Genomic DNA, 115343 nt, shown 5'->3' on the forward strand with positions numbered 1-115343 from the left:
ACATTCCGCCGCCGATGGTGGGTTCGACCGACCGGGTTGCTACTGGCTGTGACATTGAAGCTCCTGACTGTAGTTTTCGGATTCGAGTCTGTCAGCGGATGCACACCGAGCAGAACTGTGAGCAGACCGGGGATCTGCCGGTTCAGTCGGAATTGTTCCTATGAAATCGGCACGGCAGTCACGTGGACGACGCCGCCAGACGAGCAGCGACTGCGCGGCGGTCAACTTTCCCACTGGTGGTGTTCTGTGGGAGCGAGTCGAACACCACATACTCGGTGGGCACCTTGAACGACGCCAGCTTTTCGGCGGCGAACGTGCCGAGGGCATCCGTGTCGAGGGAGGCGCCGTCTGCGAGGGTGACTGCGGCGACGACCTTCTGGCCGTAGATCTCGTCGGGAAGGCCCACCACGGCGACCGCGCTGATACTGGCATGGCAGTGCAACACTCGCTCCACCTCGGCGGGTGAGACGTTGCTGCCACCACGGATGATCATGTCGGACATACGACCTACGACGTGGACGTATCCGTGCTCGTCGACACGCACGAGATCGCGCATGCGGTACCAGCCGTCGACCATTGCCTCGGCCGTGGTGATCGGGTCGTCCCAGTAGCCGAGCATCAGGCCGGGCCCTCTTCCCCGGGCCTCCCCCACCGCCCCGCGTTCGACCTCGCGCCCGTCGTCGTCGACGACTCGGAACTCGTTGGTCGGCACCACCTTTCCCGCGGCACCGCGCACGGGAGTCGGATCGAGAGTGGGGTCGTACGTGACGAGCGGGAAACACTCGGTGGCGCAGTAGTTGTCGAGTACGGAAACCGACGTGTGAGCCGCCCAGCGATCGAAGGCTGCATCGTTCCGCGCCTCACCGCCGGACACGCAGAGTCGCAGACTACTCACGTCAGGCTTGTCGGCGGTGGTGTCGAGGTGGCGAACAAGTTTGGTGAACATGGTGGTCACACCACCGAGAAAGGTCCCGCGGTGGTCGGCGATAGCGTCGAGAATCATCTGCGGTCGGGAGCGCCGTAGTGCGATGACGGTGCCGCCGGCGTACAGCGTCGCCATGGAGGTCGACGCGAGACCGAAGAGCCACGCCATGGGAAGGGCGACCACGGTCCGATCGTCTCGCCCGAGATGCCACACGGAGGTAAAGGTCTCGGCTCCGTTGAGCAGCGCGATGTCCGAGACCATGATGGCCTTGGGCCGATTGGTGGTGCCCGAGCTGTAGGTGATCAGGCGCAACCGCGCGCGGACATGCTCGGGGCTGGGCGCCGTATCCGTGCGGACCGAGTTCACGGTGAAGTTCTCACCGTCGATCACGGCGGTGGGGCGATGATCGTTGAGTGCTGCGGCCACGGCGGGCGCGGAGACCCGATCCACCAGGACCAACGCCGGGTCGGCGCTGGCGAGGCTGTACGAGAGGTCGTCCTTCGCACTGGACGGGTAGATGGTGACAAGAGCCCCACCCGCCTTCCACACCGCGAGTGCGGTGATGAGGAAGCGGGCGGAGTTCTCCGCCACGAGAGCTACTCGCTGCTGTGGAACCATTCCGGCGCGGACGAGGACATCGGCACGCCTGCCGACCTCGGTCATCATGTCGCGATACCCGACAGTGCCGCCCTCGTCGATGAGGGCGGGGTGGTCGGGCGTCTCGGCCGCACTCTTCTCGAGTACCGCGAGGTAGTGCACCATACGGTCGTCCATCGGTTCTCCCACTCGTGTCTGCGTGCGTGGCCGGTCAGCTCGGGGCGGTGATGACATCGTCGGCGGGGATGCAGCTACTCACGTGGAGTCTCCTGAGCTGAACGGGACGATATGGCTGCTCCGCAGCGCGTCGGCGACGTCGGCCGGAAGTGGGCGGGAGGTGGCGGCGACAGGGTCGACGGCGACATAGGTCAGATCCATCTCCGCGATCACCGTGTGCTCGCGCGTCACCCGCGTCAGCAACCGGAAGCTCGACCGTCCCACGTGCGTGCACGCGACATCGACGGCGAGGACGTCCTCGAAGCGCGCCGGCGAGTTGAACTCGACCGCGGCTCTGACCACCGAGGGGTCTACTCCCGCGGCGAGGAGGCGGGGGTACGGCCAACCGACCGCGCGGACGAACTCGGTCAGACCCACGTCCGCGATCTCGAGGAACCTGCTGTTGAAGAGGAACCCTTGGGCATCGGTCTCGTGGTATCGCACCCTGTGGTGCAGTACCACCGGCATCAGTAGTCGGCTTCGGAACGCAAGGCGGCGAACACATCGGTGCGACGTAATGACAGGCCGGGCGCTTCGGGATTGGCTCGAGACTTCTCGACGAGTGCATGATCGAGGTCGGCGAACACGAGGTTCTCGCGTTGATCCTCGGCAATCGCGAGTAGCCCATCGTTGATGCCGAACGTCCGATCCACCGGGGTCGACACCAGCGCGTTGCCCACCGCGTAGAGGGTTGCGTCGACAGGAAACCCGCTGTTGCCGACGAGCGCCGACATGATCACGAACAGCTGGTTCTCGATGGCGCGAGCCTGGCATCCGATGCGCACCCGGTGTACGCCGCGACGGTTCCAGGTGAGGGATGGGCAGATGATGAGATCGACGCCGCGGGCCACCAGGTAACGGGACAGCTCGGGGAACTGGATGTCGGCGCAGATGAGTACTCCGGCGGTGAACGGTCCGATCGTGGTCACCAGTACCTGGTCCCCGCCCTGAGCACCCATCGAATGTTCGTTGGGTGTCAGGTGGATCTTGTCCTGGAACTCCACTCGACCGTCGGGGTGAGCGATGACCGCAGTGTTGCGCAGGGAGCCGTCCTCGGCGATGCGGTTGTGACTACCTCCCACGACGACGACACCGTGTTCCACCGCAAGGGCGCTGACACCGCCGACGATGTCGTGGAACAAGGGCGCGAGAATGTCTCGGTAGTCCGAGGTGATGGTAGCTGCCGTCACGTCGTGGTCGGCGATCGAACCGAGCAGCCCGGTGCTGGCGAACTCGGGAAGCACCACCAGTTCGGCGTTGTCCGCGGCAGCGCGGCGCACCATATCGCCCATGTGCTCGAGGAGAGCGTCGACACTGCTTTCCGACCGCAGCTCGAATGTGGAAGTGGCAATCCTGAGGGTGGTCATTGCGTCAGCTCTCCTTGTGTTCCTGCGGCCAGCCTGCCGCCGCCAAATCGGTCCGGAGGTCGCGCCGCGACACCTCGTAGTCGACCGTGTCTCGGGGAATCGATCGCTGCACCGTCCGCGAGGTCATTTCTTCCGAGATGTGCGCCACGATGCCGGGCAGCGTTCCGATGATCGCCAGGGCAGTGGACTCCTCCGGGGTGAAGCCGAGTGCCACCGTGATTGCGGCCATCACTGCGACGTCGTTCATGGGAAAATGTTCACGACCCGGAGTCTTGATGAAGGCACGGTGCACGGCCTCGTACAACTCGACCGGCTCACCCCACAATCCCGCGTCGACGGCGATGTCCTTCAATATCTGCGCACGCGGGTCGACGTTCCTGAACACCGGGTGGCCGAAGCCGGGGATGCGGCGCTTGTTCGTGCGGGCGTCCGCGACCACGTCATCGGCGAAGGCGTCCATGTCGGTGGCGCCCGACTCGACGAAACTCCGATGGGTCTCAGCGATGAAGCGGGCGGTGTTCTCGGTGGCCAGCCCGTAGTCCCCGGCACTCAACGTCGCAGCGGCCATGCCGGCCTGCATGTTCGGGTTGCACGACACGACGTAGCGTGCTGCCGCGGTACCGGATTTCTCCAAGCCGTAGTCGAGAACACCGGTCATCACGGCATCGAGAACGCGGGTCTCCTGCGGGGATGGCAACCGTCCCTTGATCATCAGGTAGATGGACGCGGTGAAGGACAGACCGATCAAATCGTCCAGCTTGTAACCGCGGACGTACACCGTCTCCGGCGTGATCTCGCTGATCGCGGTGTGCCAGTACTTCGGGGATGCTGTGTTCTCGCTCATGCGCTGCTCTCGGTCGGGTGTCGAGTGATGACGTCGCTGGGTTGACGGTAAGCCGTTCACGTTCGGGAAACCGCTGGCATATCAACCAAACGAGCGAGGAAACGTTGGAAGGCTCACGATGGGCGAGAAGGTGTGCCGACGTTCGGGGGTAAGCCGAATGTGGCAGTTGCTACCGAAGCTGCGAGTGTCGGTCGGAGACCACCGACAAATCAGGTTCTGCTGGGCACCTCTACCTCGCCGGGGGGCATGTCGGCATGATTTTGGTGACCGAGGCCTCGACTGAGCGCCAGGCCCGCAACAGTGCATCCCCCCGCCACCGCCATCATTACGGCAACAAGCAGCCAGTCGCCGGTCCCGCCGATACTTGCCTCAGCGATAACGGGGGTGAGTCCGCCCGCGATGGCGAACGAGACCTGGTACCCGAAGGAGACCCCGGAGTAACCGACTTCGGGGGGAAAGAGCTCCGACAGGAACCCTGCCAACGGCCCATACATTCCGGCAATGCAGGCAAAGCATCCGACGAATCCTAGGAAGGCAAGCCACCACGAACCGGTACCGAGCAAGGGCCAAAAGGCAAAACCCCATAGCGCAACGCCAGTCGCACCGACCGCGATCGGAAGTTTGCGACCAACAAAATCCGAGATGAGCCCGGAACCAATCAACATGGGGAGATATACAGCCTGGGCTGCGGTCGTCATGGCGAGAAGTTGACCGCTGGTGAATCCAAACTGCTTCGCGTATGCCACTGCAAAGACAAGAACTAGCGAATACGTGGCTGCGGTACCGACTGGCAGCGCGAAGGAAACGGCTAGCTCGCGGGGGTAGCGGCGGAAGATTTCAACGAACGGATGGCGAACTGTCCGCTTGGCTTCCTTCGTCGCCAAGAACACCGGGCTTTCGTCGATGTTACGGCGCAGCCAGAATCCGAATACCAGAAGTAAAATGCTGGCGATGAACGGGATTCGCCAGCCCCAAGTCTCGAACTGTCGAGTCGTGGTGACCGCAGAGATGATCGCCATAGTTCCCGAAGCAAGAAGAAATCCGACAGCCGCAGATGCACTGGTCAACGAGGTCAGAAACCCGCGAAATTTTGACCGGTGGCCGTGCTCGGCCATCATGAGTACCGCGCCACCATACTCGCCCCCGACGCCGATTCCTTGGATGATCCGTAGGATCACGAGAACTACTGGGGCGATGATTCCAATTTGCTCGTAGGTCGGAAGCACTCCTGTACCGAACGAGGCGACGCCCATGAGAACGAGGGTCACTGTGAGGATCTGTTTGCGTCCGATTCTGTCTCCGAGCCAACCGAATATGATTCCGCCGATCGGACGCGCAAGATAGCCGGCAGCAAAGGTGGCGAACGCTGCCAGGGTGCCTGCTGCTGGACTGGCTCCGGAGAAGAAGGCTTTGTTGATGACAAGGCTTGCCACCACTGCATAGATGTAGAAGTCGAACCACTCGATGACTGTGCCAATGATGCTGGCTAAATAAGCCTTCTTCATCTCGTATCTCTTTCCTCGTCGGATCGATCCAGGAGAAGGTAGGCGGAATACTCGGGGGCGAACAGTGGAGTTTGTCTGGTTCTCGGCCTGTCGCCTTGTAAGTCTCATAGGGCGCAACTCGGGATTGATGGCCTTCGTGTGCGCGCGGTTTGCTCTCGGTGAGGTCATCGGTACCGACGGGCCGAGGAACCGAAAACCGGTCAGCGAGCTGCGCATGGTCCCGGCGAATACCGGGGCTCCGAACGGCGTCTCGTTACCGGTCGCCCACCCGCGCTCGAAAGTCGCCCGAGAGGATTCGACTGTCGTACCGCGAGGCGCGACTACCTCACGCACGGTGGCCGGACGGTGCGATGTGGTTTGGGCTATGGCCGGTGTCGGTAGTCGGGAAACAGGCACGGCACTCAGCCTCGGTACTGAACGCCCCACACTTTGCAAACGGTCGTGGCCACAAGCGCGATCGAAGCCTTATCAGATCGGTTCCAGCACATATGCAGCATCACCACCGTCACGAATGCTGCTTCCAGGGCCGATCCCGAGACAACCCGGCACTACCTGCCGCACGTGATCTGTAGTCGATGTTCGACCACTCGTGGAACGACGTCCGGACAGACTGGAGCGCGCTGTTATCAGCATCGAATTCGATCGCGCAGGGGCCGAGCCGAAGAAGTCTCTCGGCGGGATGCTCATGTGCGGATCCAAAAAGGCTCGCGTAGCGTCCGCCACTTCGGGTGCGGCGCTGATCCGTTCCGCCAGCATGAGTCAGTTCGGCATGAGGTGGGTCTGCAGCTCGCGAAGGAGTTCGGAGAACGCCTGCGGCGCACTTCGGGCGAAGCGCGGGAACGAAAGAAAGCCGTGCGGCATCCCGACGTACTCCGTGAGTCGAACCGACACACCCGCCGCGCGCAGGGCCTCCGCATACCGGAACCCGTCGTCGCGGATGGGATCGAGTTCTGCGATCTGTACCAGGGCGGGTGGTAGTCCCTCATGGTTCTCCGCCAGCAGAGGCGACGCCGTCGGGGCGGCGCGGTCGGCGCGGTCGGGCACGTACAGGGCGACGTAGGCCTCCAACGTGGTGCGTTTGAGCACGGGCATGCCCGCGTTCTCGTGCACCGAGGGACTGGAGAGAGTCAGATCGGTGGCCGGATAGACGAGCGCCTGCAACGCGATCGCGGGTCCGCCCCGATCACGCACGAGCATGGCCGTCACCGCGACGAGGTTGCCTCCCGCACTGTCACCCACCAGAGCGACGTGCGAACCGTCGGCACCCCACTGCTGCGCACGGCTCACCACGTCCACGAAGGCGAAATAGCAATCCTCGGCGGCAGCCGGGAAGGGATGGGTGGGTGCGAGCCGGTAGTCCAGCGAGACGACGACCGCGTCTGCACCCAGCGCGATGCTGCTGGCCATGGAGTCGTACTGATTCAGCGTGCCGACCGTCCACCCACCGCCGTGGATCAGGACGATAAGGGGAAGCGGGCCCGACAGCGCCGTAGGTCGATACGAACGGATCGGGATGCGGCCGTCCCCTCCTCGGGCGTAGTCGTCCTCGACGGTGACCCCGGGCTTCATCGAACCTGCGACGAGATCCATGAGGAAGGAATGAGGCCTCGGTTCTTGCAGCCTCGCGATCTGCGACGGTGACTTGCCGACGATCATGTTGTCCGGCATGAGCCACCCGAGCAGTCGCACCCTCCAGCCCATTGTGCTCACAGGACGAGTGCGCACTCGGCGACCGGGGCGGCTGACGACACTGCTGACATGTTCTCTCCTCGGAGCCAGAGAACTGGCACAACGTGCCATCATGGCCCATCATGGCATAGAGGATCTGGGATACTGGCCGAATGACAGACGAGGCGCTCGCTCCCTTGCGAGACCGCCGCCGTGCGAGCACCAGACGTGACATCGCCGACGCAGCCCTGCACCTGTTCGAGAAGCAGGGATACGACCGCACCACCGTCGAGCAAGTCGCGGAGGCCGCAGGAGTATCCCTACGCACGTTCTATCGATACTGCTCGAGCAAGGACGACGCACTGACGTCCGGACTCGTCAACGGTCCGGCCGAGTTGACGTCCGAGATACGCGCACGACGCGCGCTGTCGTTCGCCGATGCGGTTGCCGATGCCTTCGTCTCGGTGTCGGGGAACGATCGTCAACGCAGAGAACTGCGCGTCGTACTGTCCACGCCCGCCCTCCACTCCGCGTGGCTCGCTGCCGGCCGAGCAGCTCAGGAAGGTCTCGTGGAACTCGTGCAGGAACGCGACCCCACCCAATCGGCACTCCAGGCGCGCGCACGAGCCGCCGCGGTGGCCGCCGTGCTGACCACCGTCATCGAGACCTGGGCATCGTCCGACTTGCGTCTGGAACCGCTCGCCCGCGAGGCGTTGTCGGTTCTCACACCCACAGAGGCGGGAACATGAGGGACAGCGGTGCGTGACTGGATCATCAAGCTAACCGCCATCGACGACGACGCAGCGTCGGCACTGCGGGTCATCGAGCACTTCGACACCTTGGTCGACGAGCGCGTCCCTGCGACCGCGCTGCTCCGTGCAGTCACGGTCCTCGCCGACTGCGGCGCGGGATTCGACGACCCCGATCGGGGGTTGCCCATCGAGGTGGACGAACGCGGTCGCACATCCTCGACACCGGACCTGTCGGATCGGCCCCACCTCGAGCAGTTCGGGGGTATCACGGTCTGGCTGAACCGGACCGGACCACCCTGGCCGCTGGATCATCTGATCCTGGAGCGTTTTGCCCGCAGCCTGCAATCGGTCAAACAACCCCGAGATCGACATCCGCTGATCGCGGCGATCCGGATCGCCTGTGACGCGGATACCGTTCCGGTGCAGCGCAGTGCCGCCCTGGCCACACTCGGTTTGACGGGACCGGTCGTCATCGTGGCGACGTTGCCCGGCGATGCCCGCCGCACACCGATCGGAATGACCGCGGACGGCGCGCGCATCCACCTGCTCTCGACCCGGCCCGCACTCGCCGGCGTTCCGGACGATGCGGCGGCCGGTTTCACGGTCGCGGACGGGCTCATGGTGTGCACGCGCTGGCAGCGCGCCGTGGCCGCCCTCAAGATCGCCGTGAACCCGGCCACCGGTGGCCCGGCGCACGTCTGCCACGACGATCTCGGCGCCGTGGCGGATCTGATCGACAACATCGATGCCACCACCGCATCCAGGTCGGCGGACGTGCAGGCATTGGAAACGTTACGGCTGCAACGACACTGGGTCACCGGACTGCTCGACAGCATCCTGAGCCACAGCAGCGTGCGCGAGGCCGCCCGTCGGCAGAACCTCCACCACTCGACACTGCAACAACGCCTCGACTGGCTTCAGAGCCAACTCGGGTACACCGTCCTCAGTCCCACCGGTTACCCGCGAGCCAGTACGACGCTTCTCCTCTGGCGCATCTCTCGCGCCGCGCAGAACAGGACGGGCAGGGTCGTGGACCACCTTCCGGGGCGCCGACCGCCAGATGGCGGGTGATGTAGGCCACACTCGACGCGATTGGCGGCTGTGACAGACCACGCTGCGACTGTTGACTGTCGTCATGACTCGAACAGATCCGACACCGACCTCGCTCCCGCTCGCTCCGCCGCTCGATCCCGAACTCGTTCCTCCTCTGGAGATGCTCCTGAGTGCGCTCCCCGCGCTGGGCCCCGACACCCTCGAGGAGGTGCGGTCGATCAGCATGAACGGCCTTCCCGGCGCTGAGGAGGTCGACTGGACTGCGGGTGGACGAGTACGTGTCGAGGAGATCGTGGTTCCGAGCGACGACGGGGACACCGGTCTGCAGATGACGGTCCTCAAGCCTGCCGTCGGGGACGGTCCGTGGCCACTCGTCTACTTCCTGCACGGCGGCGGCATGGTGATCGGTGGGCGGCACATCGGGTTGGAGTCACTCCTGCGTTACGCAGCCGAGGGACACGCCGTCGTCGCCTCCCTCGAGTACCGGGTGGCTCCGGAGCATCCGGATCCCACACCGGTGAACGACTGCTACACCGGATTATGTTGGGCAGCTAACAATTCGGATCTCCTTGAAATCGACGCCGACCGCATCCTGGTCAGCGGCATCAGCGCCGGAGGCGGGCTCGCCGCAGGAATCGCCCTAGTAGCGCGCGACCGCGGCTTTCCGCACCTCACTCACCAGATCCTGTGCTGCCCGATGCTCGACGACCGTTTCATCACCCACAGCTCACGCATGGTGGCGCGTGAGTCCGCGGTGTGGACGAGCTATTCCAACGAGTTCGGCTGGTCGGCGCTCTTGGGCGACCGTCGAGGAGGTTCGGAAGTATCCGAGTACGCCGCTCCGGCGCGCGCCGAGAACTTGGCGGATCTGCCGCGGACATACATCGACGTCAGCTCGGTCGAGGTCTTCCGAGACGAAGATTTGGAATACGCACAGCGACTCTCCCAAGCCGGCGTCAGTGTCGACTTCCACCTGTGGGGCGGAGGCTTCCACGGATACGAGATGGTGGCCAATGCCGCGCTGACGCAAGCGGCCGGTGCGACTCGGCACGAGTTCTTCCTCCGGGCGTTGGAACGCTGACACCAGACCTGCCGGCTCCGCCTACGCGCGGCAGCTGATCCTTTGCGGCGCAGCGCACGCCACCGCTCGCAGGTTGGCGGCGACGTCGTGCACCCGCACCACGGCGACACCGGCGGCCACGGCGAGAGCCGTCACGGCAGCGGTGGTGACGTCGCGGTCGGCCGGCGGGTCGACGGTCCCGTCGGGCTTGCGGGTGATCTCCCCGAGAAACGATTTCCGTGACGCTCCAACGAGCACGGGAAAGCCGAGCTCGACGATCCGGTGCAGCGAGGCGAGCAGGCGCCAGTCGTGCTCGACTCGTTTCGCGAAACCCAGGCCGGGGTCGAGGATGATCTGCGCGCCGTCGACGCCCGCAGCCACCAGTTCGTCGACGCGCCGCAACAAGTCGGAACACACGTCACCGACGACATCGTCGTAGTGCGCGAGGGTCACCATCTCGGCGCTGTGACCCCGCCAGTGCGTCACGACGTACGTCGCACCGGATCCGGCGACGACAGCGGACATGTCGGGGTCGGCGAGGCCGCCGCTGACATCGTTGATCACGACGGCGCCCGCCTCGAGGGCAGCCGCGGCCGTGCGGGCCCGCATCGTGTCGACACTGACGGCCACCCTGGACGCGACCAGGTCCCGTACGACCGGCAGGACCCGCCGCTGTTCCTCGTCGGCGTCCACCCGCACCGCTCCGGGCCGGGTGGACTCGCCGCCGACATCGACCAGATCAGCGCCGTCGGCAATCATCCGTTGCGCATGCTCGACCGCCCGCCGAGGGTCGACGTGTTTCCCGCCGTCGGAGAACGAGTCCGGTGTGACGTTCACGATCCCCATCAGGCGAGTCCCCGTCATCGCTGCGCGGCCGCGTCCTCGACCTCGGAGGGAGAGCGAGGCGGAGTGCCGTCCTCCATCCACGCCAACCTGCTGCGGAATGCGGCGATCGTCGGTTCGGGGTGGGTGAGGATGTGGAACCGGTTTTCGATGATGCCCGCCAGCACCAAGTCGGCGACGTGTGCGGGTGTGACACCGAACTTCTCGGTTTGCTCGTCGATGTTGGCATGAACCTGCCTGCGCAGATCCTGTGTGTCGGTCGCCGGGACGCCCGTCGGTCGGTTGCGTTCGGACTTGTTCATGTTCGTCTTCACCAGTCCGGGCGAGAGCAGGCTCACTCCCACGTGCGGTGCGGTGGTCGTCCGAAGTTCCACTTCGAGGTTCTCGGTCATCCCGACGACGGCAAACTTGGACGTGACGTACGGATGGAAGGTGGGCAGTCCGGTGGCGAACCCGGCCATGGACGCGCAATTGACGATGTGCGCCTCGTCCTGCGCGATCAGGTGCGGGAGGAACACTCGACACGCGTCGAGAGTGCCCCAGAAATTGACCCCCATGACCCACTCCCACGTGCGGCGGGAGAGCTCTCCGAACGGTGCACCGCCCTCGACGCCGGCGATGTTGCACAGGATGTGGACCGCGCCGTACTCGTCGAGGGTGCGCTCGGCCAACGTCTCGATGTCCTCGACGCGACTGACATCGGTACGTACCCCGATCGCCTCGCCGCCCGTTGCCCGCACCTCGTCGACGGCGGTCGCGAGTGCCGACGCCTCGACGTCCGCCATGACGACCTTGGCTCCCGCTGCCGCCAACCGGTCGGCCGTCGCTCGTCCGATTCCGCTGGCCGCAGCGCTGACGACGGCCACTCTGCCTGTCACTGTCTTCATGGCAGGCAATGCTCGTCGGTGCGACGTACCCGTCGCATCGGTGGGACCACCGGTGGTGCACGTCCGGGAACCGTGCCACTGGTCGCCTCATGGATGCGACTCGTGACGGGCGTCACCGACGCTGGGGTCATGACTACTCTCTCCACACCACCGATCGACCTCGGCGACCTCGACCGCGCCCTGACCCGCATCGCCGAGGTGATCGGCGCCGACAAGGTCCGCACCGACACCGCCACCATCGAAGAGTTCCGCGACCCGTACACCGCGCAGGGGTCGGCCGACTGGGACGCGTCCGCTGTCGTCAGCCCCACGTCCACCGAGGAGGTTCAGGCCGTCGTGCGCATAGCCGGCGAGTGCCGGGTGCCGCTGTGGACCTTCAGCCAGGGCCGCAACAACACCTACGGCGGCCCGGCGCCGCGAGTGAAGGGCTCGGTCGTCGTCAACCTCCGCGAGATGAACAAGGTCCTCGAGATCGACGAGGACCTCGCGTACGTCGTCGTCGAGCCCGGAGTGCGCTGGTTCGATCTCTACGAGGCTCTCGAGGCGGCCGGAGGACGGCTCTGGACGTCCATTCCCGACCTCGGTTGGGGCAGTGTCATCGGCAACTGCACCGAGTACGGCCGCGGATACACCCAGTACGGCGACCACGCCGAGAACGTGTGCGGCATGGAGATCGTGCTGGCGAACGGAGAGGTGGTCCGCACCGGGATGTGGGCGATGCCGAACAGCGAGGTGGCGCACGTCTACCGCCACCCGTTCGGCCCGCAGTTGCAGGGGCTGTTCCATTCGTCGGGACTGGGCATCATCACCAAGATGGGCTTCTGGCTGCAGCGACGCCCGGAGAAGTATGCCTCGTGCTGGGTGGAGTTCAGCGGCGACGACGCCCTCGAGGCGGTCGCCGACGGTATGCGCGAGCTCATGCTCGGTAACACGGTCACCAACTATCCGACGATCATGCGCGGGGTCCGCCTCGACGAGGACGGCAACCCGTCCTTCGATCCCGATGCCTCCCGCTGGTTGGCGAGATTCGCCCTGTACGGCACGTCGGAAGCCGTCGACGCCCACTGGGTCGCTGTCGAGCGCACCCTCGGCACGATCCCCACGGCGACGCTCCGACGCCGCGACTACGCGGGTACGGACCGCACGAGCCACGCCGGGCACGAGGACCGCGTCATGGCAGGCATCCCCGACATGGACATCCTCGCCCTCTTCGAAACGATGTACGGCAAGACGACTGCGCACCTGGACTTCTCACCCGTCGGTCCGCTCCGCGGAAAGGACGTGGTCGAGACATCACGGCTGATGCGCTCGTTGTATCAGGAGACGGGTGAGCAGTTCTTCTCCGGCCTGATGCTGTCCCCGCGTTCGGTGATCCACATCAGCACGATGTTCTTCGACTCGACGAACGCCGAGCAGACGGAACGGGTGTACGACAACTACGCACGCATGGTGTCCGTCATGAGTGAGCGTGGCTACCCGATCTACCGGACCAACCTGCACCACATGGATCAGGTGGCGTCGACGCTCGACTTCAACGACAACGCGCTCATGCGGCTGAACGAGACGATCAAGGACGCCCTGGATCCGGGCGGCATCCTCCAGCCCGGAAAATCCGGAATCTGGGGACGGCGCTTCCGGCAGGTCTGACGGTTCAGAGCAGGGGACGACCGACGGCGCGCACGGGCGCGCCGTCGGAACCCCGGATGTTCAACGGGGCCAGAATCAATTCGACCCGCTGCCCTGACAAGGGGGCGAGGTCGGTGAGGTGTTCGGCGATCAACACTCCCGCGCCGAGCAGGATCAGGTGGACGGGCCACGTGAACCCGTCGGCACGCAGCGGCACAGGCAGGTCCGGGGTGCCGGTGTCGACGGCGACCATGGACACGTCCTGGCCGACGAGCCACTGCGCGAGTTCGACCGACAACGAGGGATGCCGTGCATAGAGCGGGGTGCCGGCGTGACGCCACCATCCCGTGTCGAGGACGACGATGTCGCCGGCACGTACGAGACCGCGATCGAGCAGAGCCTCGACGCCGTACACCTCGTCCTCGCCGGCGTCGACGCGACACACGACACCCTCTCCCGTCAGTCTCGACAGGTCGATCTCGTCGATACTCTCGGCGCCGGCCACGAAGTGACACGGGGCATCGACGTGAGTTCCGGTGTGCACCACCATGTCCATCCGGCTCACCGTCATCGGATCTGCGGGCATCTCGGCCACGGTCGCGAAAGTCGGAGGCGGGAAGATCGGGATGCGCGGCGCACTCGGATCGAGCCGATGTGACAGGTCCGTCCAGGGGATCACGCGACGTCGCCGAGGGCACGCGCCGCCGCCACGGTGTTCGCGAGAAGCATGGCGATCGTCATCGGGCCCACGCCGCCCGGCACCGGGGTGAGCAGTCCGGCCACCGGTTCCACCTCGGCGAAACGCACGTCACCGGTCAAGCCGTCGGGAGTGCGGTGGATGCCGACATCGATCACCGTGGCGCCGGGCATCACGGCATCACCGCCCAGGATGCCCGGCACCCCGGCGGCCACGACGATGACATCGGCCCTGCGGCACACCGCAGTCAGATCCTTGGTCCGCGAATGACATTGGGTCACCGTCGCATCCCTCTGCAGAAGTAGCTGGGCCATCGGGCGACCCACCAGTTCCGACCGGCCGATCACCACCGCATCGGCACCCGACAGGGCCACGCCGTACTCGTCGAGCAACCGCATCACTCCACCGGGCGTGCAGGGAACCAGGCCGACGCGGCCGCGGGCGAGCAACCCCGCGTTGGTGACGGTCAATCCGTCGACGTCCTTGCTCGCCGGAATGCGCGCGAGAAGGGCTGTGGTGTCGAGGTGCTTCGGTACGGGCAGCTGAAGCAGGATTCCCGACACCGCAGAATCGGCGGCCAACTCGTCCAGCACTGCCTCCAGCGCGGATTGAGTGATGTCGGCGGGAAGGTGGCGGTGCAGGTCCGCCATCCCGGCTTCGGTGCACTGCCGGCGCTTGTTGCGTACGTACACCTCCGAGGCCGGGTCGTCGCCGACCAGCACCGTCGCGAGACCGGGCGCCGGGCGCCCTGATGCGACGAGCGCCGACACGTCGGCGGCGACCTCGTCGCGCACGGTTCGGGCGACCGCCTTGCCGTCCATCAGTCGAGCAGTCATGGATCGTCGTCTCCTTCAGAACACCATGGTGGAGTTGCCGTGCCGGACGACACGGTCCTCGCAGTGCCAGCGCACCGCGCGTGAGAGGACGGCGCGTTCGACGTCGGCACCCAGCCGAACCAGGTCCGAGGTCCGGTGTCTGTGATCGACGCGGACGACGTCCTGCTCGATGATCGGCCCCTCGTCCAGATCCTCGGTCACGTAATGCGCGGTCGCTCCGACCAGCTTCACGCCGCGCTCCTTGGCCTTCTGGTAGGGCCCGGCGCCGATGAAGGCGGGCAGGAACGAGTGGTGAATGTTGATCAGCGGCGCGCCGACCGAAGCCAGGAAGGAAGGAGTGATGATCTGCATGTAGCGTGCGAGCACCACCAGATCGACGTTGTCACGCAGCAGATCGAGCTGACGTTCTTCGGCCTCGGCTCGCGTCTCCCTGGTCGCCGGAATGTGGAAGAACGGCACTCCGAAGGGGCGTACGTCGGCCGCGAGGTCGGCGTGGTTGGAGATGACCATGGCGATGGTCATGTCCAGTTCTCCACGGCGATTGCGCCACAACAAGTCCAGCACGCAGTGGTCGGTCTTCGACACCATGATCGCAACACGCTTGGGCTTGGCGGCCTCGGTGAGCGTGAACTCCATCCCGAGGTCAGCCGCAACCTCGGAGGCGAAGCCGGCCTCCAGCTCCTCTCGCGCCGCTGACAGCCCTGGAAGCCGGAACTCCGTGCGTTGGAAAAACATTCCCCCGTTCGGCGCTGTCGTGTGCTGCTGCAGGGACTCGATGTTCGCACCGGCTCGGGTCAGAAATCCACCGACGGTGGCGACGACGCCCGGTTGGTCCTGACAGCGCACGACGAGACGAGCGAGATCGGGGTCGGTGGCCTGCACGCTGCCGGCGGTCGCCGGTTGGGTGCGGGCGGTCGTGAGCGATGAACTGGTCACGAGTGCTCTCCTGTTTCGGGAAGTAGGGACGGTGTTCGCGCGTTCGCGGCGATCCAGTCGAGGACCACACCGAGAACCTCGCGGTTGTTGAGTTCGAGAGCGAGTCCGTGACCGTTCCCACGGAGCCCCCTCTCGGCGAGGACGATGTGGTCCACCGTCACTCCTGCCTGGCGAAGAAAATCGGCAACCGGGCCGCACGCGGCGCCCATCGGCGAGGTGTCGCCCTCGACGATCGCGACGGGCACCGAGGCCAACCCCGCGGCTCGCGCTCCGTGAAACAGTGGTGCGGCGGTGATCCCGGCGGGCAGTCGCAGCGGTGTACCCGTCACGTCCAGGTACGGAGGCCCGGCGGGCTCGAGCGCGACCACCGCGGACACCAGATCGGGCCGCGACTCGGCCACGAGCCACGCCGCGCAGGCGCCGAGCGAATGCGGAACCACCGCGGACGGTCCGATCTCCTCCAGCAGGGTTACGAGGAGTCGAGCTTCAACCCGTTGCGCCGCAACCAGATCCGCGGGCAGTCCCGTCGCGGATGCGGCGAGGATGCGCACCGCGAGGTCGTCGATACCTCCCGGTCCGGGCCACTGGGTGTGTTCGGGCCGCGCACCTTGCGCGAACACCCGAGCCGTCATGGCCAGAGCCGCGGGGGCGGGGGTGCGGCCGGGTGACCGCCCGTGTCCGGGCCGGTCGACGACGTGGACCCGAAAGCCCTGTTCCACGAACAGGTCCGCCCATCCGGCGCGGCCGTCGGGCGTGGTGCCCCAGTCCGTCCCCTGCCCACCTCCACCGTGCACGAGGACGACCGAGGGCCCACGAGAGGAGTCCAGCGCTCGCGTCTCGACGAACATTGCCGCGTCCGTGTGGTCGGGGTCGAGAATCCAGCGCTGCCCGACGGTGGTCACGACACACCTTCCGTGACAGGTACCAGTTGCGCCGCAACCCATTCCGCGATCGACGTGTGGTCGGCGTCGCCGGACAATTCGGCATCGGCCCGTCGCCACATGTCCGTCGCCGAGGCGAGCAACTCGTGCTCGACACCCAGTCCGTCGGCGAGTCCCACCGCGATGCCCATGTCCTTGGCGAGGAGCCCCAGTCCGAATCCGGAGCGGTACTGCTCGGTGAGCACGAACGTCGGTACCTTGTGTTCACTCGACCAGCTACGCCCGGTGGAGTTGTTGATCACCTCGAACGCGACTGCGGGGTCCACCCCGAACGCACGCACGATGCCCAACACCTCGACCGACGCCAGGAGCGTGACACCCACCAGCACGTTGTTGCACGCCTTGATCGCGTGACCGGCACCCAGCTCCCCCACATGGGTCACGGTTCCCAAAGCATCCAGCACAGTCCGAACGCGCTCGAGCACATCGGAAGGACCGCCCGCCATCACGGTCAGACTCGCGTTCTCGGCGCGCGGCACACCACCCGAGACGGGCGCGTCCAGATAGTGCACACCCACCGCGGCGAGTTGCTCACCGAGCCTGCAGGTGCTCGCGGGCTCCGACGAACTCATGTCGATCACCACGGTGCCCGAACGCACGGCCGCGAATGTCGGGTCCGCCAGCACCGATTCGACGATCTCGGAGTTCGGCAGCATCAGGACGACGACATCACCGGTGACGTCGGCGAGGGTGTCGACGCTGCCGGGGGTCGCCGACCGCGCTTCGGGCGACCGGTCGTACGAGCTCACCGAGAACCCCGCTCGCTGCAGTGCCGCGACCATCGGCCGCCCCATGCGCCCGAGCCCGACGAATCCGATCGACAGCGTCATGCGCCGAACTCCTGGTCGTGCGCCTGCCGGTACTCCTCGGCGGTGACCTCACGACCCCAGTCGTGGCCACCCACGGAGATCGCAGTGTGTGTCATGAACGCGCTCGAGGTGGCACCGTGCCAGTGCTGCGTCTCGCCGGGAATGTGGACGACGTCGCCGACTCCGATACGCCCCCCGTTGCCGTGTTCGTCGAACACGAATCCTTCACCGGCGGTGACGATCAGAACCTGCCCGACACCGTGGGTGTGCCAGTTGGTCCGACCGCCGGGGGCGAAGTGGACGTTGTTGACCAACCAACCCTCGGTGGCCGGCAGAACCGGATCACCCCAGACCTCGCCGACGAAGGTGCCGGTGCGGAGTTCGGTGGGCGATCCCTGGCGTCCGCCTCGGGCAATCGTGATCGTGGACATGGTGTTCTCCTGCTGTGGTCGAGGAATCATCGGACGAAGGATGTGTGGTGGCGAGGGAATCCGCTGCGTAACACCGTCATCGCGGACAATCGGCGAACGGCCTCCGTCTCGTCGACGGCCTCGGCGGAGCCTCGTACGAAGCCGACGAGCGCGTCACGGTCGGTCTCGTCGTAGACCCGATGCTTCGATGCCGTCGCCATCGGTGAGGCGCAGTCGTCGAAGATGCGCAGTCGTTCGGCCGCCCACGCGTCCAGAGGGGCGTCGCCCGAACCGCTCACGGCATCGCTCAGTGGGTCCAGCAGCGCGAACACGTCGTACATGCCACTGGTGAGGCCGATCCCGCCCGTCGGATTCGTCGCGTGCGCGGCATCGCCGGCGAGCAGTAGCCGACCATCACGCATGCGGTCGGCGGAGCGTTGATGCATCCGGTACGGCGTCGCGGTGACAACCTCGTAGGGCGCGTCGGGAAAGCCCAGTGCGGCAAGGCGTGCCGGAAGTCGATCCATGACGGTCTCGGCGGGAAGCTCGGCCGACTCGCCCCACGTCCAACGCCATGTCGATTCGTCGATACGCGCTATGACACAACCGTTCTCGGGGTCGAGCATCATGTTGGCGTTACCGAGTCCGGCCGCGTCGAACGGGTACCGTAGATCGGTGGCGACGAAGCGGTCTTTCCACGTGGTCCCATCGAAGCCGATTCCGAGGCTCGTGCGAACGGCGCTGCGTGCGCCGTCTGCTCCGACGACCCACGACGCGCGCACCTCACCCGGTGAATTCCCACCGACGTCGAGGACGACCTCGTTACCGTCCTGACGAACCGCGGTCACGGGGGCGCCGAGTCGAAGGGTGGCGTTCGGTAGGCGGGACAGATGGTCGAGAGCAATTCTCACCACGTCGTGTTGGCCGAGGTGAATGTTCCACGGGCGCGACGTCACCGTCTCCAGCGGCGCCAAGGACACCACAGCTTCGTCTCCGGTGGCAAGGACACGGGTTCGAAACGCGGTGTTCCGGATCCCGGCGGCATCGATGTCGTCCAGGACGCCGAGGGCATCGAGACCCTCCAGGACGTGCCAGTAGTAGACGATCGCGCGGGGCGCGGTGGGAAGCTCCTGCTCCGACTCGAGCAGGAGAACTCGGTGCCCGCGTTGGGCGAGACCGAGTGCGGTCAACGCACCCACTGGGCCGGCGCCGACGACGGCGATATCATTCGTGCTCACCGTCACAATGCTCACGGTCCGACAATCGACTCGCATCGGGGTGACCACCAGTCGACAGGAGGACATCCGGATGCACACCCTCGTCGGCCGAGCGCCCGAGATCGCTCGCCTCACCGAGTTCGTCGCCGATGTCGCGGCCGGGCGGGGTGGGTCGTTCGGAATGTGGGGGCCGCCGGGGTCTGGCAAATCCGCGCTTCTCGCGCACATCGGCGCGTCGGCCGATCTGCGCGTGCTCGCAGCGTCGGGAGACGAATTCGAATCCGACATCCCCGGCGGGTTGCTGCACCAATTGCTGGGACCCGTGCATCGGCCCGGTGAGCACCCACTCACCACAGATCCGGATGCCCTCGCAGCGCTGCTGACTCGTCTCGCCGCCGACACCCCAACTCTCGTGGTTGTCGACGACGTCGACCGGGCCGACTCGCTGTCCCGACATGTCATCACCGAGGTGACGACGCGTGCCGGGTCGTGGGGCATTCTTCTCGCCGGTCGCCGTACCGTCGGGGCGGTCCCACGAAGCCTGGTGCTGGATCGACTGACCGACGAGGACAGCCGCAGAATCGTGGAAACGGTCGCGACCACCGACGGCGACACCCCCGATCAACAGCGCCGACGGTTGCGCATCGTCGATGCGATCGTGGACCGAGCGGCGGGTAACCCGGGAGTGCTGGTGCTGTCGACCCGCGCGTTGATCACTGCGGATGTGCTCCGTGCGGACAGCACTGTGGACGTGACGCGCCGCGCCGACTCGGCCGTGGCGACACTGTGGCTCACCCGCCGGGAGTTGTCACCGCACGCGCGTGAACTGGGGCTGATGTGGGCTGTAGCGTGCGATTGTCCCGGGCAGGTGCCGACGCCGGCGGTACCCGACACCCTCGTCGACTCCGCGGCCCTTGCGGAGTTGATCGAGACCGGGCTGCTCGTCGAGACGGCCTCCGGGGTCTCGCTCGTGCATCCACTTCTCCCTGCAGCTGTCCTCGAACTTGCCCCGTCCGGTGAGCAGCGCCGCGCCCACGCTGCGCTCGCGGACGCGCTCGACACAGGCGCCCGAGATCCGACTCTGAGAGCAGCCTGGCATCGTGCTCGTGCGGAGACGGCTGCCGACGAGATCGCGGCATCCCGGCTCGACGACGCCGTCACTCGGGCAGGGACCGCGGTGACTCCGTCGGATCGCGCCCGGGTGCTCGATGTGGCCGCGGGACTGTCGGTCGGCGCCGATCGGCGGTACGTGCGCTGGGCCAGGAGCGCCGATGCTCGTCTCGCCTCCGGAGATCCCGACGGAACCGAGCGAGCACTGCTTCGCGTCGACGCCGACGATGCGCCGGTCGAGGCATGCGCGCGGGTCCTGCTGACCGAAGGTCTCATGGCTGCGGCCGCCCGCACCCCGCAGGAAGGGTTCGAGCGCCCGATCCGCGCGGCGGAACTGATCCACGGTATGAACGACTCGCTCGAGCTCGAGGCGCTCGCGGCCGCCGCCGAGGTGTCGTGGTGGTCCGGCCGCGTCGACTGGATCGTTCGTGTGGCCGAGCTGGCCGAGGGTATGCCCGGGGAATCTGACCGCCAGCGGATCACCGTCGGTGCGATCCGTGGCTGCGCCGCGTTGTTCGACGGCGACCTCGAGTCGGCGGGGGCGCACCTTCGGATGGCGCTGGATGCGGGCACCACCGCGGTGTCGGCGCGTGATCACCGCATGGCCGGGCAGGCCGCGATGCTTCTCGGCGACGATGTCGCCGCGTTCGGCCACCTCACCGAGTCCGTGGCGCTGCTGCGCGCCGAGGGTGACGTGTTCCGTCTGTCGTTCACACTGCAGGTGCTGGCGTCGGTGCAGATGTGGCGGGGGCGGCCCGCGCACGCGGCGGAGCTCCTTGCGGAGGGTGAGGCCTTCGCCCGGCGGATCGGGGACGGCCGGAGCCAGGCGTTCGCCCTGACCATGTCGGCGCACGGAGACGGTCTGCGCGGATCGGCCGATGCGATGCGAGTGGCCGCGGACGCCGCGCTGCGTCTGGTGACGGGGCGCGATGTCGGATACATCGCCGCCGCCGCGTACTGGGCGATCGGCCGAACCGATTTGGCCACCGGTCGACTCGCCAGTGCGCTCGAGATTCTTCAGGAGATCACGGACCCGGACTCGGCCACGACGCACCCTCCGACGGCGCTGTTCGCACTGCCCGATCTGGTCGAGGCGGCCGTACGAAGCGGTCGGCTCGACATCGCGCGCGCCGCTGTTCCTCGGTTCGCTGCGTGGGCGGCGGCCGGATCCCCCTGGGCAGCAACCGTATTGCCACGTCTGTGTGCTCTCACCGCCGAGAACGAGGACGATGCGGAGCGGTGGTTCCGCGAGGGCAGCACGGATCGAGATCGGCCGTTCGAGGTCGCGCGAACCCAGCTCCTGCACGGGGAGAACCTGAGACGCGGGCGGCACCGTGTCCGCGCCCGTGTCGTGCTGCAGGACGCGTTGGCCACGTTCGCACAGCTGCACGTCACCGCGTGGGAACAGCGTGCGGCCACCGAGTTGAGCGCAACTGCGGAGCGGGCGCGACGCGGACCAGAGGCGGCGACCATGCTGACCTCGCAGGAACTGACCGTCGCGCGCCTGGTCGCCGACGGCGCCTCCAACCAGCAGGTCGCGGAGCAGCTGTATCTCAGTCGCAAGACCGTCGAGTCACACCTGCACAAGATCTACACGAAGCTGGGAGTCGGCTCACGAAAACAGTTGCCGGGTGTCCTCGACGGCCGGTGACTGGTGATCACACCGATGCGAATACTCGCAGCGTCTCGCACCCTCGACACATGACGCGATCGCTTACTCGTTCGACATCTCTCGACAGCCGCGCACTCGGGCGGATCACCGAGCGAATGACATCCGATGTGGCCGACGACCTTTACGACGGTGGAGTCGTGCTGGTCGCCCGCGACGGCGAGATCGGCCTGCACGAGGCCGTCGGGTACAGCGACCGTTCCACCGGGCGCCTGGCCGCCACGAACGACGTGTTCTGGATTTTTTCGACCACCAAGCAATTCACCAACGTGCTTGTGCTGAAGGCGTTCGAGCAAGGACTCCTCAGCCCGATCACCAAGGTCGTCGACGTGGTTCCGGAGTTTCGGGGATCCGACCGGTTTCGCGTCGGCGCGAAGGATCGTGTCAGTGTCGCCGACCTGATGACGCACCGTGCGGGGACAAGCCCCACACCGTGGCCGCTGCCCCCGATGGAATGCGCCGACCTCTCGCGCACCATCACCGCGATCGGCGAGATGGATCTGGTGGCCCCGCCGGGGGAACGCGTCAGTTACTCGCCGTGCCTCGCTCACGCGCTCCTGGGCGAGATCGTGGTGCGCACACTGGGCAAGGGCCGTTCGTTCACACAAACCCTGCACGACGAGCTGCTCGACCCCCTCGGCATGACCGACACTCGCATGGGCGCGCCCAAGGACTGGTCGGATCGACTCGTTCCCGTCGTCGCGAAGTTCCCTCCCGGACAGTTCTTTTCGCCGCAGGACATCATCGACACCGCATCCGCCGCGCACGAAGGTGCCGAGCTGCCGTGGGTGGGATGTGTGTCGACCGCCGCGGATCTGTTTCGTTTCGCCGAGATGCTGCGGCGGGGCGGGGAGCTCGGCGGTGAGCGAATTCTGTCGCCCGCGTCCATCGCGATGGCCACGACCGTACAGACTGGCGACCTGATCAACGAGCGCTACAACCGAATCGTCGCCGAAAAGCATTGGCAGCCATGGCGTGCGAGTATCGGGCTGGGATTCATGATGCGCGGCACCGGCCTGCGACAGACGTTCTTCGGCACGATGTCCTCGCCTGGAACGTTCGGCGGATACGGTGCTGGGTCATCCCAGTTCTTCGTCGACCCCGAGCGCGAATTGACGTTCGTGTGCCTCACCGCAGGCGTGCTGGGCGAGGCGGAGAATCTGCACCGCTTCCAGACGCTGTCGGACATGACGGTGGCCGCGGCGAACTGACGACAGTCAGTCCGCCAGTGCACCCGCCAGCTGGTCGCGGGAATCGAGCCCGAGCTTCACGTACACCTTGGACAGGTGGTACTCGACCGTGCGCGAGCTCAGGTGCAGCGTGCCCGCGACATCGCGGTTCGAGCGTCCGGCGCTGACCATGCGGGCGATGTCGAGCTCTTGCGGGGTCAAGACGTCCGCGACGGCGATGTCGTGGGTGCGGCCCTCTCCGCTCGCCCGCAGCACCGACCGGGTCCGGTCGATCCACGCGGGGAGTTGCAGGCTCTCGAACACGGCCAGTGCGGCGTGCAGATGCTCTCGCGCCTCGACGCGGCGGCGCTTCCCGCGCAGGTACTCGCCGTAGGCCAGTCGAGTTCGCGCCGCCTCGAGGGGGCGCTGCGCCAAACCCGGTGCTCGACATGCCTTGTCGAACAACGCGTCCGAGTCCCCCGCCGCCAGCGCCGTCAGACGCGGTTCGACTGCGTTGCCCCACGGGGAGCCCGCCTCGCACCACCGACCGAAGCGCGCGAGAGCCTGCTCCACGAGATCGGGCTTCCCCGATGCGACCGCCGCTTCCACCAGATCAGGTGTCGCGAGCAGGCTCACTTCGGGATGACGACGGTCGCCGAGAACCGTCGGAACGAGTATCTCGATAGCGTCGTCGAATCGGCCCAGGGACACTGCCAACCGGCCCGCCGCCCAGTCGAGCGACGCCGTCGGGTGCTCGGCTCCGCGGCCGGTCACTGCACTCCGGTGCTGCTCGCACGACGCCGTGTCACCGTCGAGCGCGGCGAGGTGGGCGAGGACGGTGTGCTGGAACGCGCCGTCCGTCTCCTCGCCCGCGTGCGCGGCGAGCGACAGCCCTTCGTCGGCGTTGGTTCGCGCAGCTTCCCGGCGTCCCTGACCCGCCAGGACCAGGGCGTGCAATTGCAGCGCGAACGGCAACTCGGTGGCCCGCCCGCGTGCCCGCATGACCCGGATCGCTCGCTCACAGAACAGCCGGGTGCCCACATCGTCACCGATCATCGTCGCGACCTCCGCGGCGAAGAGCAGCTCCCGCGGCTCGACCAGGTTCTCGGCGTCCCGCAGCGAGCGAATCAGGTCGCCCACGGCCGGCCGAAAGTCGTCTTGCATGACGGCCACGCCGGCGGGCGCAGCCATTCGCACCAACGCGGTGAACAGTCCACTGCTGCCCTCGACGGCGCTGTCTCCGAGCGACGCTGCAAGTGTCGACGCCTTCTCGGCCCAGTCGGCGCGCCCGCCCCACCACGCCAGGCCGGTGACGCGAGCGGCGAGATCGACAGCCAGCCGCGGATCCCGTCGGACCGCCGCTCCTGCGCCGTCGACGAGGATGCGTAACGCGTCGGCGGGCAATCCGCGGCTCAATGCGACGGCTCCGCGGATCTGCGCTGCTGTCCCGGCAATCGAGATGTCACGACCGGTGAGTCCGGCGCGGGTGACCAGCCAGTCGGCCTGAGCCGGCCGCCCGATCACCCAGCTGACCAGTCCGGCCGACACCAATCGACGAGCCCGGACGTCGTGGTTCGTGGTCAGTTCGGCGGCGCGAATCCAGCCGATCAGCGCGTCGGGTGACGCCTCGACGTTCCGCAGAATCGATTCCAACTCGTCGCCGACGTCCTCGGCGGATCCGTCTTCTGCACTGCAGCGGTGAAGGGCGCTGAGGAGACGGAAGTCCGCGTTGTCCTGCAGTTCGTCGGCGAGAGCGCGATGCACCGCGCGTCTGAGCACCGCGTCCGCGCAATGAAACGCGGCGCTGCGATGGGGCCGTCTGGACCAGGCGCGGTCCGACTCGTCGACCCGTACCAGCCTGCGGCTCTCGAGCACGTCGACGTCGTCCCTCCCGAGACCGAGACGCATACACGCCAGGGCGACCACTCCGATCGGGAGTCCGTCGCCCGCCGCAACCACGAGCATTGCCACCCGAGCTGTCTCGGACAGGCCCTCCTCGATGACGCGCCACCGCGCTGTCCATCCGGTGCCGGGCCGCGGCGGCACCGGGAGGCCGGCACGACCGACAACCTCGTCGGATGTCAGGGCCGCTGCCATCTCCCGTGCAGCCAGCGGATTGCCTCCGGACGCAGCAGCGATGTCGTCGACAACGGAGTCGGGTGCCGAGGGCACGAGGGCGCCGCGAACGATCGCTGCACTGTCGCCGGTCGAGAGTGGGTGTAGCCGAAGCACTCTCGCACCGGACGGGAGCGCCTCACCGCGTCGCCACCCGATCAGCACGAGCAACACAGGGAATGGAGTGATCCGCCGGGCGAGGATTCCGAGGAGTCTGCGTGCCGACGGGTCCGCACGGTCCAGATCGTCCACCACCACGACGAGGGGTCCACCGCGGGCCGAGTCCTCGAGCGCATCCAGAGCGGAATTCACGGCTGCGACATCGTCGACGTCGTCGCCCACGAGCGTCGTTCCGAAGAGTCGATCGGACAACTCCCTTGCGTGCTCACCCACCCGCGCTCGTACGAACCGCGTGGGAAGCCCGGACAACGGACCGACAGTTCGGCCGAGAGCGCTCTTGCCGCTACCGAATTCGCCGACGATCACCACCGCGCCGCCGACACCGGCGCGGATGCGGTCGAGCGCCTCGCCCAACTGACCGACCTCCGTCTCGCGGCCGGTCACGCGGGGAAGGTCGGTGGTCACGGCACCAGGGTAGATGACCTGGGTCACAGCAACCGGTGGACTCATGGATGCGACCACGTGGCGCCGACGACGACTCTTCTCGGAAAGACCAAAGAAAGCAGGAACCGAGTGAGCGTCACATTCGACTACACGGGCAAAGCCGTTCTCGTGACCGGCGCCGGAAGCGGCATGGGCCGAGACAGCGCCACGGCCTTTGCGGGGGCTGGTGCTCGCGTCGCCGTCCTGGACATCAATGCCCCCGCCGGGCGCGAGACCGTCGAGCAGATCGAGGCGGCCGGCGGCGAAGCGATCTTCGTCGAGGTCGACGTGGCCGACGACGTCGCCGTGCACCGCGCCGTCGACACGGTCGTCGACCGATTCGGTCGACTCGACGTCGCGCATAACAACGCCGGTGCCGAGGGTCAGCACGGGTACATGCTCGAACAGGATCCGGCCTCGTGGCGACGAACTCTCGACGTCAACCTCTCGTCGGTCTTCTACTGCATGCAGGCCGAGATCCCACACATGCTCGCCTCGGGTGGTGGCTCCATCATCAACACGGCCTCGGCGGCCGGATTGATCGGAGCGTACGGACTCACCCCGTACGTCGCGGCCAAGCACGGCGTCATCGGGCTCACCAAGGCGGCGGCGAACGAGTACTCCGAGCGGGGAATTCGCATCAACGCGTTGTGCCCCGGTCCGATCGAGACACCGTTCATCTCGTCCTTCCCCACCAGTTGGACGGACCGGCTACTGGGCGGTGTACCGATCAGACGGCTCGGCCGGACCGACGAGATCTCGCAGGCCGTGTTGTGGTTGGGATCGGAGGCATCGAGCTACGTCGTCGGGCACAGCCTCAGCGTCGACGGCGGTGTCACCATCGGCGGTGCCGAAACCCGCAACGACGATCTCGAGGGTCGGGTGTTGACGTGACCGCCTCCCCCACAATTGACGAACAACAGATGGAGAACCCTGTGACAATCACCGAACCCGCAAGCGCACAATCCGATTCGATCGACGGGGTCGCTCCCGGCACACCGATTCACCAAGTCCTGTTCACGCCCGACAGCCCGATCTTCGAAGGCGCGAACGTGTTCACCGACATCGGATTCGGGCTGGTACCAGCCGAGTACTCCACCACGCGTGAGGAATTCCTCGCCTCGCGCGACGCAGCGTCCATCGGCTTCGTGCTCAGCAACAGCCCTGTCTACGACGTCTCCGGCCCGGATGCCGCGACTTTCCTCAACTCGGTCTGTGTCAACAAGGACTTCGGCCTCCTCGAGCAGGGCTCGTCCAAGCACGTCGTCATCTGCAACGACGACGGCTACATGATTGCCGACGGCGTCCTGCTGAAGGTGGACGACAATCACTTCCGCACGTACTGGCTCGCCCCCGTGCTGGCGTTCTTCCTGGACAAGTCCGACCTCGACGTTCACGGCACGTGGGTTCAGGACGAGTACTTCTTCCAGATCGACGGGCCGAAGTCGAAGTCGATCATCGAGAAGGTCACGGGCGCCGATCTCAGCGACCTGAAGTTCGCGCAGAACAAGGTGATCACACTCGCGGGCGCCGATGCCACCGTGCACCGGCTCGGGATGTCCGGCGCCCTCGCCTACGAGATCCACGGGCCCTCCACCCACGCCCGCGAGGCCTACCGGCAGCTGCGCTCCGAGGTCGAGGCCGTCGGCGGCAAGCCACAGGGCTTCTGGAACTACTCCCTGGTCAACCACACCGTCGCCGGCTACCCGAACCAAGTCATTCACTTCATCGACCCGGTGAAGGACAGCTGGCCCGAGCTCACCGAGTACATCGCGCACATCATCCCGTTCGACATCGGTCTGCACGGCAGCGCCTCGGACGATCCGAAGAATGCGTGGGTCACCCCGTTCGACGTCCGCTGGGGTTACCTGGTCAACTTCGACCACGAGTTCCCGGGCAAGGCCGCACTGCAGAAGATCAAGGCGGAGGGCTCGAAGCGGACCACCGTCACCCTCGAGTGGAATGCCGACGACATCGGCGCGGTGTACGCGTCGCAGTTCCGCGGCGCGGACGCCGTCGTCTACGACCCCATGAGCAACGACCCGGTGATCTCCGTCGACGATTATCACAAGGGCCGCATGCGCATCGACTACGTCCTGAAGGACGGCAAGAAGGTGGGTCTCGCGACGGGCCGCACTCCCGCGTTCATCGAGAACACGATGATCTCACTCGCCTACCTCGACCGTGAACTCGCTGACGAGGGCACCGAGGTGACGGTCCTGTGGGGCGACGTGGGCCACCCCCAGATCGAGATCCGGGCAGTCGTCGCTCAGTTCCCTTATTACAAAGGCGAATTCAGAAACGAGAAGCTCGACGTGAGCGCCCTCTGATCACGGTCGTCGACCGGCGCGCACTCCCGGTCGACGACCGACACCATCCATCGAGGGCCAGGAAAGCGACACCATGACTCACGACTTCGTGTACGACGCGAACCCCATGCGGGTGCGTTTCGGGTCGGGCGCGCTGGCGTCTCTGCCCGAGGAACTCGACCTGCTCGGGCTGAACCGGGTGCTGATGCTCTGCTCACCCGGCCGCCGGGACACCGCGGATCGCATCGCCGGTCTGCTCGGAAACCGGTGCGTCGGAGTGCGCGCGGACGCGGTGATGCACGTTCCGGCGGACGTCGCCGAACGGGCCGCCGCCGCAGTCGAACAGACACCGGCGCACCGAACACCTGATCGACAGGGCGGCCATCGAACACCCTTTCAGGGGCGTGCGTGTGCCAGGGCGTCGTCGGCTCCCCCGCGCGTGTCGTCACGGTGCTCGGCCGACACTTTCTGGAACAGTGACATGTCCTTGGCGGCGAGGGCGTCGATGATCTGAGCGTGCTGCTCGACAGCGTGCCGTCGTCGCTCCGAGGACCCGTAGTTGCTGACGAAATATGCATCCGACAGAGTCCAGATGCGTTCGACCTCGGTGATCACCAGGTTGTGGGGCGACAAACTCCACACTGACCGATGAAACTCGTGATTGAGGTCGATGAACCCGATGACATCGCCGTCGTCGTCCTTGACTTCCATCTCGGCGTTGAGGCTGCGCAGGTGCTCGAGTGCGGATGCACCCGGCCAGTGAATGCTCGAGTTGAGTTCGGTCTCGAGGAGAGTGTGCAAGGTGTGCAACTGATTGAGCTCGAACGCTGTTCGCTTCGCCACGACGAAACCTTGGTTCGGGCGGTGCACCAGCAGCCCCTGGTTGGCCAGGACGAGAAATGCTTCGCGAATGGGGACGCGGCTGACGCCGAGTCGCTGTGACAGCTCTTCTTGGCGCAGCGCCTCACCAGGGACGAGCTCTCCGAGGAGGATCAGCTTGCGTAGTTGGGCGATGATTGCGGCGGTACCCAGCCGTGTCCGCAACGCCATCCCATCCTCCTCGCCCGAGGTCATCCGTTCCACGGTCCGAACCCGTCCCTGCAGGACGGGCGTGACCTGCAGCCTAATCGCAGATCACGCCCCTCGTCCGACAGGAGGTGCACTCCGCGCAGTTCAGACCTTCAGCCGTGGGAAGACGCGTCGCGCGTTCTCTTCGAACACTCTTCTGCGGTCGGTCTCGTCGAGAAAGTCGAAGCCCTCGATGACCGGCTTCAAATCGTCGAAAGGGCGTCCCGTTTCAGGATTCTCGGTCGAGCCGCTACCGGGACGTTCCGTTCCGAAGAGCACTCGGTCTGACCCGACAGTCTTGAGCAGCAGCTCGAGTGCAGGTGAGTAGTGCAGAACGGTGTCGAAATGGAAATGCTTCAGGTGGTCTTCGAAGCGTGGCGCGTGCGGGTCGCCGCCGAGTCCGGGATGAAGATGTTCAGCCTGCCATCGACCGAGCTGATACGGCACGGAGCCACCGCCGTGCGAGATCATCACGTTCAACGTCGGAAAGCGTTCGAACACCTTTCCCCGGATCATCGACAGAATCGCGACCGATTCCTCGGTGATGAAGTGTTCGCTGTAGGTCTCACGGCCGTTGTAACACCCGGCCGAGTGCACCTGCATCGGAACCTTCAGTTCAACGAGCTGCTCGAACAGCGGATACCAGTAGGGGTCGCCGAGGGCCGGCGCTGTGCCGGTGCCTTCGTGGGGATCCGGATTCACGGTCACCCCGACGAATCCGAGCTCCTCGACGGTACGGCGCAGTTCCGGGAATGCACGTTCGACCGGCTCGTCGGGTGTGATGGGCAGACCGGCCACACCAGCGAACCGCGTCGGGTGCATCTCCACGGTGCGCGCTATGACGTCGTTGTTCGCGCGGATCCACGCGTCCACCAGCCGTGCGGGTTTCATCGAATGACCCTGGTGATACGGGCGCGGGGACAGCAGTTGCACGTCGGTGCCGACAGCGTCCATGGTCTCGACGTTGCTGTGCGCACACGCGGCCAGTGAGTCGTCACTGATCTTGGGTTGCCCGATGTGATACCCACCGTCGGCCATCAGGTTCGCACGAAAGGCGTACAAACCGTCGGGTGCCACGATGTGGGCGTGTGAGTCGATGATCATCATGTTCCTCGTGTCTGGGGGTAGTTCGATCGTGTGGGTCACGCGGGGTGTCAGGCGTCGCCGACGTACGCGATGAGTTCGCACTGGATGAGCAGCGGGTCGGCAAGCGGGTACTCGAGGGTGTGCCGTGCCGGGCGGCTGACCTCGTCGGGGAACATCGCCACCCAGTGCGGATCGATGACCGCCCGTGCCGCCCGGTCTCGCACGAAGAACGTGAGCTTGGCGATGTCGTCCGTGGTGCCGCCCGCCTTGTCGAGAATGCGGCCGATGTTGGAGAAGATCAGCGCTACTTGTGCGTCCACGGTCTCGGGTACGGCTCCGCTGTCGGGGTCGAGTCCGTTGATTCCGCTCGAGGTCAACAACGGACCCACCAGCGAGGCCTGCGGGATGGGGGCTCTGCCGTGGTGGAGGCCGGGAATTTCGATCGATCGACGTGTCATCGGTCATCTCTCCGTGGTTGCGAGGTCGGCTGTGGTTGCGAGGTCGGCGAAGGTGGTGCGCAGGTCGCGCTTGAGAATCTTTCCGCTCGGGTTCTTCGGCAAGGAGTCGACGATCACGACGTGTTTGGGAATCTTGAAGCCCGCTAACCGCTTTGAGCAATGCGCGCGCACCGACTCCTCGTCCAGGACGGTTCCCGGCTTGGCAACGACCACCGCACAAACGGCCTCGACCCACTTCGGATGCGCGATCGCGAAGACGGCGACCTCGGCGACACCCGGATGGAGATAGATCGCTTCCTCGACCTCGCGGCTGGCGACGTTCTCCCCGCCGGATTTGATCATGTCCTTCTTACGGTCGACGATGCTCAACCTGCCGTCGGCGTCGAAGTAGCCCAGATCACCTGAGTGAAACCAGCCGCCGCGGAACGCTTCCGAGGTGCGCGCCGGATCACGCCAGTAGCCGAGGGTGGCTTGTGGACTGCGGTGAGCGACCTCCCCGATCTCTCCGACCGGAAGAACGGTGTTGTTCTCGTCCACGACGACGGTCTCGACGTTGAGCACCGGGCGGCCGGCGGAACCCGGATGACTCACCTGATCGTCGGGACCGAGGATCGTTGCGACCGGGGCCAATTCGGTCTGTCCGTAGAAGTTCCACAGCCGCACGTCTGGTAAGCGCTCGAGAATCTCTCGCAGCACTTCGGCGGGCATCGCGGATGCGCCGTAGTACCCCTTGCGAAGAGACGACAGGTCCGTTCGATCGAAGTTCGGAGATCGCAGCAGCGAGATCCACACCGTCGGTGGTGCGAAGAACTTGGTGACACCATGGGTCTCGATCGCCGCCAGGATCTTGTCGGGGTCGGGCGCGGGAAGGATGATGCTCGTGGCTCCGAGGTAGATGTCGGGGCCGAGGAAGCAATCGAGTTGCGCGCAGTGATACAGCGGCAAGGTGTGCAGATCGACGTCCTCGCTCGCCATTCCGCCGTCGATGATGCAACTGGTGTACTGCGCTATCAGCGCGCGGTTGGACAACAGTGCGCCCTTGGGACGCGACTCGGTACCCGATGTGTACATGATCCGTACCGGATCATCGTCTCCGACAACCACATCGGGAGCGACGTCGCCTACCCTGAGCCAGGACTCGAATGGCTCCCAGCCGGTGTGGTCGTCGGTGGCTCCGATGACTGCCCTCGCCGCCAGAGGCCGATCGTAGACGGCGAGTGCTCGCTCGGCAGCCGGTACGAACGCCGGTTCGGTGACCATGACTGCGATCTCGCTGTTGCCGAGGATGAACGCGATCTCGTCTGCGGTGAGCATGAAATTGATCGGGACGAGGATGACACCCAGCCGCGCTGTGGCGTAGGTGAGCACGACGAACTGCCAATTGTTGCGCGAAAGAATCGCAACTCGATCGCCGCGGCGGACACCACGGGCATGGAGTGCCCCGGCGACCACATCGACCGAGGTGTCGAGTTCGCGGTAGTCGATGACGCGATCGCCGCTGACGAGTGCCGTCTTGGTCGGGACTCGCCTCGCGGTGCGGTGCAGGACGTCTGCCACCGAATGTCGACGGGCGGAGATCACGTCATCGATCACAGGGACCGAGTGGTTCATGCCAGCGCTCCTTCCGTGCGTGTGAGTGTGTGCAGCGCAGCAGCAAGGTCGGATCCCGGTTCGGACGGCAGTGTCATCGCCCGCCATGCAACATGGCGGTCGGGACGAACGAGAATTGCACCGCCGGAATCCACTTCGCGTAGTCGTGTCCAACTTCCCGGCTGCTCGTCCGAGCCGTCTCCGCCGATGGCGACGACCTCGACGGGCAAGTGTCGTGCGGCGACGGCATCGGTCCAGATCTGTGCGGTCCGAGGATCGACGAGCAGGGTGAACCGCCGGCGATCTATCAGATCGAGAGTCGACCCGGCCGACGCGCTCTGGTCGATCCGTGCGTGCGGCAGATGGTGGCCCGGCCGGCTGGTCGGAATGTAGTCCCGTAACGGGTTGCTCGGGACCGGTGGGGCGCTGCCGTCGGGGACGACAGCGCCTTCCGAATAGTGAAAGCCCAGTTCGACATTGAGCTGGCCGTAATCGTCTGCGTTGGAGGCCACCGCATCGGCGACATCGGCGCGGCGCCGCTCCCCTTCGGCACCCGGTGCGAGCCACGCGTCGATGGCGGCCCAGCCCTCGTCGGTCGAGATGCCCGCACTCAATCCCAGTGCTGCTGCGACGCGTCGATGACCGCCGACGTTCTCCAGCGAATGACGGACGTTGAACAGGCCGACCGGGCGGCGCTCTGCGTCGTAGGTGTCCAGCAGTTCGTCGCCGGCGTGACCGCGCAGTACCTGATACAACTTCCAGACCAGATTGTCGACGTCTTGCACCGCGGTATTGAGTCCGAGCCCACCGGTCGGCGGATGGCGGTGGGCCGCATTGCCCACCAGGAACACGTCGCCGACACGGTACTGCGCGGCAGTCACTCCTTCGAACTCCCAATGGCTGATGGCGTGGACATCGAAGCGCAGATCCGGGATACCCAGCATGTCCCGAACGCGAGCGACGAGGGTGTCGGTGTCCTTGGCTGCGGGGTCTCCCCAGGAGAACGCCTGGTGGAATGCCCACTCGCGAGATTCTGTCCCCCACGTGTCGGGCCCCATGGCGCAGATGCTCCCTCGAAAGGAACCCGAACCACTGGGATCGACGAAGTAGTAGAGCAGTACCTGGTCGTCGACGGCCCATGAGGACAGGTCTGCGGTGACGTGCATGCTGACCATGTCCAGAAGCTGTGTCGGCCCTTCCATCGACACGCCGAGCAGCGTCGAGCACACTCGCCCACCGTCGGCGGCGATGACGTAACGAGCTCGCACCGTGTGCGTGGAACCCGAAGCCATCTCGACTATGTCGAGCTCGACATAGCCATCGCGTTGCCGGAGGTCACGCACCTCGTGTCCGTAGTGGATCTTGCCCGCGCAGTGCAGGTCTGCGTGTGTGCGGAGCAGCGGGTCGAGGCGCATCTGCGGAACGTTGGCGTATCGATTGGGGCTGGCTGCTGCATACCGCTCGCGGTCCGCGCCCCCTCCCCAGGCGTCGATGTGGCCAATTTCCTTGCCTTGTCCCGGTCGGTCGCCGGCGAGCGAGGTGTACCAGCCGACACGGTGCCATCGGTCCTCGGGCGGTGACAGGGCGTACACGTCGTCCGCCACCCCCATCGCGTCGAAGATCTCCATCGTGCGCTGGTTGAGCAGGTGTGCTCGCGGAAGGTGCGACGTGGTGGCACGTCGCTCGTAGACGGTGACGTCGATTCCCAGTTGCGCGAGTTGGATCGCGGCCGTCAACCCCGCAGGGCCACCGCCCACGATCACGACATCGGCGATGTCGGCGAGAGCCATGCCGGTCAGCCTTTCCGTCGGGTCTGCAGAGTGTGGTATCCGTGCGCGCGGCGCGCGTCGGTCAGCGACTGTCCTGATCGGACGGCGCGTCGAATGACGTCCTCGGTGTCGCGAATTCCGGACGCGAGGTCGATGACCTCGCCGACCCGGCCGAGCGGGATGGAGACGACCCCGTCGGCGTCGCCGACGAGCCAGTCCCCTTGTTCGACCCGTACCCCGCCGACGGACACCGGCACGTTGTAGCCGTCCACCCGTACGCGGTCCTTGCCGGTTCGCATCCACCGCGAACGGCTGAACACCGGGTAGTTCAGCTCTACTGCGCAATCGGAGTCACGGCACACTCCGTCGATGACGGTCCCGGACACACCGCGATGAGATGCGGTCGCGGTGAGGAGATCACCCCACACTGTCGTGTCGAGGCGCCCCGCGTTGTCCAGGACGACAACGGTGCCGGGGTCGAGGTCGTCGATGTAGTCACCGACTGTTCCGCCATCGTCCCCCACCGGGACATAGCGAACGGTGAAGGCCCGACCGACGAGACGAACCGTGCGATCGAGGGGGAGCAGCCCCGCGCACTGTCCGGCGAGGCCGAGTTTGTCCAGTGCGTCGCTGAGGTGACTCGTGTCGAGCGCGGACAGGTCTTCGGTGATCTGCGCATGGTCGGTCATCGGCTTGCCTCTCGATCGAGCATGGTTTCGTAGTCGGCGCTCATGACAGTCGCCATCGATTCGCCCTCTCGGACACGGGCGAGCATGAGGGCCTCCTTGGCGGCGATCCTCTCGGCAATGGCGAGTACCTCGTCGATACGATCGCGCGGAACGAAGACCACTCCGCTGCCGTCGGCAAGTACGTAATCGCCCGGTTCGACTCGGACGCCGGCGATCTCGACCGGCACATCCCACGCTCGTTCGACGATGCGTGTGCGTGCGGTGACGGGTACCGACGTCGCCGCGTACACGGTCAGTCCGAACTGGCGGGCCTCATCGAGGTCCCGTACTGCACCGTCGACGATCACGCCTTCGCTACCGCGAGCGACGGCTCCGGCGGACAGCACGCCGCCCCAACCCGCGACGTGTGAGCGTCCGTGATGCGCGACCACGATGATCGTGTCCGGTCCGGAGGCATCTACTGCGGCGGTGCACAGATGCCTCGGCGCGGCGCCGGCACCCTCTGCTTCGACGAGATCGACAGTCACGGCGCGTCCCGCGATCCGACGCTCACCGGACACCGCATGCAGACCCAGTGCCGCACCCGGTAGTCGTAGCGCGTCGAGCGCGTCCGAGACCGCACAGGTGTCGAGCGCGGCAAGCCGTCCGCACTCGCTCATGTCCAGAGCCCGAACGCGAGACCGATACCGGTGCCGGCGGGACTACGCCATGCCGGGATGTATTCGCTCCAGCGGTGGTCGAGATCTTGTGCTGCGCCGGCAGCGGCGATCCAGTTGCGAACCTCGGACGTACCGGAGTTCAGCTGCTCGACAGGCAGAGCGCGCAGAGTAGCTTCGTCGTGGTCGATCATGGCGTCGAGGATGCGACGGTCGAGCTCGTCGTCGACCACGAAGTGGCTCAACCCGCCCGAGGCGACGACGGCGACTCGAAGATCACCGGGCAGAGAGTCGACCGCACCGGCCAGAGCACGGCCGAGGTCGTAGCACCGGCCTGGGGTCGGCTGATTGGGCGGGAAGTATGTGTTGATCAGTACCGGCACCATCGGAATGGTGACGTTCTTCAGCATCTTGCCCACCACCCACGCGAAGGCGTGGCCGAAGCCACCTTCGGTCTCGGTTTCCGAGCTCGACGCAATGTCGAAATCGCGGGAGATCAACTCCTCGATGACGTGGAGCGCGGCCGTCGGATGTGCAGGGTATATCTCGCCGTCCATGCCGAGGTTGCGCTGAACCTGGCTCAGCAGAGCGTTTCCCATCTCGATCGGCTTGTGCGTCTCGATCTTCTCGCCGTGATAAACCGCGATCGCAGGCTGGTTTCGGGCCGTGAACAGTTCCTCCTGATCATCGCCGATGACGATGAGCAGGTCGGGCTCGAGCGCGATCAGGTCCTTGCGAAGGCGGTCCACACAGGCCGATGCTGCGTCGTACTTCGCGTTCCAGGTCTGGAGGGACAGTTCGTCGTCGTATCGGCCGTCAGCCGCGGCGACGAGTTCCTCGAAGGTGCGAACAGCTCCCCGGCGGTCGTACAGGTCGTACTCGCCTGCCGCGTCGTTCTCGGCACGCAGATTCCACATGCGCTCTGGCTCCATGCCGAGCATCGGGCTGTGAGAAGTGCCGACGACGGCCACGATTCGACTCATCGTGCATCGACCTCGTTTCTGACTGTTGTAGCGTGAAACATGAACACGGAAAACCTCTTTCGTGAGTGAGACACTCGGCGTCGGTGCACCGACCACCGGCGGGGAGGGGATGTCAGCGGGGCAAGGAGTACAGGTCGAGGGTGGAGGCGCCGGATCGAATCTCGGCGATGATCGCGGCCTCCTTCTCCTCACGCTCCCGCGAGGCTTTCTGCACCTCGGGCCACTGATCCCGAGGGATGACCACGACACCGTCGACATCACCGATGATGACGTCGCCGCGCGCAATTCGGCAGGCGCCCAGTCGAATCGGGCCACCCAACCTGCCCGGTGCATCAGGATCCTTGATGGTGCCGTTGATGCAGATCGACGAGGAGAAGACGGGAAAGCCGACGTGCGCGAGAGCGCCCACGTCTCGGACACCTCCATCGAGAACCAGTCCGCCCAAGCCGCGGGCGCGCGCGGCTTCGCTGAGGATCTCGCCCCAGTAGCCGTACTCCGCGCCGGCGGTCGTCTGAACCACCAGCACGTCTCCCGGAGACGCTTCGGCGACAGCGCGGTGCAGCCACAGGTTGTCCCCCACCGGACACAGCACCGGGTAGGCGGGGCCGTAGATCTCCGCACCGTCGTAGGCGGGCCGAATCCGGGCCGGAAGCGCGCCGATCCGGCCGGCCGCCTCGTGCGCCGTGGCAGCGGAGAAGCGTTCGGTCGGGGTCGCGCCGGTGGCTGGTGTGCGTTCGGCAGCTGTCACAACCATCGATGTGTCTCTCTTTCGTGGGCGTCGATCACAGACGACCGATCGTGTGATCTGAACCATACGCTGCATTCAAGATTGAATGCAATAGCTCTGAGCTGCAGTTATTTAGAAGACAAGGTCGGCATAACTGTCTATTGCATTCAATATTGCATGTGATGTACGTTGCTCGCAGCCGACAAATGTGAGTCACATCACGCGTCGAGTAGCGGCTGCAACGCCGACCCAGATCTTCGGAAGGACTGCCCGTGAGCACCCTCGGACCAGATCGATCACCCTCGTACGTCCGCCGCGTCGCACTGTCCAGCTACCTCGGGACGACGATCGAGTACTACGACTTTCTCCTCTACGGCACCGCCGCTGCCCTCGTGTTCAATCGAGTCTTCTTCTCGAACCTGAGCCCGGTCGTCGGCACTCTCGTCGCTCTGGCGACATTGGCCGCCGGCTACGCGGCCCGGTTCGTCGGCGCCATTGTCTTCGGGCACTTCGGAGACCGCTTCGGCCGAAAGAACGTGATGGTGGCGACCATGGTCACCATGGGAATCACCAGTGGTGCGATCGGCCTGCTACCGACCTACGACCGCATAGGCGCGGCGGCACCGCTGCTGCTCGTCATGTTGCGCCTGGTGCAGGGCTTCGCGGTCGGCGGCGAGTACGGCGGCGCGGTCCTGATGGTGTCCGAGCATGCGAGTACTGAAAAGCGAGGCCTTGCAAGCAGTTCTGCCGCAATGGGAGCCCCTACCGGATCGGTCCTCGCCACCGGAGCCATGCTGTGGGTTGCCTCGCTGCCCGAGGATCAGATGCTCAGCTGGGGCTGGCGGGTACCCTTCTTGTGCAGCTTCGGCCTGCTCGCTCTGGGCATGTACTTCAGGGCTCGCATCTCCGAGAGCCCGGTCTTCGAGGACAACCGCTCGGCCACGAAGGCTCCCGCACAGGGAACCCCGATCCTGGCCTTGACCCGTTCCGAGCCGGCCACGCTGCTGAAGTCGATCCTGTTTCAGATCGGACCCTATTGCGGGATGGGCGTTTTCGCGATCTTCTTTCTCTCGTACACGCCGACGATCGGGCACTCACGCTCCGCTGCTCTGACCGCAGTACTCCTGGGCACCCTGTCGAGCATCGTCATGACGCCGGTCTATGCCGCGCTCTCCGACAAGATAGGACGTCGCCCGGTCATCATCGCCGGGATCACTGCAACCGCAGTCCTGGCCTTCCCCATCTTCCACCTCGTCAACACGGGTAGCACCGCGACGATGGTCATCACCGTGTCGCTCTATCTCGGATTCGTGATGACGTCGGTCAACGGGGTCGCACCGGTGATGCTCACCGAATTGTTCCCGACCGAGGTTCGGTACACCGCAGTATCCACCAGTTACCAACTCGCGCAGACCATCGGTTCCGGATTCTCCCCGCTCATCGCCACAACGCTGCTCGCAGCCGCGGGCGGCGGCACGAACACCTGGCCGATAGCGTTGTTCCTGGTGGTGATCTCGGTAGCGAGTGCATGGGCCGCCCTGTCGTTGCCCGAGCGCTCCGGCCGTGACCTCGACGCTGTCCGGGCGCCGCGCCCGGCCGCGACATCGAACAGAACAGTCGCGACGGCCGTCGATCACTCACGCGGTTGACCATCGCAGCTGTCGCGACGTGATGTCGCAAGCCTTGCACCGCAACCATCCCCTCGCCCCTAGGAAAAGGACTGTCATGACGCACGATCAGAAGAATCCGACCGTAGTTCTCGTTCACGGCGCGTGGCACGGCGCGTGGGTGTGGGACGACCTCCGAGCCGAGATGACCGACCACACTGTCGACGCTGTCGAACTCCCCTCGTCCGGACACGACCCTGCGAAACTCGGGTCGTTCGACGACGACGTCGACGCCATTCGCTCGATGGTCCGATCGATCACCGAACCGGTGGTCGTGGTCGCCCACTCGTACGGAGGACTACCGACAACCCAGGCGTTGTGCGGCTTGGACAACGTCATCGGGGTGGTCTACATCGCTGCATGGGTGCTGGACGTAGGCCAGTCCGTGGCAGACCTCGCCGGGGAACACGGGCTTCCGGATTGGTGGGATGTCCACCCCAGCGAGGGGTACATGGATGCACTCCACCCGGAGGAGGTCTTCTACCACGACCTCCCCCCGGAGCGGGCTGCAGAACACAGTGGGCGACTGACCCACCAGAGTCTCGATTCGGCCGCACACCCCCTACGGGATGCCATCTGGAAGTCAGTCCCCACGAGTTACATTCTCTGCGAACAGGACCGTGCGCTGCCCCCCTCGATTCAACAGTCGATGAGTGAGCACACCACCAAGACGACCAGATTCGACGCCGGACACAATCCGTTCCTCTCGCGCCCCGCTGCGGTGGCCGCACAGATCCGACAGGACATCGCTGTATTCCTGACACAGTCTGTCCTCGCGCCCTGACGGCAGTGCCGGTCCACCGAAACGGGCAGCACGGCGTCGCTGCCGGCCGGACGTCACACGAAAGGCGACGCCTGTTGCCGAATCTCTCATCGCACGATCCAGGTCTTTCGACTTGATCGCTCCACATGTCTTCGAACACCAGGGGAATCCGACATGGACCTGAAACTCCAGAGCAACGTGACCGCGCAGTCGCCCTATGTCGTGAGCGAAAAAACAACGGTCGCACGGAATGTCGTCGCCCTGACGCTCCGCCACGCTTCCGGACAACGACTGCCGGACTGGACGCCTGGCTCGCATATCGACCTGATATTGCCGAACGGAATGACCCGTCAGTATTCGTTGTGCGGAGATCGGTGGGACCCTTACAGCTATCGCGTGGCAGTTCTGCGAGATAGCGAGGGACGCGGCGGATCCGCTCTGATCCACGACCACGTGAAAGTGGGAGACCATATCGGCATCGGAGGACCGCGGAACAACTTTCCGATGGTGCCCTCACAGAAATATGCGTTCATCGCCGGAGGCATCGGCATCACGCCACTTCTGCCGATGATCCGGCAAGCGCAGGTACTCGGCGCGGAGTGGCGACTGCTCTACGGTGGGCGCACTCGCCGAGCGATGGCGTACCTGGACGACATCTCTCATATGGGTGGCGATGTCACGATCGTCCCGGAGGATCGCGGTGGCCTGCTCCCTCTGGCCGAGTGGATATCGGAGAAAGCCGGTTTCGACACGAAGTTGTACGCATGTGGGCCGGGCCGACTCCTCGATGCGGTGGAAGCACTCTGCACCGGCAGGCCGCTCGGTACGCTCCGCACCGAGCGCTTCGTCCCGAGAGAACGCAGCGCCCCGGTCCGCAGTGCGCCCTTCGACGTCGAACTCGCCCGTTCAGGCCGAACCGTGACGGTCCGGCCCGGTAGCAGCATCCTCGACGCCGTCCGCGCGTGCGGGGTGAACGTTCTCTCCTCGTGTCGCGAAGGAACCTGTGGTACGTGCCAGGTGACTGTCCTCGCGGGACGTCCCGACCACCGAGACTCGATTCTCGATGACGACGAACACCGTTCTCAGACTTCGATGTTCGTGTGCGTCTCCAGTTCCTGTTCCGACAAGCTCGTGCTGGACCTCTGAGACAACAGCAGAAAGGACGTGACCGTATGTCTACATCCTCCCGAGCGCCGGTGAGCGACGCAGACCCGTACGACCTCGAGATCCTGGCCGATCCGTCCACATTCCATCGCCATCTGCGAGAGACCGGCCCGGTCGTCTATCTCGAGCGCTACGGTGTCTATGCAATGGGTCGATTCGACCACGTGAGTGCAGCACTCACGGACTGGCAGTCGTACCAGTCGTCAGCCGGCGTCGGCATTGCGAACTTCCGTTTCGAGAAGCCCATCCGACCGCCGAGCCCCCTTCTCGAGGCAGACCCGCCTCGCCACGATGCGCCCCGCCTGGTGCTGTCGAAGATTCTCGGAACACCTGCCGTCCAGCAACTTCGAGCAAGCTGGTCGATCGCCGCCGAGAGCTTGGTGGACGAACTACTCTCGGACTCCACGGAATTCGACGGAATCGATGCTCTTTCGAACGCGCTGCCACTGAAAATTTTTGCCGACGAGATCGGCATACCAGATACAGGTCGTGAACATCTCCTGCCGCTGGGCGACTTCGTGTTCAACTCCGTTGGACCTCTCGACAGCGCGCTGATGAAAGCCAGTGCACAGAAGGTCCACGAGGCTGGGTCCGTGGAGTGGACGATGGCTCACTGCCGACGCGAGAACCTCACAGACAACGGTTTCGGCGCGCAGGTGTGGTCCGCTGCCGACCGCGGGGACATCACCGAACAGCAGGCGCCGATCCTTGTACGGTCCCTGCTGTCAGCTGGGTTCGACACCACGGCGAGTGGTCTGGCGGCAGTTCTGTACGCCCTCGCATCACATCCTGAGCAATGGATGCGTCTGCGCGACGACCCCACTCGAGCACGCACGGCGTTCGATGAAGCAATCAGATGGGATTCTCCTGTTCAAACCTTCCATCGAACGGCGACGCGCGACATGTCGATCGACGGCACAGATGTGCCGGACGGAGCCAAAGTCTTACTGTCTCTGGGTGCAGCGAACCACGATCCCCGTCGGTGGGATTCGCCCGACAGCTACGATCTGACCCGAGATCCTTCAGGACATGTCGGTTTCGGGATGGGAATCCATCGATGCGTCGGGCAACATGTCGCCCGACTGGAAGCCGAAGTCCTTCTGACAGCCTTGGCCGCGAGGATCTCCACGATCAGCCTTGCGGGCGAAACCGAGCGACATCTCAACAACACGATGCGATCCTGGAAATCCCTGCCGCTGCGCGTGTCACTGAGATAGGGACCAGCTCATCGGCGCCTTCGCCACCGGCGCATTCGCATTGTCCACCAGCACCATCTGGTCGTTCGCCGACACCATGGGCGGATGGCGCCGTTCTTGCGGCGACGATCCTGTCGGAGGTGGCGCTCATCCTCTGGCTCGTCATCTCCCGAGCCCCGAACGCAGGACACGCACATCTTCGGCCGCGGCGACGACCTTCTCGGCCACGACACCGTCTTCGGTCTGAAGGACTCCCTGGTCAAGGACTTCGTCGAACAACCCGTCGGCACAACGACTCCCGACGGCGAGACCTCGCCGAGGCCACCGCAACGGTGCAGCCGTGCCGGGCGGCGAGGATCCCGATGGCGATGTTCACCGCCTCGCTGTCCTGGTGTCGCCGGACGAGCGTGTCGGCGGCCACGGTGCCCTGCCGAGCATCCGAGCGAGTCGGTCGATCATGGAGTGGGTGACGTGGTCGTCCCCGAGAGTCTGTGCGGTGACCTCGTCCGGCGGTAGAGCTGCGGCGCCCAACGAGGCACGTTTGTCGCCATTCTCGCCAGTGACACAAAATCTGCTGTTGCACAACGGTTTTCAGACACCCGATCAACTATGCCGTGGCGAATGATTGCCAATGGTCACAGCAACGACCACCCACATGGCTCGGCCCGGTGACTGTCGGTTGATCCAGGCTCCGGCAATCGAACGTCGCACGTCCACTGACGTCCGCACACGTCCACGCCCTTGGCAACCGGACGTGAAGCGAGTGGTTCCCGTCCACAGAGGTCCCCGGAGGTCCGCAGACCGTCGCCGACTCGACTACGCAGAAGTCCACCCACAGCCACACACGTCCACCCGAGTCCATCGAACGAGTTACGGATGAGTTGTGACAACTCGTGACACCGAGCCGAGTTTCGAGAGAATTCGCAGGTGACCGGACGCCCGTGGACCGTGGCGGACCTGCACGGACGTATCGGGGGAAGTCGCGAAACGAGAGGTCAGATCAGGCTACTTCGAAGCATTCGTGCTGGTCAGAGGCATTTCTAGAGCCTCCTTTCGGGATTGAACCGAAGACCGCTCGCTTACAAGGCTATGCAGACCCGTTCACGCGGGTTCACCTGAACCCACCACAAGGCGCCTGAGCAGGCGTTTTCGTCCGTGGACGTTCGTATCGATTCACCCCCGTTCGTACCGACTTGTGACACTCTCGTGACACCGAGACTCGAACGCCACACACACATCTGGTTGTACCCCTATGTATTGCAACGCCTTTCACTCAATAAGACAAAGGTCAGGTATGTGGGACTTCGGCAATCTGATAATCGCCCGACCGGCAGGCCAAAGTAGAGGGTCCGGTACGAAGGCGCCGACCCGGCCGGTTAAACAACGGACCAGATAGCAGGAATACCCAGGCCTGCCATCTGCGTGAGGCCGATTCGGCCCGAGGAGGTGGTACAGATAGTTACATGAACGACGCCGACTTCGATGGGGCAGTTCAGGCAGAGCTAGCTCACGTCGACAAGATCAACACGTTTCTGGAAGTGAATCCGGCTCGGCACGCTGCCGCTGGAAGCGATCTGGCGGCGGATGAGGACCGATTCCCCCACATCTGGGCAGCGAGCGTTGCCCGGCGGAGCCTCAAGCACGCTTGTGAGTGCATCCAAGCCAGTGCGGCGTTGATGCTCAACTCGAATTGGCTGTTTCCACAGTTCGCGCTGTTGCGCGCGGCCTACGAATCCGCCGGATCCGCAGTGTGGTTGCTGGAACCGAACGACCCCGAATTACGACTGGCCCGTCTTCTGTGGCAGCACGACGAATCGTGGAGGTTCTCGGCCAGAGCATTCGAGGGAACCCCTCTCGACGACGATGGCGAGCATCAGGAGAGGCGTGAGTGGGCCCAAAATATCGCTGCAGAACTCAACATCGACTTGAAGAAGGGTAAATCCGGCGGATTCGAGAATCTAATCAGGTCGATTGAAGACCTGCCCGGCGAACCGGAATCGATGCTTACCGCTTGGCGCGTGAGTTCGGGTGTCAGCCACGCGAAGACGTGGGCCATGAAGACGGTGACTATCGAGGTGGAGAGCACCGAACTCTACGAGCACGGCGTCATGAGCGGACGCGTAGCAAACTTGGAGCTATTCTTGACCTTCATTGGCGTGGCTCGCCGCGTGGTGCTGCGCGGGTGGGATTTATACGAGATTCGAACCTCGCCACGACCGCATCCGATGAGCCCCGGCTCCTGAAGCAAGTTCAGGCCTAGCCCTCGCCCCAGATGTGATCGAGCCAAGTTCGCCGCCAATCTCGGAACTCACGCTCCCACGTGTCGTTGTGTTGTTCATGCGCAGCGAGCAGTTCGTCTACCTGCGCTCCCCCGAAATGATGAATAGAGTTATGTCCGAGCATCAATGAGACCGTTCTGGGGAAGTCGATTCCGCGGCCGACCAGCAACTCAGCGATGAACGCGATGAGGCCGTCGGTCGCGCGGCGCGCATTGTCGGCGGCTGTGCCGTCCGCGCCCTCCCCAGCATGAACAATCCGGTGACGCGGCTTCGCCACGTGTTGCATCCAATCCCTTAAGGGCACCGACGTGTTCAAGCTCCAGTTTCCGCCGAGCAGGGGCGCGAACCTGGTTTTCGCACGCTTAACTACTGAGTTGCTCCAACCCTCGGCAGCTTCGGAAGGAGACTGCCCGGACTCCCACAACAATGCAGACAGCAAACTATCGAGACACACTTCGCACGCGGTAGCGAAAGCGACGATCGCTCCTGCGTGGTCTCCCAGCTCGACGCGGGCACCAGCGCGCCCGATGTGATCTCTCACGACGACGGCCGGCCTCATAACTGTGAGCTGGTGCATCGCGTGGCCGATTAGCTCGACGGCCTCCTCGGGAAGGTGCTCACCCGACACCAACGCCTCCATATGGTGCTGCAGCATCACAACGGCACCGTCTCCCCAGACGACCGCGCACTCCGGCTGCCCGTTTCCTGCGAGGGTGGGAACAATCGGAGAAAGTTGCCTGTATGTCAGGTCCTGTAACGGTATGCCCGTGGTAAGACGCACACATCGCACAGCGTCAGCGATTATGCGGTGCGCGAGGGTCATGACGTCCAGCAGTCCATCCACTTGCTGCCTCGACGCCTCACAATCAAGCACTGGGACTACGCATACCGCGACGCTCGTGGCTTCCGGGATCTGGGGAGAAGCGTCTCCGATGGCGTCCTTCCGCTCGTGTCGGACGAACAAGTCAAGAGCGTCCGACGCCGCAAAGGTGAGTTCGACTGCACGGTGGACGGGCCTGTCGACCCTTCTCCAGCCGACCTGGACGTCGAGGGGCAAGGCCATCCATCGATCGTCGTACGTGTCGGGTCCGAAGCCGTGGGTCGCTAGGAATTCTTCATCAACCCGCATCATCGTGACTGTCTCCAAATAGACGTACTCCGGAAGTGCAAACGAAAGGGCGATGTAATGCGTCGTTGTCACGGCAGACATCGCCGAATCCTCTCATCCGTTTGGGGCCGACGTCCTCGCCCGATCAATCTGCCCTGCCCGAGCATCCTCCACCTGGGTGGCCATCTTGCGGCGAGCCTTCAGGCTGATCGCAAGTGACGAAATCTGTCACTCTGAGACAGGACGGAGTATCCGATCAGATACCTACTGCGGCGGAGATTGGGAGTGGAACCTTTCGAGTGGTGTGGGTGGGGGACGGTCAGGATCGGAGTGCGCGGCGTGCGTTACGGCGGTTATAGCGGGCGCTGGCGCGTTTGACGGTGCGGCGGATCTTCGGTGCGCCCTGCTTGTGGACGAGGATGTCGACTTCGTCGGCAGTGGAGCTGTGCTGTGCGCACATGACTGGTGCTTCCCTTCGGGACTCGTGTGGCTCGGGTCCTTGCCCTCCCCACGTTCTTTCGCCGTCATCTGGCGTGGCGAAGAGGAGGCGGTGCACGGGAACGGCATCCTGCACCCGGAACGAAAATTTTTGAGCCGGAGACGGTTTGAGAAGTTTTGGACCCCGCAGGAGCAGGAGCGCAGTGGAGGTCGGGTGTGGGTAAGACGGGCACGGGTGACGCAAAATCGGAGTAGCCAGATGTGCCGAAAGATCGACACCCTTCAGCGATGCGGAGCGCAGCGAAACTCCATTCAGGCGGACGCCCGCAGGGTGGCCCGGCGCCCGGCCGGTCACGGCCGGCTTGCGACCGAAGACCGACGCCCACTCCCCGAGCTGCCACCTTCCACCCGAACACGCTTGTGGCTGACTATGCGGGAGCGATGGAAACCGACCAGGTCCCGCGGGCCGCGGTAGCGCTGGTCGAACGTAGTTGAAGCGTTCGCGGCCACTTGATAGCACGCAGTGCTTTCTAGGAAATTAGTTCTTCTCGCACGTCATGCGCTTGGAAGTGTGCGGATGCAGGGCATCGACCAGGATTACGGACGCCACGTTGGGGCACCGGAGCGCTTCGTGAATTCTGCGTCGATGTGCGTTATCTGCGGCGAGTTTTGCAATCCGAACACTATGGTGGCCGCGAGCCAACAGCCATCTATGTCGGACCGGTTCAGGATGAGATCCTGGCGCCATTGCCCATTTCGGGCTATAAAAAAGATGCGCCAATACAATGAATCCGGCAACTCAACGGGTGTCGCGTAGTACTCGGCAGGACCGACTATGTTCTCCCATTTTTGCTGGTAGAGATTCGTACCCGTGCCGGCGTCCATGTCCACTATGCGCATGCTCACGTCGTACAACGGGTGGGCGCCGTGCTTGATGAAAACCACCTGCTGTGCAACTGCTCGCGTCATATCAAAGTGGTAGAGCATGAACTGACCAATGGGGTCGCCACCCGTTTGAGCGCCGATGATCCGGTCAGCTTCGTTCTCGTCTTCCAAGTAGAACTGTCGCCGCACAGTGCCCATGACCGGGCGATCGAGGATGGTCTGGCAGCGTTCGAGGTGATACAGGTCGACTAGGCAACCCGATGGGGCCAACGCCTCTAGCTCATCGCGCTGAGAGAGGGAAAGCGCCTGATTGGTAACAAATGCAATACCGTCGGCGCTGTTATTGGAGACACCCTTGACGTCCCCGAGGAACTTGGTTCTTAATTGCTTGAAGCTGACCCGGTCGAGCGGGAAGTAGACGGCCATGACCCATTTCTTGCCGTCCCTGTTCGCGATTCCGTCCTTACCGCCGTCGGGCCCGCCGAGTGGGTGCGATGGGTCGAGATCGGTGTAGTCGCTGGCGAACAATATCTGTGCGGCGAGGCGTTCGGCGAGCGTGCTGCCGTGTGTCCAGTCGCGGAGTCGGTGCCACGTCTCATCGGGCCGTTTGGGGGCCACAGCGGTTCCTCCGATGCTGAGTCGCGTACTTCGGCCTTCCACATTGTCACAAGCTCCGTGGATCGCGACGGGCGCACTACGGGAGCAGATGCCGCCCCGCAGCCTCCGAAGTGCGTGGTCGCCGACCATCGAGAACTACCGCCCTCTATGAGCGCCACACACCGACGACCCGGAAACTGATCGTGCTAAAAGACTTTCAGACCACAGTCGCGCAGCCCTGTTCTTCACGCTCCACGCCACTGACGGCCGCCTCCTCGCCGGCGGCGCCGCACTGCTCGCCCAACAACTCACCACCCGCCCCACCCACGACCTCGGCTTCTTCACCGCCCGCGGCGGAAACATCTTCACCGACGCCCGAGACCAGTTCGAAGATGCCGCGGACACCCGCGGCTGGACCGACCGCATCCACGACACCGACACTGTGTGCCGACTGCTCCGTCAAGGTCCACTCACGGCATACCGACCAAGCGAAGAGGCACCGATCCGAAGACCGGCGCCCCTTCCCATGCAGCTACGGGCTACCGCTTTTTGCCCGCGTCGTCGCGCTTTTCACGCCAACGACCGTTGTTGTTGCGGTCCCGTTCCTGAGTACCGCCACCCTTCTTCGGAACCTGGGGCGGCTTCTGTTTCGACCCGGCCACGATTACTTGACCCTGGGTCGAAGCGGCTTGACCCGAGGAACCGTGGGAACCTTGGGCACCTGAGGAACACTTGGAACCCGAGGAACCCGAGGAACCGACGGAACGCGGGGCACCGACGGGATACGCGGAACCTGCGGAACTCGGGGAATCGATGGCACCCTCGGCGCCGTAGGAACCCGAGGGAGGGTCGGGATACGAGGAACGCGGAACACGGGAGAAGTCATCGTCGTCATCCCTTCACGTTGGAAGGATCGTTAGCGGGCTTGATCGTGTCCTTGGCCCGCACCTGACCTCCGGTGCCGTGAATGTTGAGTTCCGCTCCCTGAGGGTTGTTATGCCCCAGTTCGCGACCACGGGCGATGGCTTCCCTCTGTGTGCCAGTAAGGGCACTTGCACGGGAGTTGCCCTCGACCTGCACTGCCCACTCGGTGCCACGGGGCACCACATGGATATTCTTCTTGCCACTCATCGCTGAGCCCTTCTACCAACCGCACTGTGGGAAGTCACACGATTTCCGCAATTCTTTGCGAAGCTCGTTGGTAGGGCACTAGGTTCGACTGAGAACCTCGCCAAGAGTTCAGCCGACTAGCTCCGCACCAGTCCATCCCATCGGACTTGTGCCGGGGCTGTTGGTGTCTGTAACACTACAACTAGTGTCCGACATCGCAAGGCAACACCACAGTTTGTATGACACAAGCGTAATGACACCGATGGAATCCCTGGTCGGAGGCTTGAGCGGCGAGACTCTTCGGCGTGTCGCCTTGACTTATCGGGACGCAGTCGAGGCGGAAGCAGCTCGTTATCTGCCGCCAGCAGCTTTCGTAACATTTGAGCGTTAGTCGCAGAGCAACTCTCGCCCACTCGTTATCGCGACGAATCGACGCGTTCAAGACCTCGTGGAGCACGCGGTTCAGCTCGTGGCGTCTACACGCACGCCGGGAACCGGTGTTATCGCACGCTCGGGGGAATGAGATCCTGCGCCTGGGTCCGTCCGTTTTTATCTAGCACTTGCAGCTCCCCACCTCCGTGGCGGGCGATGATTGCGCGAGCCCGGTCGACTGCTTCAACCTGGGTCGAGACAACCGAGGTGGCCCGACGAGCGCCGACCCTTCGGACCTCCCACCTACCATCGGTGCGTTCTTGAACCACCTCACGACTGCTCGGGTCGACGGGACGTCGACCGTGTACCTTCTGCGACTCGTCGATCTGAGCCTGTTCGTTCTCGGGGGCTGGAAGTTCTGAAGGACCTGTAGCTTCTCTCAGACGCTCCGTCGAGTGAGCATCCTCGATTAGCGCGGCGCCGAGAAACTGCAAGACCGCTGCCCGAACTACGTCGGCCTCGTTACCGCCGAACTCCGAGACCGCACGCTCCTTGATGCGGCTGCGTACCGGGCCAGGAAAACGAACGGACATGCTTGGACTCACGCCATTGCGTGCTTCGTCGGCGCGCGGCCTGCCCATCCGCACCTCCACGGACAACACTTCACTGATGGTCAATGGCTCTGACTCGTAACTGTCGGCCATCGACTCATAATCGGCATCACTCAATCGGGGCACTGTAATAACCTCCTCACGCTCGTTGTGGTCCGTACTCAATTTCTGGCCACGAGTCGATCCCTGACGCTCTTGCTGTTGTGCGGCGCAACATCATTGCGTGGAACACAACTGCCACCTGCGGATCTGCCATGTCAGCAATGACTTCGATCCAAGGCTCGTTGTCGGCAGCGGGGCCGACAAAGAGCCAGGGCCGGGCGCCGACAACGCGTGCTGCGATCGAGACCGTGACCATGGGGTAGGCCACCACAGAGCGAATTTCGTCGGAAGTGATGGCATGACGCATCGCGCTGAGTTTGACCTCGATCCGCACCCTATAAGTGTACGACACTTTGGGGTAAGTGCATGACACTTTTCTAGCTGACCATGCTGTCGACCATCCGCGACCAAACGAGTGGAATGCGTTCACACCTGTTCACGAACGTCCGAGACAGGTACACCACCGATGTGAAGCGAGCGGTCCCCAGTTCACCGACGTCCATGACAGTCCGGCACCGTCGATACGTGAGACTGGGCGCACGTCCGCAGACATTTACCTGAACCCATAAACGTTCACTGCAGTAGTTCCGGATGAGTTGTGACAATCTGTGACACCGAGCCCCAGAAACGAAGAAAATCCAGGTCACCGGACGGCGGCGGACCGTCGCGGACCTGGGCGGACGTGTGGGATGCGCTCTGATTCGGGCGAAGAATTTGAAGTCAAAGATGCCGTTTGTGCTGGTCAGACGCTTACTGGAGCCTCCTCTCGGGATTGAACCGAGGACCTTTCGCTTACAAGGCTATGCAGACCAGCACAAGTGCGTTCACCTGAACCCACCACAAGGCGCCTGAGCAGGCGTTTTCGTCCGTAGCCGTCTGTCTCAGTTCACCTCCGTTCGTACCGACTTGTGACACTCTCGTGACACCGAGCGGCTGCAGTTCAGCAAGGACAGTTCTCGTAAGATGCTGTGCGGCAGACTACTTGGCGTCCATAGATCGGCTCGAACGCACAGTCGCTCGCCACAACGAAGGGCGACCTCGAGGTTGCCTCATCGGACGCTCGACACGCGGTGCTGTCCAGACGCCCCGCCTTCCTCGCGCTGCGAGTCCCCTACGTCGCCGGGACTTCCCGCCTGGAGTTGCTCGTCACGGCCACGGTTTGCTGTGCTCGTTCCTATACCCCCTGGGGTACTTGCATACCCCCCCTCGTATGTGACACGGTAGGTGTCGTCCGGCTGATCGAACCCAGAAGGAGTACCCCGTGTGCAGTCCCGTCGAGTGCTCGCAGTGCGGCAAGACCACGTGGTCGGGCTGCGGCCGACACGTCGACAGCGTGATGGACACGGTCCCTCGGTCGCAACGCTGCACGTGTGACCCCCACGTAGCGCCTCGCCCATCCGGAGGCCTGCGTTCCCTGTTCCGCCGCTGACCGCCCACACACCACTTTTCGACGATGGCCGCTTCAGGCCTTCCAGATACCCCCACCCGTATAGGAGTCCACTGTGTCCCAGTCCGACACCGTCGCCGAGCCGCGGCCAGGCGACCACCACGACAGCACCCCCGGCCGCCTCGGCCGGTGGGGCGCGGCCATGGTCACCCGCCGCCGCTGGGTCTTCGGCACGTGGCTGATACTGCTGATCGCCCTCGGATCCGCAGCGCCCTCGGTGTTCTCGTCCCTCGCGGGCGCCGGATGGCAGGCGAACGGATCGGAATCGGTCCAGGTCCGCGAACTCGCCGAGGAGCACTTCGGCGGAAACTCCTCCGCCGCAGTGCAGGTCGTCGTCCACAGCGAGTCCGGATCTCTGAGCGACCCGGCAGCGACCGCCGCCCTCACCGGGGCCACCGCCATCTTGGACGAGGATCCCCGTTTCGGGGAGATCGTGCCCCCGCAGCCGGGGATGACGATCAGCCCCGACGGGCGAACCGGGATCCTCATCGCCGGCGCCGAAGGCACCACCGACGAGATGGTCACCGCCGTCGACGATCTCAAGGACCAGCTCACCGCGCTCTCCAGCGACGGTGTCGAGGTCTACCCCACCGGCGCCTCCGCGCTGTGGTCGGATTTCAACAAGGCCAACCACGACGCGATGATTCAGGCCGAACTGATCTCCTGGCCGGTCACTCTCGCCATCATGGTGCTCGCGTTCGGCTCGCTCGTCGCCGCCGGACTGCCGCTGCTGCTGACCATCGCCGGCCTGGTCGCCTCCGCGGGCGGACTGGTTCTGCTCAACGAGATCACCCCGATCTCGGTGTGGGCGATGAACTTCGCCATGATGTTCGCCCTCGCCCTCGGCATCGATTACGCCCTGTTCCTCGTCGCCCGCTTCCGCGACGCCCTGCGCTCCCGCGACCCCCGCGCGGCCGTCGCCGAGACAATGGACACCGCCGGCAAGGCCGTCGTCCTGTCCGGACTCACCGTGCTCGTCAGCCTGTCCGCCGTGCTGATGGTCCCCGCCCCCGCGGTGCGGACCATGGCCGTCGGCATCATGCTCGCCGTCACCTTCGTTCTGCTCGCCACCCTCACCCTGCTCCCCGCAGCCCTCGGCGCACTCGGATCGAAGGTCAACGCCGCATCCCTCCCCTACGCCAAGCGTCAGCAGCACCGCTCACCGATGTTCGCCGCGTGGGGCGCTCTCCTGCACAAGCACCCGTGGCCGTTCGCGCTCGTCTCGATCGGCGTCCTCGTCGCACTGGCTATTCCGGTCCTGAGCCTGAAGGTCGCCATGCCGTCGATTTCCGTCGTCCCCGAGGACGCGCCCGTGCGGCAGGGCTACGCCCTCGTTCAACAGCAGTTCGGTGACGGCGCCCCCGGCGCACTGCAGATCGTCGTCCCCTCGGGCGACGCCGCCGCCACGGCAACCGCCGCAACGCAGGTGCCCGGCATCGCCATGGTGACCCCACCCCAACCCGCCACCGACGGATCCGGATACGCACTGCTGCAAGCAATCCCGACGGTCGACCCGTCCGACGAGTCCATGGGCACCATCCTCACAGACCTACGCGGAGAGCTCCCGAATTCGGCGCTGGTCGGCGGAGCCCCGGCGGAGAACCTGGACCTGCAGCAGGCCCTGAACGACCACCTGCCGCTCGTCGTCACGATCATCCTGATCCTCGGATTCGTGCTGCTCCTGGTCGCACTGCAAGCTCCGCTGATCGCTTTCCTGGGCACCGCGGTAAGCCTGCTCTCCACCGCCGCCGCCTTCGGCGTCGCGAAGCTGATCTTCCAGGACGGGCACGGCGCCTCGCTGCTCGGCTTCACACCACAGGGCTTCCTGAACGGGTGGGGACCGGTGTTCTTCTTCGCGATGATCTTCGCCATCGCCATGGACTACACCGTGTTCCTCCTCGCAACTGCCAAGGAACATTTCGAGCGCACCGGCGACGCGACGACAGCGATGGTCGACGGTCTCGCCCACTCCGGGCGTGTCATCTTCGCCGCCGCCGCGGTGATGGTGGCGGTGTTCTTCACCTTCGCCCTCGCCGACCCGCTCCCGCCGAAGGAGATGGGCATCATCCTCGGCGTCGCCGTACTCCTCGACGCAGTACTCATCCGGCTGATCCTGCTACCCGTCCTACTGCGACTGACCGGCTCTGCCGCCTGGTGGTCACCGAGTTGGCTCCGCCGCGCTCTCCCGTCCATCAGCTTCTCGCACTGACACACCCCAGCCTGCTCCTGGCCCGGATCGGGGCGCGCAGTCTTCGCACCACCGGCCGCGGGCAACTCTCCCCACAGCACCAGACTCCCCATCACCTGAACTAACGCACCGCCAACGGAAGGAACCACCCTCATGAGCATCGCCCTGACCACCACCCTGACCGACACCGACTTCGACACCGCCGTCCAGCGCACCCGCGACGCCCTCGCAGAGCAGGGATTCGGTGTGCTCACCGAGATCGACATGCAGGCCACCCTGAAAGCCAAGCTCGGCGAGGACATGGAGCGCTACCTGATCCTCGGCGCATGCAACCCGCCGCTGGCCCACCGTGCGGTCGGCGTCATGCGTCAGATCGGCCTGCTGCTTCCGTGCAACGTCGTCGTCCGCGAGGATCCGGACAACGCCGGTTCGATCATCGTCGATGCCATGAACCCCGACATCATGGTCGCCGCGACCGGTGAGCCCGCGCTCGGCGACGTCGCCCGCGACGCCGCGACCATGCTGCGCGCCGCGATCACCGCACTCGGCGGCGACGGGGACACCCAGACCCGATGACGCTGGCACTGGGGCCGGCCCTCGGCGCTGTCGTCGGAGCCTGGACGCCGCCTGCTGACCAAGTGTCTGCTGTCGCAAGTGAAGTACCGACAGCTCAAATGCCCCCAGGGGTACCATGGGACACGACATCGACACCACTGAACAGGGGCACCACCATGATCGGCGACGCGGACAGCATCGAACTCGTACTCAACCGACTCCGCCGCGCCAACGGCCAACTCACCGGCGTCATCTCGATGATCGAGAACGGCCGCGACTGCAAGGACGTCGTCACCCAACTCGCAGCAGTGTCCCGCGCACTCGACAAAGCAGGATTCAAGATCGTCGCCACCGGACTGCGGGAATGCATGACCGGCGCCACCGCCGACGACAGGGAACCCATGACGGAAGCGGAACTCGAGAAGCTGTTTCTCGCACTCGCCTGAGCGCGACCGTCCAGTTCGCTGACCGTTCAGCTCACCGTTATAAAGTCCGCCCCGAAACCATCGAGCACACACGACCAGGTGGCCATAGTGGGCCGTGAGCCGTTGTTCGTCAACAGCTTTCACGGACCGGCGGATTCGCTATTGGTCTGCAATGGCGGGTCGTCTGCCGCCCGGAGACACCAGCAGCCCCGCGCCGTGTGGTGCGGGGCTGCTGTTCTGCCGCGCAGCTCGGTTCGGAGCGACGCCCGGTATCAGCCGAGAAGTTGCTGCATCCGGGCGATCTCGGCGTTCTGCGTCTCCACGATGGTCGCGGCCAACGCGATCGCGTCGGGATTGGTTCCGTCCGCGATCTCGGTCTGCGCCATCGTGACCGCACCCTGGTGATGTTCGATCATCATCGTGAGCCACTGGCGGTCGAAGTCCGCACCCGAGAGGGTCATCAACGAATCCATGTCCTGCGCCGACATCATCCCGGATCCGGAAGTGTGGTCCATCCCGCCCATCGACCCCATGTCGGCCGACGGCGCGGGCTGCGCCCACTCGCCGAGCCATGAGGTGAGCTCGTCCATCTCGGGTTTCTGCGTACTCTCGATCTCACCGGCCAGAGCGATCACATCCGGGTTCGTGGTCCGGCCATCGACAATCGCGGCCATCTCTACAGCCTGGGCGTGGTGCGGGTACATCATCGAGGCGAACATGACGTCGGCGTCGCCGAACTGAGCGGCTCCCGCCGTCGTTGACGCGGAGGTGGACGAGCCCATCGAGTGACCCTCCATCGAGGTGCTGGAACCGTCGTCGCTGCACCCGGCGACGATCATCACCCCAATCGCTGCGGCGGCGAGGGCGGTGGCTGTTCTGGTTTTCGTGTGCATGGTGAAGTCTCCTGTTGCGTTGTGACAGAGGGGGATCGAGCTGTGTTCGCTCAGCCGGAGCGCAGCCCCGGGCTCCCTGTCACACGCGCAGCATCACCGATCTGTCCAACGAGGGGATTGGACAGGGTGGAGCTCGGCTGAGAGCCGCCGTCGCGGCACATCGGCTCCCGGCGCTCGTGTTGTCGGAGGTCACGCGTCCGATCACAGCAGCCGGCGCCGTCAACGCCGGCCACGACGACATCGTTCCCACGCACGGGTGCATCATGTCGTGGCCACCCGGACACGGAAGCCCACGGACCCGCTCCCCGGACACGGCGTCGTGTTCACCGACGTCGTGACGACGATCGAGGGCAACCTTGGGAGCCACGGATCCGTGACTGTCATGGCCGACGCTCGGCATCGCGGCGGCGACCGTGCTCATACCCTCGTGCGAGGAGGCTGCGGGCATCGTCACCACCGAATGCATCAACACCACGCCGACCACCGTGCCCAGCAGCACCACGAGCGCCGAGAACCAGCGTCGCCGACTACTCGGATGGAGGCGTTTCACCCGGCCGAGTCTACCCAATACCCCCAGGGGGTAATCACGCCGTCTCGCGGCCCGGCGCCGGCGAACTGGGCTCCACTGCGCTGGGCTGCGTGCAGAGAACCCTTGATCCATCTCAACGCCCTTGCAGGACAACGCAGGATTTCGAACGCAGGTTCGAAGATGCCCGGGTGCACCGAACCGGAGAGCCGTACCGTCCCCAACCGTCGCGTAGTGGGGCCTCCGCAGGGGGTCACCCTCCCTCGCTGCATGAGTATTGAACCGGCGCGTGCAATATGCGCGAGACAGCGTGGACTAAATCAGAGGTCAGCCGGGCTGTCGAGACGCGAGGGTGGACGCACCGGCCCCGTCGAGCTCGCTCATGGCATCAGCGCGTCCGGACATCGCCATCATCAGCGCTTCGGCGGTCCCGACGACTTCGGGGCCGCGCCCGTGCGTCCACTCGATGTCCGTCGCGCGCATCGTCAGGCCGCGGATGCGCCTGCGCGCACCCAGTCGTGGGTTTGACGGGATCGACGGCACCACCACGGCCAACCGGTCGTGGGGGATGCTGCGAGGGTCGCCGAGCGCGCGGCGGATGTCCTGGTGATGGATGGTGCCGTCGACGAGTCCGATCATTCCCCCGAGTCCGGCGGTCAGTCCCTTCGGGCGGGTGTGCGAATGGAGGAAGTCGAGCAGTTCGGTGTCGGAGAGTGCGCTGTACTCACGCATGCCAGCCTCGTTGGCGTCGACGACACGGCCTTTGACGAACCGCCCGATCAGTCCGCCGACACCGAGCTCGTCGTAGCTAATCATATGTGCCACAACATTTTTGACACTCCACCCCGTGCACAGGCTCGGCGAGGCCCATTGCTGCGGCGTCAGCGACGCAAGATAGTCGGCAAGGTCCTCGCGTTCGCGCGTCGCCATCTCCAGCGGCGAATCGGCGGTCACAATGTGCCCCCGGGCGCGGAGAGGTCAGCATACCGGCTGAGATACAGGGTCCAGCCGGTGTCGTCGCCGATGCCGTCGCGCACCGCTTCCCAGCCGGGGCCGTGACGATCGAGATGGCGATGCTCGAGCTCGATACGAGTCGACGTGTCACCGTCGGCGACGAACCGCACTTCGACTTCGCTGGTTCGAGTCGGGTCGGTCTCGATCTGCCAAGTGGGTCCGATATCCCAGCTGAAGACCAGCAGCTCGGGACGGTCGAAGACCAGCACTCGCGCCCAACGGCACTCGCTGCCGTCCGTGCCGCGGTCGACGATCGAACCACCGACCCTCGGCTCGAGGACCGTCTGCGCGATCGGCACCGAGAGCAGGTTGTGCTCCGGCGGTTTGAAGTCGCCGAGTCGACCGGTGAAGACTGCGAACGCGGTCTCCGGCGGAACAGGAACAGTGACCGTGCGGCGAACGCTGGTATCGGTCATCACTTACCCCCGTCATCGAAATCGTTGTGCTGCAACAGATCTACAGTTTCGCCGAACGCGGCCAGGGTGCGTCCCCAGAACGTGTCCAGCTGATCGCGCAAGGCCGACAGCGCAACGGAGTCGACCGAATAGATCCGCCGGGTGCCGCGCTCCTCGTCGACCACCAACCCGGCCTCCTTGAGAATTCGAAGATGCTGCGAGACCGCGGGCCGAGTGATCGGTAGCCGGTCGGCCAGTTCCCCGACCGGCAGCGGGCCGACGGTAAGCAGGGTGAGAATCTCGCGCCGGGACTCATCGCCCAGTACGTCCCACGCCGTCATGGTCGGTCGGTCAGCCGTCACGAACGGTAACTCTTCACTTACCGATAGGGTGGTGTCAAGGGCTCGCTCGAACACATGTCTCGTCTCGCGCTACACCGTGCCTGAACCATCGTCGAGCGTGCCGACGAACCCTTGCGTTGCGGCATCGAGTCACCCACCCGGAGTTCAGGTGTCGCCGTTCATCCTGACGGGCCCGAGGGCGCGCCAGTCCGTAACGTCGGACGTCAGAACCCGTTGCGTTTCAGTGCTTCTCGAAGCCACACAGGTGAGTTCTCGCCCAGCAGTCTAGGTTCACTACCAACGCAACTTGGCCGACCGGTTGCTCCGAAAGAACTCTCGGCGGCGCCTTCGACCTCAAAGCGTGAGCAGGACAACAGCACACGGCGATCAGGTGATTTCTCGACGCGATAGACCCGCTCGATCGAGGCGGAACAAGCGGAGAGCGTTCGCACCCGTTCACCCACGTCCGAGTCAGGGAGGCCAGCTAAAGTAAGCGAGCGGTCCCGTTCACCGACGTCCCTGGAAGTCCAGAACCCGCTGATACGTCGCACTTGGCATACGTTCGCACACGTGCACCTGAATCCACCCGCGTCCACTGGAGGAGTTATGGATGAGTTGTGACATTCTGTGACACCGAGCCCTAGAACCTAAGAAAACCCAGGTCACCAGACGACGGCGAACCGTCGCGGACCTGGGCGAACGCATGGGATGTGCCCTAATTCGGGCGAATAATTCGGTGCTCGAGAGGCTGTTTGTGCTGCTCAGAGGCTTATCGGAGCCTCCTTTCGGGATTGAACCGAAGACCGCTCGCTTACAAGGCGAGTGCTCTACCACTGAGCTAAGGAGGCGTGCCCGGGCAACCGGGCGCGACCATCATAACGAGGCCTCACCGGCTCGGCGTCCGCCCACCCCGTCATGGTCGGCCGGCGGCTGCGGGTCGGCGATGCAGATGCGGTTTCCGCCCTGGCGTTTGGATTCGTACATGGCCGTGTCAGCGCGGTCGAGCAGGGTGTTCAACACCTCCGCGGTGTCGCCGCCGGCGCTGTCGAGGGGAATCGACGCCACACCGATGGAGGCCGAGACCGGTGCTCTGTCGTCGGTTCGATTGATGGCCCGCAGCAGTTCGTCGGCGATAGCGGCGCCGCGTTCTGCGTCGCCGACCGCGACCACCAAGAATTCTTCGCCCCCGGTACGGGCGGACACGGCGTCGGCAGACGCCCGGCCGATGCGCTCGGCGGCGCGGCGCAGGACCTCGTCTCCGATGGTGTGGCCGAAGCGGTCGTTGACGGATTTGAAGGCGTCGATGTCGAGACAGACGGCGGAGACGACGGTCTCGTCGGCCCCGGGTGCGAGTCGCGCGTCGCGCAGCATCGACCGCACGTCGACGAGCAGGCCGCGTCGGTTGCGCAGCCCGGTGAGTTGGTCGTAGAACGCGCGGGCGGCGTCGTCGCGCAGAGCGGTGAAGAACAGGTGGTTGAGGGGGGAGGCACCGAACATGACGACGAGCACCGTGATCAGGGTGGACACGGCTTGTGGCATGCCCACGTCGGTGGAGATGACCAGCCGTGCGAACAGGGCGAGGGCGACGCCGACCACCCAGATCTCGTGAACGACGAAGACGCGGACACCGTGAAACGCGTTGGCGTAGCTGCCGACCGTGACGAGCAAAGCGGACGAGAGCACCGCGGACTGCGACGGTGCGTGCACGAGAAGGACGGCTGCGATGGTGACGTCGCTGACGATGACGAAGCGAAGGGAGCCGTTGCGGGTGAGGAACCTGCCGCGCAGCCAGATGACGGCCAGAACGATCGACACGGCGGTCGCGGCCAGATACACGAACGTCTGGGGACCACTGTTGCCCTGCGCCCGCCAGGTCATCATGTCCGTGACCGTTTTCACCGCAAGCAACAATGACGCCAGAGCGATGAGGTAGGGAGCAGAACTGAGGTAGGCGTGGGTGCGGTGGTAATTGGCGACCCACGCGTAGTCGATGTCCGAGGACCACCATTCACGGAGAACGCGCACTCAACTCAGCCTTGCATCGATGACGGGCATTGTGCTCAGCGGGCCCCCGCTCCACCATTTGTTCGCATCGTATTCACACATCCCTGCTAAGCGACGATTATTCGAACAAAAAGCTTGAACCCATTAATGCAACAAACGTTGAGACGGTTTCTGCCTCAACGCACTTCGCAGTTGCGTGCACCGCCGCCCAACACCTCGAACCGGACAGGCCACCCACACCCGGTACCTTCGTCGGGAACCACGAACACGAGCGAACCGAGCGGGGTATGGGTTTCCTTCAGGACATGGGCTCGACGCTCAGCAGGCTGACGGGCGAGCGACGCGCGATCGTCGACACCGCGATGGGTGCTCCGAGCCCCCTGCAGCCGATCGACCTGACCGACGACGCCAGCGTCACGGAAGTTCTGGATCTCGCTCTGCGGATGGGCGAGGTGAACCTCGCGGCGGGGACGGGCGCGATCGACACCGCCAACCAAGTTCTGTTCGTCGCGTCGACCTACGGACTCAATCGCTGCGACGTCGACGTCACCTACAACTCGATCGTCATCAGCGCCTACCGCGGCCCGACGCTGCCGCCGGCGAGCACGATGCGCATCGTGCAATACCGCTCGATGGATTTCACACGACTCGCCGACGTGGACGCGCTGGCCCGCAAGATCCGCGTGGAAGTCCCGACGCCGAAGGAAGCTCTCGCGGAGCTGACGGAGATCATCCGAGCTCCCCACCCGTACAACCGCTGGATCGCGACGCTGGCGTGGTCGGGGATGGCTGCGGCGATCTCCGTCCTGCTCGGTGGTGGGCTGCTGGTCGCGCTGGTGAGCTTCCTGACGACGATGGTGATCGACCGGGTCGGACGCGTCCTGAACAGGGCAGGCCTACCGTTCTTCTTCCAGCAGGTGGTGGGCGGCCTGATCGCGTCGGCTCCGGCTCTGACGCTCTACAACTTCCAGGATCAGCTCGGCGTGCAGATATCGCCGTCGCAGGTCATCGCGGCCGGGGTGACGGTGCTGCTGTCGGGTCTGTCGCTGGTCGGCTCGGTGCAGGACGCCATCACGGGGGCGCCGATCACGGCTGCCGCTAGGTTTTTCGAACTCATGATGATGACCGGCGGAATCATCGCCGGCGTGGCCACCAGTCTGCGCATCGCAGCGCTCCTCGGTGCCGAACTCCCTATCCTGAGCAACGCGGCGCCGCCGGACATAGCCCAGCTGCCCACCAAGATCCTGGCCGGTGCGTTCGCGTCACTCTTCTACGCCCTGGCCTGCTACGCAGAGCGCCGTGCCCTCACCGCGGGCTTCATCGGCGGTTTCGCCGGAGCCCTGGTGTTCCTGGTGGCCCAGCAGATCGGCTTCGGACCGGTGCTCGCAGCCGCGGTCGCGGCCACCGTGGTGGGTTTCGCCGGTGGTCTGATGGCCCGTCGCGCGCTGATCCCACCGCTCATCGTGGCTGTCGCGGGAATCACGCCGCTGCTGCCGGGTCTGTCGGTGTACCGGGGATTGTTCGCGCTGCTGTCGGATCAGACGCTGCTCGGACTGAGCTCGCTGCTGGCGGCGGTGGGAACCGGAGGCGCGCTCGCGGGAGGCGTCACGCTGGGTGAATGGGGCGCACGAACACTGCGGCGGCCCCGCATAATGCAACGCACCGAATCGCTGGTCCGGCCCATCTTCAGGCGGAGCAACAGCGATTCGGCGCGTGCGAAACGAAACAGGTGGCGCTAGGCGCCCTAGCCGATTACGACGGGTTGTCGACGCGGTGGCGGCCCGCGGCGTCCTCTTCCATGGCCTCACGCAGGCTGCGGGGACGCATGTCGGTCCAGTTCTTCTCGACGTACTCGAGGCATGCGGCGCGGCTCTCTTCGCCGAAAACAACGCGCCAGCCCTGCGGCACCTCGGCGAACGTCGGCCACAGCGAATGCTGGTCCTCGTCGTTGACCAGAACGTAGAAACGGCCGTCTTCGTCGTCGAACGGGTTGGTACTCATCGTGCCTCACTTACTGCAAACGTCGTGTTGGCCTGTTGGAGCGTGGAGTCGACCTTAGCAACTTCGCGGTGTTCGCCGAGGGAGGCGATCACCGAGCCGAGGATCTCCCCCGCCCGTACGGCCACGTTGGAGAGCAGGGACGCGGTGATTCCGTGGGTGCGTTCCGTGCCGCCCTGCAGGTAGATGCCTGCCGTGACCGGCGACGACGTTACCAGTCGGTAGTCGCGTTGCACGTGTAGCTGCTCCGGGGCTTCGGGCACCAGGTCACCGAAAATGGCGCCCAGCGGCGTCGGAGTGAACCCGGTCGCGAGGATCAACGCGTCGCAATCGACGGTCTCGGCGATGCCGTCGATCCGGTCGACGATCGACACCTCGATGCCGTCCGCGGTCTCGACGGCGGAGCGCACGTCGGATGCGCGACGCATGAAGAGTCGACGACGTCCACTCACCCGTTCCCGGTATTCGGTCTGGTAGAGCTCGTCGATGAGCTCGATGTCGACCACGGAGTAGTTGGTGCTGCGGTGCAGTGCGAGCAAGCGCGCACGCTCGTCGTCCGGGGAACGGTGCAGCTCGTCGACGGCCGACGGGTCGAAAATGCGGTTGGCATACGGGCTGTCGTCGGCCGGGCTGTATCCGTACCGAGAGAAGACGCTGTGCACCTCGGCTCGCGGGAACTCGCGATGCAGGTACTGCACCACCTCGGCGGCGCTCTGGCCGGCGCCCAGCACGACGAAGCGGTTGTGGGTCGGCTGGGGCAGCTCGGCCATGCGGTGCAGGAACTGATGATTGTGGAAGCAGCGCAGCGATCGGGTGGCCCACTCGGGGATGCGCTCCTTCAGTCCCGCGCCGACGACGACGTTGCGAGCGCGCAGGACGGTCCCGTCGCTGCACCGCACGTCGAGCAACCGGCCGTCCTCGACGGGATCGACGGAGGAGACGGTGGTGTCGTACCGAACGTCGGCGCCGACGCGACCTGCGGCCCAGGACAGGTAGTCGTGGAACTCGTGCCGGGTGGGGAAGAACGTCTGGTGGTTGACGAAATCGACCAGCCGTTCCTTCTCGAAGAGGTAGTTGAAGAAGCTGTACGAGCTGCGCGGGTTACGGAAGGTCGCGAGATCCTTGGGGAACGCGATCTGCATCGTGGCACCGTCGAGCAGCATGCCCCGGTGCCAGCCGAACTGGGCCTGACGCTCGACGAACGCCGCGGTGATGCGGTCCGCGGGCGCGGCGGTCTCGTTGTGTTCCTCGATCGCAATGGCCAGAGCGAGGTTGGCCGGTCCGAAACCCACGCCCACCACATCGAATACCGTCATCGCGATCCATCCGTTCTTCCAGGGGTACAACAGAGGCAAGCCTAACCTCCGTTGCCCTCCCTGCCAACCTCGTCGATCAGACCGATCAGTCTGTGCGCGAACGCCTCCACCGCCCGGCGGTCGACGCCCCCGAGCGGGAACAGCACCTGCGCGAACACCGGTCCGTCGCCGGGCGGTTCGTGGAACGTGAGCGTCAGATCGGACAGTGGTGCGCCCACCGGGATTGGCAGGATTGTTCCCAATGTCGTTCCCGCGCTGCCGAGTTCGGCCTGCTGGTGATGGACGACCGACAGCTGCGGACGCAGAAGCTCCGGCAGTCCCGCCGCGTCCACGATGTCGGCATAGGCCGGGCCGGCGTGGTCGAGAGCGGCGAGAGTGGAGGACCGAACCCCCTGCAGGACGTCGCGAGTAGATGTATCGGTGCGGATCGGGATCAGGTCTCCGAAGCAGCCGACCACGTCGTCGACCTCGTCCGGACCGCGCCCCGACGTCAGAACCGCGATGGGGAGATCGGCACATCCCGTGACCTCGGCCACGGCCATCGCGAACGCCGTGTGCAGCACCATGTAGAGGCTGGTGCCGGTCGCCGCGGCCACCTCGTCGATGCGCCGGTGGCGGTCGGCATCGATGTCGAGAAGTATCGCGTCCGTTCCGGTCACCCGCTGGCCCGTCACCTGCTGGCCAGTCGCCCACGGCAACTCGACTCGGGCGGGCATCCCGCGTAGGGCATCGGACCACCACGGCAACGAATCCGTGTCGACGGAGTCCGCGGCCCACTGCGCGTAGTCGCTGTACTCGACGGGAAGCGCGGGCCACGACGGTACCTCACCGCGCCCTCGTGACTCGTTGGCCCACAACAGGTCCCGAACCAACGGAACGACAGACCATTCGTCGACCGCAAGATAGTGCATGACCAGCAACAGCACCTGCTCGTGGCCGTTGTCGAGGAGTACGACGCGCAGTCCGGTGTGCGTCGTGAGATCGCGTGCCTCCTGCGCGATCTCGAAGGCCCGGCGGCCGATGTCACCGTCGACGTCGACGGTTTCGAGCCGGGTGGTGCCGGTCAGCCGAACACCGCCGTCGACGAACACGGACCGTAGGGGCTCGTGTCGTGCGGCGACGTCGGCGACCGCCGCAGCCAGGACGTCCGCGTCGGGGCGCGGTAGGTCGGCCGAACGGTACAGCGCCAGAGCGTGATCCGCGGACCCGTTCTCTCGACGCAGGTGGGTGACTTGAGCCGGGGCCAGCACTCGGAGATCGGGATGCTCGCGGCGCGCCAGGGTCGGACTCGACGACGTGGTGACCACACGCAGGGCCAGCTCGGCGACCGACGGAGCATCGAAGACGTCCCGCACGGCAACCTCGAGGCCGAGTGCGCGCGCTTTGCCCACCACCTGCATGGCCGCCATGGAGTGACCGCCGAGATCGAAGAAGTTGTCCTCGATCCCCACCGACGGAGCAGCGAGAACGGCCGCGAAGATCCCCGCCAGGAGGCGCTCGGTGTCGGTGCGGGGTTGCGTCGACCCGGTCGAGAACTGTGGCTCGGGGAGCGCGGCGCGGTCGAGCTTTCCGTTCGGAGTCAGCGGCAATCCGTCGAGCACCATGACGATCGACGGAACCATGTAGTCGGGGACGACGTCGGAGACGAAGGCGCGCACGTCGGATCCGTCGAGGTCCTCGACACCGGCGGTGCGCGTCACGTACCCGATCAGCCGCGCGGAGTTGACCACCACCGCAGCCTGATTCACATCCGGGTGCTGCGCGAGAGCGGCGACGACTTCGCCCGGCTCCACTCGGAAACCGCGGATCTTCACCTGATCGTCGACGCGTCCGAGGAAGTCGAGGTTTCCATCGGTACGCCACTGCGCGCGGTCACCCGTGCGGTACATCCGCCCCGGCCGGAACGGGCACGCGACGAACCTGTCGGCGGTGCGCCCCGGCTGCCCGAGGTACCCGCGTGCCAGTCCGCGTCCGCCGATGTACAACTCCCCCGGGACACCGGGCGCCACCGGCTGCAGCCGCGAATCCAGAACGTAGGCATGCTCGTTGGGGTCGGGAACACCGATGGGGACCGGGCCCGTCCAGCCGGGTTCGGCCTGCCACAGGGTGTTGTTCACCGTGGCTTCGGTCAGTCCGTACGCGGCCAGCAGATTCAGATGCTCGCTCCACGTCGCGATCACCGCCGGCGGGACCGCCTCGGTTCCGACGAGGACGGTGCACCCCTCGGGCAGCGCACATCCGGGCGGCAGCGCCGCCATCAAAGACGGCGGAATGATCGCGTGTGTCACGCCGTGCCGGTGCGCGAACTCGGTCAGTTCCGGCCCCGCCACGCGGGCATCGTCGGGGATGATCGCCAGCCGCGACCCGGTGCACAGCGCCATGGACAATTCGAAGACGGCGACGTCGAATCCCGGTGACGCGAACTGCATCACCGTGGACCCATGGTGCAGCCGCATGCGATCCTCCGCGGTTGCCACGAGCGAGCCGATTCCTTCGTGGCTCAGGACAACGCCTTTCGGCCTTCCGGTGGAACCGGAGGTGTAGATGACGTAAGCGGCCAGGTCCAGTGATGCCGGTCGTGCGGGCAGCGTCGGTCGTGATTCCGGGACGGCCTCGGCGTAGATCCGAGGTAGCTCGCTCGGGACCCGGTCCGCCACGGCCTCCGTCGTCACGACCACCGCGGCGCCCGAGTCGGAGAGCATGTAAGAGATGCGCTCGGACGGGTGCTTCAAGTCGAGCGGCAGGTAGGCCGCGCCGAGTTTCAGGACCGCCAGCGTGGCCGCCACCATCAGCGGTGATCGCGGTACCGCAATGCCCACGATCGATTCCGCGCCCACCTGCTCGGCGAGGGCCACGGCGAGAGACGTTGCGTGCGCGTCGAGTTCGGCGTACGTGACGGCGACTGTGTCGTCGACGATCGCAACGGCGTCCGGCGTGGCGGTCACCCAGTATTCGAACCGGTCGATCAGCGACTCCTCCACTACGTCGCGGTCGGTGCGGTTGAACTCGTGCAGAACCTGATCGTGCTCGGCGGGAAGGAACATGTCGATCTCGGCAACGGTGGTCGTCGTGTCGGCGACCACGGCCCCGAGCAACCGTGCCTGCCGCTCGGCGATGGTCTGCGCGGTGGAGCGATCGAACAGGTCTGCCGCGTACTCGAGACGGAGCACGATGCGACCGGTGTCCAGGTACTCCGCGTACCCGAACACCAGATCGAAGATGGCAGTGGTCTGGTCGGTGTTCAGCGGTTCGATGTCGAGGCCGGGCAGTGTCATCGTCTGTTCGGTGCGGTTGTGGTGGCTGACCATGATCTGGAACAACGGGTTTCGCGCCACACTACGCGCCGGCGCCACGGCGTCGACCACCGTTTCGAACGGTACGTCGGCGTGCGCGAAGGCGGCGAGGTCTGTCTCGCGGACACGCGCCAGCAGAGCGTCGAAGGTGGGGTTGTCCGTCACATCGGTCCGCAGCACCACCGTTCCGACGAAGAAGCCGACGAGGTCCTCGACGCCTTCCTCCCCGCGACCGGCGACGGGTGCGCCGAGCGGGATGTCCTGCGCTCCCCCGAGTCTGTTGATGAGCGCAACCGTGGCGGCATGCAACACCATGAAGACGCTGTTGCCCGTGTCCGCCGCGATGCGCCGCACACCGTCGGCCACTGCCGCCGGCAGTTCGTACTCGACGACACCGCCGACGTTGCTGGGCCGTGCCGGCCTCAGGCGGTCTGCCGGAAGCGACACCTCGTCCGGGATCGCGGCCAGCGCTGTGGTCCAGTAGGCGAGCTGCTGCCCGGCCACGGACGACGCGTCGTTCGCGTCGCCGAGCAGATCGCGTTGCCACAGTGCGTAATCGGCGTACTGCACGGGCAGCGGAGCGAACTCCGGTGCGTTGCCCTGCAGCCGCGCACCGTAGGCAGCGACGAGGTCGCGCAGCATCGGCACGTCGGACCATTCGTCCGTCGCGATGTGGTGGACGACGAACACCAGCACGTGCTCGTCGTCGCCGATGCGATGCACCGCAACGCGAATGGGGATGTCACGAGCGAGATCGAATGCTCGGCCCACGAAGTGCTCGATATCGGTGACGTCGCGTTCGACGGCCGGCGTGCGCGCGGTGACGATCTGATGCGGTTCGCCGTCGACCGATCCGAAGACCGTGCGCAACGACTCGTGCCGCATCACCACATCGGCCACGGCCTGCTCGAACGCGTCGAGGTCGAACGCTCCCCGCACGCGCAGGGCGGTGGGAATGATGTACGCCGTGGACGTCTCGTCCAGCTGCTGAATGAGCCACAGACGCTTCTGCGCCGACGACAACGGGACCAGCTCGGGCCGCGTGCGCGGCTCCAGCACGGGGCGTCGATCGGTCGAGGTATGCCGATCGAGGTTCTGCGCCAACGCCTCCGGGGTGGGCGCTTCGAACAGGTCACGGATCGTCACCGGGACGTCGAGAGCGGCGCGGACCCGGCCGACGGCGCGGGTGGCGAGCAACGAGTGGCCACCGAGATCGAAGAAGTTGTCGAGCGCGCCGACGGTCTCGACCTCGAGCACCTGTGCGAACACGTCGCAGATCACGCGCTCGGCCTCGGTGGCGGGTCCGCGTGAGAGCGTCGCTTCGAACTCCGGTGCGGGCAGTGCGGCGACGTCGAGCTTGCCGTTGACCGTCATCGGGAAGCTGTCCACGGCCATCACCACGGTCGGGACCATGTAGTCGGGAAGTGCTGCGGCCGTGGACCGGCGGACGGCAGCGGTATCGAGCTGCGCAGGCGTCACGTACGCCACGATGCGGTTGGCGTCGACGATCACCGCGGCACTGCGCACGCCGTCCACTGCGCCGACAACGGATTCGATCTCGCCGAGCTCGATGCGGTGTCCGCGAATCTTGATCTGATCGTCAGTGCGGCCCAGGTAGTCGTGGTGCCCGGACGGGTTGCGCCGCATCAAATCTCCGGTGCGATACATCCGTTCGCCGTCACCGAGCGGGTCGGCGACGAATCGCACGGCAGTCTGGCCCGGTTGACCCAGGTATCCGCGTGCCGCGCCAGCCCCGGAGACGTAGAGCTCACCGGGAATCCCGTCGGCGACGGGTCGGAGCCATCCGTCGAGGACGGAGGCGGTGGTGTTCCAGATGGGACGTCCGACGGTGGGGGTGGCGCTCTCGTCGGTGCCGCCGCCAAGGGTATTGATCGTGTATTCCGTTGGCCCGTAGAGGTTGTAGCCCAGCACTCCGTCGGTGGTACGGAGAGCGGTCCACACCGCATCGCCGACAGCTTCGCCGCCGAGCAGAACCAGGGCGGGTGGGTAGGCGTCGAGCAAGCCCTGCTCGATCAGGTGCGACGCGTACGTGGGCGTGACGTTGACGACGTCGATCCGGTGAGTGGTGGCGTATCGGACGAGAGCCTCGGCGTCGCGTCGCAGATACTCGTCACAGATGTGCACCTCATGACCTTCGACCAACCACAGCAACTCTTCCCACGACATGTCGAAGGCGAACGACACCGTGTGCGCGATGCGCAACGTGCGCCCGGCTGCGGCCACCACGGGCGCAAAGATGGCCTCGCGGTGGTTGAGCTGCATGTTGGTCAGGCCGAGATACGGGGTGACGACGCCCTTCGGAACTCCCGTCGACCCTGACGTGTAGATCACGTAGGCCGGGTGCAGAAGTCTGTTATGTCCGGGCCGGAACCGGCGCAGCTCGTCGTCGGTGAGCAGTCCCCCGTCACCGGCGGCCGACACCGACACCATGTCGATTCCGGTCGCGGCGAACCGCTCGGGCGCCTCGGTGAGCAGCACGATGGGTGACGCGTCCGCGATGATGGTGTGCAGCCGCGCATCCGGGTGTTCGAGCTCGAGCGGTAGGTACGCCGCACCGGTGCGCAGCACCGCGAACAGCGCGACCACCATGTCTATGGATCGTGGAAGGGCCAGCGCCACCACCGTTTCCGGGGCGGCGCCGCGCCCGATCAACAGTCGCGCCACTTGGTCGATCCGCAGTGACAACTCGCGGTACGTCAGTGCCGTGTCACCGAACACGAGTGCGGTGGCGTCGGGGGTCTCGTTGGCCTTGTCGACGAGGAGCTCGGCGATGGTCCGGTCGGGGATGGTTCGCGCCTCGGTATGCGGCGGCGGGCTCGTGACCAGTGCCGCGGCGGCGGGGGTATCGGCACGTTCGGGGAACGAGGTCAGCAGCTGCACGAACTGCGCCAGCATGTGCTGCACGCGATCGGGATCGAGTGCCTCGGAGCGGTACTCGAACTTGATCGCGGTGCGCGTTCCCGGCGTCACCACCACGGTGAGCGGATAGTTCGTGTGGTCGATGCTCGTTCCGCCGCTGATGTCGTGTGCCGATTCCAGCGCCGACACCGACTTCTCGTCGACGAAATTCTGCAGCACGTAGAGGACGTCGAACAGGGGTCGGTGAGCCGATTCCCGTTGAATGGCAGCCAGACCCAGGAAATCGTGGGCCTGCGCATCGAGGCGCTCGGACTGCAGTCTGCGCGCCAGGGCGGCCACGGTCTCGCGCGGGTCGAGCCGTGCGCGCACGGGAACCGTGGACAGGAACATGCCGGGCGCCGTGTCGAGGCCGGGGACCTCGGGCGGACGGCCGGCGTCGGTGATGCCGAAGACCACGTCGCTTCGTCCGACGGTTGCGCCGATGGTCAGCGCGAGCGCCGCCGACACCACGGCATTCAGGGTGACGCCGGCACCTCGGGCTGCGTCGGTGAGCGCTGCCGTCGTGTCGGCGTCCAGGACGGTGTCGATGCGGTCGGGGTAGCCCACCGGCGGAACCTGTCGTTGCGCAACAAGAGTGGGTTCGTCGAGACCCGCGAACTCCTCGTACCAGAAGCGCCGGGCGGCGGCGGAATCCCGATCACGCAACCACAGCAGGTACTTCTCGAACGCATCCGACGGGGCGGAGGCGGCTGTCGAATCGGCGTACAGCGCCAGCAGTTCACCGATCACCAGTCCGTTGGACCAGCCGTCCCACAGCAGGAACTGGCGGTTGACGACGAGCCTGTCGTGGTCCGGCGCCAACCGGATCACCATGACGCGCCACAGCGGCGGCGATGCGAGATCGAAGGGCGTGGTGCGGTCGCGCAGCATCAGGTCGTCGACGACCGAGTCGGGTGCCCCGATGGCGTCCTCGACCGTGATGGGAACGTCGGCCGTCACCGGCACGAACTGCACCGGCGGAGTTCCGGTGAATCCCGCACGCAGCGCGGGGTGGCGGGTCTGCAACGCGTGCAGAGCTTTTCGCAGCCGCTCGATGTCGACGTGACCCATGTCGAGCGCGAACTGAGCGGTGTAGATGTCGGTGGCGTTGGTGCTCGCCTCGAAGTACAACCCCTCCTGCAGGGGAGTCAGGGGCCACACGGTCTCCACCCCGGTGGGGGCCAGGGCGGCGATGTCGTCCAGCGCATCCTGATCGAGGTCCACCAACGGAACGTCGGACGGACTGATGATGCGGGGACCGTCGAGCGCGGCCAATTCCTGCAGAGCCGCAACCCATTCCCGCGTCAGGATGTCGATGTCGCGCTCGGTCAGGTCGTCGGTGGACCACGCGAAGTCGGCGCGCAGGGCGTCCTCGCACACGACGTTCACGACGAGACGGTAAGAGGCGGCCATGTCTGCGTCGGGATGCGCCTGCACACGGTCGGATTCGGGTGCGGGCATCCAGGCCGTGTCGCCGGCGGCGGGCATGCGGCCCAGGTAGTTGAACAGCACCTGTGAGGGTTCACCGGCCGCGAGAACAGCTGCAGTGCGAGCGTTTCCGTAGCGCAGCATGCCGTAGCCAATACCAGAGTCGGGCGCGTCGCGCAGGCGTTCCTTGACCTCGACGACCGCGGCCAGGGTGTCGCCCCGTCCACGCAGACGTACCGGGACGAACGAGGTGAACCACCCGACCGTACGCGACAGGTCGGCGTCGAGTTCGGTGCGGCCGTGGCGCTCGAGATCGACCAGGACGTCGGCGTCGCGGTCGCGGCCGGTGTGCGCGAACCACCGTGACACCGCGACGCGGAACGCGCCGAGCAGCACGTCGGTGATGTCGCCGCGAATCATCGTCGGCACGGAGGTCAGCAGCGCGCGGGTGGTGTCGGCGTCGACGCTGACCTGTCGGTGGGCGCCGGACCCGATGGCAGCGACCGCGTTGTCGGACGCGACGAGCTGGGCCCCGGGCGCAGTCACCCGCTGCCACAGCGGGAGTTCGGCGATGCGGGCGGGCCGGTGAGCGTCGTCGTCGACGAGTCGACCGAAGGCTTTGAGCGTGGTGCGCTCGGGTTCGAGGACTAGGGTCTGCTTCGAATCGAGTGCGATCCAGGCGGTTGCGAGGTCTTCGGTGAGGATGCTCCACGAGACCCCGTCGACGACGAGGTGGTGCAGCACGAGGAGCAGGCGGCCCGGCTCGTCACCTCGGTCGAACCAGACTGCGACGACGGTGGTGCCCGCCTCGGGGCGGAGTTGGCCTGCTGCCCAGTTGGATTGGGCTTCGATGTCGAGATCGTCGGCCCGCCGGAACACCGGGGCACCGACGGCGGCGGCGTCCACCGTCCAGACCCCTGGCGCGTGCCGGGTCAGCACCGAGCGCAGTGCCGGGTGATTGTCGACGACGGCGCGGACCGCCGATTCGGGTGTCTCGGGGAACGCCGCGGGCGGCACGGTCAACAGGACGGCCTGGTTGAAACGGTCGGTGCTGCCGGACCATTCGGACAGGCGGTGCACGGCGGGCAGAGGCCGAAGCGCGCCGACGCCGTCGTCGGCGATGGTCTCGGCCGTCGGCGCGGTGGGTACGGCCGCGGCCAGAGCCCGAGGCGTCCGCAGTTCGAAGATCTGCCGCGGTGTGAGCGTGATGCCCTGCGCACGAGCCAGATTCACCAGGCGAATCGCGAGGATACTGTCGCCGCCGCGGGCGAAGAAGTCGTCGTCGGGTCCGATGGCAGGGTCGCCGAGGATCTCGCCGAAGTGGGCGGCGATGGTCTGCGCGGGGCCGTCGGCGGACGAGGGCGCGGCCGGGGCCGTCTGCGGGGCGGGGAGCGCGTTCCTGTCCAGCTTGCCGCTGGGTCCGGTGGGGAACGAATCGACTTCCACAATGGTCGTGGGGATCATCAAGTCGGGAAGCCGCTGCGCGAGGAATTGCCGAAGATCTGCGGACGGGTCGGCCGTCAGTGAGGCTCCGACGACGTAGGCGACCAGTTGATCGGTGCCGCGGTCGTTGCGCACCACGACGGCGGCGCGCTCCACCGAATCATGTTCGCGCAGAGCTGCTTCGATCTCGCCGAGCTCGATGCGCATACCGCGGACCTTGACCTGCCCGTCGGCGCGGCCCACGTAGTGCAGCGATTCGTCCCAGACGACGAGGTCGCCGGTGCGGTACATCCGCTCCCCCGGCGCATCGAGTGCGGCCACAAAACGGGTGCTGCTTACCCCGGGGCGGTCGAGGTATCCGCGTGCGAGGGCGGGGCCGGCGAGGTAGAGCTCGCCCACGGTGCCGGGCGCGACGGGGGTGAGGCACGAATCCAGAACCAGCACGCGCACGTTCGAGATGGGCGTACCGATGGTGACCGGTCCGCGAACATCCTGTGCCGCAGTGACGTCGACCGCCGCTTCGGTGGGGCCGTAGAGATTGTCCAGGCGAGTGTGCGGCAGAACCTCGGCGAATCGGCGTGCGGTGGCCGCGGGCAGGGCTTCGCCGCTGCAGACGACGACGCGCAGGCTCGTGCAGTCGGCGGCAAGAGGATCGGCGAGGAAGACGTCCAGCATCGACGGGACGAAGTGCGCCCAGGTGACCGCCTCGTCGCGGATCAGGGTGGCGAGGTAGGTGGTGTCGCGGTGCCCGTCCGGTTCGGCGACCACGAGGGTGGCTCCGGCCGTGAGGGTTCCGAAGAATTCGGTCACGGACACGTCGAAGCTCGACGACGTCTTCTGCAGCACTCGGTCGGACGACGTCAGCGGCGTCGCGTCGTGCATCCACTCGAGCCGGTTGACAATGCCGCGGTGTGTGGCGACGACACCTTTCGGGCGACCGGTCGATCCGGACGTGTAGATAACGTAGGCGGGGTGATCGGGATGGAGCTGTTCTGGCTCAACGGGTGCCGCGGATCCGGTGATGGCCAAGCCCTCACCGATCACGCATACCGGGTTCGCATCGGCGAGCATGAAGTCGATGCGCTCGGACGGGTATCCCGGGTCGATCGGAAGGTACGCGCCACCGGCCTTCACCACCGCGACGAGGGCCACAACGAGGTCCAGGGACCGCGGCATCTGCACGGCCACCACCGATTCCGGTCCGACGCCCCGCGAGCGCAGGTCAGCGGCCAAGTCATCGGCGCGGGCGTGCAGGTCGGCGTACGACAAGGCCGTGCCCTGGAACAGAACTGCGGTGGAGTCGTCGCGGCGCCGGTCGTCGAGCAGGTCGACGAGCGTGCGCTCCGCGCGATCGACGACCTTGCCGCTGTGCGCGAGGTCTGCAGTGCTCAGCGCGATGCGGCCGATCACCGCGTCCGCGGGTGCGGTGAGGATCTTCTGCATACCGGTTGCGAGCGCGTCGGCGGTGTCCGCATCGACGCGGGAGGTGTCGACTGTGAGCTCGATGGTCAACGTGTCGCCGGGGATGACGATGATCGTGATGGGGTAGGCGGGATTTTCGTCGAAGCGGACGCCGGTGATCGAGACGGTGCCGGACGGATCGCTGACCGCGCCCTCGCCGAGCGGGTAGTTCTCGAACACCACGGCCGACTCGAACATCGTTCGCACACCGGTGATCCGAGCAATGTCCGGGAGACCGACGTGGTGATGGGCCAGCAGCCCGCTCTGCTCCCCTTGCCAACGGGCGAGTGCGGCGGCGACGGTCTCGTCGGGGTGGAACCGCAGACGTGCGGGGAGCGTGTTGATGAACAGTCCGACCATGGATTCGATACCGGGCACGTCGACGCCACGACCGGACACGGTGGACCCGAACGTCACGTCGCCGCGGCCGATCATGCGGCCCAGCACGATTCCCCACGCGCCGTGCACGAGAGTGCTGATGGTGAGGCCGGCGGTGCGGGAGCGAGCGATGAGCTCCGCGGTGTCCGTGTCGGTGAGCGACACCGTGCTCGTGTGCGTGCCCGGCCGTGAGGGGCGCCCCGGAAGTGGGGTCTCGTTTAGACCGGCCAGTGCGTCGCGCCAGGCGTCCTGCGATGCCGCGTGGTCCTGTCGCGCAGCCCACTCCGCGTAGCGGGCCGGCGACGGAGCCGCTGGAAGAGCGTCGCTGCCGTAGAGCGAGAGCATGTCGCGCAACATGATCGGAGCCGACCAGCCGTCCGCGACGAGGTGGTGGATCGACTGGAGCAGGGTCCGACTGTCTTCGATGTAGGTGTATCGGACGAGCGGGGCCGATTCGAGGTCGAACGCGACCTGTCGGTCCGAGCGCATGAGCTCGTCCGGATCACCGGTGGCCAGAACGGTGAACGGAACCGTCGCGGACGGAGCGATCACCTGCACCACCCGGCCGTTGCCGAGTGCCCGGAACGCGGTGCGCAGAGCGGGATGTCGGGCGACCAGCCGTTCCGCTGCGATGCGCAACGTATCGGGATCGACGGGGCCGGAGAGTTGGATGGCCTGCTGCACGATGTAGGGGTCGTTGCCGTCGGCGATCGTGCTGTGGAAGTGGATACCCTCCTGCAGCGCGGTCATGGGGAGGATGTCCTCGGCGTCGAGATTTTCGACGTCTGCTGCAGTCAGCTCCACGAACGGGAAGTCACTGGGCGAGAGCACGACCCGGCTCGGCGGAGTCGCGAGTGCGTCGGTCCAGAGTTCGGCGAAGCGGTCGACGTCGGCGCGGGTCAGCACCGTGCGCGCCCACCTGATCGTGGTACGCAATCCCTCGTCCGTGGCGATCACGTCGATGGTGAGTGCGTGGTCGGCGGGCATCGCGGGGTCGTTGCCGCCGCTGAACTCGGCGCCGACTGCGTCCATACGGCCGAGATAGTTGAAGAGGACCTGCGGGCCGGACCAGGTCGACAGAACGGGGTCGCGGTGCAGGTGCCGCGCGATGCCGAAGCCGAAACCGCCGGACGGGATCGCCTTGATGCGGTCCTTCAATGCGGCCAGGGCGTGCGAGGTGTCGCTACCGGGTTGCAGGACAACGGGATAGATGGTGGTGAACCACCCGACGGTGCGCGTCAGATCCACGCGAGCAGCGACGAGGTCTTCGTCGCGGCCGTGGCCTTCGACGTCGACGGTGATCCGTGTCCGACCGAGCCACGCGCCGAGGGCTCGCTCCAACGCGGCCAGCAGAACGGTGTCCGGTCCGGTACGGAACGCGTCGGCCGTCGCGGTCAGGGTGTCGGGAGCAGTCACGGTGAGCGACTCGACGTCGGCCTCGGTGGCGTCGAGAACGCCGGACCCGATGGGTTCTTCGGTGTGCGAGGCGATCTCGCGCCAGTAGTCGAGCTCGGAATCGACGTCGACTGCGGCCACCAGCTCCGCCCAGCGTCGCACCGACGTTCCTACTGGAGGTAGTGCGGCTCCGGACAGTGCGGCGGCCAGGTCACCGAGAAGAATGCGCCAGGAGACACCGTCGACGACGAGGTGGTGGACGGCCAACGCGAGGCGGCCGCCCGAGAGCGAGCCGGCGACCATGACGCCGGCGTGCGCGTCGAGACGGGTCACGGGATCGACTGCGGTGTCGGCGATCACGTCGGTGACCACGCGGTCGGTGATCTCGAGGTGCCAGCTGTCGGTCAGCCGCGCGCGCAGAGCATCGTGACGCTCGAGCACGGCATTCAGCGCGGTGTTGAGGGTGGAGAGGTCATCGGTGGTGTCCAGCACGACGGACTGGTGGAATCCCGTGACGAAGCCTCCACGGCCGCGAGTGCGGGCCATGATCGGCGTGTGGGGAACCTCGCCGTACGGCTCGTCCGCCTCGTCCACCGTTGTAGCGCTGCGAGTTTTGAGGGTTGCGGCAATGGCCTCGGCCGTGCGCAGGGTGAACACGTCACGGGCACCGAGATCGAACCCCTGTCGGCGAGCTGCGCCGACCAGCGCTATGGCGACGATGCTGTCCCCGCCGAGGGAGAAGAAATCGTCGGTCACGCCGATCTCGCTCACCCCGAGGACCGATGCCATCATCTCGCACACGGTGCGTTCGAGATCGGTGCGCGCGGCCACTCCCTCGCCGCTGAGGACCGGTTCAGGCAGAGCCTTTCGATCGAGCTTCCCGTTTGCGGTCACCGGGAAGCTGTCGAGGACGACGTACGCGGTCGGGACCATGTACTCGGGCAGGACGGACGCTGCGTGGGCCTGGAGGGTGGAGACGTCCAGGGGCCCGTCCGGAATGACATAGGCAGCCAGGTATTTGACGCCGGTGTCGGTCACGCGGAGATCGACGGCGGCGTGCCGGACCTGCGGGTGCGACGACACCCCTGCCTCGACGTCTTCCAGTTCGAGGCGCATGCCCCGGATCTTGATCTGGTTGTCGATACGCCCCAGGAAGTCCAGGGTGCCGTCGGGCATCCAGCGTGCGAGGTCCCCTGTGCGGTAGAGGCGGGAGCCGCCGGATCCGAACGGGTTGGCGACGAAGCGATTCGAGGTCAGTGCGGGTGCGCCGACGTACCCGCGGCCGAGCAGGAATCCGCCCGCGTACAGCTCGCCGCCGACGCCGGCCGGGACCGGCCGCAGACGCGAATCGAGAACGTAGAGCTGCGTGTTGGGGTTGGGCCGGCCGATGGAGGTCGCGATACGGTCGGCATCGTCGCGGTAGACGACGTGCGAGACGCCGATGGTGGCCTCGGCGGGGCCGTACCCGTGATAGAGCGTGGCCGCCATCTGGGAGCGGAAACGGCGGAACAGCGCGGGCGTCAGAACCTCACCGCCGCACCACACGTGGATCAATCCATCCAGCCGGTCGGTGCCGCGCGCGAGGTCGAGGAGCACGTCCAGCATCGACGACACCAGATAGACGAAGGTGACGCCGTGCTCGGCGATGGTGTCGAGGAGATACTGCGGGTCCTTCTCGCCGCCGTCGTCCGCGATCACCACCGTGCCGCCCGTGACGAGCGGCAGCAGGATCTCGTTGACCGAGATGTCGAACGACAGCGGCGCTTTGAACAACGTGGCGTCCCCGGGTCCGAAGCCCAGGATCTCCTCCGCCTGCCACCGCAGACGCGCGCAGATGGCCTCGTGGCGGATCATCGCGCCCTTCGGCGTGCCCGTGGAACCGGAGGTGAAGATGACGTACGCCAGACGCGATCCCTCGATCGTCGACGACGGCAACGTGTCCGAATACGACGAGTACGCCCAGTCGTCCAGGTCCAGCGGCATACCGTCCCCACCGAGCACGAACCGAGCGCGCGACTCCTCGAGCACCCGACGGCGCCGATCCTGCGGCCACGACGGATCCAGCGGCACGAACGCACCGCCCGCCACCATTGCGGCGAGCACGCCGACCACCATCTCCGGCGAGCGAGGAACCGAAATGGCCACCACGCCTTCGGGTGTCAAGCCCGCCCCGAGAAGAGCGTGAGCCAACTGGGCGACGTGAGAGGCCAGTTGTCGGTAGGTGAGTGTCCGCCCGGAAGCCCGGACGGCAATAGCGTCGGGGGTGCGGGGGAGTTGTGCGGCGAAGAGCTCGGGGATGGATTCGGACCGGGTCGGAGCGGCGGTGTCGTTCCACGTCTCGAGTATCAACGTGCGCTCGTCGGCGGGCATCGTCGTCAACGAGGACAGGGAGCGGTCGGGGCGCTCGACGATCTGCTCGAGAACGAAAGCGAGTCGGCGACGATGATCGGCCAGTTCGGCCTCGACACCGGCGTTGGCGCGCAGGTCGAACACCAGCGATTCACCGTCGTGCCCACCGGTGAGGGTGAAGTCGATGTCGTGCACGGGACCGGTGTGCAGGGTCAGCATCTTGGCCGGGCTGCCGCCGAAGGTGTTGGCCGTGGCCAACATCAGAACGTTGATGCCCGGACCGAAGACGCGTCGTTCGGGGTCCGCCTCGGACACCGCGCGCGCGAGATCCTCGCCGCGGTACCGCCCGTGGCGGACCAGACCGACCAGAGCCGCTTCGACGGCTCGGCCGACGTCGGCGAGAGTCATCGACGGCGAGAGTGGCACGCGCACAGGCAGAATGGTCGACGCCATCGACGGGGTCGAGCGAGCGAGCCGACCGACTCGCGCGGTGGTGGGGAACGACAGGACGATGTCGTACCGTCCGGTGGCCGCCGAGATGTACGACACCAGGGCGGCAACCGCGATACGTGTTCGCCGCAGATTCTCACGAGAACCGTACTCGTACAACCGGTTCGCACTCTCGAAGTTCAGCTCGTACCGCTCGAGGATCGACTCGCCGGTCACCGGGACATCCGGCACGAGCATGGCCGGTTCGGGTTGATCGAGCACTCGCCCGAGCCAGTACGCCTGATCCTTCGCGAAGGCCGGCGACTCACGGTATGCCTTGTCGGCATCGATCAGAGGCGCCAACGACCAAGCGAGGGGCCTGGATTCGATGTCGTTGTCGTACCGGTACCGCACCTCCTCGAAGATCAGGGAGACGCCGTACCCGTCGATGACGCTGTGGTGGTAGCGCTGGTACCAGTAGTGACGCTCGTCGTCGAGTCGCAGAACGGCCTGCGCGAACAGTCGGCCGGAGGGGTCGGGTGCAGTGGTGCGATCGGCTTCCATCCAGGCGTGCGCGGCGGCCGTCGGATCGGACTCGGCGGAGAGGTCGACGAATTCGACCTCCCATTCCTCACGCTGGAGGTACTGCACCTCGGCGTCGAGGTCGAACCGCATGTGGACCGTCTCGGCGTCGTCGACCGTGCTGTGCACGACGCGTCGCACCCGCTCGATGTCGAGCGGTCCCGTCACCTCGATGATCAGGGTGATGTTGTAGAGCGATGCCGACGGCGACAGCGCATGCGCAACCCAGACCTCTGTCTGAGCAGCGGTCAGCGCGAGGGTGGTGCGAGTCGGCATCGAGATCCGTTCGTCGGGGGTGGAACCCGACTAACGATAGGCTACCCAAACAAATGCGCGCGATCGGCACCGTCAGGCGCGAGACCCCCGCAGAAACTCCACGATCGCCGAGTTCACGACATCCGGCTTCTCCAGATACCCGTAGTGCCCCGCGTCGCCGATCTCCAGGTACAGGCCGCCCGGGATCACGTCGGCGAGTTCGCGGGAGAGGTAGGCGGGGATCATGCGGTCGTCGGCGAACCCGATCGACAGGCAGGGCCGGGTGATGCCCCGGTAGGCCTCGACGCGGTTGAAATCGTCGTCGAGATCGAGCTGTGCGCGCAGGCCCGGCGTGGTCGGCTGCGCGGAGAACTCGAACAGGTCGAGCCAGTCGCGGGCCTGCGCGGGGTCTTTCAGCGAGGCGGGCGAGAGGTTCAGAGCAGCGGTGACGGCGGCGGCGTACTTCGGGGGCACGGTGACCTTGGCGTCGGCCAGGTCCTTCTCCCCCTGCCCGAGCACCTTCTGAAACTCGTCGAGGCGGCCGTGGCCGGCGAGGAACACTGCCTTGTCCACCAGCTCCGGACGACTCAGCGCCAGCTCCTGCGCCACCCGCGCACCCATCGAGGTACCGATCACGATCGCGGGCTTGTCGTCCTCACGCACGCGCTCGATGAGCGCTGCCGTGTCCGCCACCAGATCGGCCATGGTGAAGCCGCCGACGCATTCGTCGGTCGGCGGTATGCCGCGATTGTCGAAGGTGCAGACGCGGTAGCCGGCTGCCGTCAGCGCGGGGACCTGATGGAGCTGCCAGACCCGACCGGGGCTGCCCGTGCCCATGATCATGACCACGAGCGGGCCCGCTCCGGTGATCGAATAGTTCAACCTGATTCCGTTGATGGTGCCGATCGGCATCGCGGTGCGCTCTCCTTCTTCGGGCGGTGCTCAGAGATTGTGGTGTGACTTTGCAGGACAGGCGAGTATTTACATAGGGTTCGGGTACCAGGTAATCACCAGCACACACCGCTCACCGTACGGAGTACCCCATGGTCGCCAAGACATCCGATACCGATATCGCCGACGAGGACATCGAACCTTTGGCCGACGAGACCGCGCGCGACGCCCAGCGCGTCGTCGCCGCCTACGCCGCCGACGCAGACGAGTGCCGCATGTTGCTCTCGATGCTCGGAATCGGTCCCGCCCTCAAGACCGACTAGGTTCGCCCTACCCCTCAGCTAAGGAATTCAGCGTGGCTTCAGCAGGTTCCGATTTCGTCGTTGTCGCCAACAGGTTGCCCGTGGACCTCGACACCGCCCCGGACGGAACACAGCGCTGGAAGCGGAGCCCCGGTGGGCTCGTCACCGCGCTCGAGCCGATTCTGCGCAGCAATCACGGTGCGTGGGTGGGGTGGCCCGGAATTCCCGACGTCGACGTCGATCCGTTCGACGACGAGGGACTCGAGCTCGTTCCTGTCGGATTGTCGGCGCAGGAAGTTGCCGACTACTACGAGGGATTCTCCAACGCCACGCTGTGGCCGCTGTACCACGACGTCATCGTCCGGCCCGTGTACGACCGGACGTGGTGGGAGGCGTACGTCGAGGTCAACCGTCGCTTCGCCGAAGCGACGTCCAAGACCGCCGCGCAGAACGCGACGGTCTGGGTGCAGGACTACCAGCTGCAGCTCGTTCCGAAGATGCTTCGGATGCTGCGACCCGACCTCACCATCGGGTTCTTCCTCCACATTCCGTTTCCTCCGGTCGAGCTGTTCATGCAGATGCCGTGGCGCACGGAGATCGTCGAGGGGTTGTTGGGGGCGGACCTCATCGGCTTCCACCTCCCCGGCGGCGCCCAGAACTTCCTCTACCTCGCCCGTCGACTCGCCGGCCAGCCCACGTCGCGCGGAACCGTCGGCGTTCGCACGAAGCTCGGCGTGGTGCAGGTCGGATTTCGCGACGTGCGTGTGGGCGCGTTCCCGATCTCCATCGACTCCGGGGACCTCGACGGAAAATCGCGCCGCAAGAACGTCCGCGATCGCGCGAACCAGATGCGCGGCGAGCTGGGCAATCCGAAGACGATCATGCTCGGCGTCGACCGTCTCGACTACACCAAGGGCATCGACGTCCGTCTGAACGCGTTCCTCGAACTGTTGACGGAGGGACGCGTCGACCCCGAGGACGTGGTGATGATCCAGATCGCCACCCCCAGCCGCGAACGTGTCGAGAGCTACAAGCACATGCGCGGCGAGATCGAATCGATGGTCGGGCGCATCAACGGCGAGTTCAGTCGCGTCGGCCACTCGGTGGTGCACTACATGCACCGAGGGGTGCCTCGCGACGAGTTGACCGCGTACTACCTGGCCGCCGACGTCATGCTCGTCACTCCCCTGCGCGACGGGATGAACCTGGTCGCCAAGGAGTACGTGGCGACCCGCAGCGATCTGGGCGGAGCATTGGTGCTCAGCGAATTCACCGGCGCCGCAGCCGAATTGCGGCAGGCGTACCTGTGCAACCCGCACGATCTGAACAGCGTCAAGGACGCGATGCTCTCGGCGATCGAACAGGACCGTGAGACGGGTCGACGCTACATGCGCGCGATGCGTCGACAGGTCCTCGCGCACGACGTGGACCGGTGGGCTCGCTCGTTCCTGTCCGCACTGAACCGAACCGGAGACGACGTGCCCAGCCACCTCGTATCCAACCGCGAGATCGGAGAAGCTGGGGAAGAATAGGCGGCGTGGGGGACGCTCGGGTTGTTCAGGTTCATCGGTTGCGGCGGGACATCACCGTCGTGCGGCTCGTCGGCGATTACGTGCCGTTTCACGCCGGCCAATCGGTGTCGGTGACCGTTCCGCAAAGTCCGCGCGTACCGCGCCGATACTCCCCCGCTCTTCCCCCGTCGCTCGACGGCAAGCTCGAGTTTCACGTGCGCGCCGTCCCGGCGGGTTGGGTGAGCGGCTCCATCGTGGCGGAGACCCGAGTGGGCGACGTGTGGCGCATCGACTCCCCCGAGGGCGAGCTGTTCGTCGACGATTCGGGGCGCGACGTGGTGATGATCGCCGGCGGAACGGGACTCGCACCGATGCGCGCGCTGATCCTCGACCTCGCGCGCTGGGAGCGTCCGCCCTCGGTGCACCTGTTCGTCGGCGGACGGTCACCGCGTGACCTCTACGCGGCCGACATGCTGTCGCTGCTGGCCGCGCACGCTCCGTGGCTCACGATCACACCCGTCGTCGACGCTCTCGCGGACCCGCCCTTCGCAGACGAGTGGTTCGCGCAGGCCGACCGGCAACGTCGGGCCGAGGCGCCGTGGTCCGGCTTTCGGGAGGACCAGCTGGTGGTCGGCCGGGTCGGTGACGTCGCGGCGTCGTTCGGGCCGTTCCGGGACCGTCAGGTCCTGGTCTGCGGATCCCCCGGAATGGTCGACGCGACGGTGCGGTCGCTGCGGGCGACGGGGACGCCCGCCGAGGCAATCGCTACCTAGATCCTTGACCGCCTAGATCAGCGGATCGTGCCGAATGTTTTCCGCCGGGGTTCCGCCGGCCAGCAGAGCGTCGACAGTCTTGCCGATCATCGATGGGGATCCGGCGATCTGCACGTCGCGCTCGGCCCACGAACCGAACGACGCGGCGAGCACCCCGACCGGGCTCGGCATGAGCTGACGGGAGAGCACAGCGGCAACGTCGCCGTCGTGCCACCACGGGTCGCTGTCGTGCTCGGACACCGGGACGACGGTGAGCCAGGGATTCGATCGCGCGATATCGGTCATGGTGCGGAAGTCGTACAGATCGCACGGGTAGGTACCGCCCATGAACAGGTGCACCTTCGGGTTGTGCGATCGGGCGGACATTTCCATGATCTGAGCCCGCAGTGGCGCGATCCCGGTGCCCGATCCGATCATGAGCATGTCGCGCCCCCCGGCGCCGTCGATTCCCAATGCCCCGAGAGGTGACCCGACCACCCAGCGCTCCCCGATGCTGGTCTGGCGCACCATCGCCGGGCTGACCCACCCGCCCGACACCCGTCGCACATGGAACTCGATCTGACCGACTTCGTTGGCAGGGATGGCCGGTGACAGGTAGCGCCACATCCGAGGCCGGCTCGGTATCTGGACGCTGAGGTATTGTCCCGCTTCGTATTTCACGGGTTCGTCGAGCTGCAGCCGGATGATCGCGACGTCGCGCAGCACCTCGGACTTTTGGACGACGGTCGCACCCACGGCGGCAGGACCGGTTTCCGCGTTGGCCGCGTTCATCATGGTTCCGGCGACGATCGCAATCGCGTCGCCCCACGCTTCCGCAACGTCGTCGGTCCACATTTCGGTGCCCGCGAAACGCCGCAGAGCCGTCGTCAGAGCTGCGGCCACCGCCGCGTAGTGCGCGTCGACGATTCCGTACTTGCGGTGGTCACGGCCGAGTTGCTCGAGAAAAGGAAGCGTTGCGTGGAGGTCGTCGAGATGATCCACCGCGTACGCGATGGCCGTCACCAGACGTTCGCGCTGGCCCGTCATCGAGGCTGGAAAGAAGTCGCGAATTTCCGGATTGTCGGCGAAAAGAATTGCGTAGAACGACGAGGACAATTTCTCGGGCCCACCGTCCACGGCCGCAACCGATTTGAACGACGTGCGCACGAGGGATATCGCCCGTGAATCCATGTGCGTCCCCTCGTGTCGATAATGCCTGCTCAGCGAATTCTAACGGCAATTATCGACTTCAGGGAGCACAGTTTCATCATCCCGACGTTGCGTGCTTTTAATTCACGGAAAACCGGTAATAAGATTGTTTTACGGCTGACGCTGATTGCGCGGCTTCCACACCACCAGCGCGTTGTTGCGCGGCGCGGGAAGCAGGTCACGCCGATATCCCGCGTGCACCTGCGCGAGCTCGGTCGCCAATTCGGTGGCACGCATCTGCAGCGCCTCCACCTGATTGGTGAGCTCGATGATGCGCTTGATGCCCGCAAGGTTCACGCCCTCGTCCTGCGAGAGGCGTTGCACCTCACGGAGCAGCGCCACGTCGCGCGGCGAATATCGCCGACCGCCGCCCGTGGTGCGGTGCGGCGTCACCAGACCGAGACGGTCGTAGGTGCGCAACGTCTGCGCGTGCATTCCGGCCAGTTCGGCCGCCACCGAGATCACGAAGATACGGGCATCGGGATCCGCGGCAGATTCTCGTGCGTCCACCACTTCCTTCTCCCTTCGCAGGCTCTTCTACGCGCCCGGCCAGCCGGCGCGCGGATCGAATCCGCTGGCCTTCTCGGCTTGCGCATACGTTGTGAGTGCTTCCGTCGCAGCATCATCGAGCTTCGGCGGCACCGCGACCTTCACGGTCACCAGCAGGTCGCCGGTGCCGCTCTTCTTCGGAATTCCGCGTCCCTTGACCCGGAACGTACGCCCGTCGACGGTCCCGCCGGGGACCTTGACGCCGACACGGCCGTCCAGAGTCGGGACCGACAGCGTCGCGCCGAGGACGAGTTCGCTGTACGCCACCGGAACGGTGAGCGTCAGATCGTCGCCGGACCGTCCGAACACCTTGTCGGCGCGCACCTTCACGGTGACCAACAGGTCACCGGCGGGAGCGCCGCGGAGTCCGGCTTCACCGCGCCCGGCCACGCGAACGCGCTGGCCGTCGCTGACACCGGCGGGCACGCGCACCGTCACCGAGCGGGTGCGGTTCTGCACTCCGCTTCCGCGGCAGTCGGGGCACGGGTCGTCGATGATGGATCCGGTTCCACGGCACTCGTCACATGGCTCGCTGAAGCCGAACGCGCCCTGGTTCCGGTTGACGACGCCCGCACCGTTGCACTTGGGACACACCCGAGGGCTGGTTCCCGGCTTGGCACCGCTGCCGTGACACGTGGTGCACGACGACGGGCTCGTAATGCTCAGCGGCACAGCAGTTCCGGTGGCCGCGTCGCGGAAGTCGAGGGTGATCTCCGCCGACAGGTCCTGCCCGCGGCTCGGCCTCGTCGACGCGCCCGTCCGCCCTGTGGTGCCCCCGCGGTTGAACAGTCCACCGAAGAGGTCGCCGAGGCCGGAGTCGCCACCGGCGGTGTAGGAACCGCCGCCTCCGAAGAGGTCACCGAGGTCGAAGCCCTGTGCGCCGCCGCCACCGCCGAAGTTGGACCCTCCGCCGGGTGAGAAGCCGCCGCGACCGAATCCGCCGCTCGAATACAGAGCGCGCGCCTCGTCGTACTCCTTGCGCTTGGCCGGATCGGCAAGCACCGCATGGGCTTCGCTGACGGCCTTGAACTTCTCTTCGGCCTTGCTGTTGTTCGGATTCGCGTCCGGGTGGTTGTCGCGTGCCAGCTTGCGGTACGCCTTCTTGATCTCGTCCGACGATGCGGTGGAGGAGACACCCAGCTCCTTGTAGAAGTCCTTCTCGATCCACTCCCGTTGGCTCACTTGGGTGCCTCCTCCTTTCGCACTGTCTCTGTAATTTCCGACTATGCCTGGTCGGCTGTCGGTTCGCCGTCCGTCACTGCCACCATCGCGGTGCGCAGTACACGGTCGCGCAATTTGTAACCCTTGCGGAACACACTTCCCACGACCGGGTTGTGACCGTCACCGTCGTGCTGCACGGCTTCGTGAACGGCCGGGTCGAAGGCGTCGCCTTCGGCACCGAACGACGCGATGCCCTGCGCGGTGAAGATCGATTCGAGCTTGGCCGCAACGCTTGCCAGCGGACCCGTCTCGAGATCGCCGTGGGCACGCGCCCGGTCGAGATCGTCGAGAACGGCCAGCAATTCGGTCAGAACCGATGCCTTGGCATTCTCGATGTCGGTCTGCTTGTCCCGCGCGACGCGACGCCGATAGTTGGCGTACTCCGCGCTGATCCGCTGCAAATCGAGTGTCCGCTCGGCCAGCTCGTCGCGCTCCGGCTCGGGCTCTTCCACCGTGACGTCGTCGTCCACCGAGCCCGGCTGGGGCGCCGTGGCAGTTCCCGCGAGGGGTTCTTCCACGACGTCCTCGGCCGGTACCTCGCCGGTTACCGGCTCGTGCTCGGTTTCTGCACCACTCACTTCTTGTCCGTGTCGACGGGCTCGTCCACGACCTCGGCGTCCACGACGTCGTCGCTTCCGTCGGTCGGGGCCTCACCGTTGGCCGATCCCTCGGCCGCGGAGGCCTCGTAGATCGCGGTGCCGACAGCCTGGGACTCGGTGCTCAACTTCTCGACCGCGGTCTTGATGGCCGAGATGTCGGTTCCGTCGAGCGCCGTCTTGGCCTCGGAGATCGCCGTCTCGACGCGCTCCTTGAGGTCGGCCGGGATCTTGTCTTCGCTGTCCTTGACGAACTTCTCCGTCTGGTGGACGAGCGACTCGGCCTGGTTGCGGGTCTCGGCTTCCTCGCGGCGGGCCTTGTCCTCTTCGGCGTGCGCCTCCGCGTCCTTGACCATGCGGTCGATCTCTTCCTTGGACAAGCCGGAGCCGTCCTGGATCTTGATCGTGTTTTCCTTGCCGGTGCCCTTGTCCTTGGCCGTGACGTGCACGATGCCGTTGGCGTCGATGTCGAAGGTGACCTCGATCTGCGGCACGCCGCGGGGGGCGGGCGGCAGCTCGGTCAGCTCGAACGATCCGAGGAGCTTGTTGTGCGACGCGATCTCGCGCTCACCCTGGAAGACCTGGATCTGCACGGACGGCTGGTTGTCGTCGGCCGTCGTGAAGGTCTCGGAACGCTTGGTCGGGATGGTGGTGTTGCGCTCGATGAGCTTGGTCATGACGCCACCCTTGGTCTCGATACCGAGGGACAGCGGCGTGACGTCGAGGAGCAGAACGTCCTTGACCTCACCCTTGAGCACACCGGCCTGCAGAGCGGCGCCGACGGCCACGACCTCGTCCGGGTTCACGCCCTTGTTGGGCTCGCGTCCACCGGAGAGCTCCTTGACCAGCTCGGAGACGGCGGGCATGCGGGTCGAGCCACCGACGAGCACGACGTGGTCGATGTCCTTGACGGCGATGCCGGAGTCCTTGACCACCGCCTGGAACGGCGCACGAGTGCGGTCGAGCAGGTCCGAGGTGATCTTCTGGAACTCCGAGCGGGAGAGCTGCTCGTCGAGGAAGAGCGGGTTCTTGTCGCCGTCGACCGTGATGTACGGAAGGTTGATCGACGTGCTCTGGCTGGAGGACAGCTCGATCTTCGCCTTCTCGGCAGCCTCACGCAGACGCTGCAGGGCCATCTTGTCCTTGGTCAGATCGATGCCGTTCTGAGCCTTGAACTTGTCGACGAGCCAGGTCACGATGCGCTCGTCCCAGTCGTCGCCACCGAGGTGGTTGTCACCGGACGTGGCGCGGACCTCGACGACTCCGTCGCCGATCTCGAGGAGGGACACGTCGAACGTGCCGCCACCGAGGTCGAACACAAGGATGGTCTGTTCCTTCTCGCCCTTGTCCAGGCCGTACGCGAGTGCTGCCGCGGTGGGCTCGTTGACGATGCGCAGGACGTTGAGGCCGGCGATCTGGCCGGCTTCCTTCGTCGCCTGACGCTGTGCGTCCTCGAAGTAGGCGGGGACGGTGATGACGGCGTCGGTGATGTCTTCGCCCAGGTACGCCTCGGCGTCGCGCTTGAGCTTCATCAGCGTGCGCGCGCTGATCTCCTGCGAGGTGTACTTCTTGTCGTCGATGGCCACGGTCCAGTCCGTGCCGATGTGGCGCTTGACCGAACGGATGGTGCGATCGACGTTGGTGACGGCCTGGTTCTTTGCCGACTGACCGACGAGGACCTCACCGTTCTTCGCGAACGCGACGATCGACGGGGTTGTGCGTGAGCCCTCGGAGTTGGCGACCACGACCGGCTCGCCGCCCTCGAGGACGGACACGACCGAGTTGGTGGTCCCGAGGTCGATTCCGACCGCACGAGCCATTGTGTTCCTCCTAGATATAACGGGTTCAGGGTCTCCCTGAGCGAACAAGACTCAAGTTTGCTCATGACCGTTGTTCCAGTCAAGTCAAGACTTGAGCCTGCCTCACTCAATGCAGCTGACACGTCCAACGGAGGAGGTTCGCGGTTTGTTCCCGAGCCCCTCTCGCACGATTTCGGCAGGCCGTCCAGCGTTCGGCGGACCCCGCAGCGTCTGCCGAACGCTGGACGGTCTGCCGTACGAGAGGAAGAGTGGCCGGGGTGGACATCGATCAGGTCGCCGACGAGCTCTACAGCGTCGACCTGTCCGAGTTCGTCGCCCTGCGCACCGAGAAGGTGAAGGAGGCGCGCGCCGCGAAGGACCGCCCACTCGCCGCCGCGATCGGCAAACTCCGCAAACCGACCACTGTGGGCTGGGCCGTCAACCTGCTGGCGCACGAGCGGCCTGGTGAGGTGCAGGACCTGCTCGATCTGGGCGAGGCCCTCGTCGAGGCGCAGCGACACTTGTCGGGCGCCGCCCTGAAGACGCTCACCAAGCAGCGCCACGCCGCGGTGCGCGGGCTGGCCGGTGCAGCGAGCGAGCTGGCGTCGGAGCGCGAGGTCTCCATGACCGAGGACATGGTGCGCGAGATCGGGCAGACGCTCAACGCGGCGCTCGCGGATCCCGACGTGGCGGAGCTGGTTCGGCAGGGACGGGTGCTGTCCGCCATCGAGTACAGCGGGTTCGGGCCGGCGTTGTTGGCGTCGGTGCCGGACCCCGAACCCGAGCCGGAACCGGAGCCGGAGCCCGACACGTCGGAGGACGATCGACGCGCCGCACGTGACGCCCTCGACGAGGCGAAAGATGCTCTCGCGCAGGCTCAGTCGACACTGGACGACGCTGCGGAGACTGCGGACTCGATTCGGGAGCGTGTCGACGAACTTCGGACGTCGTTGCGTCGGGCGGAGAAAGAGCTCGACCGCGCCGAGGGGCAACTACGAGAGGCGACGGCTGCGCGGGACGAGGCCGACGAGCAGGTCACGGAAGCGGAGCGGGCGGTACAGGAGCTGCGCTGAAACCTCTCAGTCCCGCCTCCCCAGCACCTCGTACACCCGCCAGACAGGCTGGTCCGCACCGTCGTTCGGCACCTCCAACGCGAGGGTGGCCACTCCCCCGCCGTTGTCCCAGATGGTCGGATACCGCCGGTTCACCGCGTCCGACTCGCCGCGACCGATGTTGGGGACCGTGAGGATGTAGCGGACACCGAACTCGGCGGGGTCGTTGAGAATCTTGGTGAACTCGTTGTCGGACGGTACGACGAACGTGTCCGGGCGGTCGGACGCCGCGACGACCGCGAACCCGTAGACGGTGTCCGTCAGCACCGATCCGCGCGGCAGGTTCTGGCTGTCGAGGTAGGCGGCGAGGGCTCGCTCGGTGGAGAAGGACGCGATCACCGCTCGCGCCGCGGCGCCGTCCGCCGACGTGGGCTCCGGATCGAGCAACCAGCCGAGCGCGTACTGCTGGCTCGACAGGCTCGGTTGGACGAGCGCGACGGCGGTGGCGGGAACGGCGACGATCGAGAGCGCTACCACGGCGACCGCCGCCACCCGTCCGGATCGCGGTGCGTCCGGTCGAACCGTCGTGAATGCCCCCGGTCGTCGGGTCGACACCGTCCCCCGTGCCGGAGCCCATTGAACGAGTGCGATCACCGCGAGGGGGATGGCGCAGATGTAGAAGCGGAGGAATCCGAACGTCGACCCGGACGCGAAGCTGAGTGTCTGGAAGAGCAGAACGCTGCCCAGAAGTGCCGGCGCGACGACGAATTCGAGATCTCGGCGTCGCCAGGACAGGGCCGCGGCGATCGGCAGCGCGATCGGAAGTGCCGGGCCGAGAACGAGAATCGCCGTGAACGCGAACAGGGCGTTGCTCGACGGCGACCCCGAGGACCCGCCCGACTGAGCGAGGATGGCCGCGTTGCCGTAGCTCGAGGACAACTGGGCCAACGCTTCTCCGGTGATGAGCCAGCTCGTCGCCGCCCACACGAGGAAGGCGACCAGGCCCGGGCTGGCGACGAGCACCGCATCGAGGATCGCGCGCCGTTGCATCGTGCGCCACCGGGCGGGCCCGCGTCGCAGCAGCGTCACCACGAAGACGAGCCCGGCTGCTGCGGCGATGGCGGCAACCGCGTCGTATCGCGTGAGGTACCCGAGCGCGAGCGCGACGCCGGCGACGAGCAGATCGTGAACGTCGTCGGTGTGAACCCATCGCAGGAGCCGGCGGACGGCCCAGCAGACGAAGAACAGGAAGACTGCTTCGCTCATGCCGTTGGCGCCGTAGAACACGATCATCGGGTTCACCGCGAACAGCGTTGTCAGAACGGCAGTTCGAGTTCCGGAGCACCCACGGTCGCGACAGATTTCCAGGATCATGACCACCGCACCCGCCATGAAAAGCGCGGAGACGGCGATGCCGGAGATGTTGTACCGCGTGAGCGCGGGCAGCAGCGGCGAGAACGCGACGATGGGCAGCTGAAGAAGAGCAGTCAACGGGGTGAAGATGAAGCCGATGGCCGACACGTGCGGGTCCCGGCTGAACAGAACCGCCTGTGCCGCCGACGTTCTGCTCAGCGCGTCGCCGAGAAGATAGCCGTAGTGCAGGGACAGCGTGAGTCCGACGGCGAAGTATCCGGCGAAGGACGCAGCCCAGACGGTCGATGCGCGAAGCCGAATCATGCTGCGCTGTCGGTCATCTTGTCGTCCGCAGGTGCGGGCGCCGACAACCCGTGGAACGTCTTCTCCCAGTACGACGGGTTACGCAGCAGCTGCCACAGCCCCTTGAGTGCGGCGACGGACATCATGACCCAGTACAGCGGCATCGTCAGACTGGGAATCAACAGCGACGCGTTGTCGCTCTCCCTGCTCGCAACCAGGTACATGTAGATGGTCGCCACGTTGCCGACGATCATCGACACCAACGAGAAGTAGTAGATGTACGGCGGGAACAGTTCCTCGATCAGCGCGGGCTGGCCTAGAATCCATGCGGCCGTGGTGAACCAGAAGATCATGTTGATGCACGCGGTCACGGGGGTGCCTACCAGCAAGAGCGTGAAGCGGTACGTTCCCACCGGCCCCAGCGCGCGCATGGTCCGCACCGGGCGCCGCATGTGCACCAGCCATGTCTGCAGATAGCCCTTGTACCACCGCGATCGCTGCCGGATCCAGTTGATGGGGTCGCTGTTGGCCTCTTCGAGAGTGGTCGAATCCAGCACGGCCGTCGAGTATCCCGACGCGGCGATGCGTACCCCGAGGTCCGCGTCTTCGGTGACGTTGAACCCGTCCCAGGCGCCGACCTTGTCGATGACGTCGCTCCGCAGATGATTCGAGGTGCCGCCCAGGGGAATCGGGGACTTGCTCTTCATCAGCCCGGGCAGCAGGTATCCGAACCACAGCGCGTAGTCCGCGGTGAACCACCCGGTGAGCAGGTTCTGAGAACCGTTGTGGAACGCCAGTTTCGCCTGCACACACGCGACGGTGTCGGGCAGCCGATCGAACGCGACCACGACCCGGCGAAGTTGGAGCGGTTCGGGCATGTCCTCGGCGTCGAAGATGGTGACGATGGTGCCCGTCGCGAAATGCAGTCCGTAGTTGCACGCCTTCGGCTTGGTCCGTGGGTCACCGGCCGGAACCAACACGACCTCGACCACGTCGCTGACCCCGGCGTCGCGCGCCGCGCTGATGGTCACGTCGTCGTCCTCCTCGAGGAGGAGCAGCACCTGCAGTTTGTCGGCCGGATAGTTCAGCCCCGACATCGCGGCGATCAGATCGCCGACCACTTCCGGCTCGTCGTACGCCGGAACGAGAATGGTGTATCTCGGCAGCTGATCGTCGGTGAGCGCCAGGGCGTCCTCGTCGCGGACGGTGACGATCGCGGATGCGTCGAGGCCTCGGGAGAACAGGAGCAATCGGTCGACCATCATGGCCAGGTATCCGGTCGTGCAGATCACGCTGACCGTCACCAGAGTGCCGATCGGTGCCAGCACGGCCGCGCCGACGAGGGCAGCCAGTACGGCGTATCCGACGTACTTCTGCCACGGCACGAAGGCCACCGCTGCGCTGGCCAGGGGGTCTCGGGTCGCCAGACCGTTGATGGCGTCCTCGAGCGCGGCTGCCCGGAACTCGGCCGTCTCGGTGCCGACGCGCGGCGGATCGATCACGAGTCGACCTCGCCGTTCCACTGCGCCGAGACCAGCGCGGTCCCGACGGCGGTGAGCAGGGACAGATCCTTGTAGTCCGGGTCGTAGTTCGACGCGATGTTGTTGCCGCGCAGGAACGTCGAGATGCTCGACCCGAGATTGGACGCCATGGAGGGCGCCAGAACGGGGAACGTGGCGCCGTCGTCGTGATCGTCGACGCTGATGACGGTCACGCGCTGCGTCACGCCGGACAGCTCCCACTCGAAAACGAGCTTGGTCCACGTGAGGAGCAGCTTGTCGTCGACGGACGTGTAGAGCGAGCCCACCACGTCGTGACCCAGCCGAACCGACAGCGGCTCACTGGTCCGTGTATCTGTCAGGCGGTACAGGGTGCTCTCGGGATAGACGACGAGGCTGGCCCGATTGGTGGTGGACAACGAGTCGACGACGACCGTGCGGGGTCGAGATCGGATGTCCCAGTCGGGGTTTCCCTCGTCGGCTCGCAGAACCTGCCGGGTCAGCGTCGAGGACCGGCCGAAGAACGCACGCACCCATGTATAGGTCTCGACCCCGGTGCTCGACCACCCGGACGGAGCCAGGAGCGGTGCGCCGGCGGATCGGTCCGGCCCTACCGGAATTGCCGCCGACGCGGTGGTGGGTAGCGGAAGAAGCAGAAGCACGATCGACGCGACGGCGATGCTCACCTTGGCACTGATGGACCGCTTGGCACTCATCTTGGAGATCGGTCCGGGCAGATAGCGTTTCGGCTGCCCGCGGCGCGAGTACAGGAAGTAGAACACCCCGGTCGCCGACGCGGATCCGACGGCCGAGACCGTCTGCAGAACGGCGATGTGAACCGTCGGCCAGATGGCCAGCATCACCCACAGCACCGTGAAGCCGACTGCCACCGTGGTGAGGAAACCCATCACGCCGCGCCGCCGGGTCCGCCCGACGGCGATCCCTCCCGCCACGCCGGCGAGGAGGACGATCACGCTTCCGTAGGCGAATCGGCCGCCGCCCAGTGCAATGGCGATCATTCGGTAGGTCAAGGGGGTCAGCAGCAACAGCAGAACCCACACCGACCAGAACCGCCCCACGGGACGCAGTCCGAACAGCAGGATCGCCCCGCTCAACGTGAACAACACACCCGCGAGAACGTCGAGATGGAGCAGTGCGTACTGATCGGCGTAACGCGGGAGCCACAGGCCTTCGATCGCGATCGCGACCAGCAAACCCATTCCGCCGCAGATGTTGTCGGTCTGGCGGTCGTGAATCGGGAGTTCGGCGGTGCGTCGACGCGCGACGCCTTGCGCGGCCAACGCCGCCAGCGGTGGGAGGAGGAACACGTAGGCGGTGATCGCGCCGTCGAGTGCTTCCTGCGCCAGCCGGTGCCAGGTGGGAAAGAAGGCGACGACGAGACACACTCCGAGCACGATCCACCGAATTGCGATGGACCGCACCGACTGCACGGCCGGTGCGGGAGTCGGCTGATCGGCGTCGGGCGGGGCGGTGGCCTCGACGGTACTCATTCTCGACGTCCCCGCGAGCGCAACACGATGACACCGGCGGCGATCAGCGCGAGGACGAACAGTCCGACCCCGACGAGCACCAGCGTGCGCACGATCGGCGGCGAGGACTGCGACGAGTCTGCAGGCGCGGCGGTGTCGGCGGGTCCGGCGAGCTCGGCGCTCGACAGCGCGACCGGATCGCCGGTGCCGCTGGCGAACAGCACGTCGCCGGACAGGGCGAACCACCTGCTCGGATCGGCATCCAGCCACCCCAGAGTGCGATCGAGCTGATCGGGGGCGTTGCGTGAGGACGCGACGAGCATCGTCGTCCCCGACTCCTCGCGGACCACCTGCAGCGATCCGTAGGGCATGGCGCCGTCGACGGTGAGCGACGCCGACGGCGCGGATCCCGCGGGCAGGCCGGAGGCCGGTCGGAATGCCTGCCCGCCGACGGTGAAGGTGGTGTCACCGTCCGTGCGAAGCGGCAGGGTGATCGAGTCGGGCACGTCGTCGTCGGCGGCGACCACCACGGCGGACGAATCGCCGTCCACGGCGTCGTCCATGGGCACGACGCGCGGCGCGAGAGCCACCGCGGACAGACGTTGCAGCCCACCGAGAAGCGTGACGGCGCGCGCGGTGTCCGCGAAGTTCTGCTGCCCGAGAGCAACGTCGACCCGCGGCATCAGAGCCTGCGGCAGGGACGCGAACCCGGACGGCGACGGGGTGCCCGACGCCGAGCTGGTCACCGACGAGTCGCCGTCCACGGTCACCGTCGCCGAACCACCGGTGCTGCAACCGTTTTGACCCGTGGAGGTTCGGAGGGTCACAGCGAGATCGGTGACGCGGCTCGCGACCGCGGCGGGGATGTCCACCCACTGGTCGATCCGGCCCGCGTTGTCGACCGGGAGGACGGCGAGGGTCTTCTCTCCGACGCTCACGACGATCGATCCGCCGAGATCGTCGGGAAGCGGGGTGTAGCTACCGAGGAGATGAACGGACATCGATCCGGCGGCGCGGCCCAATCGGGTCTGATCGACGGGCACCGTCGCGGTGACGGAGCCGGATCCGCTTGCGGTGACCGTGCCGACGCCGAGGTCGTCGAGCGTCATCGAATCCGACGACAGCGTGGGCGGCGGGGAGGACGCGCCGGCGGACGCGGCCGTGGATACGGCGAGGGCGGAGAGGCTGCTGGTGATCATGCGCACCTGGTCGTCGAGTGCGCTGCCCGAGCCGCTCACGAACAGCGTCGGGGGCGCCGGTTCGGTGGGGTAGATCAGCTGGGCGCTGCCGTCGGTGTTCGGCTGGACGACGACCGAGCGCTGAAAGGGTCCGTCCACGGGGGCGGACGAGAGCTGACTTTCGGGCAGCAGCCGAACTCGGAGTGGTTGCGCACCATAGCGATCGATGACCGCGGTGGTCAGCGCGACTGCAGCCGAGCTCTGATCGGCGTCCGGCTGGTCCGGAACGTAGACGGTGAGTTGGCTGAGCACCGGCGGAAGAAACTCGGAGATGTCGGCGGGAATCGCAGGCTGCCCGGCGAAGCCGACCGACGCGTCGACGATGCGGACCGTCGAGTCGTCGGGCGTGGCGAGACAGTAACCGTCGACGGGGACCAGGACTGTCGAGATGTCCACAGCCAGTGCGTTGTCGGCAACCGCGAGCCCGGACAGCGGAGCGGAGAAGGGAACCGTCGTGACGCCCTCGGGCAGGTCGACACGCGCCACGGATCGCCCCTGCGACGAGACGTCGAGCCATCCTCGGCCGAGACCCACCGGGACGAGGGCCGTGGCGAACAGCGTCTGCGGGGTCGTCCCCGGAGTGACGGGAACGGTCATCTGCGTACGTCCGCCGGTTCCGCTCAGACTCAGGGTGTTGCCGATGCCCATCGCCGACAGCGTCAGCTCGACGGGAGCAGCCTCCTCGTCCTGCGCACTCGCTGTCGGTGCCGTCAACGTCGAGGACGCCAGGACGACGAGAGCGGAAATGGCAAAAAGGCGGATGCGCCGGTTCATCACGGAGCTTTCTGTCGTTCGAGCCGAATCGGTACGGGCGTTCATTTTCGCAGAGTATGACGCGTACCGAGTGTGTCACGCACGCCGCGAGATCGATTCGGAAACTATTGGCTCGCAATACAATCCGATTGATCGAAGATCGTCGAGAAAGCCGACGCACGCGACTGCGAAATGGACGAAAAACGGTTCATCGGCCTGATTCGACGGGCCCGCGAGCGACTACGCTCGACAGCGTGCGTATTTCGTTCAGGATGTTCCGCGGCGCGGCGGCACTGGTGCTCGTGGCGAGCGCCGCGGTGGGAATTCCCGCCTCCGCGGCGCCCCAGCCCGGTGCGCGGGTGAGCGCGTCCGCGTCGGGATTCGCCCTGGACGGACAGCCCTGGTGGCCCACCGGCTTCAATGCCTACCAGCTGGCGACGGACTGGTCGATCAACCGCGGCTGCGGAGCGATGGTCGATCTCGACACCTACTTCTCCGCTCTCCCACCGCATTCGATCACGCGCTTCGACGCGTTCCGCTCGCTGGCAACCAACAAGTTCACGGGCCAGCTCGACTTCCGGCCCATGGACGCCGTCTTCGCCGCGGCCGAGGCGCACGATCAGATGGTCGTTCCCGTTCTGGCACCGCAGGACGGGGCGTGCGAGGACGACGTGTTCAAGGACCGACAGTGGTACGTCGACGGGTGGACGCAGCCGTCGACCGGGTCGCCCATCGCATTCGACGACTGGGTCGCGACGGCGGCCGACCGCTGGAAGAGCTCCCCGGCGTTGGCGGCGTGGGAACTGGTGGGCGAGCCGGAGACGAGCACCTGCACCGACGCGGCGTGCAACTGGTACGCCCGGACCTGTACGAGTGATGCGGCGCAGGTTCTTCGCACGTTCTTCGACGACGCCGGTGCGCTGCTGCGCAGTCACGACCCCCGCACTGCGATCACGGCGGGCCTCACGGGCGGCGGTCAGTGCGGAACACAGGGCGACGAATACGGGTTCGTGGGCGCATCACCGTTCGTCGACATCCTGCAGTACCACGACTACGGCGCGGACGGGGTGCCGCTGCCGGGAGATCAGTGGAACGGGCTGGCGCGCCGGATCGACCAGGCGAGTTCGCTGGGCAAGCCGCTGCTGGTCGGTGAGATCGGTGAGCTGGCCGGATCGTGTGGCGACACCGGGGACCGGGCGGCACACATCGGCTACAAGATCGACGGTCAGCGGGCGGCCGGTACGGCGGGGGCCCTGTTGTGGGCGTTCGTGCCGGACCCACGCCCGACGCAGTGCACCTACGACATCGGGTACGACGACCCGCTGTGGGGCACGCTCGGCCCGTGAGAAACGACAACGGCCCCGCTCACCGAAGTGAACGGGGCCGCCGCCTACGGGCAGATCAGCAGTTGCCGCGAGACGGCTTGTTGGTCAGCTGATCGAAGAACCACTTGTTGGCTGCCGGCAACCCGAGGAAGTCGGGCAGCAGGTGGCCGAGTGCGAGGCCCGGGAAGATCGCCGGGTACACCTGGCGGTTGAGGGTCACGTTCGCACCCTTGGCGCACCAGTCACCGGCCAGCTCGACGGCCTGTCCGTGGGGGACGATGTCGTCGGACGTTCCCGAGTCGATGTAGACCGGCGAGTTCGGGGTCCGGTTACCAATCTTGTTCTTGGCCAGAATTTCCTGAGCCTTGGGGATGTCACCCAAGGTCTGGGTCAGCGATCGGCCGTCCTTCAGGTACTCGTTCGTGCGGTGGAAGCCGACGCTGAGTGCAGTCTCGACGATGCACTGCTTCGAGACGGCGTTGAGCATCGCCTTGCCGCGGTCGTTCGTGTACTGGTCGATGATCGGACCGATCTCGGGATCGGAATCGCGCAGGCCGTTCAGGGTGTAGCCGATGACACCGAAGAGGATGGTGCCGTCGACCTGGGCCAGCGTGGCCCCGAGGTCGGCCGGAGGTGCTCCGGCGTAGGTGCCCTTGATGGGCAGCTCAGGGGCGTACTCGGGGGCGAGTTCCGCAGCTGCGGCCACCGCGCCGCCGCCCTGCGAGAAGCCCCACATGCCGACCGGCGACGTCGGCGAGATCTTGGTGCCGCGCAGGTTCTTTGCCGCACGCACCGAGTCGAGAACCGCGTGCGCTTCCGCCGCACGGTTGACGTAGGTGTGGTTACCGGGGGTGCCGAGTCCCTGGTAGTCGGTGATGACGACGCCGACGCCCTGGGCGAGCAAGGTGTAGATCTGGATGATTTCGTACTCGACCATCACACCGAAGGGCGGTGTGTAGGAGATGAGGTTGTTCAGCAGCTTGGACGCGGCGCAGTTGTCGCCCTGCCCGTAGGTTCCGGGTGCGAAGGCCACGACCGGGCGCTCGCCGGGACCGGTCCACGCGGCCGACGGGTCGATGTACGTACCGGTCACGGCAACGGGCTGGTCGTTCGAATCCTCCGACCGGTACATCAGGCGGGTTGCGCTGCCGGGCAGCGGCCCACCGATGCCGGGCACCGAGATGGCGAGGTTGGACGCGCCCGTGTTGATGAGGTCGCCGTTCTCTCCTGCCGGCAACGGCGAGGGCGGGGTATAGAAATCCGCCGCGTTCGCGGAGGGTGCGATCACCGTCGACACCGCCGCGACGAGCACCATGAGTGCTCCGGAGATTCTTGTTCTACGCACGTCGTGCACCTGTCTGTTCAACCTGAGAGGAGTCTGAGTGCGCTCACTGTACGACGACGAATGTCCTGCACCACAACTCCAGGATCAACGAGTTAACAAGTAACAAAACGTCATTCGGCGCGTTGTGAACTGAACCAAGCGGTTGGTTGTGGCCGTTCGATAAGCTCCGACAGTGACAGATCACAAGCCTCCGCACCGGCCACGACCGGAACGCCCTCGAGTTCGCGTCGATCCGCTGCGTGAGCCCGTGAGCGACGACAGACCGCGCGCGGTGGACCTGGCGACGATCGTCTGGGCGGCGGTTCTGGTCGCGCTCGCCGCGACTGCGGCGTTGGTGTGGGTGAACCAGAGCGATATCCGTGCCGCACTGCGCGACTCCCTGACTGCGGACAGCCCCGACACCAGCGCCGACGACATTGCGTCGACGGTGGACATCACCATGATCGCGTCCGGAGTGGTGGCCCTGCTCGTCCTTCTTCTCGCACTGATGGGGATCATGCAGATCCGCGGGCGCAACTCGACGGGTCGCACGGTATTGACTGTCATGGCGATCGTGACTGCAGCCGGGTCACTGGTGTTCTGGTACACCGTGAAGGACGCGCTGTCGGGAGCGACGACGATCCTGCCGTTCGTCGTTGCCGTCCTGGCGATCGTCGCAACCGTGCCCCTGTTCACCGGGCCGGTCGGTCAGTGGCTCAGCGGCCACGGATCGCTACGCCGAATGTAGTTCCGCGAGAATGCCTTCGGCACTGCGCGCCGCGATCGAACACGCCCGCGAGGTGAACTGGTCCAGGAGTGGATGACCGGATTTTGCCCGCCACTGCCGAACCGCGTCGAACGCGGCCTTGCGGTGCAGCTCGAGTCCGTCGTCCGGGGCGAGACCCAGCCGCGTCGATGCATCGATCCCGTACGCCCCGATGATTCTGGACAACTCCGCCAGCGATTCCTCCGGCAGATGCACGGTGCGGGCTCGAAGCTGACCCAGGAGACGCAGTTCCCGAAAACCGTGGACGTCGCCCAACATCCGGCTCGCCTCCGCGCGGATCTCCGACGTCGATGCCCTCGGCTCCTCCACCAGAACCCGCTCGAGCGCCACCAGCGCGGAGTGCGTTTTGAGCTGGTCGGTTCGCTGCCCGAACTGCACGTCGATGACCTGACGCAGCTCACCGAGGCCGCTCCGCTCGACGAGTTCCGCGGCCAGGCTCGGTGAGTCGCGGGTGCCGAGCCGTATCAGCGTGACGGCCATGCGAATCCCGAACAGCCCGAACCGATCCGCGAGGGCGGCTCGCGTCGCGGGGTCGACCGGCAGGTCGACGTCCGGCCGTGAGAATCGATCCGCCGACAGCATCGCCAGCTGAAGATCCTCCGGCGGTGTCGACGCCAGCGCGACGAAGGCCGAGAATTCGCTCTGCTTGAGGGTGCGCGCACCGAGCGCCAGCAACCCGGCGACCGGAACCACCGCCTGGCACAGTCCCGTTCGCTCCAGTTCGACGGAGAACCGGGCCGCGACCTCCTTGGCCGACATCATCGCGTCCATTCGGCCCGCGCCCACCTCGTCGGCTCTCGACACGACACCGATGACGCCGAGCGGACCGGTGTCTCCGCCCACGCTGTCGTTGATACGGCCGAGGAAGGCCGTGTCCGTCGCGTTCAGGGTGCGCATCAAATACACCACGGCGTCGGCACCGGACGTCGAGTCCTCCGGGGTCAGCATGTCGAACGTTCGGGCCGACACGTCGCGAGTGAGCGACGACGTTCCGGGAGTGTCGATGATGGTGGTGGACTGCAGGGTTCGAGCCGGCCACTCCACGTCCAGCCGGTCCACGCGCGACGCCGTCAGGTCACCGAAGTCGAACGTCAATCGTCCTTCGCGGCGGATCACCGGTATCTCCATGGTGCGGTCGCCGTCGTACCAGGCCGTCACCGAGGGAGTCGCGCCGCGGCGATACCAGGTGACGACGCGGGTGCATTCGGTCGCATCGGTAGGCGCGATGTCCTGTCCCACAATCGCATTGAGCAAAGTCGACTTGCCCGCCTTCAGCGACCCGGCGAGGGCGACACGCAGCGGCTCGTCCAACCGCGCCGAACATTCGGCCAACTGCTCGCGCGCGTGCGGAACATCGGCGTACTCGCGGCGGGCGGCGTCGATGAGCACCCGCGCACGGTCCAGAGCGACGGTCATTTCGCCGCTTCCAACGCCGAGCCACCCGCTCGTTCCGGCTCCACTGCGCTACCTGCTCGTTCCGCAGGCTCCACTTCGAGCGGATCGAGCTTGTCGGCTATCGACCGCATTGTGGCCACCGCCTGTAGTTCCTTCTCCAACTGGGTCGTTCGCGCGGCACGCTCGCTGTTCGCGATGCTCGCCGCCTCCTGCGCCGCACGCAGCGAGTCGTTGATGGAGCGCACCGTCTGATCGGCGATCTGCGCGAAGTGATCGCGCAGCGCGCGCTGAACCAGCCGGAGGCGATCCTTCGATTCCTTGCCGACCTGGAAGCTGACATCGTCGGTGAACTTGCGGATGGCGACCTTCGCGTCACCGCGGCGCTTGAGGATCCGCTGCTCCTTGTCGTCCTTGTACGCCTTGGAGCCCAACAGAACTCCCGCCCCGATGGAGATCGGGTTGATCAGCGCAAGCCCGACGAACGTGGTGAGGAGACCGAACATCAGCACACCGCCGTACGACCCCCGCATACCGACCAGCACCTTGGACGCGATGCCCATCCGGCCGGATTCGAGATCGGCGAGCGAGGTGACGGGGTCCATGATGCCGTCCATGCCGGCGATGTCGAAGTCGGGAAGCGAGGCCTGCGCGGCGTCGGCGAAATGCTCGGCCACCCGCTCGGCCAACCACATCGACCGCTCGTGCGCCCACACGAAGTTGTCGCCGACAGCCGTGGCGATCTGTTCCTCGAGCCATTCGCCGATGGCCGGCCAGTCCTTGCCCGGATCACCCTCGTCGACGGCTTGCTCGGCCTCACGAGTGACCTGCCGCAGCCGATCTCGCAGGTCGTGGTCGATGTCGGCCGCGAGGTCCGTGATGCCGTCGCCGAGAGTTTGCTGCCACAGCGCCGAGCGTTGCTGCAGGGCTTCCGCCGACGCCTTCGCGCTCTGAAGTCCGGACACGGCCGCGGCCGCGGTTTCCGGATCGCGCAGCGCCGCGAGTTCGCTTCCGAGGGCGAGAGCAAGGTGCTCGGACACCGACCTGATGTCCAGCGCAACAGCTTTGCGCGTCGTCACGTTCGCGCGGGCGACGACCCGCTCCCGCAGGAAGTCGTACAACTGCGGAAAACCGGCCTCGACGTTCAGCGAATCGTCGTTGAGCCGCAGAGCATGCGAGCGCAGCATCGACGAGATGGGAAGCATGGTCACGTCGATGTTCTCGCGACGCAGATGCTCCTTGTTCGCCTCGACGATGGCGCGCCAGTGCGGATACAGGTCGATCTTGGTCATCAACACCGCGACCGTCGGGCACAACGTCATCGCCTGACGCAGGAACGCCACCTCCGGTTCGGTGAACTCCTGTGAGGAGTCGGAGACGACGAACACCGCGTCGGCGGAGGTGATGAGACCCAAAGTGCTTGCGGCGTGCGGATTCCCGTGGCCACCGACACCCGGGGTGTCGACCACCACCAAACCGTCGGCGAGCAGGGGGCTGGGAACGTGCACCTCGAGTCGCAGGACGTCGCGGCCCTGAGCGAGCGGGGAGGACGGCGTGATCGACGTCAGCTGATCCAGCGGAACGGGCACACGCACGGGGTCGGAGCCCGGTTCCGCCAGAACGAGTTCGGCCGACGACTCCTCGGCGTTCTGCACCACGGTGGGCACTGCCGTCGTCTCGTCGTCTCCGACCGAGCAGACCTCGAGGTTGAGAAGCGAATTGACGAACTGACTCTTGCCCTGCTTGAGCGGACCCACGACCACGATGCGCACGCGTGGATCGAGAACGCGTTCACGGGCATGGGTCAGGCGTTCCACGAGGTCGCGGCGATCGGCTTCCGCAGCGATGTCACGCATGCGACCGAGAAGATCGCCGAGCTGACCGGCCTGTACGTTGTCCGACCGGCCTCCGGCCTTCCCGCTCGAGGCTGCCGCTTTTTCGATCGCGTTGTTCTGCATGTGGTGCTCCGACCCGGTGTGCGACATCTGCTTGTGAGAACTAACAGTTCAGGAGTCAACAGTAAAGCCTCGACCCCGTACTTTTTAAGCGCGTACGGGGTCGAGGCTGTTACAACTGTGCAGATTCCACTCTCAGGAAACCGACATTCCACGGAGCTTGGTCGTTCCGCAGGCTCCACTCCTACGGGTTGAGCAGGTCCCCCAGGTCGACGTGATGCGACGTGCTGGTGGTCTCGGTTTCGTGATCCACCGTCGACTCCCCCGTGCCGGTCAGGTCACCGGTCAACGAGCCGGCGTGCAGGCCGCTCGAGTCGTTGTCACCGAAGGCGGCAGTCGGGTCGACGGACGACCAGGCGTTGCCGACGGCGCCGAGCGCCCCGTTCGCGCCACCGGCCAAGGAGGCCGACTGGTCGATCTGCTGTCCCGAATCCGAGGCCGCCTGGCCGGCTCCCTGTGCGTGGCCGTCGACCGCGCCCGCCGCCGAGGTGACGTTGTCCACCGCACCGGACAGGCCGCCGCTGGTGACACCGCCGAGGGTGGAGGACAGATCGCTGCCGCCGACCACGCCGGTTGCCTGCTCGACCGTCCCGGACAACGTGCCGCCGAGGTCGAAGTTTCCGGATGCATCCCCGTCGAGAGGAGTTCCGGTCTCCAGACCGCCGCCGAAGGAGCCGGGGAGGCTCAGTCCACCGTCGATGCTGCCCGGCAGGTTCAGTCCGCCGTCGACCGTTCCCGGCAGGTTCAGGCCGCCGTCGACCGTTCCCGGCAGATCCGCGAGCCCACCGAGTCCGGCTGCGAGGCCGCCGCCGAGGCCGGCCGCTGCGCCCAGCCCGGCACCGAGGCCGCCCACTGCCGCGAGACCGGAGTCGAGTCCGCCGGTGACGGCGCCGAGGCCGCCGAGTCCGGCCGAACCGTCGAGCGCTCCGGTCAGGCCACCGACCAGGTTCTGGTCGAGGGCCAGCCCGCCGCCCGCCGCGATGGCGGAGTCCAGGGCCGTGTCGATGCCTGCGGTGAGTTCGCCGCCGACACCGAGCGCGCCGCCGAGGGTCGTGCCCAGGTCGAGCGCTCCGTCACCGTCGGCGACGACGCCGAGCACCGATCCGAGTGCCGTACCGATGTCCAGTCCGGCGTCTCCGCCGACACCCAACACGTTGGTGAGCGCACCTTCGAGGTTGGTGACTCCGGTCAGGTCGACACCGCCGGCCACCGCACCGTTCAGTGCGGCCGCGAGGTTTCCGACCAGGCCCGTGTCGAGTCCGAGGCTGGTTCCCAGGGCACCGGCGACGATGCCGCCGAGGTCGCCGCCGACGATGACGCTGGGATCCAGGTCGGCGAGAACTCCGCCGTCCAGGACTGCTCCCAGAGCGCCGCCCAAATCACCGGCGACGGCGCCGCCGGCACCGAGAGCGGCGCCGAGTGCGGTCGCCAGCTGCGCGCTCAGGCCGCCACCGAGTCCGGCGACGAGTCCGCCGTCGAGCAAGGTTCCGAGGTCCACTGCGCCGCCCGCGGCGAGCGCCGCGTCGAGTGCGGTTCCGATGGTGGCTGCGATGCCGCCGTCGATGTCGAGGGCTCCGCCGAGGACGGTTCCCAGTGCGGTGCCGATGTCGGCGCCGCCGGCCAGGAGACCCGTGACCTGAGCGCCGAGGTCGGTGGCGATGACGCCGCCCAGCACGGTGCCGAGTGTCGCGCCGAGGTTGGCGGCAACAGCGCCGCCGCCGGCGAGGATGCCGCTGAGCTGAGCGCCGATGTCCGTGCCGACGACACCGCCGAGCGCGGCTTCCAGAGCACCGCCGAGCTGAGCGGCCAGACCGGCGTCGAGGCCGAGTCCGGCAACCAGGTCACCGGCCAGGTCGACTACCCCGCCCACTGCGGCGCCGCCGCCGAGCAGCGCACCGAGGGCCACACCGAGGTCACCGGCGACCCCGCCACCGGCACCGGCCACCGCACCGAGTGCGGCGGCGAGCTGCGTGGTGACGCCGGCGCCGAGGAGGGCCGCCAGGTCCAGACCGCCGGTTGCGCCGAGGGCTGCTTCCAGTGCCCCACCGACCGTGCCGGCCAGGCCCCCTTCGAGGTCGAGCACACCGTCGAGGTCGAGCACGCCGCCGAGGACGGTTCCGAGTGCGGCGCCCGCGTCGACACCGCCGGCGAGCAGACCCGCGAGCTGGGCGCCGAGATCGCCGGTCAGGCCGGCTCCGAGCACGGTGCCGAGTGCTGCGCCGACGTTGGCCGCCACCGCACCGCCCGCGGCGAGGACGCCGCTGAGCTGAGCACCGATGTCCGTACCGACGACACCGCCGAGGGCGGCCTCCAAAGCTGCGCCGAGCTGAGCGGCCAGACCGGCGTCGAGCCCGAGTCCGGCAACCAGGTCACCGGCCAGGTCGACCGCACCGCCCACTGCGGCGCCGCCGCCGAGCAGCGCACCGAGGGCCAGACCGAGGTCACCGGCGACGGCGCCACCGGCACCGGCCACTGCACCGAGGGTGGTGGACAGCTGCGCCACCAGGCCTGCGCCGAGATCGGCGACGACGCCCGCACCGAGCAGGGCACCGAGATCGAGTCCACCGGTCAGGCCGAGAGCCGACTCGAGCGCGGTGCCGAGGGTGGCTGCGAGTCCACCGTCGAGGTCGAGCGCGCCGCCGAGGACTGTTCCGAGTGCGGCGCCGATGTCGGCACCGCCCGCGAGCAGACCGGCCACCTGAGCGCCGAGGTCGGTGGCGAGAGCGCCTCCGAGGACGGTGCCGAGGGTGGCACCGAGGTTTGCGGCAACCGCGCCGCCCGCGGCCAGAACGGCGCCGAGCTGAGCGCCGGCGTCGAGTCCGACCACGCCGCCCAGAGCGGCCTGGAGCGCAGCGGTGAGCTGGGCGGCAATCGCGCCGTCCAGTCCGAGTCCGAGCCCGGCCATGAGGTCGCCGGCCACGCCGACGCCGCCGCCCAGACCGGCCACAGCGTTGAGTACGCCGCCGAGGGCCAACCCGAGGTCGGCCGCGACCTGGCCACCGGCACCGAGGGCAGCACCGAGAGCAGTGGAGATGTCGGCCACCAGGCCGCCGCCGAGCAGAGCGGCGATGTCCAGTCCACCGGTCGCGCCGAGAGCTGCTTCCAGGGCGGTTCCGATCGTGGCGGCCAGTCCGCCTTCGAGGTCGAGCACCCCGCCGAGGTCGAGTGCCCCGCCCAGGATGGTGCCGAGGGCAGCGCCGAGGTCGACGCCGCCGGCCAGAAGTCCGGCGAGCTGCCCGCCGAGGTCTGCCGAGAGAACCGTGCCCAGAGCGGCGCCGAGCGTCGCACCGACGTTGGCCGCGACGGCGCCACCCGCCGCGAGCACTGCGGCGAGCTGGGCACCGGCGTCGACGCCGAGCACGCCGCCCAGAGCTGCCTGCAGGGCGGCGGTGAGCTGCCCGGCGACACCGGCTCCGAGTCCGAGGCCCGCGAACAGGTCGCCGACGACGTTCAGTCCGGCGCCGGCGTCGATCAGGCCACCGAGGGCGGCACCGAGGTCGCCGGCCACCTGACCACCCGCGGCGAGCGTGGCGCCGAGCGCGGTGGACAGCTGGGCGACGAGTCCCGCGCCGATCAGTGCCGAGAGGTCCGCGCCGAGCAGTCCGCCCGCGCCGAGGGCCGCGTCGAGTGCGGCGGCGAGGGTGGTCGTCAGACCCGCGCCCAGTCCGGCGCCGAGGCCCAGAACGCCGTCGAGGTCGAGTGCGCCACCGAGGATGGTGCCGAGCGCGGCGCCGAGGTCCAGTCCGCCGGCCAGGAGTCCGGTGAGCTGTCCACCCAGGTCGGCGGAGAGGACGCCGCCGAGGACGGCGCCGACGGCTGCACCCAGGTTGGCGGCGACGGTTCCGCCGGCTGCGACGACACCGCTCAGTGCGGCGCCGAGGGTCGCACCGATGTCGGCACCGCCTGCGAGTACGGCAGCGAGGTCGAGGTCGCCCACGACGCCGAGCGCGGCATCCAGCGCGGCTCCGAGCTGGGCGGTGACTCCGGCGCCCAGGCCGAGGACACCGGCGAGAGACGCGGCGAGGGTGCCGCCGACTCCGAGGACACCGTCGAGGTCGATCGTGTTGGCCAGATCGAGGCCGCCCACTGCGCCGAGAACGGCTCCCAGCGACGCGCCGAGGGTGGCACCGATCTCGCCGCCGGCGGCGAGTGCGTTGCTCAGCGCGGCGGACAGCGACGCGGTGAGGTCGCCGGCGAGCGCGGCGACGACGGACGCGTCGAGCAGGCCCGTGAGGGTGGCGGCCAGGTCACCGGTGGCGTCCAGCGCCGCACCGAATGCACCGGCCAGGGTCGCCGTGAGGTCACCCGAGACACCGAGGGCGCCGCCGACGATGGTGGCGAGGGAACCGCCGACTCCGAGACCGGCGGTGAGAGCGGCAGCGAGCTCGGCGCCGAGGGAACCACCGGCGGTGACGGCCGCGCCGAGCACTCCGGCCAGCGATGCGCCGACGTTGGCGGCGAGGGCGCCGCCCACGCCGAGTGCCGCTTCGAGGGTGCCGCCGATGCCGAGCAGCGCGTCGAGGTCGAGGCCGGCGACGGCGCCGATGGCAGCGTTGATGGCGGCGGACAGTTCTGCACCGAATCCGGCGCCGAGGCCGAGTCCGGCGGTGAGGATGCCGGCGACCGTTGCTCCGATGTCGAGCAGGCCGTCGATGTCGAGGACGCCAGCGAGCGCGCCCTGCAGGCTCAGGGCCGCGTCGACGATCGCGCCGAAGGCAGCGCCGAACTCGGCTGCGAGCTCACCGCCGAGCTGGAGCGCACCACCGAGTGCTGCCGCGAGGACCGCGGTGAACTGGCTCGCGAAGTCCAGGTCGAGGAGGTTCAGGCCGCTGAGGTTCAAGCCCCCGAGGTCGAGATCGCCGAAGTTGATGCCACCCAGGTTGATGTCACCGAGCCCACCGATGTTGACGCCACCGAGACCGCCGATGGTGACGCCTCCGACGGCGATACCGCCCGCTGCAGCACCGACATTGACGCCACCGAATCCGCCGATGTTGATGTCGCCCGCGCGGTAGTTACCGGCGTTGACGATCGAGGCCAGCCGGGAGCCGCCGGCGAACAGTCCGGACTCCGCGACCATCGGCGCCACCGCGACGATGTCCGCGTGGCATACGTCTTCGAGACCGGCGGCGTTCAGCGTCGCCTGCGGGTTGGCGCAGTAGGCAGCGGCGGCTTTGTCGTCGCGGAGAAGGCTGAGGATGAAGTCGAGGACTGCGTTGGTGGCCATGTGAGCTCCTGGTGTCGAGGGGTGTGTCGCGGTGGTGCCGACACGGGCCGGCGAGTGAGACCAACGCTATGGATCCCGCGGCCCCGGCCCAACGGGGTCGATCCCCCTTTCGATCCCCCGAGCGCCCCATAGGGGAATGGCGAACCGATAGGGGATCAGGGGGAATGGCCCCCACAATGGCCGCCATTGGTATGTGATGTGTAACAACATCGTCGTGCGGCGCGACGTACGTCGGAAGAGGTCGGGTGGGCGACAAGCCCACGTGCACGAAACGGGAGTCGGAAGCTATGACCGCAGGGCTCGGATTGAAAGTCGGATCCACCACTTCCATTGCAGTGTCGGCTGTTTCGGGCGACAAAACCTACTCGGAGTCGAGCAATTCGACTGCCGTCGTCAACCGGACCGCCCTCGACGTCGCACCGGGCCGCGAGCCCGTTCTGGCGTCCGGGACCGGAGCGCTGACCGGGTACGCGAGCCGAGTGGGCGACCCCGTCGCACTCGTCGCCGACGACGGTCGTTCCTTCACCGGCGACGAGCTGTACGCCACGACTCTGGCGTGCCTCGCCTCGTCCGCGGACGCGAGCGCCGACACCACGACAGTCGTTGCCTACCCGACCCATTGGCAGGGCTACACCGTCGACGCACTCCGCGACGCCGCGGATCACCACGGCCTCACCGACGCCACCTACGTTCCCGAAGCCATCGCGAGCGTGGCGTGGCTGCAGCGCGCCCGCGGTGTCGACGGCGACGGCACGGTCGTGGTCTACGACCTCGGCGGCTCCGCGCTCGACGTCGCGCTGGTGCGAACCGGCGCGGACTCCGCACTGATCGGACGATCCGTCCACAGCGAAGACGTCAGCGGCGCCCAGTTCGATCACGCTGTTCTACAACACGTTCTGGATTCATCCGGCGCCGATCTCAGCACCCTCGATCCGTTCGATCCCGACACCGTCGACGCTCTCGCCGTTCTGCGCGAGCGGTGCGCCGCCGCGAAAGAAGCCCTGTCCACCGACACCGACACGGTGGTCACGGTCGAGCTTCCGGGAGTCCACACCGACGTGCGCGTCGTACGGTCCGAGCTCGAGGACATGATCCGCGAGCCGCTGACGTCGTCGCTCGACGTCGTCCGCGAGGCTCTGCGCCAGGGCGGCGTGGACCCGTCGGACGTGACACGGGTGCTGCTCACCGGCGGCGGGGCGTCCATTCCGCTCGTCGCCGAACTGATCTCGTCGATGCTGCGCGTTCCCGTCACGGCACACGACGATCCGGCCCAGACGTCGGCGGCCGGCGCGGCGGTGCTCGCCGGCGAAATCGGTTCCGCCGGATCGGAACTGGACACGATCGCGGCCGCTCCCGTGGCAGCGGCAGCACCCGCGGTCGCAGCGCCGCGCGCACTGCGCACCTCCCTGCCGGTCTCCGACAAGAAGTCTCGTCACAAGCCGCCGATGTCGCGCGGCAAGCGCGTCGCGATCATCGCCGGGACCGTCGCCGCCATCGCCCTCCTCGCAGCCGGTGGGCTCGGCGTCGGCACGATGTTGACCTCCAACGACAGCCCGACCACCGACGGGGCCGTCGCCACGACCACGAGCGTTGCTCCGACGACGACGTCGGTCGCACCGGTCGCGGGCGCACCCACCTCCGCCGCTCCGGGCGGAACCGACACGGCCGCACCCGGATCGGCCCCGGCCGGAGGCTCGAACTCCGCGGGCTCGAACTCCGCGGGCTCGAACTCCGGGGGCACGGCCCAGACCGGCACGCAGAACACGGGCGCACCGAACACCGGCGCCCCCAACTCGGGTGGAGCACCGGCGGCGGGGACGCCGAACACGGGTACGACCGGTGGGAACACCGGCGGCGGTGGGACCACGGGTGGAGGTGACACCGGCGGTGGCAACACTGGTGGCGGAAATACCGGTGGTGGGCAGACGTACACGCCGCCCACGTTCCAGGTTCCGACGAACATCCCGACCAATGTCCCCAACATCCCGATCATTCCGGGCGTGGTGAACGGGGTCACCGGAGTCGCGGGTCAGGTGTTGCAAGCACCGGGAGCAATCCTCGGGGGCGGATAATCCGCCGTGGCTTCCACCCTCTCCCGCCCCCGCACCGAGATCGCTCTCGCGGGCATTCCGTCCGCGCAGGCACTGATCCGCGAGATCGCGGAGGCGCCGTCACGCCCGCGCCTGCGATTCGTGCGGGGAGTGGCCGGGTCCGGCAAGAGCGCGGTACTCGATACCGTCCGAGACATACTGCTGCGCAACGACACAACGCTTCACTCGGACCCCACGACACCGATCCGATCGGGTGCCGCCCTGCTGATCGACGACGCTCACCTCCTCGATCCCGCCGCCCGCACGTCTCTGCGCGAGATCGCTCGCCGCGGCGACGTCACGATCGTCGTCACCGCGGAGCCCCGCCTTCACGACCGCGACCTGCACGAGCTCGCCGCCGTACTGAGCGCCGACAGCCCGATCGTGGAGCTACCGCTGCTCGATCGCGGTGCCGTTCTCGAACGCAGCAGCATCGCAGGACGCACCTCGCAGCAGCGGGGTCCCGTGTCGCCGTCATTGGCGGGACGCATCGTGCGCGCGAGTGGCGGCATCCGAGCCGCCGTGGATTCGGCTCTGTCCGAACTGTATTCCGACGACGACGCCGACACGGACGCGCTGATCGCGCGCGGGGTCGCCGCCTACTTCCATGTGCTGATCAGCCGGTGCGATCCCCTCGTCAGCACCGTTCTCGCGATAGCCGCGCTCGGAGTGTCGCCGGATCCGGACACGGTCGTCGACGTGTCCGACACGACGATCACGCGCGAGGAGGCCGTTCTCGCGGTGGACGGCGCCCGCGGAACCGGCTTGCTGGTGAAGTCGGACGCGTTCGTCGAGTCCGCCGACCGTGCTCTGCGCAGCGTCGTGGGCGATCATGCCGTCACCGCGGTCCATCGCCGGGTCGTCGGCGTGCAACTCGACCGTGGGGTCCTCCAGGCCGACACGGCGTGCGCCGCAGCACGATCGGGGACCAAGGATCCGCGGCTGGCCGAGGCGCTGAAGGCGTTCGCTCTCGCCGCCGCGCCCGAGGCAGCACGGGACCTGTGGGACGCCGCGATCGCGGCCGGAGCAACGACGCAGTCCATCGCCCTCCCCTACGCGGACTCGAGCGTGATGGCCGGCGACCTCGACACCGCCGCACGACTGGCCGACTCGGTGATGGGGTCCGCAGGATCCGATCACGAGGCACTGCGCGGCGCCGTGCGCATCGCCGCGGTCGTCGCCGCGCAGCGCGGAACCTACTCGCGCGCAATGGAACTTTACCGCTGGCTGGGCGTCGACCGTGTCGGATCGGACGCCGCCCTGGCCGCAGTGGTGTTGCTGGGGGGAGGCGATCGAGCGGGGGCCGATGCATTCCTCGCTGCCGCCGCGCAGTGCGCGCCGACCGTGGCGAACGCCCGCGGGCAGTTGTTCGCCCGCGGTGTTGCCGAGTCGTTGACGGGATCGGCCACCGTCGCCGTCGGATCACTCCTGCGGTCCGCATCGATGACCGGGACGGGCCACACCGCACGAGCCGAACCGGATTCGGCTGCAGCGGCGGCCGCGCTGGTATGCCTGCACACCGGCGACCTTGCCGGCGCCCGCTCCATTCTCGTGCGCGCACTCGACGCCGAACCGGCTGGATCGTCGGACGCGAACCGCTTCCGGCTGCTGCTGGCGTGGACCACGATGATCACCGGGGACCTCGCCGGCGCGTTCACCGAGGTGTCCGCAGTGACCACGTGCGCGCTGCCTCATCGAGAAGCGTTGCTGAGCAGCGCAATACGCGTCGGACTGGCCAGAAGACGAGGCGACGCCGGCGCTCTGCTCGCCGCCTGGCGCGACGCTCAGCACGTGGTCGCGGAGGTCGAGGTCGACCTGTTCTCCCTGCTTCCGCTCGGCGAATTATGGCTCGCCGCAGTACGTCTCGATGATGCAGCGCGTGTCGCGCATCTCGTCGACCGCGCTCGGGCATTGCTCGCCGATCTCGGTGAACCGGTCGTCTGGTCGTCGACCTGGAACTGGTACGGCGTCCAGGCAGCCATCTTGTCGGAAGATCCGTCCGCGCTGCTGCCACATGCACGTGCGCTGGGTGTAGCCGCACAGTCGAGCGGCTACGCGGCCGGACTCGCAGCAGCGGGCCGTGCCTGGCTGCGCGTTCTCCAGGGTGAGCCGGACGCCGCGGAGGTCGAGGCGTCGGCACGCACCCTCGAAGGTCTCGGGTTGTCCTGGGACGGAGCCCGCCTGGCCAGCGAGGCGGCGCTCCGCGTACGGGACACGCGGTCGGCGACGACACTGCTCCAGACGGCGCGGCAGGTGGGGAACCCCTCCCCTGCGCCGACCGACCGCGACGACACCGTCCCCGCATCCACCGGCCCGCTCACCGAACGCGAAGCCGAAGTGGCCGGCGCACTCGTCCTCGGCCTCACGTACAAGGAAATCGGTTCGCGGTTGTATATCTCCGCCAAAACCGTCGAACATCATGTTGCTCGCATCAGGCGCCGACTCGGGGCTGGTTCTCGGTCCGAGATGTTGTCTATGCTTCGCGCAGCGGGCTACTCGCCGTCCGAGAACGCACCGCTTCCCACCAAGCAACTGGATTGACCGCCATGACTTCTCCGCAGCCGGCTCGCGCAGCAGGCCTCCACGTCACGAACACCACGTCGACGGCAGTCCTGATCGACGCCTCCACCCGAGAACCGGTGGGAGACGCCGTCACGGTTCCCACGATTCTCGCCCTCGGTGCCGACGGACAGTCCTCGCTCGGCGAGCCCACCGAGTCGGGCCTGGATTCGACCCGTGACTTCGTCGACAAAGTAGGCGACCCCAGCGGAGTCACGTCCGCGCAGGGTGTCGCGATGCGCGCCGAGGATCTGGTCGCCACCACGTTGTTCCTGCTGTTGAGAGACCTCGCGGGACCCGACGGGGACGTACCCACCGCGGTCGCCGCCTACCCCACCGGGTGGACGTCCGAGCAGGCCGAGCTTCTGCGCGAGGCGATGGACTTCATCGGACTGTCGGCCGTGTCCCTCACTCCCGATTCGCCCAGCCTGCGGTCGAGCGTTCCCGATGCCGACCCGTCGGTCGCGGCTGCGGCCGGAGCAGCTCTCGTCGCCGCCGACGCGGCGTCGGCCGACCCGATGACGGACTCGTTCAGCGCGGGAGCGGCGGAGGCGCCGACCGTCGCCGCGTACGCCGCCGTGCCGCTGGTCGCGCCCACCGAGGAAACGCCGACGCGATCATCCGGCGCCCGCCGTCGTACCGCGTTTCTCGTCGGAGCTGTCGCACTCTCCGGCTTGCTGTTGACTGCCGGAATCATCGGCGTGGTCTCGCAATCGAACACGCCCGACACACCCGTTCCGGTCATCGAGAGCGCGGACACCGCGAGCAGCACCCCTGCTGCAGACCCGACGCCGCCACCGTCCGCCGGGCCGGTCAACTTCCCCACCACCGCAGCCACCTCACCGGCCCCCGTCTACACACCCGAGCCGACGCAGCTGCCGCCCCCGCCCCCGCCGGAACCCGGCCCCGTCGTGGTCGACGAGCCGGACGTTCCGACGTTCGAACCACCGACGCAGCCCACGGTGAGCCAAGATCCGGAGACGTCCGAGGCGCCGGTCACGACCACTCGCCGCCCCGGCGTCAGCTTCCCGCCGTGCTTCCCTCTGGGGTGCGCGCAAACTCCGTAGCCGCCCCCCGCACCCGCCGTGGCGGTAGCGTGACGAGTTGATGTCCGCTTCACCAGGGGGTGATCGTTGCTGTGGTAGCTCGTCTCGGGCTCTCGATCGGCAACGCCACCTCGGTCGTCGTATGCCGAACGCGGGACGACGCCGAGGACGTGGTGTTCACCAGTCCCACTGCGCTGGTGTTGCGTGAGGACGGCACCGTCACCCTCGGCGACGACGCCACCGCCGTTCGCGGCTTCGTCTCGCGGGTGGGCGATCCCAACGGTGTTCTCCTACCCGACGGGAATTCCTACTTCGCTGAGGACCTCGTCGCGAACGTCGCGTTCGGGCTGATCGACACAGTCACCGCGCTCTACGACCTGCAGGACGCCCCCACCATCACCGTTGCCGCGCCGCCCGCCTGGGACGACGCCGATCTCCGCGCGCTCGCCGACTCGTTCGAGTCGGTCGGTCTCGGCCGCGCCGTTTTCGTACCCGAGATCGCTGCCGTCTCCACCTGGTGGGCCACCGCGGCGGCGTCGGAGTCGGCCGAGGCCGCCGCCGCGGTGGACGTCGGAGTCGACGGAACGACCGTCACGCTCCTCGGCACCCCTGCCGTCGGCGACACACACCTGCGGGTCTCGTCACCGAGCGGAGACGGTTTCACGCAGGCGCTGCTGGTCCACGTGTTGGGAATCGTCGCCGACCACGGTCACGAGGTCGACGTCGACGACCCACCGACCCGCGTCGCCCTGCTCGAACTACGCCGGCGCTGCGAAGTCGCGAAGATCGAACTGTCGACTCTGATCGCGACCTCCGTGGCCGTGGAACTGCCCGGCATCACGATGGACGTTCCCGTCGCCAAAACGACATTCGAATCGCTGATCGCCCGGTCCGTCGACACTGTGCCGGGCCTGGTCGACGACTGCCTGCTCGCCCACGGCCTGGACCGCTCCGTGCTCGACGCCGTGATCCTGGTCGGCGGCAGCGCAGCACTCGCCTCGCTGTCGGCCGCCTTCGCCGACTTCGGTCCGACCGTCGTCGTCGAGCAGTACGCCGCGGCCCACGGGGCCGCCCTCACCGTCGTCGAGCCGGACTGGGTCGACGACGACCCCGACGCCGACACCGTCGCCATCGTGCCCATCGGCCCCGCACTACCCGTGAGCGAGGCGTTCTCGGCCGTGGCGCCGGGAGGTCCGGCCGGGACCGGCCCGTACCGCCGCACCCGCCCGTCGAAACGGGCCACCGCCGTTGCTGCGGTCGCGTTCGGTCTGCTCGCCGTCGGCGGAACCGCGGCAGCCCTGGGCTACACGTCGTCGAAGGACACCGGCCCGACCACCTCCGATCAGGTGTACGTCCCCGACGTGACGACGACGACCGCGCGACCGACGACCACGGTGACTCCCACCTCCGTGGCGCCTCCGCCGACGACCGTCCCGGTGACCGTCGAGCCGAGCGACGACGAGACGTACTACGAGAGCACCTCGGATACTTTCGAGCCGCCGCCGCCCTTGCCGCCCCCACCACCGGAGACCGTCGTCACCACCACACCGCCGCCCGCTGTCACGACAACCACCGCCGTGACCACCACGACCACCGTCACCACGACAACGAAAAGCGCGCCCACCACCACGACCACCACATCCACCACCACCACGACCGCAGGGGGCTGAGCTCCGGCGATTTGCGCAACGCATTTTCCAGCGCAGCCGATGCCCTATGCTCGATCGTCGGGAACGATTGACCAGCGTCATAGATGTACAGCAACGAAGGGTTTTTATGCGCTACACGGGGGCCGCACGCTCCGCAGGAATGTTTCGACTACGCGCAGCGGCACTCGGAGGGGCATCGCTGATCTCGCTCGGCCTGTTCGCCGCTCCGGCGTCGGCCGCGCCGGCGGAAGTTCCGCAGTTGTCCGCGGACCAATTGCCGGGCGAGCTGGTCGATGCCATCTCTCGCGATCTGAAGATTTCCCCGCAGCAATATCTGCAGCGCGCCTCCGACGCACAGCGTCTGCGTAATTACGCCGACGACTTCCGCTCTCAGCACCCCTCCGACTACGCCGGCGCATGGATCGGCGACGACGGTGTGCCGGTCGTTGCCGTGACCACCGACGAAGCCGCCCGCGAGGTGGCCCGCGACGGTTATCGAGCGCGCCAGGCGCCTGTGTCCGCGGACGGACTCGAAGCCAGCCTCGACCAGTTCAACCGCTGGGCATCGGCTCTGCCTCGCGAGATCTCGTCTCAAATCAATTCCGCCGGAATCGATTTCCTGAACAATCGCGTGGTGGTCGACGTCGCCAACACCGAGATCGGTCGCGTGCTCAACCTGCCGACGCTGATCGCCAACCTGCAGGTCGTACTCGCGCCGGTTCCGTCCACGCCCAACGCCAGCGGAGCGATGGGAGGCGACACCTACGTCACGACCAATTCGCCCATCGAATCCGCGGCGCTCGAAGACATCGGCGTGTGCTCCTTCGGGTTCAACGCCGAGGACGCAGCAGGTCGACCTGTCAATTTGACTGCCGGACACTGCAATCCGAACAACAGCACCGGCGCCGGCGGTGCCAGCGTGTTCCTGCCCGACTACGGCGACGTTCGCAAGAGC

At 66.5% G+C, this 115343-nt stretch carries 86 protein-coding genes, 2 tRNA genes and 2 pseudogenes (2 of these 90 only partly in view); 30 read left to right on the forward strand and 60 right to left on the reverse strand.

The window, feature by feature from the left end:
* From AC59JP_RS09945 to AC59JP_RS09975, 7 genes are all read right to left on the reverse strand, one after another.
* Positions 1 to 55: the beginning of a MaoC/PaaZ C-terminal domain-containing protein gene (locus AC59JP_RS09945; protein WP_497325590.1), read on the reverse strand. Its footprint begins 434 nt before the window's first position; the window shows 55 of its 489 coding nt (coding positions 1-55); the start codon lies at positions 53 to 55; its stop codon lies beyond the left edge, outside the window.
* 123 nt (positions 56 to 178) lie between these two features.
* A complete protein-coding gene (locus tag AC59JP_RS09950) occupies positions 179 to 1699 on the reverse strand; it encodes a class I adenylate-forming enzyme family protein (RefSeq protein WP_497325591.1) in 1521 nt (506 codons plus the stop codon).
* Between the two features lie 78 nt (positions 1700 to 1777).
* The gene (locus AC59JP_RS09955) at positions 1778 to 2182 is read right to left on the reverse strand and encodes an acyl-CoA thioesterase (protein ID WP_497325592.1); all 405 of its coding nucleotides are present in this window, start codon (positions 2180 to 2182) and stop codon (positions 1778 to 1780) included.
* 23 nt (positions 2183 to 2205) lie between these two features.
* Positions 2206 to 3105, reverse strand: coding sequence for a nitrilase-related carbon-nitrogen hydrolase (locus AC59JP_RS09960; protein ID WP_497325593.1), 900 nt, complete (start codon positions 3103 to 3105; stop codon positions 2206 to 2208).
* Between the two features lie 4 nt (positions 3106 to 3109).
* Entirely contained in the window at positions 3110 to 3949 is an 840-nt protein-coding gene (locus AC59JP_RS09965; RefSeq protein WP_497325594.1) for a citryl-CoA lyase, read from the reverse strand.
* A gap of 209 nt (positions 3950 to 4158) precedes the next feature.
* Positions 4159 to 5454, reverse strand: coding sequence for an MFS transporter (locus AC59JP_RS09970; RefSeq protein WP_497325595.1), 1296 nt, complete (start codon positions 5452 to 5454; stop codon positions 4159 to 4161).
* A gap of 759 nt (positions 5455 to 6213) precedes the next feature.
* Positions 6214 to 7155: an alpha/beta hydrolase gene (locus AC59JP_RS09975; protein ID WP_497325749.1), complete on the reverse strand. Its 942-nt coding sequence runs from the start codon at positions 7153 to 7155 to the stop codon at positions 6214 to 6216.
* Positions 7156 to 7295: 140 nt separating this feature from the next.
* Here AC59JP_RS09975 and AC59JP_RS09980 point away from each other — a divergent pair, with 140 nt between their 5' ends.
* The 3 genes from AC59JP_RS09980 to AC59JP_RS09990 all read left to right on the forward strand — a co-directional run bounded on the left by AC59JP_RS09980 (position 7296) and on the right by AC59JP_RS09990 (position 10008).
* Entirely contained in the window at positions 7296 to 7871 is a 576-nt protein-coding gene (locus tag AC59JP_RS09980) for a TetR/AcrR family transcriptional regulator (protein WP_497325596.1), read from the forward strand.
* 9 nt (positions 7872 to 7880) lie between these two features.
* Complete coding sequence (locus tag AC59JP_RS09985; protein WP_497325597.1) at positions 7881 to 8945, forward strand: hypothetical protein; 1065 nt, start codon at positions 7881 to 7883, stop codon at positions 8943 to 8945.
* A 64-nt stretch (positions 8946 to 9009) separates the two neighbouring features.
* Complete coding sequence (locus AC59JP_RS09990; RefSeq protein ID WP_497325598.1) at positions 9010 to 10008, forward strand: alpha/beta hydrolase; 999 nt, start codon at positions 9010 to 9012, stop codon at positions 10006 to 10008.
* A 21-nt stretch (positions 10009 to 10029) separates the two neighbouring features.
* Here the strand turns inward: AC59JP_RS09990 and folP are convergent, their stop codons facing one another.
* Entirely contained in the window at positions 10030 to 10851 is an 822-nt protein-coding gene (gene folP / locus AC59JP_RS09995) for a dihydropteroate synthase (protein ID WP_229746298.1), read from the reverse strand.
* Positions 10848 to 11717 (reverse strand): SDR family NAD(P)-dependent oxidoreductase, encoded by an 870-nt coding sequence (locus AC59JP_RS10000; RefSeq protein WP_497325599.1) that lies wholly within the window; start codon positions 11715 to 11717, stop codon positions 10848 to 10850. Before AC59JP_RS10000 ends, folP begins: the two co-directional genes overlap by 4 nt.
* Before the next feature lie 129 nt (positions 11718 to 11846).
* Here AC59JP_RS10000 and AC59JP_RS10005 point away from each other — a divergent pair, with 129 nt between their 5' ends.
* Positions 11847 to 13364, forward strand: coding sequence for an FAD-binding oxidoreductase (locus AC59JP_RS10005; protein WP_497325600.1), 1518 nt, complete (start codon positions 11847 to 11849; stop codon positions 13362 to 13364).
* 4 nt (positions 13365 to 13368) lie between these two features.
* On the opposite strand, the gene AC59JP_RS10010 is transcribed toward AC59JP_RS10005, so the two are convergent.
* From AC59JP_RS10010 to AC59JP_RS10040, 7 genes are read right to left on the reverse strand one after another with little or no spacing between them, the layout of a single operon-like run.
* Positions 13369 to 14022, reverse strand: a complete 654-nt coding sequence (locus tag AC59JP_RS10010; protein ID WP_497325601.1) for a cyclase family protein — start codon at positions 14020 to 14022, stop codon at positions 13369 to 13371.
* Positions 14019 to 14876 carry a bifunctional methylenetetrahydrofolate dehydrogenase/methenyltetrahydrofolate cyclohydrolase FolD gene (gene folD / locus AC59JP_RS10015; protein ID WP_497325602.1) on the reverse strand — a complete coding sequence of 286 codons (858 nt, stop codon included), beginning with the start codon at positions 14874 to 14876 and terminating at the stop codon, positions 14019 to 14021. Before folD ends, AC59JP_RS10010 begins: the two co-directional genes overlap by 4 nt.
* Positions 14877 to 14891: 15 nt before the next feature.
* On the reverse strand, positions 14892 to 15758 hold the full coding sequence (gene purU, locus AC59JP_RS10020; protein WP_497325750.1) for a formyltetrahydrofolate deformylase: 867 nt from the start codon (positions 15756 to 15758) through the stop codon (positions 14892 to 14894).
* A gap of 50 nt (positions 15759 to 15808) precedes the next feature.
* Entirely contained in the window at positions 15809 to 16714 is a 906-nt protein-coding gene (locus AC59JP_RS10025) for an alpha/beta fold hydrolase (RefSeq protein WP_497325603.1), read from the reverse strand.
* Positions 16711 to 17583, reverse strand: coding sequence for an NAD(P)-dependent oxidoreductase (locus tag AC59JP_RS10030; RefSeq protein WP_497325604.1), 873 nt, complete (start codon positions 17581 to 17583; stop codon positions 16711 to 16713). Before AC59JP_RS10030 ends, AC59JP_RS10025 begins: the two co-directional genes overlap by 4 nt.
* Positions 17580 to 17993, reverse strand: a complete 414-nt coding sequence (locus tag AC59JP_RS10035) for a cupin domain-containing protein (RefSeq protein WP_188547882.1) — start codon at positions 17991 to 17993, stop codon at positions 17580 to 17582. Before AC59JP_RS10035 ends, AC59JP_RS10030 begins: the two co-directional genes overlap by 4 nt.
* Before the next feature lie 26 nt (positions 17994 to 18019).
* Entirely contained in the window at positions 18020 to 19210 is a 1191-nt protein-coding gene (locus AC59JP_RS10040) for an FAD-dependent oxidoreductase (RefSeq protein ID WP_497325605.1), read from the reverse strand.
* 70 nt (positions 19211 to 19280) lie between these two features.
* Between AC59JP_RS10040 and AC59JP_RS10045 the strand changes: the two genes are divergently transcribed.
* Entirely contained in the window at positions 19281 to 21950 is a 2670-nt protein-coding gene (locus AC59JP_RS10045) for a helix-turn-helix transcriptional regulator (RefSeq protein WP_497325606.1), read from the forward strand.
* A gap of 50 nt (positions 21951 to 22000) precedes the next feature.
* Positions 22001 to 23179, forward strand: a complete 1179-nt coding sequence (locus AC59JP_RS10050; protein ID WP_188547887.1) for a serine hydrolase domain-containing protein — start codon at positions 22001 to 22003, stop codon at positions 23177 to 23179.
* Positions 23180 to 23185: 6 nt separating this feature from the next.
* Here AC59JP_RS10050 and AC59JP_RS10055 read toward each other — a convergent pair whose 3' ends face one another.
* Positions 23186 to 25837 carry a helix-turn-helix transcriptional regulator gene (locus AC59JP_RS10055; protein ID WP_497325607.1) on the reverse strand — a complete coding sequence of 884 codons (2652 nt, stop codon included), beginning with the start codon at positions 25835 to 25837 and terminating at the stop codon, positions 23186 to 23188.
* Between the two features lie 108 nt (positions 25838 to 25945).
* Here AC59JP_RS10055 and AC59JP_RS10060 point away from each other — a divergent pair, with 108 nt between their 5' ends.
* Positions 25946 to 26749: an SDR family NAD(P)-dependent oxidoreductase gene (locus AC59JP_RS10060; RefSeq protein ID WP_188547891.1), complete on the forward strand. Its 804-nt coding sequence runs from the start codon at positions 25946 to 25948 to the stop codon at positions 26747 to 26749.
* Positions 26750 to 26790: 41 nt separating this feature from the next.
* Positions 26791 to 28185: a hypothetical protein gene (locus AC59JP_RS10065; protein ID WP_497325608.1), complete on the forward strand. Its 1395-nt coding sequence runs from the start codon at positions 26791 to 26793 to the stop codon at positions 28183 to 28185.
* Positions 28186 to 28378: 193 nt separating this feature from the next.
* Here the strand turns inward: AC59JP_RS10065 and AC59JP_RS10070 are convergent, their stop codons facing one another.
* The 11 genes and pseudogenes from AC59JP_RS10070 to AC59JP_RS10120 all read right to left on the reverse strand — a co-directional run bounded on the left by AC59JP_RS10070 (position 28379) and on the right by AC59JP_RS10120 (position 37217).
* Positions 28379 to 28549 carry a hypothetical protein gene (locus tag AC59JP_RS10070; protein ID WP_442978708.1) on the reverse strand — a complete coding sequence of 57 codons (171 nt, stop codon included), beginning with the start codon at positions 28547 to 28549 and terminating at the stop codon, positions 28379 to 28381.
* 11 nt (positions 28550 to 28560) lie between these two features.
* Positions 28561 to 29238, reverse strand: coding sequence for a GntR family transcriptional regulator (locus AC59JP_RS10075; protein WP_188547898.1), 678 nt, complete (start codon positions 29236 to 29238; stop codon positions 28561 to 28563).
* A 99-nt stretch (positions 29239 to 29337) separates the two neighbouring features.
* Positions 29338 to 30339 carry an amidohydrolase family protein gene (locus AC59JP_RS10080; RefSeq protein ID WP_497325609.1) on the reverse strand — a complete coding sequence of 334 codons (1002 nt, stop codon included), beginning with the start codon at positions 30337 to 30339 and terminating at the stop codon, positions 29338 to 29340.
* A 47-nt stretch (positions 30340 to 30386) separates the two neighbouring features.
* Positions 30387 to 30776 (reverse strand): RidA family protein, encoded by a 390-nt coding sequence (locus AC59JP_RS10085; protein ID WP_188547900.1) that lies wholly within the window; start codon positions 30774 to 30776, stop codon positions 30387 to 30389.
* A 3-nt stretch (positions 30777 to 30779) separates the two neighbouring features.
* A complete protein-coding gene (locus AC59JP_RS10090) occupies positions 30780 to 32387 on the reverse strand; it encodes a fatty acyl-CoA synthetase (RefSeq protein ID WP_497325610.1) in 1608 nt (535 codons plus the stop codon).
* A complete protein-coding gene (locus AC59JP_RS10095; RefSeq protein WP_497325751.1) occupies positions 32384 to 32878 on the reverse strand; it encodes an aromatic-ring hydroxylase C-terminal domain-containing protein in 495 nt (164 codons plus the stop codon). Before AC59JP_RS10095 ends, AC59JP_RS10090 begins: the two co-directional genes overlap by 4 nt.
* 177 nt (positions 32879 to 33055) lie before the next feature.
* Positions 33056 to 34156 (reverse strand): annotated as a pseudogene (locus AC59JP_RS10100) (FAD-dependent oxidoreductase); the annotation flags it as partial.
* Between the two features lie 5 nt (positions 34157 to 34161).
* Entirely contained in the window at positions 34162 to 34824 is a 663-nt protein-coding gene (locus tag AC59JP_RS10105; protein WP_188547906.1) for an RraA family protein, read from the reverse strand.
* Positions 34821 to 35483, reverse strand: coding sequence for an RraA family protein (locus tag AC59JP_RS10110; protein ID WP_188547908.1), 663 nt, complete (start codon positions 35481 to 35483; stop codon positions 34821 to 34823). Before AC59JP_RS10110 ends, AC59JP_RS10105 begins: the two co-directional genes overlap by 4 nt.
* The gene (locus AC59JP_RS10115; RefSeq protein ID WP_188547910.1) at positions 35480 to 36463 is read right to left on the reverse strand and encodes a DODA-type extradiol aromatic ring-opening family dioxygenase; all 984 of its coding nucleotides are present in this window, start codon (positions 36461 to 36463) and stop codon (positions 35480 to 35482) included. The genes AC59JP_RS10110 and AC59JP_RS10115 overlap by 4 nt, the downstream gene beginning before the upstream one ends.
* Before the next feature lie 112 nt (positions 36464 to 36575).
* Positions 36576 to 37217, reverse strand: coding sequence for a 4-carboxy-4-hydroxy-2-oxoadipate aldolase/oxaloacetate decarboxylase (locus AC59JP_RS10120; RefSeq protein WP_497325611.1), 642 nt, complete (start codon positions 37215 to 37217; stop codon positions 36576 to 36578).
* Positions 37218 to 37462: 245 nt separating this feature from the next.
* Between AC59JP_RS10120 and AC59JP_RS10125 the strand changes: the two genes are divergently transcribed.
* The 6 genes and pseudogenes from AC59JP_RS10125 to AC59JP_RS10150 all read left to right on the forward strand — a co-directional run bounded on the left by AC59JP_RS10125 (position 37463) and on the right by AC59JP_RS10150 (position 44223).
* Positions 37463 to 38839, forward strand: a complete 1377-nt coding sequence (locus AC59JP_RS10125) for an MFS transporter (RefSeq protein ID WP_497325612.1) — start codon at positions 37463 to 37465, stop codon at positions 38837 to 38839.
* Positions 38840 to 38915: 76 nt separating this feature from the next.
* Positions 38916 to 39641, forward strand: coding sequence for an alpha/beta hydrolase (locus tag AC59JP_RS10130; RefSeq protein WP_497325613.1), 726 nt, complete (start codon positions 38916 to 38918; stop codon positions 39639 to 39641).
* Between the two features lie 153 nt (positions 39642 to 39794).
* Positions 39795 to 40766, forward strand: coding sequence for a PDR/VanB family oxidoreductase (locus AC59JP_RS10135; RefSeq protein WP_497325614.1), 972 nt, complete (start codon positions 39795 to 39797; stop codon positions 40764 to 40766).
* A 26-nt stretch (positions 40767 to 40792) separates the two neighbouring features.
* Positions 40793 to 42001, forward strand: a complete 1209-nt coding sequence (locus tag AC59JP_RS10140) for a cytochrome P450 (protein ID WP_497325615.1) — start codon at positions 40793 to 40795, stop codon at positions 41999 to 42001.
* Between the two features lie 7 nt (positions 42002 to 42008).
* Positions 42009 to 42225: pseudogene (locus tag AC59JP_RS10145) on the forward strand (hypothetical protein); the annotation flags it as partial.
* Positions 42226 to 43443: 1218 nt separating this feature from the next.
* The gene (locus tag AC59JP_RS10150; protein WP_497325616.1) at positions 43444 to 44223 is read left to right on the forward strand and encodes a hypothetical protein; all 780 of its coding nucleotides are present in this window, start codon (positions 43444 to 43446) and stop codon (positions 44221 to 44223) included.
* Between the two features lie 13 nt (positions 44224 to 44236).
* On the opposite strand, the gene AC59JP_RS10155 is transcribed toward AC59JP_RS10150, so the two are convergent.
* From AC59JP_RS10155 to AC59JP_RS10190, 8 genes are all read right to left on the reverse strand, one after another.
* Positions 44237 to 45469 (reverse strand): hypothetical protein, encoded by a 1233-nt coding sequence (locus tag AC59JP_RS10155; RefSeq protein ID WP_497325617.1) that lies wholly within the window; start codon positions 45467 to 45469, stop codon positions 44237 to 44239.
* Between the two features lie 217 nt (positions 45470 to 45686).
* Positions 45687 to 45827 (reverse strand): hypothetical protein, encoded by a 141-nt coding sequence (locus tag AC59JP_RS10160; RefSeq protein ID WP_497325618.1) that lies wholly within the window; start codon positions 45825 to 45827, stop codon positions 45687 to 45689.
* 575 nt (positions 45828 to 46402) lie between these two features.
* The gene (locus AC59JP_RS10165; protein WP_497325619.1) at positions 46403 to 47308 is read right to left on the reverse strand and encodes a hypothetical protein; all 906 of its coding nucleotides are present in this window, start codon (positions 47306 to 47308) and stop codon (positions 46403 to 46405) included.
* 196 nt (positions 47309 to 47504) lie between these two features.
* Positions 47505 to 47750, reverse strand: coding sequence for a hypothetical protein (locus AC59JP_RS10170; RefSeq protein ID WP_497325620.1), 246 nt, complete (start codon positions 47748 to 47750; stop codon positions 47505 to 47507).
* Between the two features lie 428 nt (positions 47751 to 48178).
* Positions 48179 to 48418, reverse strand: coding sequence for a DUF2188 domain-containing protein (locus tag AC59JP_RS10175; RefSeq protein ID WP_497325621.1), 240 nt, complete (start codon positions 48416 to 48418; stop codon positions 48179 to 48181).
* 479 nt (positions 48419 to 48897) lie between these two features.
* The gene (locus AC59JP_RS10180) at positions 48898 to 49497 is read right to left on the reverse strand and encodes a DUF2188 domain-containing protein (protein WP_497325622.1); all 600 of its coding nucleotides are present in this window, start codon (positions 49495 to 49497) and stop codon (positions 48898 to 48900) included.
* A gap of 22 nt (positions 49498 to 49519) precedes the next feature.
* The gene (locus AC59JP_RS10185) at positions 49520 to 49816 is read right to left on the reverse strand and encodes a hypothetical protein (protein WP_497325623.1); all 297 of its coding nucleotides are present in this window, start codon (positions 49814 to 49816) and stop codon (positions 49520 to 49522) included.
* Between the two features lie 420 nt (positions 49817 to 50236).
* Positions 50237 to 50328 (reverse strand) — tRNA-Thr (locus AC59JP_RS10190).
* Positions 50329 to 50743: 415 nt separating this feature from the next.
* Between AC59JP_RS10190 and AC59JP_RS10195 the strand changes: the two genes are divergently transcribed.
* From AC59JP_RS10195 to AC59JP_RS10210, 4 genes are all read left to right on the forward strand, one after another.
* A complete protein-coding gene (locus tag AC59JP_RS10195; protein ID WP_497325624.1) occupies positions 50744 to 50911 on the forward strand; it encodes a DUF8730 family Cys-rich protein in 168 nt (55 codons plus the stop codon).
* Positions 50912 to 50984: 73 nt separating this feature from the next.
* A complete protein-coding gene (locus tag AC59JP_RS10200) occupies positions 50985 to 53138 on the forward strand; it encodes an MMPL family transporter (protein ID WP_497325625.1) in 2154 nt (717 codons plus the stop codon).
* A 132-nt stretch (positions 53139 to 53270) separates the two neighbouring features.
* A complete protein-coding gene (locus AC59JP_RS10205) occupies positions 53271 to 53693 on the forward strand; it encodes a DUF302 domain-containing protein (RefSeq protein WP_497325626.1) in 423 nt (140 codons plus the stop codon).
* A 155-nt stretch (positions 53694 to 53848) separates the two neighbouring features.
* Positions 53849 to 54118, forward strand: coding sequence for a metal-sensitive transcriptional regulator (locus tag AC59JP_RS10210; RefSeq protein WP_497325627.1), 270 nt, complete (start codon positions 53849 to 53851; stop codon positions 54116 to 54118).
* A 251-nt stretch (positions 54119 to 54369) separates the two neighbouring features.
* Here the strand turns inward: AC59JP_RS10210 and AC59JP_RS10215 are convergent, their stop codons facing one another.
* The 7 genes from AC59JP_RS10215 to AC59JP_RS10245 all read right to left on the reverse strand — a co-directional run bounded on the left by AC59JP_RS10215 (position 54370) and on the right by AC59JP_RS10245 (position 59291).
* Positions 54370 to 54990 carry a DUF305 domain-containing protein gene (locus AC59JP_RS10215; RefSeq protein WP_497325628.1) on the reverse strand — a complete coding sequence of 207 codons (621 nt, stop codon included), beginning with the start codon at positions 54988 to 54990 and terminating at the stop codon, positions 54370 to 54372.
* A gap of 79 nt (positions 54991 to 55069) precedes the next feature.
* On the reverse strand, positions 55070 to 55540 hold the full coding sequence (locus tag AC59JP_RS10220) for a hypothetical protein (RefSeq protein WP_497325629.1): 471 nt from the start codon (positions 55538 to 55540) through the stop codon (positions 55070 to 55072).
* Between the two features lie 303 nt (positions 55541 to 55843).
* Positions 55844 to 56446 carry a maleylpyruvate isomerase family mycothiol-dependent enzyme gene (locus tag AC59JP_RS10225; protein ID WP_497325752.1) on the reverse strand — a complete coding sequence of 201 codons (603 nt, stop codon included), beginning with the start codon at positions 56444 to 56446 and terminating at the stop codon, positions 55844 to 55846.
* Between the two features lie 20 nt (positions 56447 to 56466).
* Entirely contained in the window at positions 56467 to 56946 is a 480-nt protein-coding gene (locus AC59JP_RS10230; protein WP_497325630.1) for an SRPBCC family protein, read from the reverse strand.
* Positions 56946 to 57287, reverse strand: a complete 342-nt coding sequence (locus tag AC59JP_RS10235) for an ArsR/SmtB family transcription factor (RefSeq protein ID WP_497325631.1) — start codon at positions 57285 to 57287, stop codon at positions 56946 to 56948. The genes AC59JP_RS10230 and AC59JP_RS10235 overlap by 1 nt, the downstream gene beginning before the upstream one ends.
* Positions 57288 to 58042: 755 nt before the next feature.
* A tRNA-Thr gene (locus tag AC59JP_RS10240) sits at positions 58043 to 58114 on the reverse strand.
* A gap of 25 nt (positions 58115 to 58139) precedes the next feature.
* Positions 58140 to 59291, reverse strand: a complete 1152-nt coding sequence (locus tag AC59JP_RS10245; protein ID WP_497325632.1) for a GGDEF domain-containing protein — start codon at positions 59289 to 59291, stop codon at positions 58140 to 58142.
* Positions 59292 to 59557: 266 nt separating this feature from the next.
* On the opposite strand from AC59JP_RS10245, the gene AC59JP_RS10250 reads away from it, so the two are divergent.
* Positions 59558 to 61009: a threonine/serine exporter family protein gene (locus tag AC59JP_RS10250; RefSeq protein ID WP_497325633.1), complete on the forward strand. Its 1452-nt coding sequence runs from the start codon at positions 59558 to 59560 to the stop codon at positions 61007 to 61009.
* A gap of 13 nt (positions 61010 to 61022) precedes the next feature.
* Here the strand turns inward: AC59JP_RS10250 and AC59JP_RS10255 are convergent, their stop codons facing one another.
* From AC59JP_RS10255 to AC59JP_RS10270, 4 genes are all read right to left on the reverse strand, one after another.
* Positions 61023 to 61271, reverse strand: coding sequence for an MbtH family protein (locus AC59JP_RS10255; protein WP_188547805.1), 249 nt, complete (start codon positions 61269 to 61271; stop codon positions 61023 to 61025).
* Positions 61268 to 62584 (reverse strand): lysine N(6)-hydroxylase/L-ornithine N(5)-oxygenase family protein, encoded by a 1317-nt coding sequence (locus tag AC59JP_RS10260; protein WP_497325634.1) that lies wholly within the window; start codon positions 62582 to 62584, stop codon positions 61268 to 61270. The genes AC59JP_RS10255 and AC59JP_RS10260 overlap by 4 nt, the downstream gene beginning before the upstream one ends.
* A 41-nt stretch (positions 62585 to 62625) precedes the next feature.
* Positions 62626 to 78537, reverse strand: a complete 15912-nt coding sequence (locus AC59JP_RS10265) for an amino acid adenylation domain-containing protein (protein WP_497325635.1) — start codon at positions 78535 to 78537, stop codon at positions 62626 to 62628.
* A gap of 72 nt (positions 78538 to 78609) precedes the next feature.
* Positions 78610 to 79428, reverse strand: a complete 819-nt coding sequence (locus AC59JP_RS10270; protein WP_497325636.1) for an alpha/beta fold hydrolase — start codon at positions 79426 to 79428, stop codon at positions 78610 to 78612.
* A 131-nt stretch (positions 79429 to 79559) separates the two neighbouring features.
* On the opposite strand from AC59JP_RS10270, the gene AC59JP_RS10275 reads away from it, so the two are divergent.
* Genes AC59JP_RS10275 through AC59JP_RS10285 form a run of 3 tightly spaced genes read left to right on the forward strand, consistent with a single transcriptional unit; the run spans position 79560 to position 81993 of the window.
* The gene (locus tag AC59JP_RS10275; RefSeq protein WP_497325637.1) at positions 79560 to 79730 is read left to right on the forward strand and encodes a hypothetical protein; all 171 of its coding nucleotides are present in this window, start codon (positions 79560 to 79562) and stop codon (positions 79728 to 79730) included.
* 32 nt (positions 79731 to 79762) lie between these two features.
* Positions 79763 to 81241, forward strand: a complete 1479-nt coding sequence (locus tag AC59JP_RS10280) for an alpha,alpha-trehalose-phosphate synthase (UDP-forming) (RefSeq protein ID WP_497325638.1) — start codon at positions 79763 to 79765, stop codon at positions 81239 to 81241.
* A 5-nt stretch (positions 81242 to 81246) separates the two neighbouring features.
* Positions 81247 to 81993: an FAD-binding oxidoreductase gene (locus tag AC59JP_RS10285; protein ID WP_497325639.1), complete on the forward strand. Its 747-nt coding sequence runs from the start codon at positions 81247 to 81249 to the stop codon at positions 81991 to 81993.
* A 12-nt stretch (positions 81994 to 82005) separates the two neighbouring features.
* Here the strand turns inward: AC59JP_RS10285 and AC59JP_RS10290 are convergent, their stop codons facing one another.
* The 5 genes from AC59JP_RS10290 to dnaK all read right to left on the reverse strand — a co-directional run bounded on the left by AC59JP_RS10290 (position 82006) and on the right by dnaK (position 87367).
* Positions 82006 to 83163 carry an FAD-binding oxidoreductase gene (locus AC59JP_RS10290; RefSeq protein WP_497325640.1) on the reverse strand — a complete coding sequence of 386 codons (1158 nt, stop codon included), beginning with the start codon at positions 83161 to 83163 and terminating at the stop codon, positions 82006 to 82008.
* 129 nt (positions 83164 to 83292) lie between these two features.
* A complete protein-coding gene (locus tag AC59JP_RS10295) occupies positions 83293 to 83694 on the reverse strand; it encodes a heat shock protein transcriptional repressor HspR (protein ID WP_497325641.1) in 402 nt (133 codons plus the stop codon).
* Between the two features lie 24 nt (positions 83695 to 83718).
* On the reverse strand, positions 83719 to 84912 hold the full coding sequence (dnaJ, locus tag AC59JP_RS10300) for a molecular chaperone DnaJ (RefSeq protein WP_497325642.1): 1194 nt from the start codon (positions 84910 to 84912) through the stop codon (positions 83719 to 83721).
* A gap of 41 nt (positions 84913 to 84953) precedes the next feature.
* Positions 84954 to 85529 (reverse strand): nucleotide exchange factor GrpE, encoded by a 576-nt coding sequence (gene grpE, locus AC59JP_RS10305; protein WP_497325643.1) that lies wholly within the window; start codon positions 85527 to 85529, stop codon positions 84954 to 84956.
* Positions 85526 to 87367, reverse strand: coding sequence for a molecular chaperone DnaK (dnaK, locus tag AC59JP_RS10310; protein ID WP_497325644.1), 1842 nt, complete (start codon positions 87365 to 87367; stop codon positions 85526 to 85528). Before dnaK ends, grpE begins: the two co-directional genes overlap by 4 nt.
* Positions 87368 to 87624: 257 nt before the next feature.
* Between dnaK and AC59JP_RS10315 the strand changes: the two genes are divergently transcribed.
* Complete coding sequence (locus AC59JP_RS10315) at positions 87625 to 88419, forward strand: hypothetical protein (RefSeq protein ID WP_497325645.1); 795 nt, start codon at positions 87625 to 87627, stop codon at positions 88417 to 88419.
* 6 nt (positions 88420 to 88425) lie between these two features.
* On the opposite strand, the gene AC59JP_RS10320 is transcribed toward AC59JP_RS10315, so the two are convergent.
* The 4 genes from AC59JP_RS10320 to AC59JP_RS10335 are packed head-to-tail and all read right to left on the reverse strand — an operon-like array spanning position 88426 to position 95100.
* Positions 88426 to 90075, reverse strand: a complete 1650-nt coding sequence (locus tag AC59JP_RS10320; RefSeq protein WP_497325646.1) for an ArnT family glycosyltransferase — start codon at positions 90073 to 90075, stop codon at positions 88426 to 88428.
* Positions 90072 to 91553, reverse strand: a complete 1482-nt coding sequence (locus tag AC59JP_RS10325) for a glycosyltransferase (protein ID WP_497325753.1) — start codon at positions 91551 to 91553, stop codon at positions 90072 to 90074. The genes AC59JP_RS10320 and AC59JP_RS10325 overlap by 4 nt, the downstream gene beginning before the upstream one ends.
* Positions 91553 to 93064 carry a hypothetical protein gene (locus tag AC59JP_RS10330; RefSeq protein ID WP_497325647.1) on the reverse strand — a complete coding sequence of 504 codons (1512 nt, stop codon included), beginning with the start codon at positions 93062 to 93064 and terminating at the stop codon, positions 91553 to 91555. Before AC59JP_RS10330 ends, AC59JP_RS10325 begins: the two co-directional genes overlap by 1 nt.
* Positions 93061 to 95100 (reverse strand): hypothetical protein, encoded by a 2040-nt coding sequence (locus AC59JP_RS10335; protein WP_497325648.1) that lies wholly within the window; start codon positions 95098 to 95100, stop codon positions 93061 to 93063. The genes AC59JP_RS10330 and AC59JP_RS10335 overlap by 4 nt, the downstream gene beginning before the upstream one ends.
* Positions 95101 to 95306: 206 nt before the next feature.
* On the opposite strand from AC59JP_RS10335, the gene AC59JP_RS10340 reads away from it, so the two are divergent.
* A complete protein-coding gene (locus AC59JP_RS10340) occupies positions 95307 to 96380 on the forward strand; it encodes a beta-mannosidase (RefSeq protein ID WP_497325754.1) in 1074 nt (357 codons plus the stop codon).
* A gap of 55 nt (positions 96381 to 96435) precedes the next feature.
* Here the strand turns inward: AC59JP_RS10340 and AC59JP_RS10345 are convergent, their stop codons facing one another.
* Complete coding sequence (locus AC59JP_RS10345) at positions 96436 to 97674, reverse strand: lipase family protein (RefSeq protein ID WP_497325755.1); 1239 nt, start codon at positions 97672 to 97674, stop codon at positions 96436 to 96438.
* Positions 97675 to 97951: 277 nt separating this feature from the next.
* On the opposite strand from AC59JP_RS10345, the gene AC59JP_RS10350 reads away from it, so the two are divergent.
* The gene (locus AC59JP_RS10350) at positions 97952 to 98431 is read left to right on the forward strand and encodes a hypothetical protein (protein ID WP_497325649.1); all 480 of its coding nucleotides are present in this window, start codon (positions 97952 to 97954) and stop codon (positions 98429 to 98431) included.
* Here AC59JP_RS10350 and AC59JP_RS10355 read toward each other — a convergent pair.
* From AC59JP_RS10355 to AC59JP_RS10365, 3 genes are all read right to left on the reverse strand, one after another.
* The gene (locus AC59JP_RS10355; protein ID WP_497325650.1) at positions 98417 to 99886 is read right to left on the reverse strand and encodes a dynamin family protein; all 1470 of its coding nucleotides are present in this window, start codon (positions 99884 to 99886) and stop codon (positions 98417 to 98419) included. The genes AC59JP_RS10350 and AC59JP_RS10355 overlap by 15 nt on opposite strands.
* Complete coding sequence (locus AC59JP_RS10360) at positions 99883 to 101820, reverse strand: dynamin family protein (RefSeq protein WP_497325651.1); 1938 nt, start codon at positions 101818 to 101820, stop codon at positions 99883 to 99885. Before AC59JP_RS10360 ends, AC59JP_RS10355 begins: the two co-directional genes overlap by 4 nt.
* A gap of 181 nt (positions 101821 to 102001) precedes the next feature.
* Positions 102002 to 107044 carry an IniB N-terminal domain-containing protein gene (locus tag AC59JP_RS10365; protein WP_497325652.1) on the reverse strand — a complete coding sequence of 1681 codons (5043 nt, stop codon included), beginning with the start codon at positions 107042 to 107044 and terminating at the stop codon, positions 102002 to 102004.
* Between the two features lie 287 nt (positions 107045 to 107331).
* Here AC59JP_RS10365 and AC59JP_RS10370 point away from each other — a divergent pair, with 287 nt between their 5' ends.
* The 5 genes from AC59JP_RS10370 to AC59JP_RS10390 form a co-directional block, all read left to right on the forward strand.
* Positions 107332 to 109116 carry an Hsp70 family protein gene (locus tag AC59JP_RS10370; protein WP_497325653.1) on the forward strand — a complete coding sequence of 595 codons (1785 nt, stop codon included), beginning with the start codon at positions 107332 to 107334 and terminating at the stop codon, positions 109114 to 109116.
* A 6-nt stretch (positions 109117 to 109122) separates the two neighbouring features.
* Positions 109123 to 111675, forward strand: a complete 2553-nt coding sequence (locus tag AC59JP_RS10375) for a helix-turn-helix transcriptional regulator (protein WP_497325654.1) — start codon at positions 109123 to 109125, stop codon at positions 111673 to 111675.
* 5 nt (positions 111676 to 111680) lie between these two features.
* Positions 111681 to 112760: a hypothetical protein gene (locus AC59JP_RS10380; protein WP_497325655.1), complete on the forward strand. Its 1080-nt coding sequence runs from the start codon at positions 111681 to 111683 to the stop codon at positions 112758 to 112760.
* Positions 112761 to 112831: 71 nt separating this feature from the next.
* Complete coding sequence (locus AC59JP_RS10385) at positions 112832 to 114409, forward strand: Hsp70 family protein (protein WP_497325656.1); 1578 nt, start codon at positions 112832 to 112834, stop codon at positions 114407 to 114409.
* A 106-nt stretch (positions 114410 to 114515) separates the two neighbouring features.
* On the forward strand, positions 114516 to 115343 hold the 5' portion of the coding sequence (locus tag AC59JP_RS10390) for a S1 family peptidase (protein ID WP_497325657.1). It continues 513 nt past the right edge of the window; 828 of the gene's 1341 nt are visible here — the first part of the coding sequence; its start codon is at positions 114516 to 114518; the stop codon falls past the right edge of the window.

Source organism: Rhodococcus sp. 320_ES (assembly GCF_059691855.1).

Bases quoted from the DNA above. Each gene is read 5' to 3' on its own strand.
- AC59JP_RS09950 (WP_497325591.1), bottom strand. From the start codon at position 1,699: ATGGACGACCGTATGGTGCACTACCTCGCGGTACTCGAGAAGAGTGCG.
- AC59JP_RS09960 (WP_497325593.1), bottom strand. From the start codon at position 3,105: ATGACCACCCTCAGGATTGCCACTTCCACATTCGAGCTGCGGTCGGAA.
- AC59JP_RS09965 (WP_497325594.1), bottom strand. From the start codon at position 3,949: ATGAGCGAGAACACAGCATCCCCGAAGTACTGGCACACCGCGATCAGC.
- AC59JP_RS09970 (WP_497325595.1), bottom strand. From the start codon at position 5,454: ATGAAGAAGGCTTATTTAGCCAGCATCATTGGCACAGTCATCGAGTGG.
- AC59JP_RS09975 (WP_497325749.1), bottom strand. From the start codon at position 7,155: ATGGGCTGGAGGGTGCGACTGCTCGGGTGGCTCATGCCGGACAACATG.
- AC59JP_RS09980 (WP_497325596.1), top strand. From the start codon at position 7,296: ATGACAGACGAGGCGCTCGCTCCCTTGCGAGACCGCCGCCGTGCGAGC.
- AC59JP_RS09990 (WP_497325598.1), top strand. From the start codon at position 9,010: ATGACTCGAACAGATCCGACACCGACCTCGCTCCCGCTCGCTCCGCCG.
- folP (WP_229746298.1), bottom strand. From the start codon at position 10,851: ATGACGGGGACTCGCCTGATGGGGATCGTGAACGTCACACCGGACTCG.
- AC59JP_RS10000 (WP_497325599.1), bottom strand. From the start codon at position 11,717: ATGAAGACAGTGACAGGCAGAGTGGCCGTCGTCAGCGCTGCGGCCAGC.
- AC59JP_RS10005 (WP_497325600.1), top strand. From the start codon at position 11,847: ATGACTACTCTCTCCACACCACCGATCGACCTCGGCGACCTCGACCGC.
- folD (WP_497325602.1), bottom strand. From the start codon at position 14,876: ATGACTGCTCGACTGATGGACGGCAAGGCGGTCGCCCGAACCGTGCGC.
- AC59JP_RS10030 (WP_497325604.1), bottom strand. From the start codon at position 17,583: ATGACGCTGTCGATCGGATTCGTCGGGCTCGGGCGCATGGGGCGGCCG.
- AC59JP_RS10035 (WP_188547882.1), bottom strand. From the start codon at position 17,993: ATGTCCACGATCACGATTGCCCGAGGCGGACGCCAGGGATCGCCCACC.
- AC59JP_RS10045 (WP_497325606.1), top strand. From the start codon at position 19,281: ATGCACACCCTCGTCGGCCGAGCGCCCGAGATCGCTCGCCTCACCGAG.
- AC59JP_RS10050 (WP_188547887.1), top strand. From the start codon at position 22,001: ATGACGCGATCGCTTACTCGTTCGACATCTCTCGACAGCCGCGCACTC.
- AC59JP_RS10070 (WP_442978708.1), bottom strand. From the start codon at position 28,549: ATGGCCGCCCTGTCGATCAGGTGTTCGGTGCGCCGGTGTCTGTTCGAC.
- AC59JP_RS10075 (WP_188547898.1), bottom strand. From the start codon at position 29,238: ATGACCTCGGGCGAGGAGGATGGGATGGCGTTGCGGACACGGCTGGGT.
- AC59JP_RS10080 (WP_497325609.1), bottom strand. From the start codon at position 30,339: ATGATGATCATCGACTCACACGCCCACATCGTGGCACCCGACGGTTTG.
- AC59JP_RS10085 (WP_188547900.1), bottom strand. From the start codon at position 30,776: ATGACACGTCGATCGATCGAAATTCCCGGCCTCCACCACGGCAGAGCC.
- AC59JP_RS10090 (WP_497325610.1), bottom strand. From the start codon at position 32,387: ATGAACCACTCGGTCCCTGTGATCGATGACGTGATCTCCGCCCGTCGA.
- AC59JP_RS10105 (WP_188547906.1), bottom strand. From the start codon at position 34,824: ATGACCGACCATGCGCAGATCACCGAAGACCTGTCCGCGCTCGACACG.
- AC59JP_RS10110 (WP_188547908.1), bottom strand. From the start codon at position 35,483: ATGAGCGAGTGCGGACGGCTTGCCGCGCTCGACACCTGTGCGGTCTCG.
- AC59JP_RS10115 (WP_188547910.1), bottom strand. From the start codon at position 36,463: ATGAGTCGAATCGTGGCCGTCGTCGGCACTTCTCACAGCCCGATGCTC.
- AC59JP_RS10120 (WP_497325611.1), bottom strand. From the start codon at position 37,217: ATGGTTGTGACAGCTGCCGAACGCACACCAGCCACCGGCGCGACCCCG.
- AC59JP_RS10130 (WP_497325613.1), top strand. From the start codon at position 38,916: ATGACGCACGATCAGAAGAATCCGACCGTAGTTCTCGTTCACGGCGCG.
- AC59JP_RS10135 (WP_497325614.1), top strand. From the start codon at position 39,795: ATGGACCTGAAACTCCAGAGCAACGTGACCGCGCAGTCGCCCTATGTC.
- AC59JP_RS10140 (WP_497325615.1), top strand. From the start codon at position 40,793: ATGTCTACATCCTCCCGAGCGCCGGTGAGCGACGCAGACCCGTACGAC.
- AC59JP_RS10150 (WP_497325616.1), top strand. From the start codon at position 43,444: ATGAACGACGCCGACTTCGATGGGGCAGTTCAGGCAGAGCTAGCTCAC.
- AC59JP_RS10155 (WP_497325617.1), bottom strand. From the start codon at position 45,469: ATGTCTGCCGTGACAACGACGCATTACATCGCCCTTTCGTTTGCACTT.
- AC59JP_RS10160 (WP_497325618.1), bottom strand. From the start codon at position 45,827: ATGTGCGCACAGCACAGCTCCACTGCCGACGAAGTCGACATCCTCGTC.
- AC59JP_RS10175 (WP_497325621.1), bottom strand. From the start codon at position 48,418: ATGAGTGGCAAGAAGAATATCCATGTGGTGCCCCGTGGCACCGAGTGG.
- AC59JP_RS10205 (WP_497325626.1), top strand. From the start codon at position 53,271: ATGAGCATCGCCCTGACCACCACCCTGACCGACACCGACTTCGACACC.
- AC59JP_RS10210 (WP_497325627.1), top strand. From the start codon at position 53,849: ATGATCGGCGACGCGGACAGCATCGAACTCGTACTCAACCGACTCCGC.
- AC59JP_RS10215 (WP_497325628.1), bottom strand. From the start codon at position 54,990: ATGCACACGAAAACCAGAACAGCCACCGCCCTCGCCGCCGCAGCGATT.
- AC59JP_RS10225 (WP_497325752.1), bottom strand. From the start codon at position 56,446: ATGGCGACGCGCGAACGCGAGGACCTTGCCGACTATCTTGCGTCGCTG.
- AC59JP_RS10230 (WP_497325630.1), bottom strand. From the start codon at position 56,946: ATGACCGATACCAGCGTTCGCCGCACGGTCACTGTTCCTGTTCCGCCG.
- AC59JP_RS10250 (WP_497325633.1), top strand. From the start codon at position 59,558: ATGGGTTTCCTTCAGGACATGGGCTCGACGCTCAGCAGGCTGACGGGC.
- AC59JP_RS10255 (WP_188547805.1), bottom strand. From the start codon at position 61,271: ATGAGTACCAACCCGTTCGACGACGAAGACGGCCGTTTCTACGTTCTG.
- AC59JP_RS10260 (WP_497325634.1), bottom strand. From the start codon at position 62,584: ATGACGGTATTCGATGTGGTGGGCGTGGGTTTCGGACCGGCCAACCTC.
- AC59JP_RS10265 (WP_497325635.1), bottom strand. From the start codon at position 78,537: ATGCCGACTCGCACCACCCTCGCGCTGACCGCTGCTCAGACAGAGGTC.
- AC59JP_RS10270 (WP_497325636.1), bottom strand. From the start codon at position 79,428: ATGCCGATCGGCACCATCAACGGAATCAGGTTGAACTATTCGATCACC.
- AC59JP_RS10275 (WP_497325637.1), top strand. From the start codon at position 79,560: ATGGTCGCCAAGACATCCGATACCGATATCGCCGACGAGGACATCGAA.
- AC59JP_RS10290 (WP_497325640.1), bottom strand. From the start codon at position 83,163: ATGGATTCACGGGCGATATCCCTCGTGCGCACGTCGTTCAAATCGGTT.
- dnaK (WP_497325644.1), bottom strand. From the start codon at position 87,367: ATGGCTCGTGCGGTCGGAATCGACCTCGGGACCACCAACTCGGTCGTG.
- AC59JP_RS10320 (WP_497325646.1), bottom strand. From the start codon at position 90,075: ATGATTCGGCTTCGCGCATCGACCGTCTGGGCTGCGTCCTTCGCCGGA.
- AC59JP_RS10330 (WP_497325647.1), bottom strand. From the start codon at position 93,064: ATGAGTACCGTCGAGGCCACCGCCCCGCCCGACGCCGATCAGCCGACT.
- AC59JP_RS10335 (WP_497325648.1), bottom strand. From the start codon at position 95,100: ATGAACGCCCGTACCGATTCGGCTCGAACGACAGAAAGCTCCGTGATG.
- AC59JP_RS10340 (WP_497325754.1), top strand. From the start codon at position 95,307: ATGTTCCGCGGCGCGGCGGCACTGGTGCTCGTGGCGAGCGCCGCGGTG.
- AC59JP_RS10345 (WP_497325755.1), bottom strand. From the start codon at position 97,674: ATGGTGCTCGTCGCGGCGGTGTCGACGGTGATCGCACCCTCCGCGAAC.
- AC59JP_RS10355 (WP_497325650.1), bottom strand. From the start codon at position 99,886: ATGACCGTCGCTCTGGACCGTGCGCGGGTGCTCATCGACGCCGCCCGC.
- AC59JP_RS10360 (WP_497325651.1), bottom strand. From the start codon at position 101,820: ATGCAGAACAACGCGATCGAAAAAGCGGCAGCCTCGAGCGGGAAGGCC.
- AC59JP_RS10365 (WP_497325652.1), bottom strand. From the start codon at position 107,044: ATGGCCACCAACGCAGTCCTCGACTTCATCCTCAGCCTTCTCCGCGAC.
- AC59JP_RS10370 (WP_497325653.1), top strand. From the start codon at position 107,332: ATGACCGCAGGGCTCGGATTGAAAGTCGGATCCACCACTTCCATTGCA.
- AC59JP_RS10380 (WP_497325655.1), top strand. From the start codon at position 111,681: ATGACTTCTCCGCAGCCGGCTCGCGCAGCAGGCCTCCACGTCACGAAC.